91 protein-coding genes, 1 tRNA gene, 1 pseudogene and 1 riboswitch are annotated in these 106,268 nt (G+C 49.8%); of the genes and pseudogenes, 83 read left to right on the top strand and 10 right to left on the bottom strand.

Annotation, left to right across the window (positions count from 1 at the left end; genetic code table 11):
• Positions 1–367: 367 nt before the first annotated feature.
• On the bottom strand, positions 368–889 hold the full coding sequence (locus ABD796_RS30455) for a hypothetical protein (RefSeq protein WP_344915574.1): 522 nt from the start codon (positions 887–889) through the stop codon (positions 368–370).
• Between the two features lie 277 nt (positions 890–1,166).
• Here ABD796_RS30455 and ABD796_RS30450 point away from each other — a divergent pair, with 277 nt between their 5' ends.
• The 11 genes from ABD796_RS30450 (at position 1,167) to ABD796_RS30400 (ending at position 16,431) form a co-directional block, all read left to right on the top strand.
• Complete coding sequence (locus ABD796_RS30450; RefSeq protein ID WP_344915573.1) at positions 1,167–1,394, top strand: sigma factor G inhibitor Gin; 228 nt, start codon at positions 1,167–1,169, stop codon at positions 1,392–1,394.
• Positions 1,395–1,579: 185 nt separating this feature from the next.
• Positions 1,580–3,040 carry an aminotransferase class I/II-fold pyridoxal phosphate-dependent enzyme gene (locus ABD796_RS30445; RefSeq protein WP_344915571.1) on the top strand — a complete coding sequence of 487 codons (1,461 nt, stop codon included), beginning with the start codon at positions 1,580–1,582 and terminating at the stop codon, positions 3,038–3,040.
• 304 nt (positions 3,041–3,344) lie between these two features.
• Positions 3,345–3,623: a hypothetical protein gene (locus ABD796_RS30440; protein ID WP_344915569.1), complete on the top strand. Its 279-nt coding sequence runs from the start codon at positions 3,345–3,347 to the stop codon at positions 3,621–3,623.
• A 223-nt stretch (positions 3,624–3,846) separates the two neighbouring features.
• The gene (locus tag ABD796_RS30435; protein ID WP_344915567.1) at positions 3,847–4,851 is read left to right on the top strand and encodes a hypothetical protein; all 1,005 of its coding nucleotides are present in this window, start codon (positions 3,847–3,849) and stop codon (positions 4,849–4,851) included.
• Between the two features lie 535 nt (positions 4,852–5,386).
• Complete coding sequence (locus ABD796_RS30430) at positions 5,387–7,273, top strand: hypothetical protein (RefSeq protein ID WP_344915565.1); 1,887 nt, start codon at positions 5,387–5,389, stop codon at positions 7,271–7,273.
• A gap of 283 nt (positions 7,274–7,556) precedes the next feature.
• Positions 7,557–7,844 (top strand): hypothetical protein, encoded by a 288-nt coding sequence (locus tag ABD796_RS30425; protein ID WP_344915563.1) that lies wholly within the window; start codon positions 7,557–7,559, stop codon positions 7,842–7,844.
• Between the two features lie 410 nt (positions 7,845–8,254).
• Complete coding sequence (locus ABD796_RS30420) at positions 8,255–8,644, top strand: hypothetical protein (RefSeq protein WP_344915561.1); 390 nt, start codon at positions 8,255–8,257, stop codon at positions 8,642–8,644.
• A 205-nt stretch (positions 8,645–8,849) separates the two neighbouring features.
• On the top strand, positions 8,850–9,410 hold the full coding sequence (locus ABD796_RS30415) for a hypothetical protein (RefSeq protein WP_344915559.1): 561 nt from the start codon (positions 8,850–8,852) through the stop codon (positions 9,408–9,410).
• Between the two features lie 125 nt (positions 9,411–9,535).
• The gene (locus tag ABD796_RS30410) at positions 9,536–9,916 is read left to right on the top strand and encodes a hypothetical protein (RefSeq protein WP_344915557.1); all 381 of its coding nucleotides are present in this window, start codon (positions 9,536–9,538) and stop codon (positions 9,914–9,916) included.
• A gap of 291 nt (positions 9,917–10,207) precedes the next feature.
• The gene (locus ABD796_RS30405) at positions 10,208–15,823 is read left to right on the top strand and encodes a sacsin N-terminal ATP-binding-like domain-containing protein (protein ID WP_344915555.1); all 5,616 of its coding nucleotides are present in this window, start codon (positions 10,208–10,210) and stop codon (positions 15,821–15,823) included.
• 269 nt (positions 15,824–16,092) lie between these two features.
• Entirely contained in the window at positions 16,093–16,431 is a 339-nt protein-coding gene (locus ABD796_RS30400) for a glycosyltransferase family protein (RefSeq protein ID WP_344915553.1), read from the top strand.
• Positions 16,432–16,484: 53 nt separating this feature from the next.
• Here ABD796_RS30400 and ABD796_RS30395 read toward each other — a convergent pair whose 3' ends face one another.
• From ABD796_RS30395 to ABD796_RS30385, 3 genes are read right to left on the bottom strand one after another with little or no spacing between them, the layout of a single operon-like run.
• The gene (locus ABD796_RS30395) at positions 16,485–17,285 is read right to left on the bottom strand and encodes a phosphoadenosine phosphosulfate reductase family protein (protein ID WP_344915551.1); all 801 of its coding nucleotides are present in this window, start codon (positions 17,283–17,285) and stop codon (positions 16,485–16,487) included.
• Complete coding sequence (locus ABD796_RS30390; RefSeq protein WP_344915549.1) at positions 17,278–20,637, bottom strand: P-loop NTPase family protein; 3,360 nt, start codon at positions 20,635–20,637, stop codon at positions 17,278–17,280. The genes ABD796_RS30395 and ABD796_RS30390 overlap by 8 nt, the downstream gene beginning before the upstream one ends.
• Positions 20,637–21,539 (bottom strand): DUF4007 family protein, encoded by a 903-nt coding sequence (locus ABD796_RS30385; protein WP_344915547.1) that lies wholly within the window; start codon positions 21,537–21,539, stop codon positions 20,637–20,639. Before ABD796_RS30385 ends, ABD796_RS30390 begins: the two co-directional genes overlap by 1 nt.
• Before the next feature lie 67 nt (positions 21,540–21,606).
• Here ABD796_RS30385 and ABD796_RS30380 point away from each other — a divergent pair, with 67 nt between their 5' ends.
• The 4 genes from ABD796_RS30380 (at position 21,607) to ABD796_RS30365 (ending at position 31,597) form a co-directional block, all read left to right on the top strand.
• A complete protein-coding gene (locus ABD796_RS30380) occupies positions 21,607–22,770 on the top strand; it encodes a cysteine desulfurase family protein (RefSeq protein ID WP_344915545.1) in 1,164 nt (387 codons plus the stop codon).
• 160 nt (positions 22,771–22,930) lie between these two features.
• Positions 22,931–24,769, top strand: coding sequence for a hypothetical protein (locus ABD796_RS30375; RefSeq protein WP_344915543.1), 1,839 nt, complete (start codon positions 22,931–22,933; stop codon positions 24,767–24,769).
• The gene (locus ABD796_RS30370; RefSeq protein ID WP_344915541.1) at positions 24,769–26,319 is read left to right on the top strand and encodes a methylation-associated defense system protein MAD7 family protein; all 1,551 of its coding nucleotides are present in this window, start codon (positions 24,769–24,771) and stop codon (positions 26,317–26,319) included. Before ABD796_RS30375 ends, ABD796_RS30370 begins: the two co-directional genes overlap by 1 nt.
• A gap of 1 nt (position 26,320) precedes the next feature.
• Positions 26,321–31,597 (top strand): FtsK/SpoIIIE domain-containing protein, encoded by a 5,277-nt coding sequence (locus ABD796_RS30365; protein ID WP_344915539.1) that lies wholly within the window; start codon positions 26,321–26,323, stop codon positions 31,595–31,597.
• 125 nt (positions 31,598–31,722) lie between these two features.
• On the opposite strand, the gene ABD796_RS30360 is transcribed toward ABD796_RS30365, so the two are convergent.
• Positions 31,723–31,986 carry a helix-turn-helix domain-containing protein gene (locus ABD796_RS30360; protein WP_344915537.1) on the bottom strand — a complete coding sequence of 88 codons (264 nt, stop codon included), beginning with the start codon at positions 31,984–31,986 and terminating at the stop codon, positions 31,723–31,725.
• A gap of 162 nt (positions 31,987–32,148) precedes the next feature.
• Between ABD796_RS30360 and ABD796_RS30355 the strand changes: the two genes are divergently transcribed.
• From ABD796_RS30355 to tmk (ABD796_RS30330), 6 genes are all read left to right on the top strand, one after another.
• Positions 32,149–32,487, top strand: coding sequence for a hypothetical protein (locus ABD796_RS30355; RefSeq protein WP_344915535.1), 339 nt, complete (start codon positions 32,149–32,151; stop codon positions 32,485–32,487).
• 394 nt (positions 32,488–32,881) lie between these two features.
• The gene (locus ABD796_RS30350) at positions 32,882–34,282 is read left to right on the top strand and encodes a tyrosine-type recombinase/integrase (protein ID WP_344915533.1); all 1,401 of its coding nucleotides are present in this window, start codon (positions 32,882–32,884) and stop codon (positions 34,280–34,282) included.
• Positions 34,283–34,284: 2 nt separating this feature from the next.
• Entirely contained in the window at positions 34,285–36,504 is a 2,220-nt protein-coding gene (locus ABD796_RS30345) for a hypothetical protein (protein WP_344915531.1), read from the top strand.
• Positions 36,497–38,320: a tyrosine-type recombinase/integrase gene (locus ABD796_RS30340; RefSeq protein ID WP_344915529.1), complete on the top strand. Its 1,824-nt coding sequence runs from the start codon at positions 36,497–36,499 to the stop codon at positions 38,318–38,320. Before ABD796_RS30345 ends, ABD796_RS30340 begins: the two co-directional genes overlap by 8 nt.
• Positions 38,299–38,835 carry a hypothetical protein gene (locus ABD796_RS30335; protein ID WP_344915527.1) on the top strand — a complete coding sequence of 179 codons (537 nt, stop codon included), beginning with the start codon at positions 38,299–38,301 and terminating at the stop codon, positions 38,833–38,835. Before ABD796_RS30340 ends, ABD796_RS30335 begins: the two co-directional genes overlap by 22 nt.
• A gap of 3 nt (positions 38,836–38,838) precedes the next feature.
• Positions 38,839–39,477 carry a dTMP kinase gene (gene tmk, locus ABD796_RS30330; RefSeq protein WP_344915525.1) on the top strand — a complete coding sequence of 213 codons (639 nt, stop codon included), beginning with the start codon at positions 38,839–38,841 and terminating at the stop codon, positions 39,475–39,477.
• Positions 39,478–39,610: 133 nt separating this feature from the next.
• Here the strand turns inward: tmk (ABD796_RS30330) and ABD796_RS30325 are convergent.
• Positions 39,611–40,562, bottom strand: a pseudogene (locus tag ABD796_RS30325) (IS3 family transposase).
• A 262-nt stretch (positions 40,563–40,824) separates the two neighbouring features.
• On the opposite strand from ABD796_RS30325, the gene tmk (ABD796_RS30315) reads away from it, so the two are divergent.
• The 8 genes from tmk (ABD796_RS30315) to rsmI all read left to right on the top strand — a co-directional run bounded on the left by tmk (ABD796_RS30315) (position 40,825) and on the right by rsmI (position 46,448).
• The gene (tmk, locus tag ABD796_RS30315) at positions 40,825–41,403 is read left to right on the top strand and encodes a dTMP kinase (protein WP_379120452.1); all 579 of its coding nucleotides are present in this window, start codon (positions 40,825–40,827) and stop codon (positions 41,401–41,403) included.
• Between the two features lie 166 nt (positions 41,404–41,569).
• Positions 41,570–41,899, top strand: coding sequence for a cyclic-di-AMP receptor (locus ABD796_RS30310; RefSeq protein ID WP_344915519.1), 330 nt, complete (start codon positions 41,570–41,572; stop codon positions 41,897–41,899).
• Between the two features lie 34 nt (positions 41,900–41,933).
• Positions 41,934–42,380, top strand: a complete 447-nt coding sequence (locus tag ABD796_RS30305) for a YaaR family protein (protein WP_344915517.1) — start codon at positions 41,934–41,936, stop codon at positions 42,378–42,380.
• Between the two features lie 18 nt (positions 42,381–42,398).
• Positions 42,399–43,367 (top strand): DNA polymerase III subunit delta', encoded by a 969-nt coding sequence (holB, locus tag ABD796_RS30300; protein ID WP_344915515.1) that lies wholly within the window; start codon positions 42,399–42,401, stop codon positions 43,365–43,367.
• A gap of 20 nt (positions 43,368–43,387) precedes the next feature.
• On the top strand, positions 43,388–44,191 hold the full coding sequence (locus tag ABD796_RS30295; protein WP_344915513.1) for a PSP1 domain-containing protein: 804 nt from the start codon (positions 43,388–43,390) through the stop codon (positions 44,189–44,191).
• Positions 44,192–44,220: 29 nt separating this feature from the next.
• Complete coding sequence (gene yabA / locus ABD796_RS30290; protein ID WP_344915511.1) at positions 44,221–44,571, top strand: DNA replication initiation control protein YabA; 351 nt, start codon at positions 44,221–44,223, stop codon at positions 44,569–44,571.
• Positions 44,572–44,687: 116 nt separating this feature from the next.
• Positions 44,688–45,464, top strand: coding sequence for a tRNA1(Val) (adenine(37)-N6)-methyltransferase (locus ABD796_RS30285; protein WP_344915509.1), 777 nt, complete (start codon positions 44,688–44,690; stop codon positions 45,462–45,464).
• Positions 45,465–45,563: 99 nt separating this feature from the next.
• Positions 45,564–46,448 carry a 16S rRNA (cytidine(1402)-2'-O)-methyltransferase gene (gene rsmI / locus ABD796_RS30280; RefSeq protein ID WP_344915507.1) on the top strand — a complete coding sequence of 295 codons (885 nt, stop codon included), beginning with the start codon at positions 45,564–45,566 and terminating at the stop codon, positions 46,446–46,448.
• A gap of 128 nt (positions 46,449–46,576) precedes the next feature.
• On the opposite strand, the gene ABD796_RS30275 is transcribed toward rsmI, so the two are convergent.
• Positions 46,577–46,840, bottom strand: a complete 264-nt coding sequence (locus tag ABD796_RS30275) for an AbrB/MazE/SpoVT family DNA-binding domain-containing protein (protein WP_120751344.1) — start codon at positions 46,838–46,840, stop codon at positions 46,577–46,579.
• 425 nt (positions 46,841–47,265) lie between these two features.
• Between ABD796_RS30275 and ABD796_RS30270 the strand changes: the two genes are divergently transcribed.
• Together ABD796_RS30270 and ABD796_RS30265 are read left to right on the top strand one after the other, a co-directional pair.
• Entirely contained in the window at positions 47,266–48,555 is a 1,290-nt protein-coding gene (locus ABD796_RS30270) for an HD domain-containing protein (RefSeq protein ID WP_344915503.1), read from the top strand.
• A 37-nt stretch (positions 48,556–48,592) separates the two neighbouring features.
• Entirely contained in the window at positions 48,593–49,366 is a 774-nt protein-coding gene (locus ABD796_RS30265) for a TatD family hydrolase (RefSeq protein ID WP_344915501.1), read from the top strand.
• A gap of 94 nt (positions 49,367–49,460) precedes the next feature.
• Here the strand turns inward: ABD796_RS30265 and ABD796_RS30260 are convergent, their stop codons facing one another.
• Positions 49,461–50,663, bottom strand: coding sequence for an ABC transporter permease (locus ABD796_RS30260; protein WP_344915499.1), 1,203 nt, complete (start codon positions 50,661–50,663; stop codon positions 49,461–49,463).
• The gene (locus ABD796_RS30255; RefSeq protein ID WP_344915497.1) at positions 50,660–51,409 is read right to left on the bottom strand and encodes an ABC transporter ATP-binding protein; all 750 of its coding nucleotides are present in this window, start codon (positions 51,407–51,409) and stop codon (positions 50,660–50,662) included. Before ABD796_RS30255 ends, ABD796_RS30260 begins: the two co-directional genes overlap by 4 nt.
• A gap of 275 nt (positions 51,410–51,684) precedes the next feature.
• Positions 51,685–51,837, top strand: a riboswitch (cyclic di-AMP (ydaO/yuaA leader).
• A gap of 351 nt (positions 51,838–52,188) precedes the next feature.
• Here ABD796_RS30255 and ABD796_RS30250 point away from each other — a divergent pair.
• From ABD796_RS30250 to ABD796_RS30195, 12 genes are all read left to right on the top strand, one after another.
• The gene (locus tag ABD796_RS30250; RefSeq protein ID WP_379120461.1) at positions 52,189–53,247 is read left to right on the top strand and encodes a resuscitation-promoting factor; all 1,059 of its coding nucleotides are present in this window, start codon (positions 52,189–52,191) and stop codon (positions 53,245–53,247) included.
• 165 nt (positions 53,248–53,412) lie between these two features.
• Positions 53,413–53,982 carry a ribonuclease M5 gene (rnmV, locus tag ABD796_RS30245; RefSeq protein WP_344915495.1) on the top strand — a complete coding sequence of 190 codons (570 nt, stop codon included), beginning with the start codon at positions 53,413–53,415 and terminating at the stop codon, positions 53,980–53,982.
• Entirely contained in the window at positions 53,979–54,875 is an 897-nt protein-coding gene (gene rsmA / locus ABD796_RS30240; RefSeq protein WP_344915493.1) for a 16S rRNA (adenine(1518)-N(6)/adenine(1519)-N(6))-dimethyltransferase RsmA, read from the top strand. The genes rnmV and rsmA overlap by 4 nt, the downstream gene beginning before the upstream one ends.
• 55 nt (positions 54,876–54,930) lie before the next feature.
• Complete coding sequence (gene yabG / locus ABD796_RS30235) at positions 54,931–55,797, top strand: sporulation peptidase YabG (protein ID WP_344915491.1); 867 nt, start codon at positions 54,931–54,933, stop codon at positions 55,795–55,797.
• A 217-nt stretch (positions 55,798–56,014) separates the two neighbouring features.
• The gene (gene veg / locus ABD796_RS30230; protein ID WP_344915489.1) at positions 56,015–56,290 is read left to right on the top strand and encodes a biofilm formation stimulator Veg; all 276 of its coding nucleotides are present in this window, start codon (positions 56,015–56,017) and stop codon (positions 56,288–56,290) included.
• Positions 56,291–56,382: 92 nt separating this feature from the next.
• Positions 56,383–56,574, top strand: coding sequence for a small, acid-soluble spore protein, alpha/beta type (locus ABD796_RS30225; RefSeq protein WP_344915487.1), 192 nt, complete (start codon positions 56,383–56,385; stop codon positions 56,572–56,574).
• A gap of 117 nt (positions 56,575–56,691) precedes the next feature.
• Positions 56,692–57,546 (top strand): 4-(cytidine 5'-diphospho)-2-C-methyl-D-erythritol kinase, encoded by an 855-nt coding sequence (ispE, locus tag ABD796_RS30220; RefSeq protein WP_344915485.1) that lies wholly within the window; start codon positions 56,692–56,694, stop codon positions 57,544–57,546.
• An 83-nt stretch (positions 57,547–57,629) separates the two neighbouring features.
• Positions 57,630–58,448, top strand: coding sequence for a pur operon repressor (purR, locus tag ABD796_RS30215; protein WP_344915482.1), 819 nt, complete (start codon positions 57,630–57,632; stop codon positions 58,446–58,448).
• A 76-nt stretch (positions 58,449–58,524) separates the two neighbouring features.
• Positions 58,525–58,917 (top strand): RidA family protein, encoded by a 393-nt coding sequence (locus ABD796_RS30210; RefSeq protein WP_344915480.1) that lies wholly within the window; start codon positions 58,525–58,527, stop codon positions 58,915–58,917.
• A gap of 115 nt (positions 58,918–59,032) precedes the next feature.
• Entirely contained in the window at positions 59,033–59,317 is a 285-nt protein-coding gene (gene spoVG / locus ABD796_RS30205; RefSeq protein WP_110843786.1) for a septation regulator SpoVG, read from the top strand.
• A 138-nt stretch (positions 59,318–59,455) separates the two neighbouring features.
• Positions 59,456–60,859 carry a bifunctional UDP-N-acetylglucosamine diphosphorylase/glucosamine-1-phosphate N-acetyltransferase GlmU gene (gene glmU, locus ABD796_RS30200; RefSeq protein ID WP_344915476.1) on the top strand — a complete coding sequence of 468 codons (1,404 nt, stop codon included), beginning with the start codon at positions 59,456–59,458 and terminating at the stop codon, positions 60,857–60,859.
• Between the two features lie 69 nt (positions 60,860–60,928).
• Positions 60,929–61,567: a 50S ribosomal protein L25 gene (locus ABD796_RS30195; protein ID WP_344915474.1), complete on the top strand. Its 639-nt coding sequence runs from the start codon at positions 60,929–60,931 to the stop codon at positions 61,565–61,567.
• Between the two features lie 90 nt (positions 61,568–61,657).
• Here the strand turns inward: ABD796_RS30195 and ABD796_RS30190 are convergent, their stop codons facing one another.
• Positions 61,658–61,858: a hypothetical protein gene (locus ABD796_RS30190; RefSeq protein WP_344915472.1), complete on the bottom strand. Its 201-nt coding sequence runs from the start codon at positions 61,856–61,858 to the stop codon at positions 61,658–61,660.
• A gap of 105 nt (positions 61,859–61,963) precedes the next feature.
• Between ABD796_RS30190 and pth the strand changes: the two genes are divergently transcribed.
• The 40 genes from pth to lysS all read left to right on the top strand — a co-directional run bounded on the left by pth (position 61,964) and on the right by lysS (position 106,080).
• Entirely contained in the window at positions 61,964–62,524 is a 561-nt protein-coding gene (gene pth / locus ABD796_RS30185) for an aminoacyl-tRNA hydrolase (protein ID WP_344915469.1), read from the top strand.
• 116 nt (positions 62,525–62,640) lie between these two features.
• Positions 62,641–62,871, top strand: coding sequence for an anti-sigma-F factor Fin (gene fin / locus ABD796_RS30180; RefSeq protein WP_344915467.1), 231 nt, complete (start codon positions 62,641–62,643; stop codon positions 62,869–62,871).
• A 122-nt stretch (positions 62,872–62,993) separates the two neighbouring features.
• Positions 62,994–66,515, top strand: a complete 3,522-nt coding sequence (mfd, locus tag ABD796_RS30175; protein ID WP_344915465.1) for a transcription-repair coupling factor — start codon at positions 62,994–62,996, stop codon at positions 66,513–66,515.
• Entirely contained in the window at positions 66,502–67,596 is a 1,095-nt protein-coding gene (locus ABD796_RS30170; protein ID WP_344915463.1) for a peptidylprolyl isomerase, read from the top strand. The genes mfd and ABD796_RS30170 overlap by 14 nt, the downstream gene beginning before the upstream one ends.
• 183 nt (positions 67,597–67,779) lie before the next feature.
• Positions 67,780–68,322, top strand: a complete 543-nt coding sequence (gene spoVT, locus ABD796_RS30165; protein WP_344915461.1) for a stage V sporulation protein T — start codon at positions 67,780–67,782, stop codon at positions 68,320–68,322.
• A 165-nt stretch (positions 68,323–68,487) separates the two neighbouring features.
• Complete coding sequence (locus ABD796_RS30160) at positions 68,488–70,158, top strand: putative polysaccharide biosynthesis protein (RefSeq protein WP_344915459.1); 1,671 nt, start codon at positions 68,488–68,490, stop codon at positions 70,156–70,158.
• Between the two features lie 14 nt (positions 70,159–70,172).
• Positions 70,173–71,663 carry a bifunctional methyltransferase/pyrophosphohydrolase YabN gene (gene yabN, locus ABD796_RS30155; RefSeq protein ID WP_344915457.1) on the top strand — a complete coding sequence of 497 codons (1,491 nt, stop codon included), beginning with the start codon at positions 70,173–70,175 and terminating at the stop codon, positions 71,661–71,663.
• Between the two features lie 112 nt (positions 71,664–71,775).
• Complete coding sequence (locus tag ABD796_RS30150) at positions 71,776–72,048, top strand: HU family DNA-binding protein (RefSeq protein WP_344915455.1); 273 nt, start codon at positions 71,776–71,778, stop codon at positions 72,046–72,048.
• A complete protein-coding gene (locus ABD796_RS30145) occupies positions 72,048–72,314 on the top strand; it encodes an RNA-binding S4 domain-containing protein (RefSeq protein WP_344915453.1) in 267 nt (88 codons plus the stop codon). Before ABD796_RS30150 ends, ABD796_RS30145 begins: the two co-directional genes overlap by 1 nt.
• Before the next feature lie 167 nt (positions 72,315–72,481).
• A complete protein-coding gene (gene yabP / locus ABD796_RS30140; protein WP_344915451.1) occupies positions 72,482–72,763 on the top strand; it encodes a sporulation protein YabP in 282 nt (93 codons plus the stop codon).
• Positions 72,760–73,356: a spore cortex biosynthesis protein YabQ gene (yabQ, locus tag ABD796_RS30135; protein WP_344915449.1), complete on the top strand. Its 597-nt coding sequence runs from the start codon at positions 72,760–72,762 to the stop codon at positions 73,354–73,356. Before yabP ends, yabQ begins: the two co-directional genes overlap by 4 nt.
• 30 nt (positions 73,357–73,386) lie before the next feature.
• Positions 73,387–73,710 (top strand): FtsB family cell division protein, encoded by a 324-nt coding sequence (locus tag ABD796_RS30130; protein WP_344915447.1) that lies wholly within the window; start codon positions 73,387–73,389, stop codon positions 73,708–73,710.
• 182 nt (positions 73,711–73,892) lie between these two features.
• Complete coding sequence (locus tag ABD796_RS30125) at positions 73,893–74,363, top strand: S1 domain-containing RNA-binding protein (protein WP_344915445.1); 471 nt, start codon at positions 73,893–73,895, stop codon at positions 74,361–74,363.
• Between the two features lie 108 nt (positions 74,364–74,471).
• Positions 74,472–74,545, top strand: a tRNA-Met gene (locus ABD796_RS30120).
• Between the two features lie 388 nt (positions 74,546–74,933).
• Positions 74,934–77,429 (top strand): stage II sporulation protein E, encoded by a 2,496-nt coding sequence (gene spoIIE, locus ABD796_RS30115; RefSeq protein WP_344915443.1) that lies wholly within the window; start codon positions 74,934–74,936, stop codon positions 77,427–77,429.
• A gap of 180 nt (positions 77,430–77,609) precedes the next feature.
• Complete coding sequence (locus ABD796_RS30110) at positions 77,610–78,371, top strand: VWA domain-containing protein (RefSeq protein WP_344915441.1); 762 nt, start codon at positions 77,610–77,612, stop codon at positions 78,369–78,371.
• Complete coding sequence (locus tag ABD796_RS30105; protein WP_344915439.1) at positions 78,355–79,272, top strand: protein kinase domain-containing protein; 918 nt, start codon at positions 78,355–78,357, stop codon at positions 79,270–79,272. The genes ABD796_RS30110 and ABD796_RS30105 overlap by 17 nt, the downstream gene beginning before the upstream one ends.
• A 37-nt stretch (positions 79,273–79,309) precedes the next feature.
• On the top strand, positions 79,310–80,728 hold the full coding sequence (tilS, locus tag ABD796_RS30100; protein WP_344915437.1) for a tRNA lysidine(34) synthetase TilS: 1,419 nt from the start codon (positions 79,310–79,312) through the stop codon (positions 80,726–80,728).
• 65 nt (positions 80,729–80,793) lie between these two features.
• Positions 80,794–81,336 carry a hypoxanthine phosphoribosyltransferase gene (gene hpt, locus ABD796_RS30095; protein WP_344915435.1) on the top strand — a complete coding sequence of 181 codons (543 nt, stop codon included), beginning with the start codon at positions 80,794–80,796 and terminating at the stop codon, positions 81,334–81,336.
• 90 nt (positions 81,337–81,426) lie between these two features.
• A complete protein-coding gene (gene ftsH / locus ABD796_RS30090; protein ID WP_344915433.1) occupies positions 81,427–83,382 on the top strand; it encodes an ATP-dependent zinc metalloprotease FtsH in 1,956 nt (651 codons plus the stop codon).
• A 284-nt stretch (positions 83,383–83,666) separates the two neighbouring features.
• Positions 83,667–86,756, top strand: a complete 3,090-nt coding sequence (locus tag ABD796_RS30085; RefSeq protein WP_344915430.1) for an efflux RND transporter permease subunit — start codon at positions 83,667–83,669, stop codon at positions 86,754–86,756.
• A 132-nt stretch (positions 86,757–86,888) separates the two neighbouring features.
• Entirely contained in the window at positions 86,889–88,154 is a 1,266-nt protein-coding gene (locus ABD796_RS30080) for an efflux RND transporter periplasmic adaptor subunit (protein ID WP_344915428.1), read from the top strand.
• Between the two features lie 16 nt (positions 88,155–88,170).
• Entirely contained in the window at positions 88,171–89,901 is a 1,731-nt protein-coding gene (locus tag ABD796_RS30075; protein WP_344915426.1) for a hypothetical protein, read from the top strand.
• A gap of 260 nt (positions 89,902–90,161) precedes the next feature.
• Positions 90,162–91,100 carry a quinolinate synthase NadA gene (nadA, locus tag ABD796_RS30070; protein ID WP_344915424.1) on the top strand — a complete coding sequence of 313 codons (939 nt, stop codon included), beginning with the start codon at positions 90,162–90,164 and terminating at the stop codon, positions 91,098–91,100.
• 70 nt (positions 91,101–91,170) lie between these two features.
• Entirely contained in the window at positions 91,171–92,787 is a 1,617-nt protein-coding gene (nadB, locus tag ABD796_RS30065) for an L-aspartate oxidase (RefSeq protein WP_344915578.1), read from the top strand.
• A complete protein-coding gene (gene nadC, locus ABD796_RS30060) occupies positions 92,777–93,649 on the top strand; it encodes a carboxylating nicotinate-nucleotide diphosphorylase (protein ID WP_344915422.1) in 873 nt (290 codons plus the stop codon). The genes nadB and nadC overlap by 11 nt, the downstream gene beginning before the upstream one ends.
• Positions 93,646–94,410 carry a type III pantothenate kinase gene (locus ABD796_RS30055; RefSeq protein WP_344915420.1) on the top strand — a complete coding sequence of 255 codons (765 nt, stop codon included), beginning with the start codon at positions 93,646–93,648 and terminating at the stop codon, positions 94,408–94,410. Before nadC ends, ABD796_RS30055 begins: the two co-directional genes overlap by 4 nt.
• A 63-nt stretch (positions 94,411–94,473) precedes the next feature.
• The gene (gene hslO / locus ABD796_RS30050) at positions 94,474–95,349 is read left to right on the top strand and encodes an Hsp33 family molecular chaperone HslO (RefSeq protein WP_344915418.1); all 876 of its coding nucleotides are present in this window, start codon (positions 94,474–94,476) and stop codon (positions 95,347–95,349) included.
• A 36-nt stretch (positions 95,350–95,385) separates the two neighbouring features.
• Positions 95,386–96,342, top strand: coding sequence for a peptidylprolyl isomerase (locus ABD796_RS30045; protein WP_344915416.1), 957 nt, complete (start codon positions 95,386–95,388; stop codon positions 96,340–96,342).
• A 118-nt stretch (positions 96,343–96,460) separates the two neighbouring features.
• Positions 96,461–97,399 carry a cysteine synthase A gene (gene cysK / locus ABD796_RS30040; protein ID WP_344915414.1) on the top strand — a complete coding sequence of 313 codons (939 nt, stop codon included), beginning with the start codon at positions 96,461–96,463 and terminating at the stop codon, positions 97,397–97,399.
• Positions 97,400–97,530: 131 nt separating this feature from the next.
• On the top strand, positions 97,531–99,108 hold the full coding sequence (locus ABD796_RS30035; RefSeq protein ID WP_344915412.1) for an anthranilate synthase component I family protein: 1,578 nt from the start codon (positions 97,531–97,533) through the stop codon (positions 99,106–99,108).
• A 6-nt stretch (positions 99,109–99,114) separates the two neighbouring features.
• Positions 99,115–99,702, top strand: coding sequence for an aminodeoxychorismate/anthranilate synthase component II (gene pabA / locus ABD796_RS30030; protein ID WP_344915410.1), 588 nt, complete (start codon positions 99,115–99,117; stop codon positions 99,700–99,702).
• On the top strand, positions 99,699–100,574 hold the full coding sequence (gene pabC / locus ABD796_RS30025; protein WP_344915408.1) for an aminodeoxychorismate lyase: 876 nt from the start codon (positions 99,699–99,701) through the stop codon (positions 100,572–100,574). Before pabA ends, pabC begins: the two co-directional genes overlap by 4 nt.
• A 166-nt stretch (positions 100,575–100,740) precedes the next feature.
• Positions 100,741–101,523 (top strand): dihydropteroate synthase, encoded by a 783-nt coding sequence (folP, locus tag ABD796_RS30020; protein ID WP_344915576.1) that lies wholly within the window; start codon positions 100,741–100,743, stop codon positions 101,521–101,523.
• A gap of 98 nt (positions 101,524–101,621) precedes the next feature.
• Complete coding sequence (folB, locus tag ABD796_RS30015; RefSeq protein WP_344915406.1) at positions 101,622–101,990, top strand: dihydroneopterin aldolase; 369 nt, start codon at positions 101,622–101,624, stop codon at positions 101,988–101,990.
• On the top strand, positions 101,987–102,562 hold the full coding sequence (folK, locus tag ABD796_RS30010; protein ID WP_344915404.1) for a 2-amino-4-hydroxy-6-hydroxymethyldihydropteridine diphosphokinase: 576 nt from the start codon (positions 101,987–101,989) through the stop codon (positions 102,560–102,562). Before folB ends, folK begins: the two co-directional genes overlap by 4 nt.
• Complete coding sequence (locus tag ABD796_RS30005; RefSeq protein WP_344915402.1) at positions 102,514–102,738, top strand: helix-turn-helix domain-containing protein; 225 nt, start codon at positions 102,514–102,516, stop codon at positions 102,736–102,738. Before folK ends, ABD796_RS30005 begins: the two co-directional genes overlap by 49 nt.
• Before the next feature lie 8 nt (positions 102,739–102,746).
• Positions 102,747–103,760 carry a tRNA dihydrouridine synthase DusB gene (gene dusB / locus ABD796_RS30000; protein ID WP_344915400.1) on the top strand — a complete coding sequence of 338 codons (1,014 nt, stop codon included), beginning with the start codon at positions 102,747–102,749 and terminating at the stop codon, positions 103,758–103,760.
• A 218-nt stretch (positions 103,761–103,978) separates the two neighbouring features.
• Positions 103,979–104,455 (top strand): transcription elongation factor GreA, encoded by a 477-nt coding sequence (greA, locus tag ABD796_RS29995; RefSeq protein ID WP_344915398.1) that lies wholly within the window; start codon positions 103,979–103,981, stop codon positions 104,453–104,455.
• A 122-nt stretch (positions 104,456–104,577) separates the two neighbouring features.
• Entirely contained in the window at positions 104,578–106,080 is a 1,503-nt protein-coding gene (gene lysS, locus ABD796_RS29990) for a lysine--tRNA ligase (protein ID WP_344915396.1), read from the top strand.
• The last annotated feature ends 188 nt before the right edge of the window (positions 106,081–106,268 follow it).

The raw sequence follows: 106,268 nt of genomic DNA, 5'->3' as shown, positions 1-106,268 counted from the left end.
CTGACGAATACTAATCGGTCGAGGGCTTATCCACTTCCGCTGGTTACCCAACCAGCCTTCAACTCGCACTTCTCGTTTCGTTTCGCATTCAGTTTTCAGGGAATAATTCCTATATGCTGAAGAAGCCTAGTCCAAGCCGACCGGGCTTTTTTTGTTTCTTTCTGTATTATCGTTCAACTTCTACAGCCAAAAAAATCCGCAGCAAGCTCGCGGAAATGTATTCCTGAAGCCTGTGCGGACTGTCTTGGTACAAAGTCAGACTTTAAACGGAACCCATGGGAGTGGCCGATCCCTTGAACTGCAACGCAGGGTGCCTTCTTGCATACACTGGATTAGATCTGAGTGAGCACCAGTTCAAGAGATTCGCTTATTGCGTGTAAAAGGATGTGTCTTGGGCGGTAATTTTCAATAATCCAGGTTTCCTGGACTGCCGCAGCCGCCAAAAGATCCAGTAGCGAGGTGCCATGTACCATAAATGGATGCCGGCCATCGCTAACCAGTGCGAGTAGCCGAGCCAAGGGTACAGACAGCCGATAAGGGCCAGCCCGATCCAGAACAGCTGATGGTGCAGCCGGATGACGATACCGAACGGCGTATGCTGGTAGGGCAGCAAGCCAAGCCAGGGGAACTTCCATTGGTACGTCCAGTCGTTTCGTTGTTCCATGTTTGACAGGCGCATGTTCAAGCGGGTCAGGCTGCTGTACAAGAAGGGCAGCAGGACGATCGCTCCGCTCATCGGGAGCAGGCCGTATGGTGAACCGGTTAAGATTAGCAATAGAGCGAACGGAAGCGGAAGAAGGCCGTAAAGCAGAAGCGCAAGCGGATGATGCCGCACTTTTTTGATCAGCGTGAAGTTATAAATCGTCGAGTCTTTGTCCAATTGATGCAAGGAAAAACCTCCTGATCGTGAAGGTCTTCCGCTCTGTCTGGACGCACGGCCAACCTTTTTCTTCTATTATATAGGGAACCGCTGGGGGGAAAAAGCTTTTTCTTTGGTAGCAGCGATACTGTACGGCAATTGTCCTGGCACCATTCGCCCAGACGCGGCATATGTTAAAGCATCCACCATCAAGCGGTTGAAGTCGTTGGCGCATCAAAGGTACGATATGATGTAACGGTAATCTTTACGGAAAAAATATCCCTACTCTAGTTTAAGAGATTAGAAAATGTGGCATACTGGTAGAGAAAAGGCGGTGAATCGAGTGGAACAAGAAGAGACGATTATCCATACGTGTATCATATGCGATCAGCCGAAGCCGGAAGGGATCCTGATTTGCTCTGAATTTATATGTGAAGAGTGCGAAGCGGAAATGGTCAAAACCGATGTGCTCGACGCCAAATACCCCTTTTTCATTCATCGTATGAACAAAATATGGTATAGAATGAACGCCTAAGTTTCTTTTGTGCGAAATCACTTCCTGGAAACGGGCTTCCCCATCATTCGTTCGACTTATACAGAAGTCTTTTCACCGCCAAAGCGACTTTGCAAGCTTGAAGTCGATGGACGATAGAGAAGGCTTTTTTGCTTTTATCGGGCTTTTTCCTGTATTGTAAAAAGGATCATGCAGGGGGGAAACCGATGGACAATCTCGAATGCAACATGCCGCTGCTCCATGCACTGCTGGACGGAACGCAGCGCGGACATATAAGCTTTCACGTGCCCGGACACAAAGGCGGACGGGCGCTGCCGCCCGGCGCGGAGCTGTTTCAAGAACTGCTGGCCATCGACATGACGGAGATTACCGGACTGGACGATCTGCATCACCCGGAAGGGGCGATTCGCGAGGCTCAACAGTTGGCCGCGGCTTGCTTCGGCGCGGACGAAACCTGCTTTTTGGTAAACGGGAGTACGGTAGGCAATCTGGCGGCGATCCTGTCGGTGTGTTCGGCCGGGGATATGCTGATCGTACAGAGAAATGTCCATAAATCGGTAGTGAACGGACTGATGCTTGCCGGAGCGAGAGCGGTGTTTATCGCCCCGCGCACCGACGAGAGCACCGGATTGGCGGGAGGAATCGGCGTTGCCGAGCTCGAGCAGGCCTTGCAGCGCTATCCGGAAGCCAAAGGAGTATGGATCACGAATCCGAACTATTACGGTATGGGCGGGGATCTGCGCATATTGGCGGAAACGGCGCACCGCTGCGGCATGCCGCTTCTGGTAGACGAAGCGCATGGCGCGCATTACGGCTTTCATTCGGCTTTGCCGGAATCGGCCTTGGCCGCCGGCGCCGATTTGGTCGTGCAGTCGACGCATAAAATGCTGACCGCGATGACGATGGGAGCGATGCTGCATATGCAAGGCAGCCGGATCGATCGCCAGCGTGTCAAGCAGTGCTTGGCCATGCTGCAAAGCTCCAGTCCTTCTTATCCGATTATGGCTTCGTTGGATGCCAGCAGGCATTTGCTTCAGACGGAGGGTAGAGAAAGGCTGGACATGGGGATGCAAGCAGTCCGCCATGCAGAGAACGCTCTGCGCGAATGGCCTTGGTTCCGACTCGTTGCGAACGGTCCGGCGACGGCTTATGAGACGAAGGATCCTTTCAAGATGACGATTTCCGATGCGACGGAGACGTTGAACGGATTTATGCTGAGGGACGCTCTGGAACGGCAAGGGATCATGACCGAGATGGCTGACCCCCGTCACGTGCTGCTCGTGTTCAGCTTGGCTTCCGAGCGTACCGACGCGGATCGGCTGGTGAGCGCGCTCGGCAGCATTACGGACCAGTACGGACTGCGCGATCGGGTAATGAAAGGCCCGGAACGAATCAAAGCGGCCGGTATACGGGAACAAACGATATCGGAGCCGGTATCGTTCGGTATGGACAGCTTTCGTTCCGCGAGTGAGGTTTTATTATCCGATGCGGTCGGCCGTTTGGCTGCGGAGATGGTCGTCCCGTATCCGCCGGGAATTCCGGCGCTGTATGCCGGGGAGCGGATCGAAGAAGAGACGGTTCGTTATCTGCAAAGCCTGGCCGATATGGGGGCGCGCTTTCAAGGCGGGTTCGACAATTCGCTGCGGACGATACGCGTGTTTGCGTAAAACCGGCGACGGAAAGCAGGAAATGGCAATAGATGAAGCGAATAGAACTATAAGCCGAGAATGATGCTGATGGGAGAACGATTTGTGGCGAACCAAGGTTTTTTTATAACGGTCGAGGGCTTATGGTGACTTGACGAAATGTATAGGGGTACAACCATATGAACTGTTTTTCTAACATTATAGTTACTTAAACATGTGTATAAAAATGATAAACGAAGTTGGTGGGAGCCCTCCCATATCTGGATTTTCTCAAAGTTAAGGGACATTAACTTCCGTGAAAAAATGTTTGGGTTAAGGGGGGCTTATGAAGATCAAGTGGCTACATCAATATATTGAGAGTAACTTCGCGGACGGACTTTGCGCTTTGGAGAAATTTGAGTGTTTTCAAGAAGAATTCAATGGCTTTCAATATAGAATTTACGTGGAGAAACAAGAATTTGATGAAGGAAATACTTCACTGATTACAGCTGTATTGGGCATTTACGACATTGAATTCGAGCAAGAACATGAGCCTTCAATTTTTCAATTACCCAGTACATTGATAAATCGCATCAATGATCTGACCCAGAATCTTTTTTTTTAGTGGTATTAAAAAGCAATAACCATATTGTTTAATGCCGCATTATTTTGTGGGAAAAGGTTATGGTGTTCAAGGAATAAAGCTAACGATCAGTAATGTGAAACAAATTCTGTCATCAACAGCTTGTGGTAATGTTTGATGAGGACAAGAATGGGCTCCGGGCTGTTCCCTTCAGGCTTTTTCTACCCTGATACACTCAGAGAAACGATTGAATCTAGGAGATCACATGAATAAAACATTGAAGCTTAAGATACTGGCATTTTGTATTTTATTTAATATCCTTCATGCGGGTTTATACGCCAATGCAGCAACGGAACCTAATTATGTTACGAACGATCAATTACAAAGTAGTTTGGAAAAAGTCAAGATGGACATGGCCACCAAAGAAGAACTGCAGGCAATGGTTCAACAGCAAGGGCACACCCTCACGAAAGAAGAAATCACCCAGCAACTAATAGATACTCAAAAGTCGAGAATCGCAATGCTTGAAGGGAATATTAATGCACTATTGTCATTGCTTGCAGTTATTGTTGCTGTACTTACCTTATTCGGTGGTATTTTCGTTTGGGTTTCCAGAAGGGCCTTTTCATCTAAGCTGGAGGAGGTAGAGAAACGGCTCGATGAAATGAAACAACTCAAAAACGAAGCAATTACAAAAATGGAAACCGTAAGGGAACTTAGCAGCAATCTCAACGTGGCGATTCGTGAAGCACAAGATTTGCAAATCAGCTTAAACAAAAGCAAAACTGCCTTTGACGAGGAAACCGAGAGAATAGATCAATTGGGGAAGTATGTGAATTTTTTAGAGCTCAAAGCATCGCGGTCAGAGATTATACGTACATTTGAGAACGATGTAAACCAATCCATAAGATTGATTTCTGACCTTGAATACTGGCTTGAAGGTACACTTCCGAACTATGGATATGCGCTCGTAAAGGTTACAGAGGTTTTTGGTGAGAACGTCACAAAGGAAGGATCTGACGAAACGATCCAAGAAAAGCTCAGTTACAATACAAAATCTTTAAAAGAAATTGAGGATTCTTTTTGGAAACAGGCTGCGAGACGCTTGGAATGGGAAGATTACGCTGATAAGGATACAGACGAATTTATAGATCCGCTTAATGACTCATTCGAAGAGTGGAAAAGCACCTATAAGGATATAAAAAAGGTACATGGTATTATCGGGGCTCAAATCTCTATGAACCCACATCAGTTTAAACCAAAGACATAAATAGGGAACTTGCATTAAAACGGCTGAGCTCAAAATGGCAGCCGTTTTTCTAACTTTTGAGCAGTGAACTATTTCACTAAACGGCGAACATTAGTTCAATGAACTAGCGGCAGTCTAGGACTTTACGGTCCAATGCTGCTGCTGGTTTTATATTCGGGTTAATCTTTATTTAAGCGACGTGGTGCTTTCTAATATGAAGATCCCGCGCGGATCAATGCAATGTCACACCACATAAATCAAGATGAGTATTTCGGTGTCGAGGAGCTAAGTGGTTAATCTGTGAAAGCCTCTGTGTTAATAAAACTGAGCCATGGGAGAATAACACAGAAAAATCACTCACAGACAATATTAAATATGGGGGTCTAGCATTTACACTGACTTCTTCGCTTTCGGAAGCGAAAGTGGCTGGCTGAGGTTAGTCGGGGTCCGTATCTCAGTTATTATTTTTTTCGGCTTATTTATAACTTACTTGTGCTGGACTTTCCGCTACGATGGGATTAAGCAAGCAAACATCTACTCATGGGGGGAAACGGCGATGGAACAATTTTTCGACGACATTCTGAAAACGAGGCTGCGTGAGCACGGGCTCGACCCGGACGCCCCTTCGTTTCTGGACGACCCGCGTTACGGCGATTTCAAAAACGAAAAAGTGATATGCAAGTGCGGTTCCGTCACCTTGGACTACTATATCTGCAAGGAATGGTTTCCTGTCGCGGCTTCGGAGGGGAGGCGGGGGCGGTTCGATCCGCAGGCGAGGTGGGACGGCCGGCCGATCGAGGCAAACGATCTGATCGCGGAAATTAGGTGCGAGACGTTCTACGAGCTGGCAGAGACGCCTTGGGACGACGAGCGGAAGTACGATGACGCGAACATCAAGAACAAGCTGTTCGGCACGAGCGGGCTGCGCGAAAATTTGAAACGGCGGGTCGGCTTCGATACCGCGCCGTACCGAAAGCGTCAGACGTTCGAGGAGTTCCAACTGCTCAAAATATTGTACCGCATCGAAAAGCATCACCGAGACAAGGTGAATGTCACGAAGCTGCTGGGCGACTTGTCGCTCGAAAACGTCGACCGCAGCATCCTCGGCGAGACGAGCGTCCATGGTCATGTCGTCACGGAGCTGCTGACGGAAGTGCATCTGGCGATCGAACCGCAGTTTCCCGTCATCGCCAATCAAGCGATCGTCGACCTGACGATGGCTTGGAATGAAAAGCTTCTGCAAATCGCCGCCGTGACTCGCATGCAACTGCCGAAGCATATCCGCATCGCGGAGCTGCGGCGAATATTGGACTACGCGACGCGGCTGCTGGATCGACTGGACGAGCCGCAACCGGTGTCGGACAATCGGCTACTGGAGTCGTTTTATTTGCGAGTGCTCCAATTGAAGCAAATCGCCCGGACGCACGACATCGATCGGGTGACGAGCTTCGTAGCCGGTTCGAAGCAGACAGAGGAACTCGGAAAACAGGAAGTACAGCCGATCCCGTTCGCCCCTTTCGTCATCGCGGACGCGGCGGCGTTCATGCGGGAGCGAATGGACGCCGTCGCCCCGCTCGTCTACCCCGGGGAGCGAATAACAGAAAAGCATCGGCAATTTTTGCTAAAGCAGGCGGCGGCCGTTCCCGAGCTGCTGGAGCTGTATAATAAGCAAAAGATCGGGTTTCATCCGCAGGCGCTGACCCCCCTCTTCCTGATTAGCTGCTTGCAGGAAATCGCGCTCAGCCACTCCTTGTCTGAGGGGGATGACGAGTACGCGTTCAAGAACGAATATTACTTGGCAGACGGGAAACGGCACACGTTGACCTCCGTTTTGAAGCAGATGACGAAGCAGCTTAATGTCGAAGAAGCGTTTCAGCTCGTCTGGACGACCAAGCTAGAGCGGAGAATATACACTAATCAGGGGCTGCTGGACGAGTATTTGCTGCTGCTAGACATCGGCTCCGTCTGCAACCGAATGATTCAGAAGGCGATGCAAGTTCCCGATCTCAGCACGATGCGTATATGGAACGAATTTTTGCTGTCGCAGATGATCGTGAACGAGTTCGTGCCGATCGTGCTAGCCGCGGGACAATTCGACCACATCGTGACCAACGTGACCGGGCTATCCTGCGAACTGCGGACGATGCGGCTGTTCTCGTATTTTACGAGCGAGGCGGAAGCCGTCGCGATCACGAAAACAATCGTGCGCGAAATCGAATCGACGATGCTGCGCCCGCTATCGGGACCGGATGAGCCGCGGTTGATGAGGCTTCGGCTATTCGGGGAGATGTATTACTTATTGGCGTATTCCATTGACACAGCCCGAAGGAAGTTTGTTTTGCGGTTGTTCATGCCCGAAGCGAGCGGCGAGGAGTGCGCGCTGATGGCGAAGGCGGGGCTAGGGAAGTTCGTCGACGGCCACGAGCGGTTGACCAGTCGGTAAGGCGGTACGTAGATGACTGGCAGGAATTCTGGGGTTTGCGTTGAGCGATTCCAAATGGCCGTTGCGGCCTTGTTCACCGTCTACGCCTGGCTGATCTGCCTGGCTCCGCGGCATCCTGTTGCCCCCGTCGTAGTCGCGCTTGCCGCTATGACGTCGCTACGGTTCGAGAGTCGAAGCGCTGTGTGCCTGCCAGTCGGACGCTGACCCGGAGAAGCCGCTGCTTGCCGATTTGTTATGCACCGAGCGATTCGGTGACGATAAGTAGGGGGAAGGAGCGATCAACATGATCGATAGAGTCTCGATTTATAATATCGTCTTGGCTACGCATTGCGGATTGGATTGGGAAGAGCAGGATAATCTTCAGGAAGCCTATGACGCGTTCCGCAAACTGTCTGCCGCGAAGCAAAGCCGATTCGACGCGCTTGTGACCGAGGCCGTCGCCGCGTGCGAGGAGCTGTTCCGAAGCTTTCCGGCGACGAATCGAACGCAGCTCGATTTGGACATTCGGACCGAGATTGAAGGAGAAATCTATCGCAAACTCGAACCGATGTTCCGGCAATTTCTTTCTTAGACAGAAGCGTTGGTTGCAGAGACCGGTCTTCTCCCGTCGCGCCTTCTATTGCTTTTAGTGGAACGGCACGGTGCAGAAGTAAATGAATATATCAGGAAAGAAACGAGCTGACGGCACCGCAGCTCGTTTCTCAAATATCTAAAACCTTTTACATTATTCCATGGAATAAAACATCCACAAGTTAATCTGTGCCGCGTGGCTCCAATGTTAGAATGCGAGTCTGCCCCAAGGCATTCACGAAAGGAAAATGTAAAAAAATTAGTTAGAACTCGTTTTTAGCACTGGTATTTCTCAAATTCCCCCAATGTCCTTTCAACCCCGATACTTCCCAAAATTCATATTTTGATGTAAATTTATGGTGGTTATTGCTAGTTGACATGCCTAGAAATAATAACGAATTGAGGTGGCCCATGTCATTATTAAATGATACTGAAAAAGTGGAGTCATTGATTTCAATTTTGGACAATCATATTGATAAACTTCCTCATGAAGATAGTTTTGCAAATTATCTTGAAACAATACGATTTTTCTTGAAAACTAAGGACCCCATTATTCAAAAGTCGGCTGTTTCCACTAGCAGCATACTTATCGAAAATGTAGCTTATAATTTGTACACAAAAATCAACTTGAGGCAAGCAGCAGGAACCCTAATAGGTGCTTTCGATAAGGTCGGATATACGGATGCAGTGGATACAGCTGCCGTCATTCTTAAGTTCGAAGAGCTTCTTCAGCAAATGTCTGCAGAGGAAGCTATAAACGTATATGTCGATCGCTGGAGAACTGAAGAGAAGAGCTTATAGAGTACTTGGAATCTTATTTGGCCGAGCTCTGTTTGGAACTACAGCATGATCCGGCTGACCAGTTCGTTCAAGGAAAAATAAAGGGCATGCAGCATGCAATAAAATTCGCAAGAATGCAAACGTATGCAAGAAAAAACGGGCCAGTTTATTAACATTAAGATCGCCTAACACGGAGTAGATTGTATTTTGGAAGGCGGAGTGCATTATGAAAAACCGAACGTTAAGATATACGGACTCAAAAGATCCGCTATCGAAAATACCGACCGACCGTTTAAAAGAAATGCAGAGGCTTCTCCACGATCGAGGAACAATAACTGTTTACTCCGACTGTTCCGCAATACAAGACCAAAACATTATAAGCGTAGCAGCTTGCTTTGTTGGAGACGGGGAAACAAGAGTGGAGTCAAGGAAATTATATGTCGGATATGTTAACCGTTCTGTCTATGCAGAATTAAAAGCTTTGACCTTTGCCATATCCATGCTCCCCAAAATATTGGAACGTTATAGCAGAAGGTTGATTAAGCCAGAACAAATAATTGTTTATACAGACTATTGCCATATAGATCAGATTTTATATACAGAAAAATTATCCGACAACAATTTCATGCGGGAAGCTGTTTCCGAAGTGCTCCAGAGTCTTGAGGAATTTAAACTAGAAAATAAGGGATATGATTTAACGATTCGGTACATCGGAGACGAGAAAAAGCACAATATGTATTATAGTGCAGCTCATAACTCAGCAAGACGGTTACTCGGCAAAAAATGAACATTTTTTTGCTAGACTTCTTCAACGAAGGTAGAGGCCGAGTAACAGAGCCTTTCAAATAATGTTATTTGAATTATGATAATGGTCTGTAAGCAGGTTGCGTTTGGAAAGATGACGAAATTAGGATGTTAAAAGAAGGTCGAATTTTTTTGTACAAATCGGTAATTGAGGATGGTAAGTTTCTTGTTCTCGTAACCGATGGCACTTTTGATGCTCCAATAATTGAATTGCCGACAGAAGAACTTGCGGATAAAGTTGCATTTGAGCTCCAAAGTGCCTGGGATCAAGGTGTAGTATGGGGAGCTTATCGAAAACAGAAAGAGCTAGATGGTAATGGAGTCGATAAAAATACCAGAGAAGAAATTCAAAAATTAAAAGATATGAGTCCCACTGAGCGAGAAGCTTATTCCCAAAAAGCAAACCGACGTAATGACAGAGTTCAAAGAGTTGAAGAAGCAAAAAGATGGAAAAGCGTATTGAACTGGAAAAGTGGTAAGAGGGATTAATGCTTCATCGATAAGCAGTCCTGTGGGGTTCTAGGCCCGGAGTACGATTGATTTTACAGGATGGCTGCATATTCGCAGCTGTCCTGTTTTCAAATTCAAGTACACTATTACCACGTTTAAAGCATGTTTCTGTCGCTATTCATCAATAGTTTTGGAGCGAAATTCAAATAAACATAAAATATACAACTGGTGTCGACGCACATCAGTATTTTTTTGGCCCTCAATAGAGGTAAGCAACAGGCTTTGCCCGAACAAATACATAACGAAAAGAATACATAGGAGCAGATGAACTTGATCCTTCAAACCGAAAACAGGTTAACTACGATTGCCGCCAAAACAATAGGTGAATTGCAAGTTTTTCTGAATCAGATTCTGAACGACAATCAGACTTACAAGAGCTTGTCCAATGTCATCGAACACATGAAGCACGAATATGCAAACCGATTTGTTATCGAGCTGCTCCAGAATGGTTATGATGCCATAAACAATGGGCGATTAGATGATCCTTTATCGATCGGCAAGATAAAAATGGTTCTTTCGGAGAACAGAGAGCGTCATTCCGTCTTCTATTTTGCCAATACAGGTAGACCCATTACGGAAAATAACTTCAAATCTCTATCTAGTCTCGCGTTAAGCGACAAGAAACCCTCGGAGTCTGTTGGCAACAAGGGAGTAGGGTTCAAAAGCGTACTACAGGTCTGCATGTCACCGCAAATCTACTCGGGTAAGTGGGAAAGCGAAGATGGTTTTTCCGGTTTCTGCTTCGAGTTTGCACCGGATAAGATTGAGTTGCTGACTGAAAAAATCATCGAAATGCTGGAGAATAAACATGTACCAGATTTCGGTGATATCTTCGGCGTACCCGTCACTTTGAAACATTGGCCGCATCAACAGATTGTAGAGCTGGAGCAGATCGTACAGAGCTTGAATCCAAACAGGGAGAATACTCTCAGACATTTTTTCTACTCGGAAATGAAGTATCTGTCCCCATACTCGCTTCCGTTCCCCATAAGTCCGAATGCCGCAGATCCTATCCTTAAACAGCTCGGAGAGGAAGGGTATGTCACAATTGTCCGTCTGGAGCTCAATCAACCGGATGCGCTAGAGCTTACCAAGAGAGCCATGTTCGAGCTCGACGAACAGTCGTGGCTCTTTCTGGATCATATCTCCGAGCTGCATATAGAGCATCGGGACGAAGATGGTCTTTTCGTGCAAGAGAAGCGGATGTACAAAAAGGAGACCATCTTGATCGATCATGGCAGCAAACTCTCGGAGGTCGTGATTTCGTCGGAAGAACAGGAGCCGGCAGCGTATTGGCGTTGGACGAAGACGATCGGAGGCAGTGGCAATCCGCAGATGAGAAACAAAATCCTCCAGGCCGTGAGCGAGCTGCATCAGAGCTGGGCGGATTTGGATGAAGCACGAATTGAAACGGCAGTTCGTAAAGGAGGGCTACGGGAACCAGGACTTATCTATATTTATCTGCCTACAAGGCAGTCGACCGGAATCGCTGCGCATTTAAATGCACCGTTCTTTGGACAGATCAATCGCGGCGGAATCGACACTGGGAAGAGATGGAACAGTTTGCTTCTGTTGGAATTGGCAACTCTCCTCCTAGAAGCAGTCCGGCAGGTACTGAATCTCCAACCGCCGGAGTCCGGAGATATGGTCATCGATTTGCTTAGTTTCCGCTCGAACCTTGGCGAGAGTGAGCCTGGCCGCATCCTCGCTTCGCATGTGGATCGTATTCTGAAAGAGAATCAGATCGAGTTGGCACATTGGCCGATTCTGCCCTTTCGCAACGTAGACAATCAGCAAGAATTCGGCACCATGGCGGATTTGATCTGTCTGCCAAAGACGTGGTCCTATCGCCTGTTTTCGAGAGAAGATCTATCTGGAAAGCTGGGAATCGGGACCGTCTCTAATATCAGTGATGATCGGTATCCGGCTCTTGATATGCTCGCCAAACATGCGAATGTCAACATGTATCCGGACGATAATCGAAAAGCGGAATGGATCGAAGCGTACGCCCGGTTGATGCGAAGTCAACGGTGCTCCATCGCCGTTTGGCAACTATTCTACGACGAAGCGATGCTGCTGCTTCCTGATCCCGAGCGGCTGCAGCGCCGGTACGTGCTTCTGGGGCAGGACGGTGAACTACACTTAGCCGGAGACGAGGAACAACTGGGCGAAGTGTTCTTATCCCCCTCGCAGTCTGCGGATGCCGATGGGGAGGAAGCAACTCCGCATGACCCGGACAAAATCCCGTCTTTTATGCGACACAAAATCGCATATTTAAATGAAGACCTGGACAAGCATCGGGAGAAAGGCGGCAAGAGAACAAGTGACTTTTTGAAGTATTTGCGGAATGGCAATCTCGTAGAGGATTTCCGTGTGCAGACTTTTCTGGATAAGATTATCCTCCCGGAAATGCCAACGAAACTGGTTCCTTACGGCACAACTAAATCGGATCAGCTGTTCGAGTTGCTCGACTGGGCGATGCATCTTTATTTTGGCTCCAGAGCGACAGAATCCTACCAGAATCGTTTCTTACGGATCTGGCTGCCGACACGTTCCGGCTGGATACCGGCAATCGAAACCTACTTCTCCGCCGACTGGGAGCGTACTGGTGTGACGAACCATGCCGGAATGCTCTCGCGATTCTTCGAAGCAACGGCTTACCAATATGGCCTGGACCGTCAGTTGTTGAACGTGAGTGAACTGCCTCCTTCTTTTCAACAGTTTGGAGAGAGTAGGGTTGCGCGATTCTTCCAAATTTGTGGAGCTACGGACTACTTAAAGCTAGTTCCCGCTGTACCTGGGGGTACGATAGCATTCAGAGGCTGGAGTTACCGCTACCGCTTTACCCCCCCTTCAGAAGGCTATTTTGATGAGTGGCAAATGGCGACTTTCAAGAATGCAGTCGAAGCGGCCGGATGCAATTATGAAAGTGATTTTAAGTATGAGCTAAGGGAACTCATGAACATAGACGGTATTAAAGGATATGAGCATTTCCCAGATGATGTGAAGCGGTTGTTCGCCCGTTTGATCGTTTATTCTGCTGCATACTGGGAGAGGGATGTATGGCGGGTACTCCGTATTCACAAAATGTGGGGTGAAAGGCCTTCTCTCTATGTGCCTTCACTCGTTTACATAACGCTGCAGCAGCTCGCTTGGGTTCCTGTCCCAGCCGAGAAGATGGACGAATTTTCTTTTCGACGGTTGGCTGATACATGGTATGTACCTGAGGTAGACTTGGCTGCGTCTAGGGCGAATTTTTCGTTTATTCCCTATATGGACAGGTTTGTCATTTCTGAGCTCGAGCAGAACGGGCGGGAGGAGTTGTTTAGCAAGCTAGGCCTGAACAGATTTAAAGCCACGGGGGCGAAAGAAGCGGCCAAGTTGCTAGACTTGCTTGCGATATTGTACATTGAAGGCAAGGTTAATCCGAATCAGATCAATTACCTGAAAGGCCATTATCGGACAGCATGGGATATTTTGCTACAGCGACTGGGCGATCAACACCGGCTTGCAGACTTCACGCCCCCGTCCAAAATTCTGTACACCAAAGCTAGAAAAGTTCACGTGGCGGACTTGGACAAAACATCGGAAAGGATCTACATCCCTGATGACAAGAAATTGGTCGTCCGTTTAGAGCGAAACCCGCTTGTATCCGTCCTTTTGATCGACGGACGGCCAGGTTATGCGGAACTGCTCAAATCGATGTATAGTGAAGCGCTACCTCTGCTTTCCGACCTGGCACAGTTGATTCGAATCGATGGTAGTGAGTGGAACAGTGATATACCGTCAGAGTCAGACGAGATGTTTATCGAAGGCGATCGTCAATGGTTACTGCCTTTCCTATTGACAGTAGCTATATTCCGCGAGGACAGTTACATCAACGTTTCGTCCGCCGCTTATACCCGGTTGTTGTCCGAGCTTCAGGGGACAAGGATCGTTTTCTGTGAGAGCATTGAAATCTCGCTGGAAGACAAGCACTCTGGTTCGCTCGAATTGACGCGTCATCTGATCCATGCTAGTAAGGAATATAAAACGATTTTCATCGAGAAAGAAGCTCGCGGAAATGAAGAGGAGCTTGCGACGGCATTGGCGGAATATCTGGAGAACGTGCCGATGGAGATGTATTTGAAGCACGCGTTTTCCAAGCTTAATTTCGATTTACGGAGTGTCGTTCCGGACCGACCGGCGCTGATCAGGGCACTTCAATCCGTCAAGATTTCGGAAGAGAATTTTGAGTCGGTCGAACATGCGTTGAATCACAACCTCGGTTGGGCGATCGAGCGGCTAGCCCCTGTGTTCAAGCTGTATGGGGCCGGAGAGATTCTTCGAGACCAACAGCTAGCAGAAGAGAGCGATTTGAAAAAGTTGTTGGATGAAGTCCTTCCCAATTCCACGGAGTCTACGATTCTGCTTAGGTTTGCCAAAGAGTCAGCAAACGATTTTCAAATGGGACAACGTTTGTTTGACGAATTCGGCGTCTCCTTGTCCGCCTGGAATGAAGCGCTCGTGGGGTTGGCAGTGCCGAGAACAACCATCTTAAACCGGGAACTCATACAGGAGTTCAACAGCCTGAAAGGGATGTTCAGGAATTTGGTTTACGGCATTCTTCGATATGAAGTCCGCTCCGGTCGGCAGGACATTAATGAGTATGCTGCTGGTAAGGCTGAATACGAGAGTTGGACGCTACCAGATAGCTGGTGCACTTTATACTGGCAGCTGCCAGAAGAAGTGTTCGTAGGGAGCTTGATGGAAGTTTTGCGCAAGTTAAGAGTCAATTCTGGTCTGCTATCCTCGATCTGCGGGTTGTCACTGTTCACAGATATTAAGGATTTATTATCACAAACGATTCCGGATATCAATGTATCCGCATATGACATAAGGCAGACCAATCAAATCTTGGTTCGCGGTACACTTAAAGTCATGCTGTCCGCCTTTCTGGCTCATTATCAAGTTAAGGGTTTGGATACACCTGGTGTGCTTCACGTCTCCGAAACGACCTTGTTCCAACACATGATGCGTGAAGGCCTGGAGGAGCGAATGGAGCTGGGTCGATGGGAAGACAAGGACGCTTATGCTTTTATCCTGGCGAGTCCTTCATTTGGGCAGTTATGCCGCGTCTTGCCGGAAGGAATCATGTTGGTAAAATCAAGGCATGAGTTATTGTCTTTGCTTCAAGTCCAAGATAGCGACCTAGAACAGGCTGAGAAGAAATTGGAACAGGAGAAGGAGAAAGCGTACAGGGCGAAACGAACGACAACAATTTTTGGCCAGCCATTTGATACTGACGATTCTAACTTGCATCAATTGGCAAACATGGTGGATTCCATAACATTGCCGGAAGATACGGTATATGGCGACATTCTCGCTCCCATAGAACTAGGAAAGACGGGGCCAGGAAGACAAAAAGACGGAAGTAGCGGTGGCGGACAATCAAAAGGCACGAATATGAGAGAAAACAAGCAAATAGAAATGACGGTTGGAATTGTAGGCGAGTTGTGGGCCTACCGGTTTTTACAGAAACGGTTCCCGAATGCTTGCAGCACGGACAGCTGGAAGTCCGAAAACCGCATGTACCGTTTCGGCGGGGAAGCCGGCGACGACAGGTTGGGGTATGATTTCGAAATCACGCAAAATCGGAAAACGTTTCACATTGAGGTCAAAGCTACGAGAGGGAGAGATCCATATTTTGAGTTAGGTTCCACGGAACAGCGCAGGGCAATAGAAGATGCTAGTAAGCGTACGAAGGAATTTGTAGTATTATTCATTACGAACGTGTTTGATAAGCCCGAATTTCACTGGCTCTCTAATCCTTATGCCAGTGCGAACAAGGAACGCTACCGGATTCTCGAGGCCGGCGCACGGGTGTATTTTCGATGGCCTGAGTAAGACAGGGAGGATAGACAGAGATAAAACGAATCAATAGGGGGTCGAGTTGTATGTTATTGTGTCCAGAATGTGGCGGGGTATTGGATGTTATAAGAATTGAATCACCACCAGATCATTTACCTAAACAGGAAAAATTAGTCTATAATCGTCTTTGTGATGTGAGATGTTTAAATTGCGGCAAGGTTTATTATTCCCAACCGTATGATTTTGGGAAAAAAATTAATATTGTTCGAGAAATATGAGGATAATTTAGAACCTATTTTGGGGGGATGAACCTTGATGAACTGAAGAAGTTACGTAGGGAATATAACTCATTGGTTAAAAAATGTGATCCAATCATTGAATTAATGGCCCCTGTTTTAGAGGGGAATGAGGCGATGTCAGAAGATAATCGGGATATCGTTTGGATAGAGTCTACTTTTTCTGAATATAAAAATATGCCATCAGATATTCAAACGCTAATAAATCGTCTTGGGCAAACACTTAGAACGGCTAACTTTAGACCGACGACGGGCACAAAAGAGGAATACGAATCCATGGTATCGGATTTAAAAAGTTATAAAATGAATATCTCTGACATCCTGAATGAATTAAACGGATATATGTAAGATCAAAAATGAGAGGGTCTCCCAATGGAGGGATGCCCTCTCTGCACATATTATTATAGATGACAAATTAGACAGCCTAATTCATCTTCATCATCGGGATTAATGAGATCACCAAGTGTTTTAGGACCAGATTTAAATTCCTTATCAAGGCTTTGCTCCGCGGCCCTTTTTAAAATATCTGCCTTACGTTCAGGTTGTTCTAACTCTTCTAGACTTTCACGTTGTGACCAAGTAAATCTCTGTCCTGTGACGCTATCAATCTTCTCGTACTCCTTGGATTTTTCAAATAGGTCAGGGTGCCGATCTAATAGTCCGACCCATTCACTTCTTCGTTGGTAAAAGCAAAAGTAGCATCCCGATCTAGAGCGCCATTCATAATATTTAGGTAAACCTAGTCCGGATTCTTCAAGAATGCGATAAACGTCAGACTTCGTAATGCCATGCTCTTTAAATGGAAAAACTGGGGTGAGGTTTGGTTTTGTTGAAACATAACCACTTCGATCCTCGTCCGCTCGAATTGCAACATAGCTAATTACTTCGTCAGTACCAACATAATCTTCTAAAGGTTCGATCTTTAATTTACGAGTACACCATCTAGCCTGAGATGAAGGTAACAACCCCCCGTAAACTTGAAGCCAATGATCAAATCCTCTGTCGTCGTTTAAGCGTACAATTGGCTTTCCAAGATAAGCCTCAATTTTATCAAGATATTCATATGTCTCAGGTAATTCCTTCTGCGTGTCACAAAAAACGTATTCCATTTCAATTTCGGGTCTTTTTTGTTTCATAAATACAGCCAAAGCGGTACTGTCTTTACCACCCGATATATTTAAAATGTGGCGAGTATTATGCATGTTGTTCAGCCTTCCCTTTCTTTTGCGAATCACTATAATAGGCTTTCACAAGCTCGGATGCAATTAATAGTAGCTGGTTTCCATCAATAGTTCCAGAATTAAATTGGTTTATTACAGAGTGAACTATACCGCGAGTTTGTTCATGCTCAATTTCTGAAAGGCTTATAACAGTTTCGAAATCGGTATCTAGGGTTGTAATTCCTATACGAACAGGTTCAATATCACTCGATTCACTCTTATAAAGAGAAGCAATCGTCTCGTAATGAACAAATTTTCGTTCGGATAAGGCTATTTCAATTTTGAATTCATCTAGAGTACGATCAAACCAGTTCTTTGGCGTTTTTTTCATAATAACACTGGCTACAGAATCAAGCCACTTATCCGTTTCAGTGTCTTGTGTCATTCTCCACACCACTGCCTTAAAGTCTAAGTCTCTAATCAGATTCTGTATAATGGTAGCACGTTTGCGTACTTTATCTAAGGCTGCATCAGCAGGGGTATCATAGTATCCGAAAGTTTCAAATATTATAGCTTGAATTTGTGACAATAACTTAGGATAACAGTCGGCAAGTTCTCGAATCGAGTCAACTATTTGTGTTACGATCTCAGGTAATGATGATCGATTGGTAGTATCAATTGATTCAAAACCAACTGCAGATGGTAAGCTATAAAACAATAATTCTGCGGGTTCTTTAGCAGTCATAAGTGCTTGCCGTAACTTTATTGTTTTTTCACTTAGTAACTTTGTATTTCTCGTATACTCCGGTAAACGGTTAGCGAAGGCTATTAAAGGTCTAACCAGACTTAAAAGATCTGTGGTACCGTCAAATTCAGATAACGCGCCTTGCTGAACCATTATTTCAATGAATGCTTTATTGTTCCCACTTATTTCAGATAGCCGAATTTTATATTGTTCCGGGTTACGGAGTAAACGTTCAATCACTGCAGTAGACAACTCGGGAACAAAGGCGTCATTTTCCATTATGCTTACACGATTTCTATTTACGTACATGTAAGCGACCGTTAGAAGAGGTAACAAGCCTCTACGAACTCCATATGGAGGCAATGAGAGTCCGCTCCATAGATCTGAAACGGGACAGTATGTTTCTTTTGTCTTACTCTCCAAATAGCTCCAACTATCGAACCAAGTAGACTCTCTACCCGGTGCGTAGAGTTCCCATTTACCCTCAACCTCTCGATGCAAGCCAGTTTTTTGGAGAGTTGATAGATAAATCGGCAACTGTGGGGGAGATCCTATTATTCCGAGATCCTTTTCGTTTGTGTTTGTAATTATGCGTTTCAATACATCATTGCGCGCCGCGGTTGCAGCCGTAGATAGAACATTCCGGTTTACAAACTCATTGATAACCCTCGGAGCTTTTGGATAAAGTCTGTCGCAAAGTTCAGAAACGAGTGAGTTTAACTGTTTACCTTCAAGTTTCAAAGGAGCACCACTGTGCGTAAATACGGTAACTACTCCCTCAGGTCGTAGAATAGCTCCATCTACTGTTCTTTCAATGAGAAGTTCTAGATCATATTCCCGTTCCGTTATTTCGCGCCTCGCTACTTCGTCATCGCGCAATGCGGGTGTGTTTTCCTTTACCCATCTTACATAATATAACTCAGTAACAGCCTCAAATAGTGTTGGTGGCAGAACTGTCCATAATACCATTTGCCAAGGTTCCAAATTATCTATCTCGGAAGGAAGTCTTTCATCAATTGAACTAATCACAACATATACGCGGCCATCGCCATTCAAGGGTTTTGAATCAGCTTTTATGAGATGTATTTGCTCAGCTGTAATGTATGTCATGTCAAACCATCTTAATGCTCCTGTTTGCATTGAATGCTTACGAGCAGTGATTGGTCTAGGTGGTACTAGCCGGGCCAAGCTTTCTATAAATGAAGGAACGCCTATTGAACGCCGAGCGTCCTCGATTAATGATTCAATATCAATATCGCTTCCATCCCAGAGTCGATAACTGTTTGAGTAACGCCGATGAACAACAATTGACCGATTGGTAAGTAATTGAATAGACTCATCAATTTGTGTTCCTTGGCTGAGTTCTAATACATATTTTGATGCAACAAGTTGCCTTATCGGGATAGCTGAAATTAGGCCAATTGACTTCACAAGATTATGGGTTGAATCGTTATTGTCAGGAACTCTTCCGAGTGCAGTTTCAATGATTGACCAGCGACGACTGAATGACGAATGGTAGATAGATGATCCAAGAGACGTAGCAATGTACTCATAGAGTTCAGACAAACCATAAAGCTTTGGAGCTTCTGTATTTATTTCAGTTTCGTTCAAAAAACGCTGGAAACCACAAGGCTCATTACTGCCTAACATACTGAAAAGCGATCGCTCATTTTGTGCGAAGTGTCGAAAAAGTGGTCCAATCAATAATGCAGTTAAAGGATGAAGAGGAGCACACTCGCGACATAATGATATATAATCGACTTGACTAAGATTTATGGGGACTGCCCCCAAATTAAATAGTTCTTGGCCTATGCGTTCTGCTAGGTTCCGAACAGATTCAATTGCATCAGAGTTTATGCAGGTACTCGAAATAGAAGCGCCCATTATTTTTAAGGTATCTTCAACAGGTAATTGAAAAGCAATATCCTCGAAACGTCCCTGAATTTTGGCGAATTCCTCACGTTGAGTGCGGAGAAGTCGATTCCCATAGTTTTCAAAAGCTTGATGAAGAATTGTAATTACAGTCATCTTTGGTGTAGTTGAACGGTCAGCATACTCCGCGATTAATTGGAGTAGATAGACATCATTATCTTCAGGGTGACTAGCGGCATATTCAAGATGTTTTCCAAGCTCATCAATCACCAAAATTAGATGTTTACTAGGGTGTTTTGTTCTAACGATTTCTATCAGCTTAATGATTGCATTCAAATCACTTGAATCGACTTTTTCTGTTTCATTCATTAACTCGAGATCATTAAGAGATTCAGCAATCCGTGATATTGCCGCTTTAATATTTGGAGCAATAGCACTAGAGGTTCCATAAACGGGAATTGGAATGATCTGTGGCAAGCTTGAAATTGGCTCTAGTTCAGGGTAAGCACGACCCAGTTCTTTGAATTGCTTATCGTCCCCAGATTCAAGGAGCTGCAAGAGTTTGAATATTGTAGTAGACTTTCCTGTACCAAATGGACCAGTAACACTAATAGCTCGAGGGCCATTTGAACATAATCCAGTAATGACTCGATCTAAAACATGTGCAAACAATGGGGTTGCAACAAAGTTGGTGGACGAATCAGCTTTATCTAGATCAAGGCGTGTTGACCTTAAAAAATTATGCTGTTGTAGAAAAACATCGCGGTACTTCATCATTATTGGCCCCTTTGATAATAAGCTGAAAGTATTTCTAAAGAAGTGGGAACAGAATGAAATAATACTTGTCGCATCCCAGCAGTGGCATCATACACAATTTTACCCTTTGTTAAGTCTCCTAGACGCTCAAGACGTCTGATACAACTATTGTCATCAAGTAGAAAGATACGTCCAGGAGATCCCTCATTGTGGAGTATTCGCTCCGCCAATAAAGTCTTTGCCCCAGTGTTTGTTTTTTCAAAGAATTCAACTAATGCTGCCAAAAAAATAAAGTCGGGAATCGTATTTTTTTCTCCTCGATTTAAGCGAATGTATTTATCATTTTCCTTAAGAATGTTTAACTCTACCAAGGGGCATTCGAGTGATTCTTCGGAAATGCCTCTTTTGGGAGATGTATAGGTTCTTACAAAGCATTCAATATCACTCTCAAGTGTACGATCTGATTGTGCGCGGCCGCCACTTTCGGCAACAGCTTTTTTCAGTTCGTCCTTTAAAGCGGTTTTAGAAAACTCCGGACGATTTATATAGTTCATAACATAATACCAAGTCGTACAACGCTCATAATTTCCGGATAATTTCCAGTGGAGCCACCAGAGCGTTCCGATATCTTCGAGATAAGGATCAGCACCATTTGATGCGAATACTAGTTCGCCTAATGGGGTGGTTTGGTACACGCCTCGTCCAATATCGGTAATCAGACCAAGTGTAAGACACCAATGACGTATAGAACGGACCATATTTTTGCCTACGCCGAGAATAACAATGGCTTCATCTTTGGAAAAAATTTGGGGGTCATCTTTAACAGCCATTACACCTTTGTGTAACCAACCAAGACGAAACGGAAATGTTTCGTGTCCTGTGAACCCATATGAAGGGAGAATAGGATGGGAATGTATCGCCATAATAGCACCTCATGTTATACTGGATAAGTAAGTCCAGTTTAACACATTTACAAGGTGGAGATGAAGATTGGATTCTATTTCTTTTATAAATGGTATTGTTTATTTGGATAATGCAGCAACCACTCCTTGTGATCCGAGAGTAATTGATGCAATGCACCCGTATTGGTTCAATAATTTCGGAAATCCATCAAGCCCACATATACTAGGTCAATTAGCAAAACAGGTAATAGAAGATTGTCGATGTGAGATTAACGAAAATTTACATGGCTCAGGCACAATAATTTGTACTAGCGGTTCTACCGAAAGCAATAATTTGGCAATATTATCTGCTTTTAAATTTACGAAAGAGCAGCTACGTCGAAGAAAGGTGTTATGTTTGTCTACAGAACACAAGTCAATCATTAACAGTGTTCAATACTATGGGGAACATTTGAATATTGAAGTTATATGGATTCCGGTCACTCCAACCGGGATTATTGATATGGATTGGTTGTTTAGTGAACTAGATCATTCAGTAGGGGCGGTTATTGTACAACTTGCAAATAGTGAGACAGGAGTTATTCAAGACATACGTAGAATTTCTGAAGCCTGTCATCAGGTTGGTGCAGTATGTGTCTCTGATATCACTCAGGCGATAGGAAAGATTAAAATCAATATAGACTATTTAGGGATAGATTTTGCAACGTTTACGGCACATAAATTCTATGGACCCAAAGGGATAGGGGCACTATATGTCTCACCACGGATGAAGGTTGCTCAGTTAATATATGGTGGGGGACAAGAAAAAGGAGTTAGACCCGGAACAGAGAATGTTGCAGGTTTGGTTGGAATGACCACAGCACTTAGGCTTTGCATTGAAGAACATGATATAATGACAAGCAGGGTTAATGAACTCCGCAATAGTTTATTCTCGGTTTTAGAACGTGTTGGAGATATTAGGTGGAATGGAATGGGGGCTCCATTGCTGCCCTCTCACTTAAATATTACAATTAGCGGGGTAAATGCACAGGATTTAATGCTAAGGTCGAGGAATATAGCGTTCAGTGCAGGATCAGCTTGTAATACTGCTACAAACCTGCCTAGTCCGGTACTCTTAAGTATGGGTATGACTAAAGAGGAAGCGGAACAAACAATTCGTTTAACAATTGGCCGCTTTAATACTGAACAAGAAATCGAGATCGTATCAAAGATCCTTATTTTAAACATTAACGATATTCGCAATTTAAAATGAGTCTTAAGACCCTAGAAAAGGTGATATTTCAGGCCCTTTCTAGGGTTTTTTGTTGATTGGTGCTATGGAAAATAGAGGATTTTATTGGTTAGAGTAGAAATGGTTAATTAATGACTTGATGTTGTGCGGGAAGATAGAAAATGATGTTGGAGGAAGAAATATGAATACGGTGTGGATTAATTTTCTTCGAAAATATGGACCAATACCTCAAAATGACAATATGTACGATGAGACGATCCAGCGCTACGTCAAACAAAAGGGAATTCGCCCGATTCAAATTGAAGCGCAATATTTAAATGCGTTAATCGAGAACTTTAAAACCGAGAATCCTAGATCGGTTATTTTGACGGGTACTGCCGGTGATGGAAAAACATATCATTGTCGTGAAGTGTGGTTCCAGCTAAATGGTACATTTGACCAGTGGGAAAAATCCGGTAACATAAAAGAAATATCAATAGATAATGGACGAACACTGTATGTGATAAAAGATTTAAGTGAACTATCAGATGAAGAAAAAAGGCATATACTATTTATTTTTATTAGAACGATTAAAGGATTGCAGAATAATTCTATCTTTCTTATTGCAGCAAATGATGGACAATTAATGGAAGCATTGAAATTTGTAGAAGTAAATGATGTTGCTACAGGGGTATATGAGGACATTGAGGAAATGCTAGTATCAGACCTGCGAGAACATTCGGGTTATTCATTGACTATGATTAATCTAAGTCGTATAAGTGCTGCATGGGCGTTGCCGCGGGTCATAGAAGCTATAACAACCCATGAAGGATGGGCTTCCTGCGATCAGTGTATATATCGGGATAATGTGGATGCCGAATTACGATGCCCAATATGGGAAAATAAGAAGAGATTAGAAGGTCATGATGGCAATGAAACTCTTAGGCAAAGACTAGGAAACCTATTAGAACTCTGTGAGATCAACGGAATACACTTACCAATACGACAGTTATTGTTGCTTGTATCAAATATGATCCTTGGTCATCCGGATGCCAAGGATAGGTTGTTAAGATGTCGGGATATTCCCAATATATTGGAAGCACGGTCAACGTCGAAGGCAAGTATCTATCGCAATGTGTTTGGTGAAAATCTCCCCGAGCATCGGAAAGAGACTAGAGACATATTCAATACTTTAGGTCGCTTCGGGGTCGGTAGTGAGACCAGCAATAGGGTTGATAGCATATTAATATTTGGGGAAGATGACCCAGAACTAAATCATTTATATCAATCACTTGTGCTTTCAGATAATTATTATGGGGCCGATCATGCATTTCGAGCGGAACAAAGGAAATACCTTGAAGGAATATCTGAAGATGGCGGCGCGTCCTTTTTGGATCTAGTGCGGGCCCAAAGACAACGATTATTCTTTAGCATACCTGAAGAGAAAGCAGAAGATCTCAGACTTTGGGAATTGACGACATTTCACTATGCAGGCGAATTCTTATCGAAAGTGTATCGAATAATTGAGCAAGGTGGCAGGCCGCACCCGCAGATTCTATCTCGTATAGTGAAAGGTCTTAACCGTATATCTACAGGCTTATTAACTAAAACAACAGATAAACTAATATTAGCCACTTCTGGTAGTAACTCGCAATCAAGAGTGAGTAAGATATTTGAAGGAAACATTTCTGTTGCACGTGATCGAGGAGAAAGTGTTCAAATTAAAGGCGATGATCTCGGCAGAATAAACCTCGAGGTTAGTCTGTCTACAAGTCCAACAGTACCGGTAGTCAAACTTCATTTACAACTCATACGTTATGAATTTTTATCCCGGGTAGCCGAAGGTGCCTTGCCAGGCAGTTTTTCGCGTGAGTGTTATGAAGATATCTTGGCGTTTAAAAGTCGATTAATGAATGCACAGGCGAAGAGGAATAAGGAATATCAGGAAGATGATTATCTAGAAGATGCTCTGTCTTTTTATATACTTGTGATAAACTCTGACGGAGTGTTGGATAAAAAGACAGTGGAGGTACTAAATTAATGCGAACGGTCTTACCGCGTCCCAAAAAAATAGACTCTGATATGTGGGTAGATGAAGCTATCTGGGGACATAGGCTCTATGATGAACAAAGCCCATGGCTTTGTTTTATGGAATTCTTAAATGTATTAAATGCTGAAATACATGCGCAACGAGCATTTGAGGAAACAACACCTAATTCTTTATCGTACTCTCCTCAATGGCGATTACATCTAAGAAATATTCTATTTAATAACCCTCAAATGGCCGTTATTAATCGGCAATATAAAAATGATGATCATGCAAAATGGGAAGCTTGGAAAGAAGTAATGTCTGATAGTGCGGGATTAAAGGAACCAGACTATTCTTATCTGCAAAGTCGCTTCTCCACATTTGAAGATTTTAAGGATGTTGCAGATTTTTTATCATCTTCAACGATAGAAGGCGAAAATAATAAACGGTGGAGCTCTCTCTTCCTATTCCCATTTGGGCCAAGCTGCCTCTATGAAGATTTAAATGTTAAAGATAACAATAATATCTCCCAAGATAGAAGGTTTTTTGCACGTACTGGAGAGTTGTTGTATTTGATGTTGACTCGGAGTACAAAAGGTGCTGAACTTCTGCCATTCTTTCAGCAACGAGTACTGCAAAGCGAAACAAAGTACAACAGATTGGTAGAAGCCCTTCAACCAAAATCAGACTTGGAACATTCGACATCGATAAAAAGGGATGGTGCCTATCTTCCATATTCATACCTAACAGAATACCAGGATTTAGCGGAGGATTGGATTCAATTATTCAAATGTAACATTCCAAACTATGACGTTATTCCTCACCTCATTAATATTATGGGGATTCATATGATTATATATAGCTTGAATCGCGCAAAAGAAGTCATAGAAGATAATCAAAAAACCACCTTTGTTCTTGAAATTGTATCGCCTAAAAAAACTGCTGTTAGGGAGATATCGGCTGATTCTTTTATCGAAAATAATTTGTTATCACGAGCTGCAGTAGAGCGATACATAAATAGTGTTACTCAAACGGATGAATGGTTAAGAGCAATTAACTCAAATGAACCATTGGAATACCGAAAAGTACTGCAAGAGCATTTTTCATGGCCGAAAAAAAGTAAAGAAGATGAATTTGATCATATTGAAACTGCGGAAGAACTTCTTAATGCTCTAGTCGAGAATGCGATTAATCGTCATAATCAACATTTGAATAAGTTTCATAATGTGTGGAGCAAAGAGATCGGTTTAGCATCACGAAGAGGAAGTCGGAGAAACCGATACGCCCCACATGACTTGCTGCTTAAATCGCTTGTGTTATGTATCGTTCCTAATCGAATGGAGTTTCAAGATTTTCTGGAGGAACTATATCGGAAATATGGATTCATTATTGGCGATAAGCAAGCAAAGTTATATATTGAATCAGGCCGAGCTGATCAAGTAGCATTTTCGGAAAATGCATTAAGATTAGAACAGCGATTATCTAGTATGGGATTATTAAAAAGACTTTCAGATGCGTGCGCTTATATTGAAAACCCGTTCGCAACTCGGGGGGGAATGTAAAATGAATGATGAAATTCAACTCATTGGTCATGTAGCTAAGGAGTATTTTAGAAGACATCTTATAAATGATCCATCAGAACATGGAGAGGGAGTAGCTCGCTTCCTTCTTGATCGATTAACTGGTGAGGTAGTTGCATCCATTTGTCATCACATAATACAAGATGTTCAATTAAACTCCAAAGTAGAAATCAAAGTGCCAAAAGCGCTGGTCTCTGGTTTTGGTTTGCCGGATGAAATTATGACAGAACGTCGAACCACTCACTGGAGGCATGCCCCTTGTTCAAAAGAGGCATTAATTGTCGCAAATACCAACGATGACCAAGGGACTTCTTTACGTGATATAACAACAATAGGATCTGGTGACCTTAAAGCTGTACCTGAGCTCTGGGTCCAATGTGCATGTCGTGATTTAGTATTATCCTCGGATCAACAGGGTCATTGGAAGCAGGCGCTAATTGGGTTGCAAGAAGCTTATGAATGTAGTTTAGAGCAATTTAGCAGTTATGTTATCCAAACACGGCAAATTATGCTTCAGGAAGGTATCCCATTGATTAATGCCCTTGGCTGGGCATTGCCTGCTCTTCGGATTCCAAGGGATTCCTCATATTTTGAAGCCATTCCAGAAAAAGCCCTTAATTTGAAGTTGAAATGGAAGAAGTTGTTTCAGGATGCATTCGCTAAAAGAGCGTGTTATTTAGTTAAACAAAACCCTAACCGTCAATTGTACGAAAATGAGGATTTAAATTCAAATTATTTAGTAAAAAGAGATCAAATTCCCCAAGAACATCATCCTGTAATTGAGTCTTTTATTGAGGCTGCCGCGGGATGGACGGCAGCTTCTAAACAATTGGCCAATATTGAATGGGAAAGAGACAAAATCTACTTATTATTTTTGGACGTTAAAAAATTACGACCTCATTTGGCAATAAGAACAATAGATTTTTTTGATGATGAATACCCTGGTTTGTTAACCAATGAAGAAAGAAGTTACTTGACCGCCCTTGAAAAAAGAAAAGATAAGACAGCAAATGATGAAGATAAAGACTTCTACGAACGGCACCGACAAGATCTAGAGTTAGATCGGTTATTAAAATCCGACTGGGATAAATTTGTTTTTGGAAAACCAATTGATTGTGATGATTTTTATGTTGGTTTATTAGAAGCCTTACAGCGAGTGTTTGCTCAATGCGATAATGTGAATGGTGTAAAGTCCCTAAAGATTCGAACTGTACGGGGAAATGGAAAGAAAAAATGGCTAGAGCTTAATGAAGATGTCGGAATGTATTTTTGTATGAATTACAGGGGGATTGAAAAACTAACAAATCGACTTGTTGAATGGGAAACACAAAAGTTATTTGAATTTGACGAGTTAATCGCGAACAAAACAGACCCCAAAAAGAATACTTCAACCGCTAGATCGGCCATTCAGATCGTATTTGACATCGAATTAATATATACAGACATGACCAATAATCGTCGGAAAAACTCAATTCGACTTGTGTGGCATGGGAAACCAGCTTCTATAGGAATGGAATTGTCAGATGATCTTAAACGACTCGCGGCGCGCCCGTTTTCATATTCCACTGTTTCCAAGAATCCTATTAGCAAAAAGGGGAAACTTCAAAGTATATCACTTAACGATGTAGGAACATTACAAGCAGTATATGGGCAGGACCGTGGTTCATTAATTGGTCCTTCCGCAAAGTCTGAGGATATAAGTAAGTTATTTAAAAAAAATCTGAAACAAGCATTAGCCGAAGGAAGAGTTTCATTAGATGGTCTCAAGCTAATTGAAACCAAGTGGGAAAACTTTGAAGCCTTGTATACTAAAGCAATTGAGGATTGGAGAACTGTGGGAATCTCTGCTGATTCGTTGCTAAAACAGGGTGAGGCTTATAATGAGTTGCTTAAGTGCCTTCAAGAATATGCTCGCGGTGACGTGAATCGAATTGATTTGTGGCACCCTGTCTTAAAGATAGGTAATGTACAAGTAAACGGGACTAATCCTACTACTATTGTTGCGCCATGGCATTCCATGAGGATGGCTGCAAAAGCTATTAAGGCTAGGCAAATAAGCGGGTTAATAAACTATATTTTGCAATCTAATAATGTTGAGTTTGGCGATGCTGATTTATTTTTTTCTGATATGCGTGAAGAGATTCGTCACCCATACTATCCTGAAGTCGCTACGGGATATCGCGGGCAACAAGCGTATTTACTAACTGTTTCTGATACTGTGAACGATTACAGCTTAATGGAACTACCGGTAAAAGGTGAAGGAAATGATACTAATGAAGATCCGCGTGAGGCGAGTTCAAAAGTACTTTCTGTTGTTAAGAAATATCTGACCCTTCAGCCTCATGAAGGTACAAATCTTAGTGTAGTGTTGTTCAACTGTGATTCGACGCGCTTGCCGGAAACAATAGTAGGTTCATTGTCTGAACTTCATGAAAATGAAGATGAAGTTCGTTGCCAAGTGATATTGAGGCATCGCGATTCCGAAAAGTTGAATGAGCTCTACATGAAAATGGTTGAAAACGATGAGAATGACCCGGATTCATTAGTTGCCAGTGAAGTTTCTCGTGATTTTATGGCGAGACTTCGTGTAGAAGTAATGGCTGATGCAGCACCGATTTTAGATACCAGGGATGGAAAGCCAGCGGATATTGTCTTTCTACAGGATGTTATATCTCGTCAATCTAAGGTAGTTTGGTTACCACAGAGCGTTATTAGTAAACCTGATATCTTACAACATAGCCCATCAAGATGGGCACGCAGACGGTTTGCTGCGAAAGATGATTTGAAATCCACTGTATATTTGACATGTCCGAGCCAGCCTGAATTAGGAATATCCTATCTAGCGGCGATATACTCAATAACAAACGCCATTCAATCAGATAACGACATGCTTTATTTACCCGCAAGACAGGTTACGTTTCAAAATGAGGACATCCGTGGAATATTTGATGAAGCCCATACACTTGGTGAGTGGGTAGTGAATTATGACGACTTGCTTGATAGAAGGCAGTTGAAAAACCAGGGAGTCAAAGTGATCAAGTATCAACACAGTCGTACGCAAGGTCCGAACTTAATTGTTTCATCGCGCTCAAAATTAAATCTATTACAAGTGCTCGTCAAAAGAAGACTTGAATCCTTAAATCTTGGTTTAGAAGATCAAGAAGTATTTGATCTAACAAATAGATTTATAGATGAGGCAAACGGCATTTCTGGTGATATTGTATTGCGCGCAGCAAAACGGGGAGTATTTGCAGGGGAACTTATTGGAGTAGTATTAAGTAAGCTTTTGTTACAATCCGAAATGAACTCTTCTGCTATTGGGTGGTTCTTCCTTGATGACTATGCTTCGTGGTTAGGTCAAAAAGAGGAACAGATTGCTGATATTTTAGCGCTTTGTCCGATGGAAAAAGATGGGCAAGCATATCTTCAAGTCCTAGTCACTGAAGCAAAGTATATTGATATTAAAAGTGTGGCTGAGGCTAAGAAAAATTCGCAGAAGCAATTGCGTGACACAGTTTTAAGAATGCATAATGCTATTTTTGGAAACCCAGGAAGATTAGATAGAGACCTATGGTTGTCTCGTATAGGAGACATGTTTAATGACGGTTTGGAGTTTACGCAGAATATCTCGCTGTCAGTTGATCAATGGCGGGATGGAATTCGTAATGGTTCCATTCCTATAGAATTAAAAGGCTATTCCCATGTATTTGTATCAACGTCTACAGATAATCAGATGGACTGTGAACAGATTATTATTACTAATGTCGATAATTGTTATCAAGAAGTGTATTCTCGTCAATTTGTAAAGGATCTAGTACTTGCATTCCATCGAAATGAAGACCTCACTAAGATCAGAGAACAAGTTGGAGATTTTCGCCCCTGGGAGACCTCCAATGCACAACTTCCAGCAAAGAGGATAAAATGGACTATTGATGGAGAAGACGAAGTCGATGCTGACAACGAAACTAATACAGTAGGTGTAGTTTCTTCGATTCAGCAGTTAGACGTGGTTTTCACCCCTGCCCCATCTGAAGAACTGCAACCAGAGCAGGAAGTAACAATCCAAGAAAGTGAACAAAAAATTACGTGGGCATCTTCTGAATTTTCTAATTGGGTATTGAATCATTTATCCGCTGAGGAAGGAAATGCAGCGGCGGATCAATGGGCATCTCAAACTGTAACTGTGTTAAAAGCTGCCTTGATAAGTTATAATCTACAGGCGAAAGTGTTGGATTACCGATTAACTCCTAACGCAGCTGTAATAAGGCTAAAAGGGTCAGATCAATTAAAGATCGAAGATATCGAAAAGAAGAAGTCACAATTGCTGACAACGCATGCGCTTGATATTATTAACATTCAAGCGCAACCCGGTGAGATAATTGTGTCGATAGCCCGGCCTAACAGACAAACCATAACTCTTGGAGATGTATGGAAATTCCGGAGAGTACAAGAGAATCCGTCGGAAATGAATATGAGTTTTGTTGTCGGAGTAAAGGAAGTTGATGGCAATATATTATATCTAAATCTCGGTGGTCCATTCGAAGGCATGGAACAACATGCGCCACATACATTAATAGCAGGAGCAACGGGTAGTGGAAAATCAGTTTTATTACAAAATTTGATTTTGGATATTTGTGCTACTAATTCTCCATTATTAGCGAAAATATTTCTGATTGATCCTAAGTTTGGTGTGGATTATCAGCATCTTGAAAACTTACCACACTTGACAGAAGGAATTATTATTGATCAGCAGAGAGCAATAAGTGTATTAGAATATTTGGCCGAGGAAATGGATAGAAGGTATTTGTTATTCAGAGAACAACGTGTAAATAATCTAAGGGATTTCAACGCCAAAGTCTCGGCTGACGAAAAACTGCCCTTATTGTTCCTGATTCATGACGAGTTTGCTGAATGGATGTTAATCGATACTTATAAAAATTCTGTTTCCTCCATTGTTCAACGCCTTGGGGTAAAAGCACGTGCTGCTGGTATTCACTTAATTTTCGCCGCGCAACGTCCTGATGCCAATGTATTACCAGTACAATTACGCGACAACCTAGGAAACCGTTTGATTTTACGTGTTGAAAGTGTTGGAACATCGGAGATTTCACTTGGCGAGAAAGGTGCCGAGAAGCTTTTGGGTAAGGGGCATTTGGCAGCACGCTTACAGGGTGAACCCGGTCTGATTTTTGGACAGGTACCATTTATATCTAATGATGAAATTGCTGAAGTAGCTGAAATCATTCGATTAAGGTCATAATGCGAAAAAAGTAGCGGCAATTACTTTCCGCTACTTTTTTCTATTAAAAGATGGTTCTAACTATTAACCCTGGCTTGAAAAGAGTCATTAATGAATTATTTATGCCAGTTAACAAGGTGAAAGATTTATTTTTGAGTTAGCTTGTCTAATTCAAATTCTAAAATCTGCATAAGCATTGATGGTTTTATTCGAAGTGCCTTGGCGAGTGAAATGAGTGTAAGTAATGTAGGAGCTTTTTCGCCATTTTCTAATTCAGAAATAAAAGAACGATCAATGCGAGAGTAATCACTTAATTGTTCTTGGGTATATCCCTTTTCTTTCCGAATATTTTTTAAAGTAATTCCGAAAGCAATGAGTTCTAAATCTTTTTCTCGATTTTTTTTACTCACATCCCATACCCCTTAAAGCTTATTTAAATAATGGTAAGCTTTTTAAGGATGGGTTTTCTGTAGGCTATTGCCTACAAATTCCTTTTGTGGTAACATGATATCATTCTGGGGTTATAATAGGTCAGTAGATCTCGCTGAAATATAGTCGAAAGAGGGGCCATTGTGTCGAAAATCCATACAATTGTCTTAGAATCACAGGATGGCGAAAAGTTAAGTTTTAATTTTATGGAGTTTATTTCGAGAGATGTAAAAAAGGCAGTAACGCTGGTGGGGAAGAATGGAACATATATATACGAAGTAGTTCAAACTGAGAATGGAATGTTTGAACTTCAACACATAGAAACTCGACTGAACAATCAAGCTAAAGCAATTTATCGCGTTGTTGGTATATCATTCCAGGTTGGTGAAAGTAAGGAGGATTCTAACGAATACAAATTTATTATTGCAAATGATTATGAAAAACCAATAGATTTTCTGCCTTATCTGACCGGAATGAAGTAATCATCATTCTGGTTTATTTGTTTTTTAATGAAATTACAATTGCTCGGCTTGTCACAAGGCATTTGTTAATAATGTCCGTCCTGTTTATCGTCTCTCTCTTCAACTGGCCATTTTCACGGAAAACACTTACTCACATTGCGGCGTTGATCTGTTGATTTCTAGCCTTCTCATTATTGAGCAACGTATCTTAGAGAAACCGTCTTGCAAAATAAGACAAATTTTGATACATTAATTGCAACCCAATAGTTGAAAATTTGTTTTAAAGTCCTACAACCCAATTATTAGCAATATAGGAGGGAGTCTGGCGATATTTATGCCGGGCTTGCTTTTGTTTGCTGATAATTGGGTTTTTGTCATTTATTAATCAACTAACGAATCCAGGGCGGTGACCTAAGTGACATACATTATTGAAGAGGTACAGTCCTCGAATGGAATCAGTTTTATTAAGTGGTTCAAGAAGACAGATGGATCTTTGATTGAGCATATAAAAGTCAATATTCAAACTGTCAAAGTCCCCTGTGAGCTCACTGACAAAATAAGCTACATTTTGTACGACCCAAATAAAAAGCCTATTTCTTCTGCGTTTCAGTACTTAAATTATGAAATTAGTGAATTATCTCCTAATTCAATAGAGGTAGCAATGATTGCGTTAAAATTGCTCTATTCCTTTTTGTTACTGAATAACGTTGATATTCATAGCATCTCTATGGAGAATATCCGGCAATTGAAAAACTTTTTATATGGAGTTAATCACGAAGGATACGACTTGGTATTTAAGAACTTAACAAAAAGAAACTCGGATACCTTGAATATGTATTTTGGTGTGTATAGAAAGTATCTAAAATATCTCAGCATTAAAGAATCGGCTTTTTATTCGAAAACAATCAACAGTAACAGCAAAAGTAACTCCGGCTTTTTAGCTCACGCCAAAAGAGTCCAACAAGAAAAGTACAATATAAGTGAAAGGGCAACCCCTGAATCAACGGTGGTACCTATGTACATTAGTGTTGCTGATTTCAAAAAAATATTAAAGGTGATAAGAGGGCAATACTCTTTGCGAGAAGAGATTATTGTTAGGCTTATGTTTGAATGTGGAGCACGTATTGGTGAGGTATTAGGATTGACATTGGAAGATATTGAGGTCCATTCAAAGACAATAAATATTGAAGGTAATGATCAAGACAGTTTCGGAACAATAGTAATTCGTAATCGAGTATCAGACAAAGATTATCAATTAGCTAAAACATGCTTCACCCCGAAAAATAAAGAGGACTACTCACATAAGATATATTTGACCGAAAAGAAGGGATTTCAAAATATTTACCCCAGTATTGATTTGATTGAAAGAATTGAACAATACATTGAACAAACTCATGGAAGAATGTCAAAAACAAAAAGGGCTAACTACTTAAGCAGTGCACGGGCAGATAACGTAACGAACCTCGATTCTGTCGAGTCAGAAGATAATTATTATATTTTTCTTAATAAGAATGGAACCTCGCTTTCGATTGATGGCTGGAATAAGGTTCTTAGAGGAATATTTACTAAATGCGGATTGAAAATTGATCGTAATGTAAGGAGAAATAACCTTAGTCATCGGTTTAGACACGGTTATGCGATGTTCCTAATCAAATATCAGAATGCTTCGCATTTAGATGTTATGTATGCCTTACGCCAGACGAGCTTGCAGTCAGTTTTGTACTATTTCCGACCTACTATTGAGGACAAATATAAGGCTAACCAAGATTCAACAAATTATATGCACAGAATAATTCCGGAGTTGAAAGAGGGATGAAAATGAATTCGACATCTCTTAGCAGATCTGAATATATTAAGAGACTAGTTCATAAGCAAGTAGCTGATATACGATTAAAAGATCTACTAATTGAGTATTTACTTGAGGTTGAAAATGGTCACTTTCGTCCCCAGTCTTTTGTTTCCAGTTTCGCATCATTAACGATTGACCAACTATGCTGGAATCATATGTGCAGAGCAATTAATAAAGATCGTATTAATGCAAATTACTACCGAAAGTTATATAAAATCGTTTATTTAAACGAAATAATTAGAGATGAGTTCTCTGATTATTTGAGACAAAATACTTGGTTGTTTGATGAATGCAAAGGTACTTCCATGGAATATTTTTCGCCTGAATCAATTCCTTTCAATTTGTTTTATGTGGATGTAAAAAATTATAAAGTTTATTTTGACTTACAAACAAAGTCAATATTTCTAAGGACAATAATACATGAGTTCGTTCTTAGTTTTAATGAATCTGAGTTAAAGAAGACTGCCTTGAAGTTATTTATTAAACACTTTAATAATAGTTTAGGAAAAATAAGTGAAAGTCTACAGCTGTACTCAGATTTTAATAACTCAACGTTTGATAGACAATATACGTATTATTCTTCATTAAAACACGGTACTTCTATTGGAAGGGAAAGGCTTATCAATTACTTGTGTAGGTTTTATTTATTTTTATTGAACAAACATGCCTTATTTTCACCAGGTGATGTTCTATCGAGAGAATTTTTAGGGAGAGGTCAATTTCATCTTTCATATGATCGTGGTTATAGATCCGTTTATTTAAATCCTCATGACAAAATTCCATTCTTTGACCGATGGATATTAATATTTAATGGTGAAGAGGAATTTACTACCGCGTTACGGAAAAGCCAGACTTATGCAATTGATTTTTCGGAAATCAACAATCCGAATTTTCGATACATGGCAAAACACTTTATTTGGTTTGGCTCAAATAATATCAATACAAGAATAAAAATATATCAAGTGATACGGTGGTTTTTAAATTGGATTGACATTAACGGAAACCTGAAAAGTTTTAATAGCAAACAGTTTTATTTTTCAACCAGTGTAATAGCTTTATATCGGATGAATATTTATAGCGAATACAGCAATCAAGAAACGCGAAATACTATTACAGACGCAGTTAAAACTTTTCTTAAGCATATCCAAGAGTTTGATTTAAGCAAGGTAGAGAACGCTGCATTCGATTATTTGAGGCGTAAAAAAATCAAAGTTTCAGGCGGAAATCCTATTACTAAAGAGGATTTGGAGCTCTTGGTAACTGAGTACAAAAGGCAATCAAGAGAAGGGACGATCTTAGAAAAACTGAATTGGATTATTGTTAATATATGCTTAACTACAAATTTGAGGATTAGCGAAGTCCTAGATATGAGGACCTCCGCTTTAGAAGATGGTCCGAATACTGCTGAGAAAATATTAATGACTAAACGGAAAGGGTCCGGAAATCATACTGAAGACTATTACATCAATCTATATACCGTTAGATTGATTGAGAAAGCCTTTCAAGTTACAGAAGAAATAAGAGTAAATGCTCAACCGGATATTAGGGGGTTTTTATTTTTACATACTTCGAAAAAAAATGAAATCAAAGTGATCACCAGGGATTTAGTAGGCAGAAGGTTCATCAAAATGATACGATCTTTACCGTTTGCCGGTGGTCCGTATAAGTTGTATAACCTACGAGATACTTTCATGAATTTTATTTATGAGGAGGGAAAAAAAGAGGGGAAGAGTATTTTTGAGATTCATCTTGGAACCGGTCATAGAGATTTAAGAACTACATTGCAACATTATCGCCAGCCTAACTATAAGGACTATCTTGAAGCACTACATAAAGTTATTATTGGAGACGTCAATATTTTAGGACAAATTGTTGATTCTCCAAAATCAGCAATGGTTGAAATGGCTGACAACCTTAATGAAAGAAAGGTTAAAGATGAGTGCGGTTATTGTAGCTTTAATACCTGTATTAAAGAGAAAGACTCGGAGTGTCTTGTTTGTCAAAGCTTTATTACGACAGTTGATAGAATCCCCTATTTTGAGAGAAGTATAGAAAAATTAGATTTATCAATCTCCGAATGCAAAGAAGACGACGAAAAAGAAGAACTTCTTTCTTTAAAGAAAATTTACGTAGCATATCTATGTAAAATGTATGAATTTAAAGAGAGGTTGGAAAAAAAGCTTGGGTAAATCATCAAGTGTCCTAGTAAATGGCATCCATTGGGAAAAAGATAGGATTGCAAATATATTTGCATGGGAAGAGGAAGTAAATGGGATCTTCCAACTCCCAATTCCTGCAATTGGAAAAGAAATATATTTTTCTGAAGATGAGTGGGATTTCTCGGAGCTTGACCAACTTAATAGGCCGCAACATTTACTGAAATTTGACTTTACAAAATTGACAGTGGTTATAAAAAATGCTGCCAAGTTACTGATCTTTAAGTCGGTAGTACTTCACAAGTTGGAATTTTCAACGATTTATTCAAAAATGAATCATTTGAATTTTATCAGCAAATTTTTATCTGAAAGTCATATCTTTCGGCCTGAACTTATAACAAATGATGTAATAGATAAATTCAAAGCATGTTTAAATCAAAAATGGACCGAGGCCACAAGAATACAATACTATACTACATTTATTGATTTACTAAAGCAGCTTGAGAGGCTTAACAAAAGGCTTGAATATTCCGAACAATGTAATGCGTTAAAAAAAGCAGATATGAGTTTATACCTTGCTGAAAGAGAAGATGGCAAAACAGATGAAATCCCGAGGGTTTTCTTCAATCAACTGATAGTTCAAGCTATGCAAATTATTAATGATTCAAACAGTCCTGAAAATGAACAAATACAGGCTTGTATTATCATGCTGCTTTCGCAAACTGGCATGAGAGTGGGAGAGTTGGTGAAGCTAGAGTGCGATAAAAAAGAAACTATATCAATATTAGAAGGAACCAAACAGGTTTCTTATTTAGAATATAAAACATTTAAGACAATCCAAAGTGATGAATACAAATGGACAAAGACAATCCTAACAGATAAAGCTGAAAAGGCATATGATTTACTTGTTTATTTGAAGAAGAAGCGCAGAGATAATTCGAATTATTTACTTGAGGCTGGGACATATAGTGCTCCTGCTACCTGGGTTCGGAGAAACATTCTCCGATTCGTCGCAAGGTATAAAACAACAATTGATTGTATTAATCTCACAGAAACAAGGCTAAATAAATTGTTCGTTCAAGAAACAAAAAATAGAATGGACTACTATTTAAACAACTCATATTTAGAGGGACTTAATCCCACTGATACAATTCACTTTCCACTACCACATCAATTTAGAGTGACTTTAGCGACAATACTATACGAACAAGGGGTACATATTGACTGGATACGAGAACACATGAATCATCTGAGTCATGAAATGACGTTACATTACATTAGGGAACATGAGAAGCGAAAAAACAAAGAAAAACTCATCAAAAAAACAATTGAAGAACTTGTTGCAACTGATTCGGATTCGAAGTCCATCCATAGAAAGATCGATCGTTTTATAAACGAAGGTAAATACCACATCTCAATTGATATCCAGTCACTTATTGATGAGGTACAGGGCGAGGTTCCTATAAGAGAAAAAGAACAAGGTTTTTGTATAAAAAGTAACTATGGACGAAAGTGTCCCAAAAATGAATATCTTGATATACCAGAAGTTCAGCATCACATAGTAAGCTTTGAATACATTGACATTACATATAACCGTTACTTATCAATAAGGAGTACGATCGAATATAACCAAAAAAATGGATACCTAGTCGAAAGTTCAAGGGAAGAAAAGAAATTATATCGACTAATTACTCATTATTTTATTCCTGAACTCAATGAATTGAATGAAGACATTAAATATACAGGTGAGGAAAGAACAAGGCAAGATTACCCTCATCTTGTCGAAATCATTAATAATCGAAATCAGATTTATGATGAGGTGGCGAAATGGATATCTCCGATGAAATAGTAATAAATATAAAATTAAAAGCTATTGGTGAAACTAATGGGGTTGAATCATTAAAGCCAAACGTTCAGAAATACATAAAAGGGATAGAGGAAATCGTAAGGGGGCTTGATTTATGCCGAAGTGAAAGCCTAAAAACCTATAAAAACTCGGCGATTAATAAATCCTATATTGTTGAAAGATTAGGTATCGCGAGACAGACCATATATAATAACAATATACTTGAGAGGTACATTGAATATTCTAGAGAACAGCAGTTAAAGAGTGATCTATTTCGCAGAGAAGCAATGCTGATCGATAGAATTGTCGAATTAGAACATCAAATTTACCTTATGCAACAAAGAGATGCTTCAATAGAACATCTGAGTTATCAACTTCAAAAACAAAATGAGCAGCTGGGAGAGCAAATAACGACTAACCAAAAGCTGGAGGAAGAAAATCACCGCCTAAGCAATGAGCTTTTGAGTTATAATAAACGAAATAAGTTTGTTTCAATAAAAAATGATCGGGGACCGTAATAAATGAAAAGAGGTTATTTTTTTTCCGCAGAGGGGAATGAAGGTGCGGGAAAGTCAACTATTGTAATGATGGCATCCCAATATCTTATTTCAAAAGGGCTTGAAGTGATTACCACACGTGAACCAGGAGGGATCACAATTGCTGAGCAGATTAGGTCAGTTATTCTGGATAAGAATAACACCATGATGGACGGCCGAACTGAAGCTCTTTTATACGCAGCCGCAAGAAGACAGCATCTCAAAGAGAAGATATCCCCCACACTTAGTGAAGGGAAAACGATAATTTGTGATCGCTTTATTGATAGTAGTCTTGCTTATCAAGGGTATGCAAGAGGGCTGGGAGTAGATGAAGTTCTGTCGATTAACCAGTTCGCCACTGATAATCTGTTTCCCGATTTGACTTTATACTTGGATGTTGATCCAGAGTTGGGACTAAAACGTATACAGGAACATGAAAATAGAGAAATAAATCGCTTAGATCTCGAATCGCTTGCCTTTCATAAGAAAGTAAGAGAAGGTTATTTAGAGGTTATCAATAGATTTCCAGATCGAATTATAAAAATAAATGCAAATGAGACACTTAACGTTGTGTTTGAAGAGGTGAAGCAAGTATTGGATCAATTTTTAGCAAAGAATGAATAAGTACTAGCTAAAGGGGTGATACTTTGGGTTCACCCTTTTATTATATCTAGAAGTATGTCTAGTGTAATGCCCCCTATTGTCAAGACGAATTTCTAAGGAATAAGTTAATCCTCCTTATCTTGTAGACTGCAGTCTACGATGCGATTTTGTCAGTGGAATGGGCATAGAATTGATCAGGCTTGGCTCCTCTTAGAGATGCATGAGGCCGTTCTGTATTGTAAAATTGGACATAGTGAGCTATCCCTTTACGCAGCGCGCGAGGGTCTTCAAATTCATTGAGATAGATGCATTCGTACTTAAGCGACCTGAAATAACGCTCTGTGCGGCTGTTATCCGTTGCCCGGCCTTTGCCCTCCATCGAAACCTTCACTCCTGCTTTCTCTAGCAGTTCATAGGTGATGTCAATCCCCCAGACCTGATTTGGACGGTCGATTGGTAAGCCGCGAAGCAGATAAGGGCGGGTATATGTGGCATGCAGGCGCTTGCTCAGGTTCGGCTTGGGGTAGATCGCTTCCAAGCCCATACGTCGCATGAGACGCCGCACACGCTTACGATTAATCTCAAAACCCTGCTCTTGAAGAAACCAGGTCATGCGCCGATAGCCGAAGTAAGGCTGCTTCGTATAGATTTCGTCGATCCGATGCATCATCTTTACATTGGCTTCGTTCTCCGTTCGCTCCTTCTCGGGACGGTATACGCTCGTTCGGTTAATACTAAGAAGATCCGCCTGGCGTTTGATGGTGATCTCAACATTGTCACGCTCAATCATTGCCTTACGTGCTTCACACGGTTCATTTGAGGCCAGATTTTTTTTTGAGCCAGTCGACCTCTACCGTGAGTTGGCCAACCAGCTTCTCCAGATGCTCTTGCTTGCTTTCGTACTCCTTTCTTGCTTTTTCCACTTCACTGGTCTTCTTCTCAAACACCGTGGTGGCACGTTCTAGAAACTCCGACTTCCATCGGCTAATCATTACAGGGCTGAGCTCGTATTTAGCGGCAATCTCGTTTACGGTCTGCTCCTCACGGAGCACCTCCAGCACGACTTTTGTTTTAAACTCTGCGGTATATCGGTTCCGTTTTTCCATGGTTTCATTATAACTTATTTTTTTCCCTCCCGTGTCTCAGACTATGGGAGCATTATATAGAAATATGTCTAAGTTTTTATCCATTTTTTGTAATATCCTAAACATTAATTCAGTTTCATAGACTATCGAGCTGTCTAATAATATAATGGAACCATATTAAGTAAAAATCCCTGTGTGATAAGGGATTCAGCCGTTTAGACATTTTTGCAAGTCTTTATAAGAAGGCGGAGAGGGAGCCGGCAAAACGTCTGCGATCCGCTCGATGGTGCCGGTTTTGCAAGCATACGGATTTGAAGTGGTCATTACTCGCGAGCCGGGGGGCATAGCGATCGCGGAGCAGATCCGCGAGCTGATTCTGGATACGCGCAACGTCGAGATGGACGGGCGAACGGAAGCGCTGTTGTACGCGGCGGCACGCCGCCAGCATCTCGTTCAGAAGGTAATGCCGGCGCTGGAGGCCGGGAAAGCCGTGCTGTGCGACCGGTTTATCGACAGCAGTCTCGCTTATCAAGGCATTGCGCGCGGGCTCGGCTTGGAGGAAGTGCTGGAGATTAACCGGTTCGCTATTAACGGGACGATGCCGGAGCTTACGTTTTTCCTCGATATTCCTCCGCAGGTCGGGCTGGAACGAATCCGGGCCAACGAGGCGCGCGAAGTGAACCGGCTCGATCTGGAGGCGCTCGCTTTTCATGAGAAGGTGCGCGGCGGATATTTGCAGCTGCTGAACCTGTATCCGGATCGGATCGTGCGGATCGATGCGGAGCGGCCCGAAGGTGAAGTCGCGGAGGCGCTGTGCGGCGTGCTGGCCGACCGGTTGAGCGGTAAAAAAATCCGGCTTTAAGCGAGGGAGGGCGGCAGGCGCAAGATCCCGCCTCTGGAACACGGACGGGCAAAATAGTGTATAATAAAGAGTAGACATAATGACCTTGCAAACGTTTTCCAGTAAGTGTGATATACTGTTTTTACTGCCAGTTGCAGATTGATTTCAATCCGGGGAGGTTATGCTTATGAAACTTGTTATTGCGGTAGTTCAGGATAAAGATAGCAGCCGGTTGTCCAATGCGCTGGTCAAAGAAGGATTTCGCGCCACCAAGCTCGCGAGCACCGGCGGATTTTTGAAAGCCGGCAATACGACGTTTATGATCGGGATCGAAGACGAGCGCATCCATGAAGTGTTTCAGGTCATCAAGGCGAACTGCAAAGTGCGTGAGCAGCTGGTAACTCCCGTATCGCCGATGGGCGGCACGACGGATTCTTATATTCCGTTCCCGGTCGAGGTGCAGGTGGGCGGCGCAGCGGTGTTCGTGCTTCCGGTTGAGCGGTTCGAGCACTTTTAACGAACGATTTTAAACAAAGGAAGGTTAGAGTGTCGTGAAAATAAATCCCGGCTTGCGCTCATTCGGCAAACAGCTTCCTATTACCGATAATCCGGCTGCGGCTACGGCGGCTCCCAAAAGCTTCTCCGATATGATGAGTCAGCAGAAAGGAAAAGCGGACGCCGAGCAGTTGAACCGCATGCTGCAGCAAGTTCAGCTGCAGGGAGAGCGGCTGAGCAAATCGATGACCGTCCGCGAGCTGCGCGCTTACAAGATGCTGGTGAAGCAGTTTTTGGAGAATACGGTACGCAAAGGAGTCGGGATTAAAGATACGACCGGATGGGACCGCCGGGGCCGGGGCAAGCGATATAAACTGCTGGATGAAATTGATCGGCACCTGATTGAATTGGCGGACGGCCTGCTCGAGACGGAAGAAGGCAAAATCGAGCTGCTTGGCAAGGTCGGCGAAATTCGCGGGCTGCTGATCAATTTGCTTTATTAGCCATTGGAGAGAACCGATATGAACTTTGAAATGATACCGGGACAGGAACGCGCTAAGCGGTTGTTGCAAAACGGCTTGCGCATGGACAAGCTGTCCCATGCTTATATATTCGCCGGTCCGTCCGGAAGCGGACGCAAAGAGACGGCTCGTGCCTTCGTCGCGGCGCTGTTCTGCAGCCGCAACGCGGACAACGCTTGCGGGGAATGCCTGGAGTGCCGCAAGCTCGCCCACGGCAACCATCCCGATTTGTACTGGATCGAGCCGGACGGCGCGAGCATTAAGATCGACCAGATCCGCGAGCTGCAGCAGCAGTTTGCTTACCGCTCCTCGACCTCGGGCACGAAAGTATACGTATTGAACGAGGCCGACCGGATGACGACGCAGGCCGCGAACAGTCTGCTTAAATTTCTCGAAGAGCCGCAATCGCCGATTATCGGCATTCTGCTGACGCAGAACGGCCAGGCGCTTCTGCCGACGATCCAGTCTCGGGCCCAGTGGGTGCAGTTTTTCCCGCTTCCGCCGGAGCGCATTAGACAGAAGCTGCTTGCCGAAGGGCTTGCTCCCGAGCTTGTTCATGTCGCTGCCCAATTGGCTGCTGGCGTAGAGGCGGCCCGCGAGCTCATCCAAATAAATTGGTTTGCAGAAACGAGAAACGTGATGATACAATTAATGAAGGACTTGGCTGGCAAGCAGCCTTTTGTTGTCTCCGTTCAGCAGAAGGTGATGAAGTCCGAAGTTGCCGATCATTTGGACACGTTGTTCGATATGATTATGTTATGGTTCAAAGACTTGATTCATGTATCGTGCGGAAGAAAGTCAAGCATCGTCTATATAGATCAGTCCGACTGGCTGGTCAAGGCTGCCTTCACCCGGGATGCGGACGGTTGGATCGGCTGCATGGAGCAAGCCGTGGAAGCCCGCAAGCGTCTGCGTTCCAACGCGAATGCGCAGCTGGTGCTGGAACAGTTTCTGATCGGGGTCAAATGAGTTTCTCAGGAGGGGAGCAGATGTACGACGTTGTAGGAGTCCGGTTTAAGAAAGCGGGTAAAGTGTATTATTTCGATCCATCGGATCTTCCTATAGCACAAGAAGATGCGGTTATCGTGGAGACGGCCCGTGGAGTAGAGTACGGGAGAGTCGTCATCGGCAAACGGACCGTTGGCGAATCGGATGTGGTACTGCCGCTCAAACGAGTCATCCGCGTAGCTGACCATACCGACGCGAAGCTGGTGGAGGACAACAAGCAAGCGGCAAGGGGCGCCATGACGACATGTCATGATAAAATAAAAGAACATCAGCTCAAAATGAAGCTTGTGGACGTGGAGTACACGTTTGACCGCAATAAAATTATTTTTTATTTTACGGCGGAAGGACGGATCGATTTTCGCGAGCTGGTCAAAGACTTGGCCGGCATCTTCCGGACGCGGATCGAGCTTCGGCAGATCGGAGTGCGCGACGAAGCCAAGATGCTGGGCGGAATCGGACCTTGCGGCCGCATACTGTGCTGCTCGTCGTTTCTGGGCGATTTCGAACCGGTATCCATCAAGATGGCCAAAGACCAGAACCTGTCGCTCAATCCGACGAAAATTTCCGGGCTTTGCGGCCGGCTGATGTGCTGCTTGAAATACGAGCACGACCAGTACGAAAGCGGCAAGCAGGAAATGCCGAAGGTGGGCTGCGTCGTTATCACATCCATGGGCAACGGAAAAGTGGTAGGCTTGCATGTAGAGAACCGCACAGTCAAAGTGCAATTGTTCGATGGGGGCAAAATCGAGGTCATGCCTTGCGACGATGTGGTGGAACAAGATTAACCGATAGTTGGGACGCTCGAGGTGCAAACGTGGAAAAAAAGGACTTGTTTACGCAAATGCATCAGTTGGAAGAGCAAATGGGCGACATACATCAGGTTATCGGCTCATTGAAGCAAGAGGTTGTCCAGTTGCTTGAGGAAAACAAAAGACTGAGTATTGAAAACCAGCAGCTGCGCAAGCTGCTTAGACGGGACCACGAAGACGGAGAGCCGGTCAAAGATCTGCCGGAGAAAGCGGCCAAAGATATTCCGGCCGTCGGGGAAGGCTACGATAACTTGGCCAGGCTTTATCTGGAAGGGTTTCATATATGCAACGTGCATTACGGACATCTGCGGACGGAGAAGGATTGTCTGTTTTGCCTGTCGTTCCTCAACAAATAAAGCCGATCAGGCTGAAGGGTGCCGTAGAGAACGGGTTCGGAAGGCAAAGGAAGCTTTGCGCCGGACGCCAGGCTCTACGGTTTTTTTCGACTTGACGGCGGAAAGGAGTAGCTGATTTGGACAATCCCCAAGTGTCCCTGCAGGAGGGAGAACGCATAGACGACCTGCTTACCCATGATCTGCGCATCATTCAGAGCGAGGATGTATTCAGCTTCTCGCTCGACGCCGTGCTGCTTGGCCGTTTCTGCTCTGTAACGCCCAGCGCGAGAGCCGTCGACTTGTGCTCCGGCAACGGTGTCGTTGCACTGCTGCTGTCAACCCGCACCCGCGGAGAGATTGTCGCGGTGGAAATTCAGGAGCGGCTGGCCGATATGGCCGACCGCAGCGTTCGGCTGAACCGGTTGGAGGAACGCATTTCGGTTCTGCAAGCCGATCTCAATGTGGCTCACAAGGAGCTCGGGCACGGCCAGTTCGATCTGGTCACCGTCAACCCGCCTTACTTGCCAGTATCGTCAGGCGACCGCAAAACGAATCCGCATATCGCGGCGGCCCGGCATGAGCTGTACTGTACACTGGACCAGGTGCTGGCAGCCTGCAGCCGGCTCGTCCGCAGCAAGGGGAAGGTCGCCATGGTGCACCGCCCTTCGCGGCTTACGGAAATTATAGTCGGCATGCGCCAGCACCGTCTGGAGCCGAAGCGTATCCGGTTTGTTCACCCGCGCGCTGGAGAAGAAGCAAACATCGTTTTGATCGAAGCGGTTCGTGACGGAAAACCGGAGGTACGGCTGCAGCCGCCGCTGATCGTATACGAGGGCGACCGGTATTGCCAGGAACTGCTCGATGTGTATTACGGTCATGCCGATAAGCTTGTTCCCCAGGGAATGAAAGATTGAGCGTTTCGAGCGACGGAGCCGCCTGAACTGCCGGTGGCAGTAACGGCTTATAATGAAGAATGGCGACAGACTAGCAAGTTATCCATAGGGGGTGAGCGGATGGGTGTGCAGGTGCAGAAAAGCTACGAGCCGCAGCGAAACACGGGAACGCTGTATCTCGTCGCGACGCCGATCGGCAATTTGGAAGATATGACGTACCGCAGCGTGCGTATCCTGCGCGAGGTGGATTGCATAGCGGCGGAGGATACGCGGCAGACCCGCAAGCTGCTTACGCATTTTGATATTCAGGCGCGGCTCTTCAGCTATCATGAGCATAATAAGCATGCCAGCGGTCCGGAGCTTGTGCGGATACTCGGCGAAGGCAAGTCGTTGGCATTGGTGAGCGACGCCGGGATGCCGGCCATCTCCGATCCGGGCTACGAGCTCGTACGTCTCGCGGTGGATGCGGGTATCCCGGTCGTGCCGATTCCCGGAGCGAATGCGGCATTATGTGCGCTTATTGCGTCCGGCTTGCCGACGGAACGCTTCCTGTTCGCCGGCTTTCTGCCTCGAGAGCGCAAGAAGCAGAGGGAGGAGCTGGACAAGCTCGGCCGGACGCCGGCAACGCTCATTTTCTACGAATCGCCGCATCGGGTGATTAAGACGCTGGAGACAATACGGGACATGTGGCCGCAAGCTTCCGTCGCCGTGGTCCGGGAGCTGACGAAACGCTATGAGGAGATCGTACGCGGGACGGTAACGGAATGCGTGGAATGGCTGTCGGATAAAGAAACGATGGGCGAATATTGTCTGGTGGTCGATCGCGGCGGCGAAGCGGAGGAAGCGGGCGGTGCAGAGGGCGCTTGGTGGGCGGAACTGACTTTGGAAGAGCACGTGGAACGATACGAACGGGAGAGCGGCGACCGCAAGGATGCGATGAAACGAGCCGCAGCAGATCGGGGCGTCAGCAAGAGGGATATCTACAACGCTCTGCTTGAAAAATGACGAAAACAAAAAAAGATCCCCAAGCGCAACGCCATCACATCGCACTTGGGGATTACAGAGGAGATATATAAAGGTTAGAATTAACTTGTTCGTAGTTCTATTATAACCTATAATTCCGATTTTGTCTTTTAATTTGTCATAGAATTATAAATTTCTGCTAACTCGGCCAAACATTCTTTGCTGATCATCTTTCCTTTAAAGTAGACGAGGTTGTCGGCGTTGCCGGTGAAAATACAAGCAGGCTCGTATTTTTTGAGCATGATGCGCTCTCCGTCTACGTAAATTTCCAAAGCGTCTTTCTCCCCGATTCCCAGCGTACGGCGAAGCTCTATCGGAATCACGACACGCCCGAGTTCGTCAACTTTTCGGACAATACCTGTTGATTTCATCATATGTTCAAACTCCTCTCAAAATTTTCGTCATTATTCGACAATGTTTTCGTTAATAATCATACCAACCATTCCCATAATAGTCAACGCGAATTGAGACGTACAGATGTAGTTTCGCGCGCGCGAATTCATTTGACAGTGCCGGGAAGTGCTGATATTATCAGCTTTTTCTTATAAGGGGCGCTAGAGCTTTACACATAAAACCCCAGTGCGGATAACAAAAGGATAACAGAAAGACTCGTAATTTGGAAGACAAAAATTGAATAGTTTTCGACAATTTCTTGTACCATATGTCGAACGTCGACAGCATACGATTTCTGCCGCTGGCGAATGTCGCCATCTTCTGTTTGTGCGAGGCTTTTTCGCCGGTTTGGTATATACTTGTAAGTAAGAGACTGGTCAAACTATGAATGTTCGGGAGGTTGAGCATGCCCCGGCAGCTGACGGAAGAAAAAGTGTTTAAAGATCCGGTTCACAAATACATTTACGTGCAGGACGAGACGATCTGGAATTTGATTAATACCAAAGAATTTCAACGGCTGCGCCGAGTTCGTCAATTGGGCACCTCCTTCATGACGTTTCATGGCGCGGAGCATAGTCGATTCTCCCATTCCCTCGGCGTGTACGAGGTGACGAGACGAATTATTTCCCAATTCGAACGCAACGGCTATGCGGATTGGCCGAGCGAAGAGCGGCTGTTGTGCCTGTGCGCGGCGCTTCTGCACGATATCGGGCATGGGCCGTTTTCCCATTCGATCGAGAGCGTATTCGGCACCCATCACGAGGAATGGACTTGCAAACTCGTTCTAGGGGATACCGAGGTGAACCGCGTCCTAACCGAAGCCGACCCGGACTTGCCCAATAAAGTGGCCGACGTGATTTGCAAAACGTACGGCAAGGAAATCGTCGTCAGTCTGATCTCCAGCCAATTGGACGCCGATCGGATGGATTATTTGCTGCGGGACGCCTACTATACCGGGGTGCATTACGGCACGTTCGACATGGAGCGGATTTTACGCGTGATTCGTCCGTTTAAAGGGCATCTCGTCGTGAAGGAGAGCGGGATGCATGCCGTTGAAGACTATTTGATGTCGCGTTACCAGATGTATTGGCAAGTGTACTTTCATCCGGTTACCCGCAGCTCAGAGATTGTCCTCCGTAAAATATTCGAGAGGGCCAAACGTCTTTATGAGGATAAGTCGTATGAGTTCCGTTTTTTGATCGGGCCGATTACCGGCTTGCTGGAGCGCAGGATGACGATTGAAGATTACCTGACCCTAGACGAGTCATACGTACAAATGATCATTACGCAATGGATGCAGGAAACGGACTCGATCTTATCGGACCTGTGCGCCCGCTTTATGAACCGTCGGCTGTTCCGATATACGGCGTTGGATCTGCTGGACCCGGCGCTGGAGGAAGAGCTGCGGCAAGGGATGCGGACATGCGGAATCGACCCGGACTATTATCTGGAAATCGATTATTTGACCGATTTGCCTTATGATGTATACCGTGCCGGGAACGAGGAGGAAAGCCTGCCGATTTGGCTGCTGAACGGCAAAAACGAGCTGCTGGAAATATCCCGCAAATCGGACATTATCCGTTCGATCAGCAGCATTCACGGAGGCAAGCATCATATTTATTATCCCGCCGAGCTGCTCGCGAAGACAGACGGCTGTCTGTCGCCGGAACTGCGACGGTTGCTGGAGCAGGCTTGATGCGGCAAAGAAGAAGAAATGAACGCGGAGGGGCATTATGCTGACAGATACACATACACATTTGAATGCGAGCCAGTTTGACGACGACCGGGAGGAGGTTATCGAGCGCGCCCGCCAGCAAGGGGTGAGCCGGATTATTAATATCGGCTTTAACCGGGAGACGATCCCGACCTCGATCGAGCTCACCGAGCGGTTCGATTTTATTTATTCCGCCGTGGGCTGGCATCCGCAGGATGCGATCGATATGCGCGCCGACGATCTGGACTGGATCGAAGAGCTGTGCAAAAAGGAAAAAGTGGTGGCCATCGGCGAAATCGGTTTGGACTACTACTGGGACACCTCGCCCAAGGACGTGCAGCACCGCGTTTTCCGCGAGCAAATCCGTCTGGCGCGGCGTATCGGCATGCCGATCGCTATCCATAACCGGGAAGCGCATCAAGATATCGTGCAGCTGCTGCGCGAGGAGAAGGCGGAGGATGTCGGCGGCGTAATGCACTGCTACTCGGGAAGCTGGGAGACGGCCAAGCTATGCCTCGATATGAATTTCTACATCTCATTCGGCGGGCCGATCACGTTCAAAAACGCGCGCCAGCCGAAGGAAGTGCTGACTCAGGTGCCGCTCGACCGGTTGCTCATCGAGACGGATGCGCCTTATTTAACGCCTCACCCGCACCGCGGCAAACGCAATGAGACCGGGTATGTCCGTCTGGTCGCCGAAGCGGCCGCGGAGCTCAAAGGCGTCACGCTCGAGGAGATTGCGGCGATTACTTCGGATAACGCGACGCGGCTGTTCGGCATGCCGGCTCTTTAATAGAAATTTAATTGAAATTTAAAGTCCCCGTCCCGTTGGCCGGCGTCCTTTGTAGGCGCCAATCCGAGGGAGCGGGGACTTTTATTTGTACCGATCAGGCTGACCTTTTAGCGGCTCCGCGGCGAAAAGCAAAAGCAATTGCGATCCCGATTAGCGGCAGGGCCAGCAGCCAAGGAGTGAAGACGGCCGGCCGGCATAACGGAAGCGCGAGCACCAACGCAAGAGCCAACTGGACGGCGAAGGAAACGCGAACGGCGGATTTCTGCCGCAGTGCTGCAGGAAGCGGGTACAGCGCCGGCCAGACCGAATGGCGGTGAAACTGGTGAAGCGAGCCGAGCTGTACGCCTGTCACCACCTGGAACAATACGTAAACGGCGGCGAACAGCAGCGGACCTTCCACGGCGAGCAGGATGGCGAGCGCGACGAGCGACAGTCTCAAGACGATGCCGAACAGCTCGGAGCGGAGCAGGGTCAGCCAATACAAGTAGCGGAAAGCTTCGCTGCTGCGAAACGGGACGCGCGCGGCCAACCGGGACAAGGCACGTCTTGGTTTTACGCGGTTCGGCAGCTCGTCCACATCGATGAACATATGGAAAAAGAGCAGCAGATTCGTGCGGTGCCCGGCCTCGACGAGCCGCAAATAGGGCCAGTTTACTTTCAGCCTGCGCGAAGCGGCCGCCCAGCCGCCCATAATGGCGAACGATGCAGCGAAGCTGCCGATTCCGGCTATCCAGCCGTACCGGTAAAGCGCGTACACGATGCCGAAGCTGCCTATCCAGCGCGCGAAACGGAACAAGGTTCGGTAGCCCGAACGTACAAAGCTATTCTCCATCCAGCTTCCGAGCAGATTGGCGAATTTCAGAGCCAATGCTAATAGGGCGAGCCCGAGAAGGGGCAGCGCTCCGTCGCCTGCGCCGTGCCGGTAGAGAGGCATGGCGGCCGATAACGCAAACAATACCGCGAACGCTTGCATGGCAAAGCTGTACAGCAGCGCATTGCGGAAATAAACGCCCATCTTCGCCTCCATCGGGAGCAGGAATACAAGATCGGCCTCGCGCAGCAGCGTCCGGATTGGGCTTAAGGCGATAAACGGCGTCAGCCAGCACGTGATGACGAGCATATAGGGGAACGTCTCCGGTAGTTGGATCAGCGCCTTGCCGTACATATAGGAGGAAGCGATGAACACGATCATCATGAACATGAACAAACCGCTTCGCCCGGCGTAAATCGTATACCGGGCTACGATGCGCAGATGGGCGGAGAGACGCTCCTTCCAGATCGCCGCCGCCGGGTTCATGAAGCGCCGCCTTTCACCAGGGTGTAGAACAGCTCGTCCAGGGTCGATTCCGGACCGCTCCCGGGTACCTGGGAGCGCAAATTCGACAGCGCTCCCTGTGCGGCGATTCTTCCCCGGTGCAGCACGATAAACCGGTCGCAATACGTTTCCAGCGTGGACAAAATGTGCGAGCTGATCAGGAAGGAGGCGCCTTGGCGCTTGCGCTCGACCATTAATTCGAGTAGCGAGCGAATGCCTAGCGGGTCCAGTCCGAGAAAAGGCTCATCGATAATATAGAGAGGAGGTTCAGTGAGAAAGGCGTTCATAATCATTACCTTCTGCCGCATCCCTTTCGACAGCGTCTGCGGGAATGAATCCAGCTTGTTCGTCATGTCGAATTGTCCTGCCAGAACGGCGGATTTTTGCTCGAATTGCGCGGAATCGAGGCCGTATGCCATCGACGTCATCCGCAGATGCTCGCGGATGGTCAATTCCTCATACAATTCCGGCGATTCGGGCACGTAGGCAAATGAGCTGCGGTACGTTTCCGCGGATTGCCCGGCTTCTCGACCCAAGATGCGAACCGACCCTTCGTGAGGAGCAAGAAGACCCAAAATATGTTTAATGGTTGTACTTTTTCCAGCTCCATTCAGTCCGATTAGCCCGATCATCTCTCCGGGACCGACCGAAAAATCAATCTCGCGAATGATCGGACGATTCCAAATATATCCACCTGAAAGCCCCTTCACCTCGAGTATGGTTTCCATCTTTTCCCTCCAATTTTGGTTGCGTTTTTCACTCCATCATACCATTTTTGGCTGAAAAACAGCATCTCGGACAAGATGTTTTTACTAAAATGGCTATATATCTCAAGACATAGAGGTATATGACGAAGAAAAACAGGGATTTGTTGCAAGAAAAAACGGAATAAAAGCATTTTTTTCGGCTTTTCGCGAAAATAAGGACTTTTCATCCTCTTTACAGCTTTTTCATAAGGCTTTAATATTACGATCATAATGATTCGAAATTGAATACCGCCATCGACTTACTATCGCTGAATTTCCAAATGGGAATCGGGGGAACCAAGTTTACATGGGGTGAATTTCGAGGCAGCCGTCCGCCCGGCTTGTCTCGGATAGGGCGACTCTCTTGCCCGAACCCGTCAGCTAACCTCGTAAGCGTGAAGAGAGAGGCACGATTGTCGGGCAACGAAGCGCCATCCTTGACTGGGATGAGCATTCGGTTATATGCCGCGAGAAGAGTACCTCTTCCATGCGGCTTTTATTTTCGACATGTTCGAAAATAATCCTGTACGGACTAATTAGGCATAAGTCGTCATAAACATAGCCCCAACATGCAACAGCCGATGGCAAGCATCGAATCATCCAAAAATTGAAACCAGGCCGCGTCAATCCAGTCATGCGTAACACTCGACCGCGAGAACTGATGAAGGAGGACCGCATAAGTGGGCGCTATTCCAAACGGAAACACCCATGTAAAACGATCATCCAGCATGTCTTTCGCAATGCGATGGAAGCATGAAAACTTGCGTTTGATTTCACTAGGCGCTTTGTTTTCGATCGTGATGGCAGTTATGTTTGCACTGCTTTTGTATGGTACGTCAATCAAAAAGGTGGATCTGGTCGTCAATGGGGAGCAGAAGCAGATCAAGACGAGACAAGCGACATTGTCTGCCTTCCTCGACGAACAACACATATCCGTAAGCACGCACGACCGCGTATCGGCCGTGTTGGAGACGAAGCTCAGACATGGGGCAACGTATACCGTCACGCATGCCATTCCCGTCCAATTGACCGCTGACGGCAAGACGGAAACGCGCTACACCGTAGCCAAGACCGTTGCGGGGGCGTTGGAGGAACTGAGCGTAGACCTAGGGGAGCTCGATAAATTGACTCCCGCCAAGGAAGAAGCTTTGGCGGCCAATACACCCATTCAGATTGTACGGGTGCAGAAGCTGCTGGAAAACCAGACCGAGTCGATTCCGTTCGATACGGTCAAGACCAACGATCCAAACTTGCTCAAAGGCAAGGAACAGGTCGTAACGGAAGGCAAGGAAGGCATTCTTGCCAAGAAGATCGAGAAGGTGTACGAGGACGGCCAGCTCGTGGCCGAGAACGTCGTCGATACGAAGGTCGAGCAGGAGCAGATCGACCAGATCGTGGCGCTAGGCACGAAAAACCCGGTCGTCGTATTGTCCGCCGCTTCGCCGGATATCGAGGAAGTGACCAAGGGCGGCGTCAAGTTCGCGTATAAACAAATTATTAGTAACGTCACGTTGACGGCCTACTCCGTCGATGCCGCTTCGACAGGCAAAACGAGCGAGCATCCGCAATACGGCATGACGTTTTCGGGAACGAAAGTCAGCGAAGGGCGAACCATCGCTGTCGATCCTAAAGTCATCCCGATCGGCTGGTGGGTATATATCGAAGGAATCGGTTTCCGTCGGGCAGAAGATACTGGTAGCGCTATCAAAGGCAACATTATCGACGTTTATTTCGACAGCTCCGATTATGCCAAACGATTCGGCCTAAAGCGCGGTTATAAAGTATACGTAATCGGCAAGGAAAAGCCGTCCGTCAACTAGTCGTGTCATTTTGGCTTTAGGAAGGAAGGCTCTGTTCGTTATTACCCGGATTGCGGTTGCGTGTAACAGCGCAGTCCGGTATATTGTAAATAAAGTGATCGACGCAAAAGAAGAGGGGCGCCCTCTTCTTTTTGTTCGTCTTCAGGGAAAGGAACGAAACGTCACATGATCCGAGAAATTATCGTCGTCGAAGGACGGGACGATACGGTAGCCATCCGTCGTGCGGTAGAGGCGGAGACGATCGAAACGGGCGGCTCGGCCATCAATGAGCAGGTGCTGCAGCGTATCGCCATGGCGCAGGAGCGACGGGGCGTCATCGTGTTCACCGATCCCGACCATGCCGGCGAGCGTATCCGCAAAATAATCGCGGCTCGCGTGCCAGGCTGTAAGCATGCTTTCGTGTCCCGCGAGGAAGCGATGCGCAAAGCGGACATCGGGGTAGAAAACGCTTCGCCGGAGGCGATCGTCAAGGCGCTGGCCAACGTACGCACGGATGTCGGCGAGGACGCTCTCGGAGAGCCGGACATAACGATGGACGATCTGATGGCCGCAGGCTTGCTCGTGCATCCTCAGGCGGCTGCGCGCAGGCTCGAGATGGGCAAGCTGCTCGGCATCGGCTATTGCAACGGAAAGCAATTTTACAAGAGATGCCGGATGTTTCGCATCGGGCACGAAGAATTCGCCAAGGCGTATGAACAAATGACCGCCTTGCAGGAGGGAGGAGACAAGCAATGAACGAACATCCGACAGCCGACGTCGCAACGCCGAGGCGTACGCAGGATATCATCCGCAAGCACGGGTTTACGTTGAAAAAGAGCCTGGGCCAAAATTTTCTGACCGATCTGAACATTCTGAACAAAATTGCTTCGGCGGCCAAGCTGGACGACACGAAGGGCGTGCTGGAGATCGGTCCCGGTATCGGAGCGCTGACCCAACAGCTGGCCAAGGCGGCGGGCAAGGTCGTCGCGGTAGAGATCGACGGAAGGCTGCTGCCGATTCTCGAGGAGACGCTCCAGCCGTATCCGCATGCCACGGTCGTTCACGGAGACGTGCTGAAGTTGGATCTGGACGAGCTATGGGCCCGGCACTTTGCCGGCTGCTCCGGCGTCAGCGTGGTGGCCAATCTGCCCTACTACGTAACGACCCCGATCATGATGAAGCTGCTGGAACAGAAGCTCCCGCTCGAATATATCGTCGTCATGATCCAACGGGAAGTGGCCGAGCGGATGGCTGCCAAGCCGGGGGGCAAAGAATACGGCAGTCTGAGCATCGCGGTGCAATATTATGCCGAGCCGGACGTGGTCGCCATTGTGCCGCCTACCGTGTTCATCCCTCAGCCCAACGTGGATTCGGCCGTGATCCGTCTGAAGCTGCGGCAGACGCCTGCCGTTCATGTGGAGGACGAGGCTTTGTTCTTCGAGGTCGTGCATGCCTGCTTTGCCCAGCGGCGCAAGACGCTGTCCAACAATCTGCTTGCCGGCCTATTCGATAAAGCGTCCAAGCCCGCCATGGAAAGCATATTGGCCGAATGCGGCATCGATCCGGTTCGGCGCGGCGAAACGCTCGGAATCGACGAATACGCGCGACTAGCCAACGCCATATTGGCATACCGCAAACAGCTCCGATAATACGCACCAAACGCCTACCTCGCCCATAGGATAGTCGAGGGAGGCGATACGGAGTATGAAGCAAGGAGAACTGGTCGTTCGAAAGTCCTATGGCGGAGACGTCATTTTTAAAATTGCCGCGCTCGACGTGCAGCGCGCGGTGCTCAAAGGCGTCGATTTCCGGCTGTTGGCCGATTCGCCCGTCGCGGATTTGCAGCCGGCGCAGGACGCCCGGCCGCTCCAGCAGCAGTATTCGCAGATGAAAGTCAACGAGTCGCTGCGCGAGCTGGCGCGCTACCGGCTGTGGCAGCGGGAGAAGCAGCAGACTCAGCTTGGCGGCGAGCAGCATATGCCCCATGCCTACTTCGAGATACCCGGCAAGGTGCTGCACCTGGACGGCGACCCGATGTATTTGCGCAAAAGCATGGCATTGTACGAGGAATTCCGCGTTCCGGCGGAAGGATATTTCGTCACCGAAGCGAATATGAGCCAGGCGCTGTACCGGCTGCTGCCGGAGGTACGGCCGGACATTGTCGTCATTACCGGACACGACGGGATTTTGAAACATATGAAGGACAAGGACATAAACGACCTGAACATTTATAAGAACTCGCACAACTTCATCAATGCGGTTCACGCTTCACGTCAGTATGACCGCAACCTGGATTCGCTCACCGTCATTGCCGGGGCGTGCCAGTCCCATTTCGAAGCGCTGCTGAAGTCCGGGGCAAACTTTGCAAGCTCCCCCGGAAGGGTGCTGATTCACGCGCTCGATCCGTCCTGCATCGCCATCAAGGCGGCCTTTACGTCCGTGAAGGACACCGTCAGCATCGTCGATGTCATCCGCAACACGATCAGCGGCTTCGAGGGCGTCGGAGGCGTCGAGACGCGGGGGAGCTACCGGCTTGGACTGCCGAGATTACAAACACCAGCAACATCCTGAAAAGTGCCGAAAGGTGCTTTTTTCTTTTTTGCCGTCAAAATGGATAAAATATGAACATTATGTGAATGTTACGGAGGAGAATGGCCTAAAAATCGAAAAAAAGGCAGTAGAAAGGGCATTGACAGTAAGTTTGGTTCACTGATATAATATTTAGTTTGATTTGACATACTACCTCTGGATGGGTTATAATAGACAAGGAAAGAGGTGGTAGTTGACAATGGCAAAAAATGCGCTGTTGGAAATTAAACGCAGTTTGGAAGCCCACGTCGGGCAGAAGATCATGTTGCGGGCTAACGGAGGCCGTCGGAAAACGATCGAGCGTTCCGGTGTGTTGGAAGAAACCTACCCTTCTGTCTTTATCGTCAAGCTGGACCAGGACCAAAACGCGTTTAAGCGTGTTTCCTACAGCTACGCGGATATTTTGACCGAGTCGGTCGAAGTAACCGTATGTCAGGACGAAGGACAAGTCCGTATCACCTATATTCAGCATTAACCTCATACAGCGTAACCGGCGGCGAAACGAATCGTTTCGCCGCTTTTTTCACATAATACGAACAATTCGCCTATGAAGGAGGTGCATGCAGAATGAGTCGTCGCAGACGAGGAATGATGTCCGAGACGTTCAAGGACGAGCTGGCTAAAGATCTGGGCTTCTACGATACGGTGCAGCGGGAAGGCTGGGGAGGCATCCGGGCCAAGGACGCCGGCAATATGGTAAAGCGGGCGATCCAGCTCGCCGAGCAGCAGCTCTCCAATTCGTCTTCCCCCCGTCGATAGCCGATACGGGTAAAGAGCTTCACTTCAAGCTAAAGCGGCTTCGCGCCGTTTTAGCTTTTCGTTTGCCTGTTTGATATAATATGGAATTAGTTATCGCTTCGGTAAAGGTTGTGGACTATGAAAATATACGAGAAGGCGCCGGCGAAAATCAATTTGCTGCTCGACGTGCTGCGCAAGAGAGACGACGGCTATCATGAAGTGGAAATGATCATGACGATGATCGACCTTGCCGACCGTCTGGAGATGCAGGAGCTTCCGCGGGATACGATCATCATAGCCAGCCAGGCGGGATACATCCCGCTCGACGAGAAGAATCTGGCGTTTCAAGCGGCCAGGCTGATTAAAGAACGGTACGACGTCCGGAGCGGCGTCTATATTCATTTGGATAAGCGAATCCCTGTCGCGGCTGGGCTGGCCGGAGGGAGCAGCGATGCGGCTGCGGCTCTGCGCGGCCTGAACCGGCTGTGGAGGCTCAATATCCCCGTTCCGGAGCTTCAGGCGCTTGGAGCGGAGCTCGGCTCCGACGTGCCGTTCTGCGTGACGGGAGGGACGGCGGTCGCCAGAGGACGGGGAGAGAAGCTGGAGCCGATCGAAGGACCGCCGCAATGCTGGGTGATTTTGGCCAAGCCGCCGATTCACGTGTCGACCCAAGAAATATACGGCAGGCTGCAGGCCGGCGCCATCGAGCGTCATCCGTCTACGGCGGACATGCTGAGCGCCATTCGCGGGAAACGGTTCGCCGACGTGTGCGCGGCCATGGGCAACGTGCTGGAGGACGTCACAATCCGGCATTATCCCGAAGTGCGGCAAATCAAGGAGTGCATGCTGAGGCTCGGTGCCGACGGGGTCATGATGTCAGGGAGCGGTCCGACCGTATTCGGGCTCGTTCAAAAGCAGTCCAAGGTGGCCCGCATCTACAACGGCCTGCGCGGATTTTGCAAGGATGTGTACGCGGTGCGTCTGCTGCCGTAAGCAGTCCAGTTGCGAAAAGCCGGATGAAAGTGATATATTTTTGGTATATTATTCGGAATTTGCGGTTGTGGGGGGAGAGGCGCATGAAAAAACTGAAACGTAGTGCCAGATTGGTGGAAATGACGCAGTATTTGTTGTTCCGCCCCCACACGTTAATACCGCTTACCGTATTCGCGGAACGGTACGCTTCCGCCAAGTCGTCGATCAGCGAGGATTTGGCGATCATTAAAGAGGCGTTCGAAGAGGAAGGGCTTGGCGAGCTGCATACGCTTGCGGGCGCTGCGGGCGGGGTCAAGTTTACACCGAAAATCTCCAAAGCGTCTTCCCTGGATATTTTGAACGACATACGCAAACAGCTTGAACTGCCCGACCGGGTACTGCCGGGCGGTTATTTGTATATGAGCGACATGCTCGGCCAGCCGGGACTGGTAAGCGAGATCGGAAAGATGTTCGCCACCGCCTTCGCGGACAAGCCGCTCGATGTCGTCATGACCGTGGAAACCAAGGGCATTCCGCTCGCCTTCGCGACCGCCACTTATCTGAACCTGCCCGTCGTCATCGTCAGACGCGACAACCGCGTGACCGAGGGCTCGGCGGTGAGCATCAACTACGTGTCCGGCTCCACCAAGCGCATCTCTACGATGTCGCTCGGACGCAGGGCGCTCAAAGAGCACTCGAACGTGCTGATCATCGACGACTTTATGCGGGCCGGGGGAACGATCCAGGGTATGATCGACCTGCTGAAGGAATTTCGCGCAACCGTTCAGGGAGTCGGCGTGTTCGTCGAGTCCGCCGAGGTGGAAGAGCATCTGGTCGAGGATTACATATCGGTCGCCAAGTTGACCAGCGTCGATCCGAGAACGAAACAAATATCCGTATTGCCAGGCACTTATTTTAACTAAAACCATCTCGTACAAAAGTCGGATTTTATGAATAGGTCGAACTCTGACTTTGTACCAAACAAAGGGGAAAACTGCGATGACCATTGAAATCGTATCGACTGCCAAGGCGCCTGCCGCCATCGGACCTTATTCGCAAGCCGTAGCTTTCGGCAATCTCGTCTTCACCTCGGGCCAAATTCCGCTGAACGAGCAAGGCGAACTGGTGCAAGGGGGAATCGAGGAGCAGACGCATCAAGTATTCCGCAATTTGTCGGCCGTGCTGGAGCAAGCGGGAGCATCCTTGTCCGATGTACTTAAAGCAACGGTATTTATCAAGGATATGAATCAGTTTGCAACGGTCAATCAAATCTATGCGTCTTACTTCGGAGACCATAAGCCAGCCCGGTCCACCGTAGAGGTAGCGCGCTTACCCAAGGACGTTCTTGTCGAAATAGAACTGATCGCCGCGAAAGTTGTCGAAAAAGTTTAAATTGCAAATAAATTTTTAAAAAAACGTGGTTTTTCGGAAAATTCTAGGAGGATTTAGCTTTGGAATGTGGAAGTATACACCCAAGTCTCGCACAGTCCAAAGGTGGTGAACACAATTGCAGATTACTGATGTACGTCTTCGCCGGGTAAACTCCGAGGGGAGAATGAAAGCGATTGCTTCCATTACGATTGACAACGAATTCGTCGTTCACGACATTCGCGTCATCGACGGAAACAACGGGATGTTCGTTGCCATGCCGAGCAAGCGGACACCGGATGGAGAGTTTCGAGACATCGCTCATCCGATTTCTTCCACCACTCGCGAGAAAATTCAGGCGGCCGTTTTGGCCGAGTATGACCGGGTATCCAGCGAGGAAGAAGTTATTGAAGAAGGAGCCTGATTTGATGAGACAGTGAAGAGAGCCCGACTTTTGGCTCTCTTTTCTTTTTGCGCCAATTACGCTATATTCGATAGGGAAACGAAGCCTTTGCTTTCGAAGCAAGCTTCCTTGGGAAAGTGGTCAGGAGGAGGACGAAACATGCGGATATTAGGAGTAGTGCTGGCTGCCGGACAAGGCAAGAGGATGAAATCGAAGCTGTACAAGGTGCTTCATCCCGTGTGCGGCAAGCCTATGGTCGGCCATGTGCTGGACGTGCTCGATACGGTGCAGACGGACCGGAAGGTCGTGATCGTCGGTCACGGTGCGGAACAGGTAAAAACTTACGTCGGGGACCGGGCCGAATTCGCACTTCAGGCCGAGCAGCTCGGTACGGGACATGCCGTATCGATGGCCGGGCCGCTGCTGGAGCAGGAGGACGGGATTACCGTCGTCATCTGCGGGGATACCCCGCTCATTCGGCCGGACTCCCTGGAGGCCATGATCCGGCTGCACCGGGAACAAGGCGCCGCGGCTACGCTGATGAGCGCTACGTTGGACGTGCCCCAGGGCTACGGGCGCATTGTGCGCAACGAGCAGGGCCATGTGGTGCGCATCGTCGAACAGAAAGATTGCACGCCCGAGCAGGATGCGATTGCCGAGATCAATGCGGGTACGTATTGCTTCGACAACCGCAAGCTGTTCGCCGCGCTTGCCCAGGTCACCAACAATAATGCCCAGAACGAATATTATTTTACCGATGTTATCGGTATTTTGCGCGAACAAGGCGAGAAGGTGCTCGGCTACTGCACGACAGATCCTTCGGAATGGATCGGCGTCAACGACCGCATTGCCTTGTCGGAAGCGGAAAAATATATGCGAGAGCGCATCAACCGTCAGCATATGGCGAATGGCGTTACTTTGATCGATCCGGCAAGCACCTACATCGAGAAGGGCGTCGTCATCGGCGCGGACACGGTCATTCACCCTGGTACGGCGCTGCGGGGCCGTACGATCGTCGGAGAAGACTGCACGTTCGGTCCTCATTGCGACGTTACCGATACGGTTATCGGGAACGGAGTCCATATTACCCAATCCGTGCTGTCCGGGGCCGAGGTCGGAGACGGCTCCACGGTAGGACCTTTCGCTTATTTGCGTCCCGGCGCGAAGCTGGCCGGCAAGGTGAAGATCGGCGACTTTGTGGAGATCAAGAACGCTTTTCTCGACGAAGGGGTCAAGGTATCGCATCTGAGCTATATCGGCGACGCGGAAGTGGGCAAAAACGTCAATATCGGCTGCGGGGCGATTACCGTCAATTACGACGGCTTTAACAAGCACCGGACGATCATCGGCGACGATGCGTTCGTCGGCAGCAACGTCAATCTGGTCGCTCCGCTGACCGTAGGCAAAGGGGCCTTCCTGGTGGCCGGCTCGACGATTACACACAACGTGGACGACAACGATATGGCGGTTGCCCGCGAGCGGCAAGTGAACAAGCCGGGGTATGCGGACAAGATGCGCAGCAAGTTCAAAGCGGCCAAAGAAAGCAAGAAGTCGGCCGAGTGATGTTTCGAACCTCCTCGAAATGGGTAAGTTAACATAGACTAGCCATTTTGTCAGGAGGTATTTCGAGATATGACCACGACATTGAAAGCGGAGAACCGCAAAGACAGCATAACGAAATCCGACTTGAAGAAAATGCGGGAGCAAGGCCAAGTACCGGGGGTCGTATACGGCAAGAAAGTGCCGAGTACGCCGATCTCCATCAACGAGAAGGAATTGAACGCTCTGCTCCGGCATCACCAGCATTCCATTCTGGAGATGGATATTCCGAACCAGGGGAAATTCCCGGTAATGATCAACGGCATTCAGCGGGATAGCCTGAGTCGCAGCCTGCTGCACATCGATTTTCACCAAATCAATATGAACGAGCCGATCCGTGCTACGGTCGGCCTTGAATTGACGGGCGAATCGCCTGCCCAGCGGGAAGGGGGCGTCCTGACCGCCGTGCTTCATGAGGTGGAGGTGCGCTGTCTCCCGGATCACTTGCCGGGCTCCATCGCCGTCGATATCAGCGGCCTTGAGCTTGGCGGAAGCTTCCTAGCGAAGGACTTGCAGCTGCCGCCGGAAGTCGAGCTGAAGACGGATGAGAACGCCGTGTTGGCGACCATTCTTGTTCCTCAGAAGGCGATCGAAGACACCGACGATACGGGCGACGACAAAGCGGAAGGAAAAGCCGTGGAGGCGCAGCAGGAATCGGTTGGTCAAGATTGAGCGGTTCGACCGTCCGCATCACAACGAAGGGGTGACGCATCCATGCCGGATGCTTCACCCCTTATTTTTCATTGGCCTTGACCGTCAGGCTCAATAGCCCGGCCGCGAAACGAACGTATACAGACCACGGTTGTAATACGTACTGTTAACTTTAATGAACGAGTGGGTGACGCGCTCGACATAACCGATATCCCGGTGTCGATGCTCCAAATAAATTTGCACAGGAACCTGATGTTGGATATGATCATTGAAATGGTGGTCTTCCGAAATGTGATCGCCATTTGAATACATAGTTCCACCCTCGCCTTTGTTGGGATTATGATATAGCATAGACAACTGAATGGGCCGAATCGTTGCATGGTTGGAAAATTTTTTTTGACGGAGGATTCAAGCGCGATGAAATGGATAGTGGGATTGGGCAATCCGGGCGCCGCCTATCGGAACAACCGGCATAATGTCGGGTTTATGGTTGTCGACCGCGCCGCCGAGCAGTGGGGCATTTCGGTCACAACCGGCAAATTCAAGGCGCTTGTCGGCGAAGGGATGGTGAAAGGCGAGAAGGTATATTTGCTGAAGCCGATGACCTATATGAACTTGTCCGGAGAATCGATGAGAGCCTTTATGGATTTTTATAAAGTGCCGATTGAAGACGCTTTGGTGGTCTATGACGACATGGATACACCGTTCGGCCAAATCCGGCTTCGTTATCAGGGGAGCGCAGGCGGGCACAACGGGATCAAGTCGATCATTCAGCATGCCGGCACGCAAACGTTCAACCGGCTTCGCATCGGCGTCTCCCGCCCGTCCCCCGGCTTCAGTATCGTCGATTATGTGCTGGCCGATTTCACCAAGGAAGAGAGCAAGACTTTGCCGGACATGATCCAGAAGGCCGTCGATGCGCTGGAATATTCGCTGGAACAGCCGTTCGACAAGACGATGGCGAAATTTAACGTCTAAACCTCACCCGGCGAGCGATCGGGACGATTCCTTCTGCGGCAGCGGCTAAGTTTGCGTATATTGGTTCATACTAGTAACGCAACGCCAAGTCACAGGACCGGTCAGGAGGGCATACGATGGCTGTAAAATATGTATGCAGACATTGCGCGGCTTCAATGGGGGAAATCGACAATCCGCAGGTGAACGAATTGCAATTGGGGTTCCATTTCTTGACCCCCGAAGAACGCGGAGATATAATTACGTATAACCAGAGTGGCGATGTGCTCGTCAAGTTAACGTGCGATTATTGCCGCAAGGCGCTGGATGAACACCCGGAATTGAACCTGGTCGCCAGTCCGCTCCAATAGCAGGCGGAATCGCGGGCGGGTATATAGCTTAACTTCAAGTTTCGATTTTGACGCGAAACAAGGCCTCGGTATGTTGTCCAAGGCTTTCTTTTTGGTTTGCTCGCATAAAGGAGTGTATACCTTTGCAATCATTGATCCGTGCTTTTTCCGAGGATCGCGAGTTTCTATCGATTGTCACCGGCATCGAATCGGGCATGCGCGAGCAGCTGATATCCGGCTTGGCCGGATCGTCGCGGCAAGTGTTTTTGTCGGCGCTGGCCGTCAAGCTGAACCGGCCCGTATTCGTGGTGACGCACAATATGTTTTCGGCGCAGAAGATGACCGAAGATTTGCTGGAATGTTTGCCGGAGGATCAGGTGCTTCTATATCCGGCGAACGAATTGGTCGTTACGGAGACCGCCATCGCGAGCCCCGAAACGCTCGCCCAGCGGATCGATGCGCTAACCCGGCTGGCTGCGGGCTTCCGCGGCGTCGTTGTCGTGCCGTTCGCCGGCGTTCGCCGCCTGCTGCCGCCGAGCCACGTGTTCCGCGAGGCGCAGATCGAGATCAAGGTCGGCGATTCGCTTGAGCTGGACGCGCTGCTGCAACGCATGGTGGAACTCGGCTACGAACGGGTCGAACGGGTCGAATCCAAGGGCGAGATGAGCGTCCGCGGAGGAATATTGGACTTTTATCCGCTGACGTCCGAAACGCCTTTCCGCGTCGAGCTGTTCGATGTGGAGGTAGACTCCATAAGAAGCTTCGATGCAGTAGACCAACGTTCCATCGATAAACTGAACACGGTTGTCATAACGCCCTGCAAGGAACTTATAGCCGAAAGAAAACGCTTCCACGAAGCAGCCCAGCATGCCTTCGAATTGCTTCAGGAGCAATTGGCGAGAATGACCGATCGTCAGGTCAAGGATAGGCTGAAGGAAGAGATCGGACATGAGATCGAACGGCTGCGGGAGCATCAGTTTTTTGCCGGATTGTACAAATACGTCGGCCTGCTGTATCCGGAACGGCATACTTTGATGGACTATTTGCCGAAGGACGCGATCCTCGTTATCGACGAGCCGAGTCGTCTTTTCGAGACGTCCAAGCAACTGGAGCGGGACGAAGCGGAATGGCTGACGAACCTGCTTCAGGAGGGCAAATCGCTGCCCGGCTTTGCGATGGCCAAAACGTACGAAACCATTTTGCACCGCACGGCGTTCTCCACGCTGTACGTCTCTTTATTTTTGCGTCAGGTGCCGCAAACGCAGCCGCAAAATATCGTTAATTTCATGTGCCGGGCGATGCAAAACTTCCATGGGCAGATGAACGTGCTCAAATCGGAGATGGAGCGCTGGAAAAAGACTGGCGCTAGCGTCATGGTGCTGGCCAACGGCGAAGAGCGCGTGGACCGGGTACGCCGTGTGCTGAGCGACTACGAGATCGACGAGCCGATTATCCTCAAGGGCAATCTGCAGGCAGGCTTCGAGCTGCCCTCGATCCATCTGGTGGTCATCACCGAGGGCGAGATGTTCACGCAAAAAAACCGCAAAGTCCGCAAAATCGACAAGAAGATCGACAATGCGGAGCGGATCAAAAACTACAGCGAGCTGAAGGTCGGCGATTATGTCGTACACGTCAATCACGGCATTGGCAAATACGTCGGAATCGGTACGCTCGAGGTAGGCGGCATCCATAAAGACTACATGCATGTTTTGTACGCCGGCGGCGACAAGTTGTCCGTGCCGATCGACCAGATCGACCTGATCCAGAAATACGTCGGCTCTGAGGAGAAAGAGCCGAAAGTATACAAGCTCGGCGGAGCCGATTGGGCGAAAGTGAAGAGCAAGGTGCGCAGCACCGTGCAGGATATCGCCGACGATCTGATCAAGCTGTATGCCGACCGTCAAGTGGCGTCCGGCTACGGCTTTAACAAAGACACGTCCTATCAGCAGGAATTCGAGGGAATGTTCCCTTATGACGAGACGCCGGACCAGCTCCGAGCGATCGAAGAAATCAAAAAAGATATGGAACTTCCCCGGCCGATGGACCGTTTATTATGTGGGGACGTCGGCTACGGCAAGACCGAGGTCGCGGTCCGAGCGGCGTTCAAGTCGGCGATCGATAACAAGCAGGTAGCCGTGCTCGTGCCCACGACGATTCTCGCCCAGCAGCATTACGAGACGTTCCGCGAGCGGTTTGCCGACTATCCGATCCAGATTAAGGTGCTTAGCCGTTTCCGGTCGCAAAAGGAACAGAAGGATACGATTAAAGGCGTCAAGCAAGGGACGGTCGATATCGTGATCGGAACGCACCGGCTGCTGTCCACCGACCTCGTGTTCAAGGATCTGGGGCTGCTGATCGTTGACGAAGAGCAGCGGTTCGGCGTTTCGCACAAAGAGAAGCTGAAGAGGCTGAAGACGAATGTGGACGTGCTGACGCTGACCGCTACCCCGATTCCCCGCACGCTGCATATGTCGATGCTGGGGGTCCGGGATTTGTCCGTCATCGAGACGCCTCCGGAAAACCGCTTCCCCGTCCAGACGTACGTGGTCGAGCACAGCAATGCGCTGATCCGCGAAGGGATTGAACGGGAGCTGGCGCGAAACGGCCAAGTGTATTATTTGTTCAACCGCGTGCAGGGCATCAACCAAATGGCGGAGCAAATTTCGTATCTCGTGCCGGATGCGAAGGTCGGGGTCGCCCACGGGCAAATGTCCGAGCAGGAGCTGGAGAAGACGATCCTCGACTTCCTCGACGGGGAATACGACGTGCTTGTCAGCACGAGCATTATCGAGACCGGGGTGGATATCCCGAACGTCAATACGCTGATCGTGCACGATGCGGACAAAATGGGCTTGTCCCAGCTGTACCAGCTCCGCGGTCGCGTCGGACGTTCGAACCGGATCGCTTACGCCTATTTCACCTACCAGCGCGACAAGGTGCTGACCGAAGTGGCCGAGAAGCGGCTGCAAGCGATCAAGGAGTTCACCGAGCTCGGTTCGGGGTTCAAAATCGCCATGCGCGACCTGGCGATCCGCGGCGCGGGCAACCTGCTCGGGGCGGAGCAGCACGGGTTCATCGCCTCGGTCGGCTTTGACTTGTATACGCAAATGCTCGGCGAGGAGATCGCCAAGCGCAAGGCCGAATTGCACGGCGAGCAGCCAGAGGAGCGCGTGTCGGCGCCGACGCTGATCGACCTCACTTTCGATGCCTATTTACCGTCCGACTATATTTATGATAGTATGCAGAAGATTGAGATTTACAAAAAAGTGGCTAATATCAAGACGCTTGAAGAAGCGAACGACATGTACGAGGAAATCGAGGACCGGTTCGGCACCCTGCCTCAAGCGGTGATTAACCTGCTGGCCGTTGCCCGTCTCAAAGTATACGGGGCCGATTATGCAATCGAGTCGATTTCGCAAAAGGGAGATGATATCCAACTCAAGATCCGCTCGAGCGAAAACGGCAATTTGGACGGCCAGCGGCTGCATGCTTTGTCTGCCCAGTTTGAAGGGCGGGTCAAGCTGATCGCCGGACCGCAGATCGTCATCCAAATGAAATGCAAGGGATTGAAACCAGAAGCCTCCATCGAAATGCTGGAACGTTTTCTGGTACAATACAAAGAGGCTCTAAAGTCGAAAGGAGAGTTACGCCATGTTGCCAATTAAACGCAGCAAGACTGCCCGTCGGTTGTCCATCGTACTGGCCGCCTTCATCGTGGCGGCAGTGGCACTGACCGGATGTGGTAAAGATAAAGAAAATAAAAATTCGGCAGGAGGAACCACTGCAGGGAGCACCGAGGTGGTTGCCACTTATAAGGACGGCAAAGTAACGAGAGGCGAATATGATTCCTTCGTCGGTTCCGTCAAGTTTTTTAACCCGATGTACGCCCAGTTCGAAACCGATCCGATGTTCCAGGACTATATGATGAAGCAGCTGATCGCCTTCAAGGTGCTCGGCGCCAAAGCGGACGAGCAGTCCAAGAAGGACGCGGAGACGAAGACGAAGCAGCAGCTCGATGAGATCAACCAATATTTCGTGCAGCAGAGCGGAGACAAGAATGCCCTTGACGCTCAGCTGAAGAGCGCGAATATTTCGCAGAGCGACATCAACGATTATATTTTGAAAAGCCTTCTCGTGCTCGGGGACGCCGAGAAGAAGGTGACCGACGATCAAGTGAAGGCCAAGTACGAGGAGAACGCGAAAGCCAACGCTTATACGATCGCCACGGTTAGCCACGTGCTCGTAGCGCTTAAGGACCAAAATCAGGACAAGGATATCCGCACCAAAGAAGAGGCGCTGAAACGCGCTCAGGAAGTGAAGCAGAAGCTGGACGGCGGCGCCGACTTTGCCGCTATCGCCAAGGAGTATTCGGATGACGGCGGCTCCAAGGAAAACGGCGGGAAGTACGAAAACGAAGAGGTCGGCCGTTGGGTCGAGGGCTTCAAAAAAGCGGCCATAGAGCTGCCGATCGGCAAGATTAGCGATCCGGTGGAGACCGAGTTCGGTTATCATGTCATGAAGGTCGAATCCCGTTCGTCGAAAACGATCGACGAAGTCAAAGGGGAAATCAAATCGGAATTGGCCGAGACGGAAGTCTCGAATTTCATCGAGAAAGATCTGCCGGCCATGATCGAGAATATCGATAAGGACAAGCTTCCTAAAGCGGAAGCTCCGCCGGCTGCCCCGAATGCGGGCACGACTCCTCCGGCAACGTCCGACAACGGTCAGCAGCCTGCAGCCAAATAAAGCTTTTGACAAAGACGCCCGCGAACGGGCGTCTTTGTTGTTTTTTGGCCGAGTTGTATAAGAAAATGGGAGCAGTAACATACTATGGGCAGACTACAAAAGTTAAATAAACGCCCCCCTGTAAGGATTATGCTTATACAAATCACACATTAAACATCATTGGAAAGTGAGGCAACCAGAACTATGAAAGCAACTGGAATTGTTCGTCGGATCGATGATTTGGGCAGGGTTGTCATACCAAAAGAAATTCGCCGTACGTTAAGAATTCGCGAAGGAGACCCGCTGGAAATATTCGTCGACCGCGACGGCGAGGTAATCCTTAAGAAATATTCCCCGATTGGCGAACTGGGCGATTTCGCCAAGGAATATGCCGAATCGTTATTTGAAAGCACAAACCATATTACCATGATATCCGATCGGGATACGATTATAGCCGTTGCCGGCGGATCGAAGAAGGAATATTTGGAGAAATCCGTAGGAGCGACCGTAGAGGCGAGCATGGAGAACCGCAAAGCCACGCTGGAGACGAGCGCGGGGCAATACGAGCTGTGCAAGGATCTGAATGAGACCTACAGCTCGTACGTCATCGCTCCGATTGTCGCGGGCGGCGATCCGATCGGTTCGGTCATTCTCGTCAGCAAGGACGAAACCGTCAAGATGGGGCAGATGGAGTCGAAGATGGCGGAGACGGCTGCCGGGTTCCTCGCCAAACAGATGGAGCAGTAACCGCATCGGCATTCCCATAAAAGCTTTCCCGTGAAGTGCGCAAGGAGCTTCGCAGGCAAGCTTTTTTGCATTGCCTGCGATGGGTTGCATAGGGGCGCTTTCTGGCAGGAGCCCGATCGGCTATAATAGTGAGGAACGCGTCAGGGAGCTTAAAGGGGGAAGCGTATGCAGCAAGGTTCTAACCCGCCCCCGGTCCCCGCGAGGGCGATCGTCAAGGGCGCCTTTGTGCTTGGCGCGGCTGCCGTCGTATCCAAGCTGTTGGGTACGCTGCAAAAAATTCCGCTGCAGAACGTGGCGGGTGACAGCGTATTCGGTATTTATAATGCGGTTTATCCGCTCTATACGCTTATTTTGTTCATCGCCACGGCCGGTTTTCCGATTGCGGTGTCCCGCTTTGTCGCCGAAGAACGGGCTTCAGGCTCGCCTGAAGGGGCGAGGGCCGTTCTAGCGATGGCGCTCAAGTTATCGTTTGTCACCAGTCTCGGCTGCTTTGTCCTGCTATACGGCGGAGCAGGCACGCTGGCCGGCTGGATCGGCAACGGGCATACGGAGGAGGCGCTGCGCAGCGTTTCATTCGCCCTGTTCTTCGTGCCGGGGCTCGCAGCGCTCAGAGGCTACTTCCAGGGGATGGGGAACATGGTCCCCACCGCCGTCTCGCAGGTGGCGGAGCAATCGGTTCGCGTGGCCGTGATGGTGGCGCTCCTGTTCGCGCTTGTCGGCTCGGGAGCGTCCGACGGTTCCATAGCGGCGGGCGCCATGTTCGGCTCGGCTGCGGGCGCGCTGGCCGGTCTGCTGGTCATGTGCGGATACTGGCAGGCACACCGGGTAAAGGAAGTGCGGGCGTCTTCCGGCCGTAAGAAAACATCGCATTCCGCCGTAAAGGCCCGGACTGTATCGCCGGTCGGCTATCGACGATTCATTGCCTATGCGCTGCCGATCTGCCTCGGCTCCGTCGTCCTGCCGATGCTGACGCTGGCCGACACGTTCACGCTGCCCCGGCTGCTCCGGCTTAACGGATTCGACGAAGCGGGCGCCATGGCTCAATTCGGGCTGTACAACCACGGCCTTCCGCTTATTCAACTGGTAGCGATGATTGTCTCGTCCATGTCGGTAGCGCTCGTGCCGGCGTTGTCCGAAGCGAAGGCGAGGGGGAAGCTGGCGGATGTCCGCGGCAGCGCCGAAGCGTCGCTGAGGCTTGTCTGGCTAATCGGACTGGCGGCGTCGGCCGGTATGGCCGTGACCGCTATCCCGTTGAACGTGATGTTTTACAAGGACACCGAAGGATACGCCGCGATGATGATTTTAGCCTGGACGGCTGTCTTCAGCGTCGTACAGATCGTGTCCGGGACGATTCTGCAAGGGCTGGGCGCGGAACGGTCCACCGCTTATTATTTGCTGGCGGCCGCCGCGATCAAGGTCGGGCTGAACGTCGCGCTCGTTCCCCGCTGGGGAATCGAAGGCGCCGCGCTGTCCGCTGTGGCCGCTTATGCGGCTGCCGCCGTGCTGAACCTGCTGCGGCTGCGAGCGTACAAGCTGCTTCGCCTGTCGTGGCGGACGTTCGTGTGGAAGCCGCTGCTGGCGACCGCCGTTATGGCGATCGTTACGGCCGCCATCGTCGTGGCGCTGGACGCGCTGCTTGTTTACGTCTGGCCCGATATGGCTTACCGTTGGCGGCAAACCGTCGTAGCGGTCTTCTCCGTGGCGTGCGGAGCGGTCGTCTTCGGCATTATGCTATTCCGCACCGGCGCCGTCGGCGTTCAGGAACTGTCCGCCGTGCCCAAGCTGGGGAAACGGCTGCTGCCCGTCCTGCGCCGCTTGCGCATCATTTCGACCTGAAGGAGGTTTGCGTTATGTCCCCATCCATTACCGTCGTCGGGCTCGGCTCGGGCGATGAAAACCAATTGACGCTCGGCGCCTGGAAAACGCTCCAGTCGGCCGATCCGTTGTACGTGCGCACCGACCGGCATCCGGTCATCGATTATGTAACCCGGAATGGAGTGAAGGTGCATCCGTTCGACAGTTTGTACGAAGCGAACGATTCGTTCGAGTCGGTGTACGAGGCGATCGTGGACGAGCTGCTGCGGCTGGCGCGGAACAGCTCCTCCGGCATCGTCTACGCCGTTCCCGGGCATCCGATGGTCGCGGAGTCGACTACGAGGCTGCTGCGCGAACGGTGCCCGCAGGAAGGCGTCGCGCTGACTGTAACCGGCGGAGAAAGCTTCCTCGACCAGGCTTTCTCGCGGTTCGGCTTCGATCCGATCGAAGGCTTCTCGCTGTTCGACGCCACCGCGCTGCCCGCTTCGGGGGCGGCGGTCGACCCGCGCATGCATGCCCTTATCGCCCAAGTGTACGACGCGCATACCGCTTCCGACGCGAAGCTGTTTCTGATGAGCGTGTATCCGGACGATTATGAAGTGACGGTCGGCCATGAGCTTGGCTTGGCCGGACGGGAGACGATCGTTACAGTGCCCCTGTACGAGCTGGATCGGCTCGACGGCTACGGCAATCTGTCCCTGATCTGGGTCCCCCGCACCGATGCGGAAGCGGTACGCAACCGTTCGTTCGAGCGGCTGCGGGAAATTGTGGACATCTTGCGCAGTCCCGACGGCTGTCCGTGGGATCGCGAGCAGACACATGCCAGCATCCGCAAAAATTTGATCGAGGAAACGTACGAGGTGCTGGAAACGATCGACGACGACGATCCGGAGGCGATGTGCGAGGAATTGGGCGATCTGCTGCTGCAGATCATGCTGCACAGCCAGATGGAGGCGGAAACCGGGGCATTCGACGTCTGGGACGTCATTGCCGGACTGAACGAGAAACTGATTCGCCGGCATCCGCATGTCTTCGGCGATTTGGGAGCCGACGATGCCGACGAAGCGCTGCGCAACTGGAATGCGATGAAAGCCGAGGAGAAGAAGCGCCGAGGCATCGATCCGCAGCAGCAATCCGCGCTGGCGGGGGTGCCGCGCGATTTGCCGGGGCTAATGAAGGCGTACAAGCTGCAGAAAAAGGCGGCTCAGGTCGGCTTCGACTGGGAGCGGATCGAAGAAGTATACGCCAAAGTGGAAGAGGAGCTGGCCGAATTGAAGGAAGCCCCCGAGGACCAGCGTCTCGAGGAGCTCGGCGACCTGCTGTTCGCCGTTGTCAATTTGTCCCGGTTTTTGCGGATTGACCCCGAAGAAGCGATCGCTTCGACAAACGGAAAATTTGTCCGCAGATTCGGCTATATCGAAAGCCAACTGCGTCTGAAAGGGCAAAAATTGGATCAAACCGGCCTGCAGGAGATGGAGTTTTTATGGCAGGAAGCAAAAAAACTTTCGAAAAATGCGGGATCGTAGAAGGATTTTTCTGGCTGACAAAGAATACATAGTACCGTGCAGGCAAATAGCCAGGGCAAACTCAGCTTTCTTGCGGAAAGCTTCAAGCCAACCTTATAGGAGGAATTTAACGATGAATAAGACAGATCTCGTAAACAACATTGCTGCCAAAAGCGGATTATCCAAAAAGGACGTTGAGTCCGTATTGAACAGTTTTCTTGGCGAAGTAACCGATACCTTGTCCACTGGCGGCAAAGTTCAACTGATTGGCTTCGGCACGTTCGAAACCCGCACCCGTTCCGGCCGTACGGGCCGCAACCCGCAAACGGGCCAGGAAATCAAGATCCCTGCTTCCAAAGTTCCTGCTTTCAAAGCAGGCAACAAGCTTAAAGAAGCTGTAAAATAATGCGTCTCGACAAGTTTCTGAAAGTATCCAGACTCATCAAGAGACGGACAGTCGCAAAGGACGTGTCCGACCAAGGACGGATCTGGATTAACGGAAGGGAAGCGAAGGCAAGCAGCACCGTGAAGGTCGGGGATGAACTCGTCATCCGTTTCGGCCAGAAGAGCGTGACGGTGCGGATCGAGCGCATTGCCGAAACGACCCGGAAGGAAGAAGCGGGCGAGATGTACACCGTATTGAACGAACAAACGCATAAGGATTCCTTGTGAGCGTACAAAGAACCGGCCATTATGGCCGGTTTTCGTTTGTACAGCGGTTCTAAACCCGAATCCCTCCCCATATTCTAGTCCTAGGAGTCTGTCCGACGGAACGGCGGCACAAGCAGGCCGGAACGTCCCGTCGGAAGACGGACGCCCTAGAGGGAGGGGTATATGTCATGATCGATACAGCCAAACAAAAGCGCCAGGAAGTGAAGATGCTTAACCGCAAGCTGCTTGAAATATCCGGGGTGTTGAATGTCGAGAGCTTCGACAGCGAGGAATTTTTGCTTGAAACCGAGTGCGGGTTCTTGGCCATCAAAGGGCAAAATTTACATATCAAGAACTTGAATCTCGAGCAGGGCCTTGTAGCGATTGAGGGGACGGTGCACGGCCTCACTTATCTGGACGCCAATTCCGGAGAGAAGTCCAAAGGATTTCTCGGAAAGCTGTTCAAGTGAACCTGCACATTCAGTTTTTGACATTATCCGTCATGGCGGGCAGCGGAGCGTTCATGGGCATTCTGTTCGACGTGTACCGCGTCTTATCCGGACAACTGAGGCCTCCCCGCTGGCTTGTACCCCTGCTGGATATCGGCTACTGGATGATCGCTACCCTCTTCGTCTTCCGGGCGCTGTTGTACAGCAATGACGGACAAGTCCGTATGTATGTGTTTCTCGGGTTGTTGTTGGGCGTGTGGCTCTACTTCCGGTTTGCAAGCCGCTTTACCGTCCGTTTCGTGCGATTTTGCATTCGAACGGTAAAGGCGCTTTTCCGTTTTTTGGTGAAAACGGTCGAGGTCGTGTTCATTAAGCCGATACTGTTGCTGTACAGGCTCGTGATCGTGCTTTTGGGATTTTTGTGGGCCATCTCTATATTCCTCGGAAAAGTTGTGTTACAATTGCTGTATCCGTTTTTCGCTTTGGGCCGGTTTCTTTTGAGACCGCTTCTGAAGCGGCTGCATATTCCGGCCGGGTGGAACCGCGTCGCCGGATGGTTCGTCCGGGTCGTACAAGCCGTCAAGCGCTGGTTGTTCGGCAAGGACGGACAATAAACCAAGGAATGGGAGTGAACCGTTAAAGCCATGCGCGAAGCGAAGAAGGCCGGGAATCCGGAACACTCGAATAAAGGCGCTCGCCGCCGCGTTCGGCTGCTCGCCTTTGCGATGGTCGGTTTCATGACTTGGGCGGCTCTCATTTTGTGGAATCAGCAAGGTCATCTTGGAGTGAAAGCCGCGCAGGTCGAGGAGCTCGGACAGAAGCGTGAAGAGACGACCAAGCTGAACGAAGGGTACAAAAAAGAAATCGATCGATTGAACGATCCCGAATACATCCTGCAGAAAATCCGCAAAGAATACCATTACTCAAAGCCTGGGGAGACGTTGTTCTACACGCCCAAATCTCCGTGAGCCCACGTCCTTATTGACCTTTGGGTTGTCGATCCTGTATAATCTCCATATCCGATCCTCACATCGCCTGCCTGTTGGTGCAACTTTTTTTGGCCTGAGCCGTCGCAAAAGTTGCGAGAATTGCGTATGGATAGGTATGAGAGATTATTTCCAACATATTTTAGGGAGGAACGTTTCATTCTATGGCAATTGAAGTGGGCACCAAGTTGGAAGGCAAGGTGACAGGCATTACTCATTTCGGAGCTTTTGTTGAGCTGTCGGCAGGCGTGACCGGTCTCGTTCACATTTCCGAAATTGCCGACAATTATGTGAAGGACGTCAATGATCACCTTAAGCTGGAAGACAAAGTCTTGGTGAAAGTCATTAATGTGGACAAGGACGGCAAGATTGGTCTGTCCATTCGCCAAGCAGTCGACAAGCCGCCAGGAGAACAACAACGCCCGGAACGTCCCGAGCGAGGATTTAACCGGGATCGCGAAGATCGTGGAGGTCATCGCAACGATCGCGGGGGTCGCCCCTTTAAACCGACCGCAAATCGTTTGACGTTCGAAGACAAGATGTCCCGCTTTCTCAAAGACAGCGAAGAGCGCATCTCGAATTTGAAGAAGAACACCGAAGGCAAACGGGGCGGAAGAGGCGCGCGCCGCGTTTAAGCGTGCACAAGCCCGTTACACATGTATGGTACGCCGGCAGTCCGTCAGGACGTCGGCGTTTTTGGTTTGACAATTACCCGCCTGTCGGGTATACTTTGCAATTGATATGGCGGCGTAGCTCAGCTGGCTAGAGCGTACGGTTCATACCCGTGAGGTCGGGGGTTCGATCCCCTCTGCCGCTATTCCAGACATATTCCGCTTGCGCCTTGCGCAAGGAAAGCCCCGACACGTTCCGGCGTGTGCGGGGCTTTCTGCATGTTTACCGGGCATTTTGCTCCGGATTGTATGCTTTTGTCGGACAACTCCTGCAAACGGTTGCGAATCGACACTGTTTTACGCTGGCGCGGTCTTTGCCGGGGAAGCACATGTTCGCCTCGCTGCAAAGTACGGGGGATGAGACATTTTCGGAAACGGCAAACTTGGCCCGCCGGGCAACGGTTCGCGGGGTCTGCGCGGCATCGGCCGTTTTTGTCGGAAAATTCTTTCCGTCTATCAACCCATTGTGACAAACTTTATGCTAGACATGCTTTTATAATAGGGAACACAAGAAAACGAAAAGGATGTGTTCCCATGATGTCCAAATGGAATGTACTTGATCTGAAAACCTCGCCTTGGGGCGGGAAGCTGCAAAAAGCGAAAAACGGGAGCAAACGGACTTTGATCGAAAATCGGTTCGTCCAATCGGTGATTGCTCGCAAATGGGCGTTTCTGCTGGTGGCCATGGCGTTTCTACTCGGAAGGGCGATGATTCTGGAGCAGCTTGCTCCGTTTGCGGTCGCCTACTTCGCGGTAGTCTACTACATCCGCAAGGATCTGATCCGCTGGGTCGGGGTGTCGCTCATAGCGGGCAGCTTGTTCGCCTTCGAGATGAAAACCGGCTATATCGTAACGGAAATACTCGTGTTTCTGCTTATCCAAAAGGGGTTGGAAAAATACGAGCGGGCAGAGCTATCGTATGCGCCGATCATCGTTTTTACGTCCGCCTTCACCGTGCAGTTATTCGGCAGTATCGTCACGTCCGAGCTAACGTGGTATACGCTGATGCTGACGGCCGTGGAGGCTGCGCTAAGCTTCGTGCTGACGCTTATTTTCATACAGGCGATACCGGTTTTTACGCTAACGCGAAAAAACTATGCGCTAAAAAACGAGGAGATCATCTGCCTGATCATCCTGCTCGGCTCGGTTATGACCGGCACAGTGGGCTGGATCATTCAAACGGTATCGGTGGAGCACGTGCTTTCCCGGTATTTGATTCTACTCTTCGCCCTAGTGGGAGGGGCCCCCCTGGGAGCCTCCGTCGGCGTCATTACAGGCCTGATCCTGAGTCTCGCCGACGTGAGCGCGGTGTATCAGATGAGCCTGCTGGCGTTCTCCGGCATGCTCGCCGGCTTGCTCAAGGAAGCGAATCGGATGGCCGTCGCATTCGGCATGCTGCTCGGCTCGTCCATCCTGTCGATCTACATCGGCAGCCAGACGGAGGTGATGAGCTCGACTTGGGAATCGGTCGTCGCCGTGCTGCTGTTCATGCTGACGCCGCGCGGGTTTATCCAGACGATCGCCAAATACGTGCCGGGCACGCAGGAAAATATGAAGTCTCAGCATGATTATGCGAAGCGGGTGAGAAATATTACCGCAACCCGGGTGGAGCAGTTCTCGGAGGTGTTCCGCCAACTATCGCGCAGCTTCAAGCAGCTGACGCACATGGACGAGAGCAAGGCGAAGGAGGAAGCGGTCGGCCATTTTATGAACTCCGTCGCCGGCAAAGCGTGCTCGACCTGCTGGAAGCGCAAGCAATGCTGGGACGACAAATTTTATCAAACCTATAAATATATGTCCGACATGATGGCCATGATCGACGAGAAGGGGACGATGTCCAAGCGGGACATCCCCGCCGAGTGGAAGACGCTGTGCGTCAGATCGGATCAGGTTCTCGGCATCATGAAGCAGCAATACGAGCTGTTCAAGCATGACTTGCACTGGAAGCGGCAAATCCAGGAGAGTCGCCAATTGGTGGCCGAGCAGCTGACGGGCGTGTCCCAGGTCATGGAGGACCTGGCCAAGGAGATTAAGCGCGAAGGGCACGAGTTGTTTCTGCAGGAGGAGCAGATCCGTTCGGCGTTGGAAAATTTGGGCTTGTCCATCCACGCCATCGATATTATCAGCCTCGATGAAGGCAATGTGGAAATCGAAATTATTCATCAATATACGAAAGGATTCGATGAGTGCCGGAAAATTATTGCGCCGCTGCTGTCCGACATTCTGGGCGAGAATATCGCAGTGCGCAGTGAGGAGGTATCGAGCCGAGGAGACGGGTTTGCCACCGTATTGTTTTGCTCCGCCAAAGAGTATGAGGTCGAGACGGGGGTCGCGGGCGCAGCCAAGGGAGGGGATTTGCTGTCTGGCGACAGCTTTAGCACGGTGGAGCTGGGTAACGGGAAATTCGCCGTAGCAATAAGCGACGGCATGGGCAACGGGGAACGGGCGCGTGCCGAGAGCAGCGCGGCGTTGTCGATTTTGCAGCAGCTGCTGCAATCCGGCATGGACGAGAGGCTGGCGATTAAATCGGTCAATTCGGTGCTGATGCTCCGTTCCTCCGACGAAATGTTCGCCACGGTGGACGTAGCGCTGATCGATCAGTACAGCGCCAAAACGACGTTTATGAAAATCGGCTCGACGCCGAGCTACATCAAGCGGGGGACGGAGGTCATTCAAATATCCGCAAATAATTTGCCGATCGGCATCCTGCAGGACATTGAGGTCGATCTGATCGCGATGCAGCTTCAGCCGGGGGATACGCTGATCATGATGACCGACGGCATATTCGACGCGCCGGGGCCGGCCGTCAACAAGGAGATGTGGATGAAGCGCATGATTCAAGAGATCGACGAGACCGATCCGCAGCTGTTCGCCGATTGTTTGCTGGACACGATCGTACGCTACCAGCAGGGCGAAATTATGGACGATATGACCGTTGTCGTTGCCCGCATTCAGAAGTATAAGCCTGAGTGGGCGACCTTCCGCTGGCAGGGGATGACCAGCTTCGAACGGCCGAGGACGGTGAGCTGAACGAGAGAAACGTAACCTATGACGAAAAATGAAAAAATGAATAGGCGGTTAACGCCCCTGTCTCCTTAGCCGCTTGCGGCAGATGGAGATCGGGGCTTTGCGGCGTCCCCCGGATTATCCCGTGACTATCATGGAAATACTAGACGATAGAATCATCTTTAGCCAGGGGAGGCTATATACATGAAGCAAATCGTATTAATTACGGACGGATGCTCCAATGAAGGAATAAGCCCGGTTGTGGCGGCTGCCCATGCGCAGCAGTCGGGTATTGTAGTCAATGTGGTAGGCATAGTCGACGGGAGCGATATGGGCGAACGTGGAGCGACGGAAATTGCCGAAATCGCCAGGGCGGGGGGAGGCATGAGCCGAATCGTCGCACCGGGCGCTTTGGCGGAAACGGTGCAGATGCTTACGCGCAAAACCGTCGTGCAGACGATTCGCCAAACCGTGCAGCAGGAGTTGCGGCAATTGATGGGACCCATGGCTGCGCTAGAGAAGCTGTCCCCGGACCGGAGAGGACCGGTGGTGCGGCTGATTGACGAGCTGAGCGAGACGAGTTCTTTACAAGTTGCCCTGCTGATTGATACGAGCGCCAGCATGAGACCGAAGCTGAATGCGGTGGAGGAAGCTTGCCGGGATTTGCTGACCAGTCTGCGGGCGCGGCAGGGGAAGAGCGAGATGGCCGTCATGCGCTTTCCCGGCGATACCGAGGCCGATCTGATGGCCGGTTGGACGACCGATCTTGCAAAAACGAACGATATGTTCTATAAATTAAACATGAAGGGGACGACGCCTACCGGTCCTGCATTGATGAAAGCGATCCGGTATATCGCGGACGACCAAGCCGCGCCCACGCAAGGCTCGCACGCAGAGAGGCGCTTGAGCGGATCCCTATCAAGGTCGGGCAGCGGGGATGGGATATTAAGTGACTACATCGTCTAAAGCGGTTCTGACGGAAGGCTTTTCGGTGTGCGGCAAATGGAATAAGCGGCGCTACCGGATCGACAGACTGCTCGGCGAGGGGGCTAACGGGAAAGTGTTTCTCGTGCAGTCGGGAGGCCAGTCTTATGCACTCAAATTCGGCTTTGACGCGATCGACCTGCAAATGGAGGTCAATATCGTCCGCGAGCTGGACAAGAAGTCGCCGCACCCGTTCCTGCACGATGCCGACGATGTGGAGATCGGCGGTACGGTCTATCCTTTTTACGTGATGAGATACATACGCGGGCATATCCCGCGACGCTATATGGCCAAGAACGGCCCCGAATGGTTGTATATGATCGGATTGAATGTGCTTCGCAAGCTTCACGCCCTGCACCGGCAAGGGTACGTTTTCGGCGATTTAAAGACCGAGAACGTGCTCGTATCCGGCTACGGGGAGGTGGAGCTTGTCGACTATGGCGGCGTAACCGAGAAGGGACGTTCGGTCAAGCAGTTTACCGAGCTATACGACCGCGGCTTCTGGAATGCCGGCGAGCGGGTGGCGGACGACGGGTACGACCTGTTCGGCTTTGCCGTGTTTTGCCTGCAGTTGGCGGGGATGGAGAAGAAGCTGGAAGCATTGTCCCGTTCGCTGCCGCAAAGCCGGACGGTCGACGATTTATGCAAGCTCGTCGAAGAAAGTCCGTTATGCCGACCGGTGGCGCCGATCTTGAAAAAAGCGCTGTTGGGCCGACTTGCGGACGCCAAGGAAGGCGCGGAGCAGTGGAAGCGGGCTATCGAAGCTGGCGGAGTCGTCCCGTCGCCCCGTAAAGGCGATATCGGACTATGGATCAAGGCGGCTTTTATCGCCTCGATCGGTTTATTCGTATCGGTTGTTTGGACAATGTGGCAGAATGGTTAATACGTCTTGTCAACCTCTAATCGGAAAGGTGCCCATAATGGAATTGCAGGATAAAGTGGATGCCGCGCTGAGTGACGGTAGGCTGACTCAGCCGGGAGAACGGATCGTGGTTGCCGTATCGGGCGGGCCCGATTCGATGGCTCTGCTGCATGTGCTGGCCCGGCTTGCCGCAAAATGGCGATTCGGGCTTATCGCCGCCCATGTAAACCACGGCTTCCGCGTGGAGGAATCGCGGGAGGAAGAACGGATTGTCGCCGCCTATGCGGACTCGCTGGGCATTCCTTGCGATATCGGCCGTTTCGATCTGCCGGCTTATATCGCCGGAAGCGGCGACAACGCCCAAGCCGCTGCGAGGGAGAAACGTTATGCGTTTTTGCACGATACGGCGTCACGGCACGGGGCAAGGGCGATCGCACTCGCCCATCACGCCGACGATCAGGCCGAGACGGTGCTTATGCGCCTTCTGAGGGGGACCGGACCGTCCGGACTGGCTGGGATGGCTATGAAGCGAAGCGAAAAAAAAGTGGAACTAATTCGGCCTTTCCTACGTATATACAAATCGGAACTCGAGCGCTACTGCTCGGTTCAGCATATTCCGACATGCCGGGACAGCAGCAACGAGCAGCGCAAATATTTTCGCAATGCCGTACGGCTCGACGTCATGCCGTTTTTGCAGGGCTACAACGAGAGACTGCCTGAATCGTTAAATCGGCTGGCCGATACGATGCGGGCGGAAGACGACTGGATGGAGGCCGAGGCCCATGAACGTTTCGACAAGCTCGTATCGGTCCGAAGGGTAGAGGAGCAAGTGCAGTGCAGCCTTGATGCAGGCCGTTTTGCCGGGTTGCACGTTGCTTTACAAAGGCGTCTGATTAAACTAATATTAAATTATGTTTTTTCGGAAGCCGATCTTTCCGATTATGTCCGGATTGAAACGATTCGTAACGCTATTGCCAAGGAAAAAGGCAGGTCAATCGTGCTCGATTTGCACGAACGGCTCAAGCTCGTCCGCGAATACGACCATGTCGTCTTCATGCAGACGCTGCCGGTCCCGGAGCATTATGAATACGCAATCGCGGGAACCGACGGTACGTTGGCGCTGGCCGAAGCAGGAGTGGAGCTGCAATGGAAACTTATTGAAGCGTCCGTACCTGTCGTGCCAACATGCCAAACGGAAGTCTGGTTCGATTTCGATCAGCTGGCTTTGCCGTTGAAAGTGCGCAGCCGCCAGCCAGGGGACCGTATGGAGCCGTTCGGTTTAAAGGGGACGAAAAAAGTAAAAGATATGTTCATTGATGAAAAAGTTCCTCCGGCGATAAGGCACCGTATACCGTTGCTGCTTGACGCGGCAGGACGCATCATATGGATCCCCGGCATGCGCAGATCGGCGCATGCGACTGTATCCGGACGAACGTCGCGGATACTCGTCATGGATGCCTGTCCTCTGGAACGGTAAGCGCGAGCTCTGCCGAGAATGCGGTCATTCATGCTTTCATAGTATAAGGGTAGGAGGGTCCATGTTTGCAAAATGACATTCAAAGCATTCTGTTCACCGAAGAAGAAATTCAGCACAAGGTGAACGAGCTGGGCGAGCAGCTAAGCCGAGATTTCGACAATCGCAACCCGCTCGTGATCTGCGTACTGAAGGGCGCGTTCGTGTTCATGTCCGATTTGGTGAAACGAATGACGATACCGCTCGAAATCGATTTTATGGCGGTTTCCAGTTACGGGCAGGCGACCCGGTCTTCCGGCGTCGTCAAAATCATTAAGGACTTGGACGTTCCGGTCGAAGGACGCGACGTACTGATCGTAGAGGATATTATCGACAGCGGGCTTACCTTAAGCTATCTGATCGATGTGCTCGAACGCCGCAATGCCCTGTCCGTATCGATCGTGACGCTATTCGACAAGCCGGCCGGTCGCTCGGTCGAGTTGGAGCCCGATTACAAAGGCTTTACGCTTCCGCATGAATTTGTTGTCGGATACGGGCTTGATTACGCGGAAAAATATCGGAATTTGCCGTATATCGGCATTCTGAAGCGCGAGGTTTACGCCAAGCCGTAAGCCGTCTGCGCGTGGCGCTCCGCTTTGTTGTGAACGCCAGACATGCTGTGTTAAAATAAGTTGCGTGTGTCGCCTGAGAGGAGGTAGGGGATGAATCGAATCATCCGTAATACCGGATTTTATTTGATCATATTTTTAGTCACGGTCGGGATCGTGCATTTCATCAGCAGTCAGAATGATACGAAACAGACCATTACGTACACCAAATTCCGTGAGGAATTGAAAAATAACAATATCGAAGAAGTAGCGGTGAAATTCGACGGCTACACGTACTTGATCCGAGGCAAGTTCAAGCAATCAAGTACAGACAAGCCGCTCTTTGAGACGCATGCTCCATTCGATCCCCGAGTCATCGAGTTGCTTGAGCAGAGCAACATTACGAAGGAAGTCCATGAGAAGATGGAGGGGGACAACGTCTGGATTACGTTCCTGACGTCGATCATTCCGTTCGTTATCATCTTCATTCTGTTCTTCTTCTTGCTCAATCAAGCGCAAGGCGGCGGCGGTAAGGTGATGAACTTCGGCAAGAGCCGGGCACGCCTTTATAATGAAGAGAAGAAACGGGTCACCTTCGATGATGTGGCGGGCGCAGACGAGGAGAAGCAAGAGCTCGTCGAGGTCGTCGAGTTTTTGAAGGATCCGCGGAAGTTTGCGGCGCTTGGCGCGCGGATTCCGAAAGGCGTTTTGCTTGTCGGACCTCCGGGAACCGGTAAAACGCTGCTGGCTCGTGCTGTTGCCGGCGAAGCGGGCGTACCGTTTTTCAGCATAAGCGGTTCCGACTTCGTGGAAATGTTCGTCGGCGTCGGGGCATCCCGCGTACGCGATCTGTTCGAGAACGCCAAGAAAAACTCGCCTTGCATCATCTTTATCGACGAAATCGATGCGGTCGGACGCCAGCGCGGTGCCGGCTTGGGCGGCGGCCATGACGAGCGGGAGCAAACGCTCAATCAGCTCCTCGTCGAGATGGACGGCTTTGGCGCCAACGAAGGTATCATTATTATTGCGGCGACGAACCGTGCCGATATTTTGGACCCGGCCTTGCTGCGTCCTGGACGGTTTGACCGTCAAATTACCGTAGACCGTCCGGATGTCAAAGGACGCGAAGCCGTACTCAAAGTGCATTCCCGCAACAAACCGCTTAACAAAGACGTCAGGCTCGATTCGCTGGCACGCTATACGACCGGCTTCAGCGGAGCCGATCTGGAGAACTTGCTGAACGAAGCGGCGCTGATCGCGGCGCGGCGCAACCGCAAAGACATCTCGATGGACGAGGTCGAGGAAGCGTTCGACCGGGTCATCGTCGGCGTGCAGAAGAAGAGCCGGGTAGTCAGCGATCGCGAGAAAAAGACGATCGCCTTCCACGAGGCCGGCCATGCGATTATCGGGTACTACGAGCGGCATGCCGACGTCGTGCATAAGGTAACGATCATTCCGCGCGGTCGTGCGGGCGGCTACGTGCTCAGCATTCCGAAGGAAGGCGAGGACCGGCTGTTGGCTACCAAGTCCGAGCTGCTGGACCGGATTACGGGTCTGTTGGGCGGACGCGTCTCCGAGGAGATGTTCATCGGAGAAATCGGTACGGGAGCTTACGACGATTTCAAAAAAGCGACGGCTATGGCCCGCAGCATGATTGTCGAATACGGGATGAGCGACAAGCTCGGCCCTATGCAGTTTGGCAATTCGCAAGGTCAGGTATTCCTGGGCCGCGATATCGGTCACGATCAGAACTACAGCGACGCCATCGCTTACGAGATCGACAAGGAAATGCAGCAAATCATTCGCTCTTGCTACGAGCGGGCGAAAGAAATTTTGCAAAAGCACAGCGAACAGGTTCACCTGGTTGCCAACGCTTTGCTCGAGCGGGAGACGCTTGACAAAGACCAAATTATCGAGTTGCTTGAGAAAGGCTCGATTACGGGGACGGATTCCGGCGATTCTTCCCAGGAAGAGCCCAAAATCAACATCCATACGCAAAACAATGGCGTTGATGCCAATAAGCTCGATTTTGACAAAGAGAAGAAAGTGGAGGACAAAAAGGACGAGTAACCTCGTCCTTGTCCCGATGGAAAGCCGGCTCCCTGTGTGGGGCCGCTTTTTTGTGCCAAAATCTTGTCTATGAAAGCGTCTGAAACCACGGTGGACAAGCTGCGTAAAAATAGAAGGCGGAAGGGGGAATCCCGGTCTTAGGTCTAGGTGCAACAACAGTCCCCAGCCTCTTTTGGTTCGACCGCTTCACTCTTAGAATAGGGGATGGAATACATATCTGAGACGTAAGGCACAGGGGCACGGCTAAAGAAAAAGCAAGTTTCGTATGGGAGGGATGAAATCGAATGAATCGCATGACCGATTTTTCTATGAAAAACATTGCGGCGGTCATTATTTTGGTATTGCTGCTGACCGTTGGGGGCATCTATTCCGCAGGTACGTTGAAAGTGGAAAGCATGCCCGATATTTCGTTTCCCGTGGTGATGGTCAATACCCAGTATAATGCGCCTCCCCAGGACGTATTGGACCAGGTGACCAAACCGTTGGAAAAATCGCTGACCGGCGTCAAAGGGTTGAAAAACTTGACGTCGTCTTCGGCCGACAACTACTCCCAGATCGTCGTCGAACTGGAGCAGAGCGTCAAATTGGACGACGCCAAGAAGGATATTGAAAGCTTGGTTGCGAACGTCAAGCTTCCGCAAAGCGCGGAGAAACCCAAGGTAATGACATTCGGTTTTGCTTCCCAGCCCGTTTATTACATGGCGGTGTACGGCGAGAACGGGATGAATCAGACCGAGCTGGACAAAATCTACAAGGACATTATTTTGCCGGGCTTCAACGGTATTCAAGGCACGGACCACGTCGACTCGATCGGCAACCAGGAAGCGCAGATGTCGATCAAGATGGACGCCAATGCACTGAAGCAATACGGCTTGACGCCGACGACGGTTTCGGGCATGATCCAAGCCGCTCTGTTGTCGAGTCCCGCCGGTTCGGTGGAGTTTGACGGACGCAACGAGATGGTCCGGGTCAAAGGGAAGATCGACACAGTCTATAATCTCGAGAATATGCCGATGACGACTGCCAACGGCGAAACCTTGCTGCTGAAGCAGATCGCCCGTGTAACCTCTATTACGGAAGCGCCGTTTATCGCCCGTCTGGACAATAAACCGGCGATCGGAATTCACTTGTACAAGACGAAGGACGCCAACGCGGTAGAGTTCGGCAACGCGGCGGATAAACTCATCGAGAACTGGCACAAGATGCTGCCGAATATCAAATTCCACTCTATCTACAACGCTGCTACCGATATCAAGCATTCCATTGACGGTATGGTGCGCGAAGGCGGATTGGGCGCCATTCTTGCCTCACTGATGATCCTCATTTTCCTGCGCAACATAAGGATGACGATTATCGTACTCGTATCGATTCCGCTGTCGATCCTCATTACGCTATTATTTATGTCCGGTTTGGATATATCGCTTAATATTATGACGCTCGGCGGGATGGCGATCGCCGTGGGCAGGGTCGTCGACGATAGCATTGTCGTTATCGAGAACATTTACAGTCAGCTGCAAAAAGCGCAAGAGCGCAATGAATCGGTTATTAAGCTGGCTACGAAGCAAGTATCGTCGGCTATTACCTCTTCGACGATTACAACGGTCGGCGTATTCGCGCCGATTGCCTTCGTCGGCGGCGTAGTCGGGGAAGTGTTCCGCCCATTCGCGCTGACGCTCGCATGCGCGCTGCTGTCCTCGCTCGTAGTAGCTTTGACGGTTATCCCGATGTTGGCGAAGCTGCTCGTGCTGCGGCAAAAAAATATACCGTTTCATGATGAACATAAAGTTGGCAAGATGACGAAGTCTTACAAATCGATGCTCATCTGGACGCTCAACAATCGTATCAAAACGCTGCTCTTATCCGCCGTATTATTCGTACTTACTTTAATTCTGGTCGTACCTCAGCTAGCCTCCGCGTTCATGCCGGAAAGCGAAGCCGACCGTCAAATGATCTTTACGCTGCAAATGCCGCGCGAAACGTCGATCCAGACGATGGATGCGCAAATGAAGCGGATCGAAGAAATGTTAAGAACAGCCAAGGACAACGCCGGCAATCCGAAGTTTACGTATGTAGAGGCGCTTGTCGGTTATGATTTCGGTACCGATCGGGTTCCTTATAAATCGACGGTGTTTACGGAAGTAAGCAAGACAGTCAAAGCCAAAGACGCTATGAAGGAATACAAGCAGCTTTTCCTGGACGATATGCCGAAGGGCTCCAAAGTTGAGGGCCAGCTTATTTCGTTCGGTGGCGACGGCGGAGGCGGGACGGATTTCTCCTATGCCTTGAAGGGCGACGATCTGCTGAACCTGAAGCAGGCCTCAGCGCTGATCAAGGAGAAGATGCAATCGTTCCCTGAACTGATCGAGATCAAGGACAGTCTCGGTGAATCCAAGATGGAAGTGGAAGTTACCGTAGATCCGAACAAAGCCAGGGTGTACGGAGTCAGCTCCGCTCAAGTGATGGACGCGGTTCATAAGTGGACGCGCAAAGAAGATCTGGGAGACATCAAGTTTGACAATGTCACCTACAATACCAAGCTTGAGATGGACAAATCGTTTAAGAGTTCGCTGAAAGATTTGGAAAATATTCCGATCGGTACTCCGCTCGGCACGACGATCGATCTGAAGGATATCGCCAAAGTAAGCGAGATCGACGCTCCGGTCAGCATCGGCCGCGAGAAACAAATGCAAGTCGTCAAAGTAACGGCCAAAATCGACAGCGCGAATAAAGGCGGAGTGAGCGCCAAAGTATCCGCCGCGCTGGATCAGGTGGAACTGCCGACAGGCGTCAGCCGTGAAGTATCCGGGGTGTCCGACGATATTAACGAAAGCTTTGGCCAAATGTTCATGGCTATGGGCGCATCGATCTTTATCGTATATCTCGTCATGGTATTGGCATTCGGAAACGCTCGCGCCCCGTTCGCGATCTTGTTCTCCCTGCCGCTCGCCGCTATCGGCGGACTGCTCGGTTTGCTCGTCACCGGGGAATCGCTCAACATTACGTCTTTGATCGGGTTCCTCATGCTAATCGGTATCGTCGTCACGAACGCCATCGTTCTGATCGACCGCGTCCAACAGCTGCGCGATCACGATTACACCGTACGCGATGCCTTGATCGAGGGAGGCGTTACGCGCCTCAGACCGATCATCATGACTGCCGGTGCGACCATTATGGCCTTGATGCCGCTGGCGCTCGGTTTGTCCAAGGGGACGGTCATTTCCAAAGGTCTGGCCGTTGTCGTTATCGGCGGCCTCACGACGTCTACCGTGCTCACGCTGGTAGTCGTTCCGATCATCTACGAGCTGCTGTTCGTCCGCCGCTCGCGGAAAATCAATAAGAATAAAGCTTCCGCCGTGAAGGAACCCGCAATCTAATCTTGACGAAACGTACTCGTACACAATGGCGCAAAGGAGCTGGTTCCGTTCTCGGAATCTTCAGGCTGCCGGTCCTTAGAAGGGGTATGGAGCTGCGCCATTGGGTACCAGAATAAAGGAGCATAGGCGAAGATGAGACAATCCCGATTGAAAAGAAAATCGTTCAGGAGCGGCGCCAAGATCGCCGCAGCGCTTGTACTGACTGTAGCCGTCGCAGCCGGCTGCACGACGGGCGGCAAGGAAGCTGCCCCGGCGGCCGCCCAAGAGCAGACGATCAAGAGCGTTAAGGTGCAACCGCTGGCCAAGCAAAAAATCGGCGAGCCTTTGGAGCAAATTGCCGATGTAGTGGCCGCCACCCAGCTTGATGTCATCGCGAAGGCGGGCGGAGACGTGAAGGAGCTTACCGTGAAACGGGGCGACCAGGTCAATGCTGGCGACGTCATCGCCCGGTTGGATCCGGTTGACATGAAGCTGCAAAAAGATAAAGTCGCGCTCCAATTGCAAAGCAGCCAGCAAGCTTTGACCAAAGCCAAAAAAGATTTTACCGACAGCAAAACGGAAATGGCCAATGGGGTCAAAAAAATGGAGCAAGCTTTGCAGGATATCACCAAGACGTACAATAAAGCAAGAAACGACTACGATCAGGGTTTGATTACGAAGCAGCAGCTGGAGCAGACGGAAACCGCTTGGAAAAACCAGACGCTCGATCTGGACCTGCTCAAGCAGAAACAAAAAACGCTGGAAACGACAGATGCGTTGTCGGCGCTGGAGACGCAGGTGCAGTCCGCTTCCTTGTCCATGAAGGAGTTGGATCGGAGCATCGCCAATCTGGACATTAAAGCTCCGGTATCCGGTATTTTGACGGAGCTGCCGGTCGTCGTCGGCATGACCGTGCAGCCCGGCACCAAAATCGGCCATCTGCAGCAGTTGGACCCGATTCTGATCAAAGCCCAACTGACGGAAAGCTCCGCCAAGCTGGTGCGAGGCAAGCAGGAACTCGTTTATTACGTATCCGGCAGCGCCGAGAAGGCGAAAGCGCCGATCAAATATTTGTCCCAATCGATGGATGCCCAAAGCAAATCGTATGAACTGGAGCTGGAGATCGCCAATCCGAACGGCGCGCTTAAGCCGGGCACGAAAGTGCAGGTACAGCTTACTACCGAGCAGGAGCAGGTTGTTCTTACCGTTCCGACGCTTTCCATTGTGCGCGAATCCGGTGATACTTTCGTGTTCGTTCTTGTAGGCGACACGGTAGAGAAACGGAAAGTCGAGCTCGGACGACTCAACGAATTGAACCAAGAAATCATCTCCGGCGTCAAAGAAGGAGAGCAGCTTGTCGTATCTGGCCAAAATCAGTTGAAGGATAAAGAAAAAGTGAAGCTTGCGGAATCGAAATAAGAACGGAGGAACTTCTTTGAACCGAACTTGGAAGAAATCGTTGACCGTCGCCGTATTAAGCGTCTCTCTCATTATGACCGCATCCCCGGCAGCCATTCTTGCGGCAGGACCTGAAACGGCTCTGAGCACAGGCATAGCCGGACCTTATAGGCTCACCGCACTCATCTCCGCAGACGTGAAAAGCGTCACTAGCGAGCGCATTAAAGATACGACCCGCATCGGCGCGGTCGTACGACTGTACAACGAAGCCGGCAAGATTACAAGGGTGCCGGACTACGAGCTGAGAGTCAAGACGGCCGCAGGCGTTGAATACACGCTCCAGCCGAGCGCCGCCAATGCCAAATCGATTCAACCGAAAGAAAAAATCGATCTCAGCTATATGCTCACGCTGGACGGAGATGCGACTGCATTAACCGATCTGTCGTGGGTTGATGTAGACGAATATGTATATCCCAAAAAGGAAACGGCTGTGCTGACCGTCCCGGTCGCGAATATCGTCTGGGGGGGCAGCGATTCCGCCTTGACGGGGGCAGAGATCAAGCAATGGGGTGAGCCGTTTAAGCTGTCCGTCCAATCCGAAGCGCTGCAATACGCTCCCGTAACTTTGGTCAATGAAAAGACGCCGCAAGGTCCGGTTACGGTCATTACCTTCATCGCGGAAAATACAGGGGACCGTACGGAGACGGTGCCGGATTTCCGGGTAGACGGCAAGTCGGATACGCGTTCGTACCCCGGCCAACGGGCCGAGAAAGACGTGCAGCTGAAGCCTGGCGAGAAAAAATATATTCATTACGGCATCCTGACGGAGAACAATGCCGTCCTGAACAGCCTGAACATTCTGACCCCGGAATCGTTCGTACAGCTCGGGGCGAACAATACGCCGACTGTCGATTCGTATACCGTAGGACGGCTTAACATCGCTTTGCCGAAAAAAGATACGATCGATATCGGCAGCCTGCCCCCTTACAAACTTCGCGACCGGATCGTGTTCGATCCGCTGAACAAGCTGATCGATAAAGAGACGAGCATATCGCTTGTCGATCTGAGCATGAACGAATCCGAATCTTCCGGCTATAATACCATCATCGCCAAGTTTCTGGTCAACAATACCGGAGAACGTCCTGTACCGCTGCCGGCCTTCCAGACCGAGCTGACCAATGCCGAAGGCTACCGGTATACGGGTACTCGGCAGAACACGGCTGTTCAGCAACTTGCGCCCAAGCTGTCTTACATCATCAACTATTCGTTCGCCGTTCCTTCCACGGAAAAGGGTGACAATTTGCTGATGAAGCTGCAGGACAATCAAACCGTCGCTCCTTACAACATTCCGATTGGTGGCTTCAAGACGGCCGTTGTGGAACAGAAGAGCGAGGACGAAAATACGCTTTCGTTCTACCCTTACAACGTAAAGCTGAACCTTTGGGCTATGAACATTCAAGGAACCGCGACGGGCACTTTTTCCTACAAGCTGAAATTGGATGTCGATATTACGACGGTAGACGACGTTGTCGCCGACCCGAGCTCCGCCAATATGAAGATCGAGCTGCACGATACGATGGGCCGGATGATCGCTTCGGAGACGCTGCCGTTTACCGGCATGAACAAGCTGATCAGCGGATCGCAGTACGTCGTATTCCAAAACTTGCGTACGGATCAGATGGAATGGCCGCTGACGCTGAAAATTTACGAGTCGATTCAAACCCCTACAGGGGAAGCCAAGCGTCTGGTGAAGACGTTGAAGCAATAAGCCGTAAATGGATAAATGATCAAGCCTTGTCGAACCCGGCTCTCCTGAGCCGGGTTTTTCCCTGTTTCAGCATGTTTTTTCTTATTGACAGCGTAAGCTTCCGTTGTGTAAATTAGGTGTAAACTTACTGTTGCTTGTCAAAGCCTGTCGCTTGCGTCGTTCCTAAATCTGTATCGGCTACGGTCGCGGGCATTGGATCAAACTAGTCTTAACTAAATGCGTGAACTTTTTCACGTGTTTCGACGAAGGGAAGGATTCGTATGGAAGCTCTTGCGTTGGAGCGTAAGGCTGAACAGAACCGCGAGCTGAAGGAGCGTATCGCCAAGCTCAAGAAAGAACGCAATGCCATAATACTCGCTCACTACTATCAGCGGGATGAAATACAGGAAGTGGCCGATTTCCGCGGCGATTCTTTTCTGTTAGCGCAGAAGGCCGCGCAGACGGATGCCGAAGTCATCGTATTTTGCGGCGTGCATTTCATGGGGGAAAGCGCGAAAATATTGGCCCCGAATAAGACGGTCATCATACCGGACGAACGGGCAGGCTGTCCGATGGCCGACATGGTCAATGTGGAAGGGCTGAAGGCGTTAAAGCAGCGGCATCCGAACGCCACCGTCGTGACCTACATTAACTCTTCGGCGGAAATCAAGGCGGAGACCGATATATGCTGCACGTCGGCCAATGCCGTCAAAGTCATTCAATCCGTCGATTCCGATGAAATCATCTGGGTGCCGGACAAAAACTTGGGTGACTACGTATCCAAGTTTACCGACAAAAAGATGATCATTTGGGAAGGCTACTGCAATACTCACGATATGCTGACCGTGAAGGACGTTATGGAGATGAAAGCGCAATACCCGAACGCTCAATTCGTGGTTCACCCGGAGTGTCGGCCCGAAGTAGTTAAGCTGGGCGATTTCGTAGGCAGCACGACGGCCATTATCAAGTATTGCAAGGAATCGGACTGTCAAGAGTTTATCGTCGGCACAGAAGACGGAACCGGCTACCAGTTGCGGCTGGATAGCCCGAACAAGACGTTCCGCTTCGCGACGAAATTTCTCGTCTGTCCGAATATGAAAGTGAACAACCTGAAGAAGGTTGCTAAATGTCTGGAAACGATGCAGCCGCAAATATACGTACCGCCGCAAGTCGCCGAGAAAGCCAAGCTGTCCTTGGAACGTATGCTGCAAGTCAAATAAAGTTATTCTGGAGCGCATGCTGCCGGTCAAAAGCAGCATGCGCTACTCTCATGTCTTGAAGGTGATCGTTATGGTGCCGCGTTATTTAATCGATTTCTCGCTGGATAAGCTGCCGTGCGTCGATACCGACGTGATGGTCATCGGTGCGGGCATTGCCGGCTTGTTCACTACGATCGGGGCGAGCGAGACCGATAAGGTTCTTATGATTACAAAGCCGAAGTCGTTGCTGGAAAGCAACACGCGGTACGCCCAAGGAGGCATAGCCGCCGTTATTTCGGACGAAGACTCGCCCGAATACCACCGTCAGGACACGCTGGTCGCAGGGGCGGGGCTGTGCGATCTGGACGCGGTGGAGGTGCTAGTCCATGCCGGTCCGGACGGGGTGAAAGATCTGGTCGGTATGGGTACGCAATTCGATCTGGAGAATGGCGAGTATGCGCTTACGAAAGAAGGCGCTCACAGTCAGCGCCGCATCTTGCACTCCAACGGGGATGCGACTGGCGCCGAGATTGTTCGGGCGCTGTCCGAGAAGACGCGGCAAAATAAAAACGTCACCATTTGGGACGATCATTTCGTCATCGATCTGATTACGGCCGACGGCGAGTGCTACGGGGCGATCGTTCAGAAACCCGACGGAACGCGGGTGTTCGTTCGGGCTAAAGCTACGATTCTTTGTTCGGGCGGAGCGGGGCAATTGTACCGCTACACGACGAACCCGGAGATCGCCACCGGCGACGGTATCGCAATGGCTTACCGGGCGGGAGCGGTCGTCCGTGATGTCGAGTTCGTCCAATTCCACCCGACTGCGCTCTGCTATCCGGGCGCTCCGCGGTTCCTCATTTCCGAGGCTGTGCGCGGGGAAGGGGCGGTGCTTCGCAACATTAAGGGAGAGCGGTTCATGGAAAGATACGATCCGCAGCTAGAGTTGGCACCCCGCGATATTGTTGCCAGAGCGATCCTCGACGAGATGGCCGAGACGAAGTCCACCTTTGTCTACATCGATATTACTCACGAAGCGCCGGAGATGGTCAAGCACCGGTTCCCGAATATTTACGAATTTTGTCTGAATTACGGACTGGATCTGACCTCGGATTGGATTCCGGTAGCTCCGGCGGCGCATTATATGATGGGCGGAGTGAAAACCGACCTTAACGGGGAGACTTCCATCAAGCGGCTTTACGCATGCGGGGAAGTATCGTCTACCGGGGTTCATGGGGCTAACCGGCTGGCAAGCAATTCGCTTTCCGAAGCGATCGTCTTCGGCAGGCGCATCGTGCAGCATATCCGCAAGCTCGCGCCGATTACAAAAATGCCGCTCATTGCCGAGCACAGCCATCAATCCGAACATCCGATTCAGGCGATCGTCGAGAAGCGGTTGAAGCTCCAAAAGGTGATGCTGCGATACGTCGGCTTGAAACGGAATGCAAGCGGCCTCGAAAAAGGTCTGGACGAGCTGCGGCGTCAAGTCAAAATCTATAGCACCTGTTTGACCAAGCGGGAAGAATACGAGTTCGCCAACTTGTTGACGCTTGCCATGCTGACCACGGAATCCGCGCTGCTCCGCGAGGAGAGCCGGGGAGGGCATTACCGGGAGGATTTCCCGGATAAAAACGACAACGTCTGGCGGAAGCACACGCAGCTTCAGCGCGAAGCAGGGATAACGGAGGAACCTATTCATGTCGTTTAACGTAAATAATGAACAATTGACGCGCAACATACGTCTATGGTTAGAGGAAGACATCGGAACCGGGGATGTTACAACGACGACTACTATACCTTTAGACCAACAGTCTAAAGGTATTATTCATGTTAAGGAAACGGGTATTGCCGCAGGCATTCCGATCGCGGAGCAAGTATTTCGCGTTGTCGACCCGAGTCTCGTGTTCATCTCCAACGTTCAAGACGGAGCCTCTATCGACAAAGGAACCGTGTTGGCGGAAGTGAGTGGGAGCACGCGCAGCATTTTGCTCGGCGAACGGCTTGCCTTGAATTTGCTGCAGCGGCTGTCCGGTATCGCCACCCGCACGCGCCAGTTCGTCAATGCGCTGGAAGGTCTTTCGGTCCGTCTCGTCGATACGCGCAAGACGACTCCCGGCCATCGCTCGCTGGAAAAGTACGCGGTTCGCATAGGTGGCGGGCATAATCACCGTTTCGGCTTGTACGACGCCGTCATGATCAAGGACAATCATATCAAGGGTGCCGGCGGTATCCAGGCGGCCGTCGTAGCGGCGCGCGCGCAAATCCCCCATACGATGAAGATCGAGGTGGAGGTCGAGTCGTTCGCGCAGCTTAACGAGGCGCTGGAGGCGGGAGCCGATATCATCATGCTGGACAATATGACGCCCGACGTGATGAAGCAAGCCGTGGCGATTATCCGCGCGCGGTCTCCGCATCTGGTTGTGGAAGCGTCCGGCTCGGTTACGCTGCAATCGATCCGGGACATCGCTTTGTCCGGGGTGGACGTCATTTCGGTCGGCCGGCTCACGTATTCCGTCCAGTCGCTGGACATTAGCCTGGACCTGAACGAGAAGAAGGCGGGGCCATCGTGAACCTGGTCGTGGATGTAGGCAACACCAATATCGTGCTCGGCATCTACGAGGACAGGAAGCTGCTCCACCATTGGCGGCTTAGCACGAATCGTTCGGCGACCGTGGACGAGTACGGCATCATGGTCAATAATCTATTTCGGCTTGCCGGCATCTCCGAGGACCGAATCGAGGGGGTCATTATTTCCTCCGTCGTTCCTCCGCTGATGTTTGTGTTGGAGAGTCTTTGCGTAAAATATGTTAAGAAGAAGCCGTTGATCGTCGGCCCCGGCATCAAAACCGGGCTGAACCTGCGGATTGAAAATCCTCGCGAAGTGGGCGCGGACCGCATCGTCAACGCCGTAGCGGGCATCGAGCAATACGGCTCTCCGTTGATTATCGTCGATTTTGGCACGGCCACTACTTATGATTACATAGACGAGAAGGGGCAGCTGCTGGGCTGCGCGATCGCGCCCGGCATCGGCATATCGACGGAGGCGCTGTATGAGAGGGCCGCTAAGCTGCCGCGAATCGAGCTGGCTCGCCCGAAAAGCACCGTCGGCCGCAATACTGTTTCCGCGATGCAGGCCGGTATTATATTCGGCTACGCCGGTCAAGTCGACGGCATTGTGCAACGCATAAGGGAAGAATTCAACCCGGAGGCCAAGGTCGTGGCAACTGGCGGACACGCCGAGCTGATCGCAGGAGAAGCACGCACGGTCGAGTACATCAATCCTTTGTTGACGCTGCAAGGTTTGCAGCTTATTTACGAAAGAAACCGCTAATCGCTTTTCCTGGAAAAACCGATAAAAGAAAGCATAAGCCTAACGTTGAAAGGAAACAAAGCCATGCAAGATTATTTGATACGGGCAACCGCATTGGACGGCCGGCTTCGCGCATTTGCCGCCAACACGACAGGAATTGTCGAAGAGCTGCGCAGACGCCACGGTACGACACCTGTAGCTACGGCCGCGCTGGGCCGCACCGCAACCGCCGGAGTGATGATGGGCGCAATGCTGAAAGGGGAGGAAAGGCTGACCATCCAAGTAAAAGGCGACGGCCCGCTGGGGCAAATCGTCGTCGACGCCGATTCGAAAGGCGATGTCAGAGGTTATGTCGACAACCCCCATGTCGATTTGCCGCTGAATGAGCGGGGCAAGCTGGATGTTTCCGGAGCCGTTGGCGGAGGGCAACTATATGTGATCAAGGACTTGGGTCTGAAAGAGCCTTACCGCGGCAGCGTGCCGATCATTTCGGGAGAACTGGGCGAGGACTTTACCTACTATTTCGCTAAATCCGAGCAGACGCCTTCCGCTGTTGCGCTCGGCGTATTGATAGCAACCGACTATTCCGTGCAGACATCGGGTGGATTCATCATGCAACTGCTGCCGGGTATGAGCGACGAGGAGATCGCCGATATCGAGCAGAAGCTGTCCGAGCTTCCGCCGATAACGACGATGCTTGCCGAAGGCGCGGATCTGGAGGACATCCTGAAACGTCTGGTTGATTCCGTCCAGGTGCTGGAGCGGACCGATATCCGCTTCCGGTGCAAATGCTCGCGGGAACGCGTCGAGCAAACTTTAATCAGCATCGGGCGTGAAGAGATCGAGCAGATTATACGCGAGGACGGAAAGGCGGAAGTGGTTTGTCACTTCTGCAACGAAGCTTATGCATATAACGGAGATGACCTCCATAATCTGGTGGAGAGACTGACGGATCAATAACGGAATGGTCTAGATCGAACATGGGGAGTTTTTCGGATGCGGAGCGTTAAATTGCTGTGGGGCGTCATTGCCGTACTGCTGGCCGCCGTCCTGGCGCTGACGATGCTGCTTGGCCGCAGCGGGGCCCGATCTCCCAAGGCGGGGGAACCGCCTTCCGTACCGGAGCCGTCAGAGCAAGGAACCCAGCAGTCCAAGGTCGTGGCCGTAATCGGAGGCCGTACGATTACCGCGGGACAATTGCAGCAGCGCCTTGCAGACAAATATGGAGCGGAAATGGTAAACCTGCTGCTTGACCGGGAGGCAATCAGGCTGGAAGCCGAGCAGGTGGGCGTGACGGTGAGCCGCGAAGAGATAGAAGCCGAATTGCAGCGGATGCAAGCGGGATACGAGAACGAAACGCAGTTTTACAAGTCGATGAAGGAACAGTTGGGCCTGTCCAAATCGGAGCTCAATGAAGATGTGTACTACAAGCTGCTGCTGGAGCATCTGGCGCTGAGGAATATACAAGTATCGGAAGCCCAGATCGATGCTTACATCAAGGAACACCCCGAAGAATTCAAAAACTACGTACAGTTCCATTTGCTGAAGATCGAAGTAAAGACAAAGGACGAGGCTGCGCGGATCGTTCAGGATTTGCAAAATGGAGCGGACTTTTCTTCCCTGGCCCGTAAACTCTCGATCGACAGTTCGACGTCAAGCAAAGGCGGCGATATGGGGTGGGTGGAAGAGAACGACAGTTTTCTTCCGTCGATCATCATCGAGACGGCCCGCGGCTTGAAGCCGAACGAGTACAGCAAACCGATTATGCTCAAAGGCACCGCGGCCGTTATTTTGCTGAAAGAGAAAAAGGAAATCAAACGTTCCGCGGACAGCCAGCAAAGAGCGTATATCCGCAAAGAGCTCGGTTTGCAGCAGGCGACTCCGCTCCAACAGCTAGTCCGTACGTTAAGAGAAAAGAGACAGGCCGAAATATTGGACCCGGAGCTGAGATAAAGGGTCAAAAGGTTCATTTTTTAGTTGACAAGCATGTGTCAGGTTGATAAGATGGTAGTAATAATGCCGACAAAACAACTCGGAATAATAATGAATGCATATACGGGAGGGTAAATTCATGGCTAAGCTCGTACAAAGCATTACACAATTGATCGGTGATACTCCGCTGGTTCGTCTGAACCGGGTCGTTCCCGAAGATAGCGCGGAAATCTACGTTAAGCTGGAATATCAAAACCCGGGAGCAAGCGTAAAGGACCGGATCGCAATCAGCATGATCGAAACAGCCGAGAAGGAAGGCAAGCTGAAACCGGGCGACACGATTATCGAGCCTACCAGCGGCAACACCGGGATCGGGCTTGCGATGGTAGCCGCAGCCAAGGGATACAAGGCGATTCTCGTTATGCCGGAGACGATGAGCATCGAGCGTCGCAACCTGCTCCGCGCTTACGGCGCTCAGCTTGTGCTGACCCCAGGACCGGAAGGCATGAAAGGCGCGATCAAGCGGGCCGAGGAATTGGCTGCCGAAAATCCGTCCTACTTCATTCCGCAGCAGTTCAAGAATCAGGCGAACGTGAAAGTGCATATCGAAACGACCGGCCCGGAAATCGTGGAAGCGATTCGCTCCCATGACGGCAAGCTGGACGCTTTTATTGCCGGCATCGGAACCGGCGGTACGATTACAGGCGCAGGCAAAGTGCTGCGCGAGAACTTCCCGGACATCCAAATTTATGCGGTCGAGCCTTCGGCGTCGCCGGTATTGTCGGGCGGCAAGCCGGGCCCGCATAAAATACAAGGGATCGGCGCAGGTTTCGTTCCGGATATACTGAATACCGATATTTATAACGAAGTCATTCAAGTCGATAACGAAGACGCATTCGAAACATCGCGTCGGGTTGCGAAAGAAGAAGGCATTCTCGGAGGCATTTCTTCCGGCGCCGCCATATTCGCCGCTTTGAAGGTAGCCAAGGAGCTCGGCAAAGGCAAACGCGTCGTGGCCATTATCCCGAGCAACGGCGAGCGGTACTTGAGCACTCCGCTGTATCAATTTGACGAATAATCGGATAGCGAACCAGCCCCTCCTCGGAGGGGCTGATGCTTTTCCTAGCAAATTCTAGAGAACCTATAGATGTAGTCGGAATAATAGATCGGGTCAATGGTTCACTATAGGAAAACAGGGGGAGGCACGTTGTGGCTTTAACGTCGCTGGAGCAGTGGAAACAATGGGCGGTCGAGTACGAAAACTTGCCCTATATTCGCAAATTCGCCGATGCTCGAGGCGTGCCGGCATCTTGGGAGCCGTTGTGGGAAGGAACGGGCAAGCCTTCCTTCGTGCTGGAAAGCGGGAAGAGCGGACGGTATACATACTTCGGAGCGGCCCCGGTGGCGACGGTAACCGGGAAGGGAGACTGCGCTCGGATAGTCGAGTATGACGTTGACGCGCAAGGGCCGTCCGCGGCAGGCGTGGAGAGTGAAACCCGCGGATTGCCGCTTGAGATCGTCAAGTCGTTCATGCACCCTTTCCGATCGCCGATCGTCGACGGCGCGCCGCCGTTTACCGGCGGTTGCGTAGGCTTCTGGTCCTATGACGTGGCGCGATCGATCGAGCGTTTGCCTGTCCGGGCTGAAGACGATCTGCAGCTTCCGGACTACGATTTCATGATGGTGCGTCAAGTGTGGGCTTACGATTTGCAGGAGCGCGCGCTTTATTGCGTTGTCCATCAGCCCGTTCCGTTCGCCGGGCGGAACGACGATTGGCAGTCTGCCTTGGAACAACGGTATGCGGAGGCGGCCGCAGAGGCGGAACGGATGGCGGAGCGGTGGAACGACGCCTCGGCGGCCGCCGATTCGGACGAGCAAGCCTTGGCTCGCAGCCGCGCGTTGGAGACGGTGACCCGCCGGGAGGCGTTGGCGATCGAAGTGGAGTCGCTGCCGGGTATCGAGCTTTCTTTTACCAAAGATCGTTTCATGGAGGCAGTCCGGCGCATTCAAAGCTATATCGCCGCGGGCGACGTATTCCAGATCAATCTGTCCGTGCGGCAAAGCCGGGAACTGGAACGGGAGCCCGAGGAAATCTACGAGTGGCTGCGTCTCTTGAATCCGTCGCCTTACATGAGTCTGCTGCGTTTTCCCGGCTACACGATCGTATCGGGGTCCCCTGAATTATTGGTCAAATGCTCGGCGGGCGTTCTGGAGACAAGGCCGATTGCGGGTACGCGGCCTCGCGGGGGCGACGAGCAGGAGGATGCGAGACTGGCGGAGGAGATGCTGGCGAACGAGAAAGAACGTGCGGAGCATGTCATGCTTGTCGATTTGCTGCGCAACGACCTCGGACGGGTATCACGTTACGGGACGGTGAAGGTAACTGATCTGATGGTTGTGGAACGCTACTCCCATGTCATGCATATCGTCTCCCATGTCGAGGGGCGGCTGGCCGACGGCAAGGACGCATTCGACGTCATTGCAGCCACGTTTCCAGGCGGAACGATAACGGGGGCGCCGAAAATCCGCACGATGCAAATTATCGAAGAACTGGAGCCTGTCCGCCGGGGTCCGTATACCGGCTCGATCGGATGGATTGACTATAACGGCGATATGGAATTAAATATAGTTATACGGACGCTGGTCGTCCGCGACGGGGTCGGTTACGTGCAGTCTGGCGCCGGCATCGTGATCGATTCGGACCCTGAACGGGAATTCACGGAATCGCTGAACAAAGCGAAGGCGTTATGGAAAGCGATTCTATATAGCGAGAATGCGAGGAGTTGAGCCGAGATGATATTGGTTATCGACAATTACGATTCGTTCACTTACAATCTGGTGCAGTACTTGGGGGAAATCGGGCAAGAAGTCGTAGTTCGCCGCAACGACGAGATCGATCTGAACGGCATCGAGGCGCTGAAACCGGACCGTATCCTCATTTCGCCCGGGCCTTGTACGCCGAACGAGGCTGGAATCAGTCTGGCGCTGATCGATCATTTCAAAGGCAAGGTTCCGATCTTGGGCGTCTGTCTCGGTCATCAGGCGATCGGACAAGCGTTTGGCGGCGACGTCATCCGCGCGGAGAAGCTGATGCACGGGAAGACATCGGATATATATCATGACGGCAAAACGATTTTCGAAGGAATTCCGTCGCCCTACACGGCTACCCGCTACCATTCGCTGATCGTGCGCCGCGAGACGCTGCCCGACTGCCTGGAGATCAGCGCCGAGACGAAGGACGGCGAAATTATGGGGCTGCGCCATAAGCAATATCCGATCGAAGGGGTGCAATTCCATCCCGAGTCGATCATCACCGACCACGGACTTACTTTGCTGCGAAACTTCGTGGCGATTCCTGCCGCAGCCGGAGCGGAGCAATGAGGATTGCCGTAAACGATCGCATCTGCGACGATAGCGAAGCCGTGATATCGGTTTACGATCACGGCTTCTTGTATGGATTAGGCTTGTTCGAGACGTTTCGCACTTACGGCGGACGTCCGTTTTTGTTGGAAGAGCATTTGCGCCGGCTCGTCAGCGGCTGCGAGGAGCTTGGCATCGCTTATAAGCCGGACCTGCCTCGTCTTAAGGCGCTGGTTGTCCGACTGTTGTCCGACAACAGGCTGGCAGACGGCTATATCCGGCTGTCCGTATCGGCGGGTGAGGACATGCTCGGCTTGCCCGCGGGCGATTACGACAAGCCTAACGTTATTGTCTACGTCAAAGCGCTGCCTCCCCGCGACGAGGCGGCTTACCGGGAAGGGAAGCCGATTCAATTGCTCCGGCTGAGACGCAACAGCCCGGAGGGGGACGTGCGGTTCAAATCGTTTCACTACATGAACAACATTATGGCCAAGCGGGAAATGCGCCGGTACGATTGGACTGCCGGCGCCGAAGGCATTTTTCTGGACTGCTCCGGGCATGTGGCCGAAGGGATTGTCAGCAATTTGTTCTGGACGAGCGGACAAACGTTGTATACGCCCGATTTGGCGACCGGCATCCTTCCGGGGATAACCCGGGATTGGGTCATCGGTCTGGCCCGGTCCGAGGGTATCGAGGTCCGGGAGGGGTTTTACGGATGGGAGGAGCTGATCCGGGCGGAAGAAGTATTTTTGACCAACTCGGTTCAGGAGATCGTGCCCGTCCGGTGCGCCTTCGACATTGCCGGAAAACGATACCCGATCGGCGAGAAAACACCGGGGCCGATAACGAGCCGGTATATGCAAGCATATGCGGAAGCGGTCGGCCGTCTGTAGCCGGAACCGAGCCGACGAAAGAGAAGGAGGCTGCCTGATGAAACTGCATAATGCAGAGAACGAAGGAGCGGACCGTCCGTTCGCGCGCCCGTTCGAGGCCAAGCCGGAGCGAAGGACGCTGCAATGCCGGAATCTTCAGCTTCCTTTGGGCGAACGGACGCTGATTATGGGTATCCTGAATACGACGCCGGATTCGTTCTCCGACGGAGGACAGTACGTAGACGTGGAGAAAGCGGTCGAGAGGGCGTTTCGGATGGTGGAGGAAGGCGCCGACATCATCGATATCGGGGGAGAATCGACGCGGCCGGGAGCCGATCGGGTATCGGCGGAAGAGGAAGCCGGCCGGGTCGTACCCGTTATCGCTGCTTTGATGGAAGCGGGGCTGTCCGTTCCGGTATCGATCGATACGTACAAGGCCGAAGTGGCTCGGGGGGCGCTCGCGGCCGGAGCTCATATCGTGAACGATATATGGGGGTTGAAAGAAAATAACGGCATTGCCTCTGCGGCTGCCGACTACGGTTGCCCCGTCGTGCTGATGCACAACCGTTCCGAGGCCCGATACACGGACTTCATGCCGGAGGTTCTCGGCGATCTTCGCGATAGTATCGAGACGGCTCGTCGGGCGGGGATCCGTGAGGAGCAGATCATCGTAGATCCGGGCATAGGCTTCGGCAAGACGCTGGAGCACAATCTGTTTCTGATGAACCGGCTTCATCGGATTGCCGCCCTCGGCTTTCCAGTCTTGCTGGGTACGTCGCGCAAAAGCATGATCTACCGGACGTTAAACTCGACTCCGCAGGATGCGCTGGAAGGGACGGCGGCGTCCGTGACGCTTGGCATCGCTCAAGGCTGCGCGATCGTACGCGTGCACGACGTGAAGCAAATGAAGCGTGTCGCGGCCATGACCGACGCGATGATCCGCTCGACTTCAGGGGAAAAGCCGGTCTGAACGTTCGGATGCCACCGGAGAATTATTTTGCTCAGCTCCCATTAAACGATGAGTAAATAGATGGATATTGGTATGAATGGAAAAGGCGGTGGGGAACAATGGATAAAATGCATTTGGCCCGTATGCAATTTTACGGCAATCATGGTCTCTTTCCCGAGGAGAACAAGCTGGGGCAGCGATTTTACGTCGACTTGACGCTATCCTTGGACCTGTCGGAGGCCGGCCGCACCGACGAGATCGGTACAACTGTCAATTATGCCGAGCTGTACGAGCGGGTGAAACAGATTGTGGAAGGACGGACGTTCCGCTTGATCGAGGCGCTTGCCGAAAACATTGCATCGGATGTTCTGCATCAGTATACTAATGTAAATGACGTTACGGTTCGCGTCATTAAGCCGCACCCGCCGTTCGATATTCATTTCGATGGCGTTACCGTAGAGATAGTCAGAAAGCGGGAATCGTTATGACGTTGCCGGACGACCGTGCGAGCGGAGCGATAAGCCCGTTACGGCCGCAGCTGGATAAGGAAGCTTACATCGCCTTGGGTTCCAACCTGGGGCAGCGGGAAACGTATTTGCAGGATGCGGTTTATCAGCTTGGGCTTATTCCGGATACGGAAGTGGTCCGGGTTTCGGACATATATGAAACCGAGCCGATCGGCTATGCCGATCAGGGCTCGTTTCTGAATATGGTGGCAGTCGTGCGTACCGCTCTTTCGCCATCCGCCCTGCATGGCGGAATGAAGGAGATCGAGGACCAACTCGGCCGTGTACGAACGATACTGAACGGGCCTCGTACCGTCGACCTGGACCTGCTGCTTATGGACGGGGTAGAGATTGATACGCCGGTGCTGACCGTTCCTCATCCGCGCATGTGGGAGCGGGCATTCGTACTGATTCCATTAAGCGATGTAGCTGGGGGGCAGACCGGTCTGGCTGCGGCCGTTGCCGAGCGCCTGGGCGTATTGGATGGAAAGGAAGGCGTTATCCTTTGGAGCAATTTCAATTGGCGCAGCGCATCCGAGCGTTCCGCAAACTGAAAGGAATGACGCAGGACGAGTTTGCCCGCAAGCTGGGCGTATCGATTGCCGTACTCGGGTCCATCGAACGGGGAACACGCAGAGCGGATGCGAAAATCATCCATAAAATAGCGGAGTCGCTCGAGATCGGCGTTGACGAGCTGCTTCCGAATACGACTTATTCGGAAAGGAAGTGAATGATGATATGCTTAAAATCGGAGGCGTGGAGGTACCGAATCAGGTTGTGCTCGCGCCTATGGCGGGGGTGTGCAACCCGGCCTTTCGGCTTATTGCCAAAGAGTTCGGTTGCGGTCTCGTCTGCGCCGAGATGGTGAGCGATAAAGCGATCCTGCACGGCAACCGGAGGACGATGGAGATGTTGTTCGTGGACGAGCGGGAGAAGCCGCTCAGTCTGCAAATTTTCGGCGGCGATACGGAAACGCTCGTGGAAGCTGCCAAGTACGTGGATGAGAACACGAATGCCGACATTATCGACATCAACATGGGGTGCCCGGTTCCCAAAATTACAAAATGCGACGCGGGAGCCCGTTGGCTTCTCGATCCCGGCAAGATCGAGAAGATGGTCACGGAGGTCGTGCGCTCCGTCAGCAAGCCGGTAACGGTCAAAATGCGGATCGGCTGGGACGACGAGCATGTTTATGCGCTTCAAAACGCCAAGGCCGTCGAGAACGGCGGCGGTTCGGCGGTAAGCGTACATGGCCGTACCCGGGTACAGATGTATACCGGCAAGGCGAATTGGGATATTATCAAAGAAGTGAAAAATACGGTATCCATTCCGGTTATCGGCAACGGGGACGTGTTTACCCCGGAGGATGCCCGGAGAATGCTGGATCATACCGGAGTCGACGGCGTCATGATCGGCCGGGCGGCTTTGGGCAACCCGTGGATGTTGTACCGCACCATTCAATATTTGACCGGCGGGGAGCTGCCGCCGGAGCCGGGCGCCGAGGACAAGATCCGCATCGCTATCCTGCATTTGGACCGTCTGGTCGATTTGAAAGGCGAGCACGTGGCCGTTAAGGAAATGCGCAAGCATATGGCCTGGTACTTGAAGGGTCTGCAAGGCTCTGCGAGGGTCAAGGACGTCATCATGGAACAGACGCGGCGGGACGAGATGGTGCAGACGCTGCATGACTTTATTGCAGGTATTGACGATTCGGGCGGAAATGCCGAGCAAACGGCCGTCCTCGCGCATTAATAGCGCTTTATTGGCGGCTGACGGCTGAGTTTGGCTGACATTGACATTTTTGGCGGCTTGAAATATAATCAAGCAATAGATCAGGCGCCAACCGTTGATAATAGTGGAAAAAGTCATCTCGGCCCAGCCCCGCTAATATATTTAACTTTGTGAATTCATACCGAAAAATCGATCGATTTTCCAGGTAGAAAATCTTCACACGACGGGAGATTCGCAATATGAACGAGAAGGAAGTCCTTCTGACGCAGGAAGGCCTCAAGAAGTTGGAAGAGGAGCTCGAGCATCTCAAGTCGGTCAAGCGCCGTGAAGTAGCCGAGCGGATCAAAGTCGCCATCGGTTACGGGGATATCAGCGAGAACTCCGAATACGAGGATGCCAAGAACGAACAGGCGTTCATCGAAGGACGCGTCATTACGTTGGAGAAGATGCTGCGCAACGCGCGCATTATCAATAACGATGAAGTGGATACGGATACCGTTAACGTCGGTTCGATCGTAACGGTGGAAGATCTGGAGTTTGGCGAAACGGTGGAATACTCGATCGTCGGTACGGCAGAGTCGGACCCGTTTCAAAATAAAATATCGAATGAAAGTCCGGTAGGCAAAGCATTGATCGGCAAGAGAAAAGAATCGATTGTCGACGTTCAGGTTCCTGCTGGAGTTATTCAATATAAAATTATCGATATTAAGAAGTAATCGAAATGGGTTCTTTCGAATTTTGCACATGACGCTCGGCCTTCGAAAAAGCTTCCTTTGGAGGCTTTTTTGTTTCATGATCATGCGCGGACGGCGCACACTGCCTAGGGAGATGAGATCAAGTGAGTCAAGAAGTGGAACTGAACGAAAACGAGCTGCTGGTCATACGGCGCAACAAACTGGACGAGCTGCGCGAGCTGGGTGTCGATCCGTTCGGAAGCAAGTTCGAGCGGACTCATCATGCCAAGGAAGTGCTGGACGCATACGACTCGTTGTCGACCGAGGAGCTGGACGAGGCACATCATGAAGTCTCGCTGGCCGGCCGTATTATGCAGAAGCGCGGGATGGGGAAAGCATCGTTTGCGCATATTCAGGATATAACCGGCCGCATTCAAATCTATGTCCGTCAGGACATGCTGGCGGAGTCGATTTATAAAGCGTTCACCATTCTGGATATCGGCGATATCGTCGGCGTCAAAGGAACCGTCTTCAAGACGAAAACCGGAGAAACCTCGATCAAGGTGCACGGGCTTGAAGTGTTGACCAAGTCGCTTTATCCGCTGCCGGACAAATTCCACGGCTTGAAGGATGTAGAGATGCGCTATCGCCAGCGCTACGTCGATCTGATCGTCAGCCCGGACGTGCAGCAGACGTTTATTACCCGTTCGCGGATCATTCAGTCCATGCGGCGTTATTTGGATTCGCTCGGCTACCTGGAAGTGGAGACGCCGACCTTGCATGCCGTTGCCGGCGGCGCGGCGGCGCGTCCGTTCATTACCCACCACAATGCGCTGGACATGCAGCTCTACATGCGCATTGCCATCGAGCTTCACCTGAAGCGGCTGATCGTCGGCGGTATGGAGAAAGTATACGAAATCGGACGCGTATACCGGAACGAAGGCGTGTCTACGCGCCATAATCCCGAATTTACGATGATCGAGCTGTACGAGGCTTATGCCGATTATCAGGATATCATGAGGTTGACCGAAAACCTCGTTGCGCACATTTCTACGGAAATATTGGGCACGACGGAAATCAAATACCAGGAGAAAGACGTAAGCCTGACTACCCCTTGGCGCCGCATCTCGATGGTGGACGCTATTCGCGAAACGGTAGGGGTGGACTTCAAACAGCAGATGAGCGACGAGGAAGCGCACCGTCTCGCTAAGGAGCACCGGGTTCCGGTAGAGCCTAACATGACGTTCGGCCATATCGTGAATGCCTTCTTTGAACATTTTGTCGAGTCTACGCTGATCCAGCCTACGTTTATTTACGGGCATCCCGTGGCGATCTCGCCTTTGGCCAAGAAGAACGAGGAGGACGACCGGTTTACGGACCGCTTCGAGCTATTTATCGTCGGCCGCGAGCACGCCAACGCGTTTACCGAATTGAACGATCCGATCGACCAGCGCGAGCGGTTCGAAGCGCAACTGGTGGAGAAGGAGCAAGGCAATGACGAAGCGCACGAAATGGACGAGGACTTCATCCGCGCTTTGGAATACGGTATGCCGCCTACCGGCGGGCTGGGCATCGGCATTGATCGGTTGGTCATGCTGTTGACCGATGCTCCATCGATCCGCGACGTGCTGCTGTTCCCTTCCATGCGGGACCGCGCAGCGGAATAAACGGGACAAGAAGACGGATAAGAGCGGGAAGCCCGCCGCAATGCGGGTTTTCCCGTTTTTTTCTGGCGATTTATCTTTTTCGATAATTTTTTTGTAAAAAACACTTGCATTTCGATTGCCGGATGTGATATCTTATAAAAGTCGCCGCTCGGGACCTGAAAATAAAGGAAACGGCGCGAACGCAAGCA

This window comes from Paenibacillus hodogayensis (assembly GCF_039536325.1).
Lineage (GTDB): Bacteria > Bacillota > Bacilli > Paenibacillales > NBRC-103111 > Paenibacillus_AB > Paenibacillus_AB hodogayensis.
Note: the sequence above shows the minus strand (reverse complement) of the source record. Positions and strands in the feature narration are given on the sequence as shown.

Bases quoted from the DNA above. Each gene is read 5' to 3' on its own strand.
- ABD796_RS30450 (WP_344915573.1), top strand. From the start codon at position 1,167: ATGTGGCATACTGGTAGAGAAAAGGCGGTGAATCGAGTGGAACAAGAA.
- ABD796_RS30445 (WP_344915571.1), top strand. From the start codon at position 1,580: ATGGACAATCTCGAATGCAACATGCCGCTGCTCCATGCACTGCTGGAC.
- ABD796_RS30440 (WP_344915569.1), top strand. From the start codon at position 3,345: ATGAAGATCAAGTGGCTACATCAATATATTGAGAGTAACTTCGCGGAC.
- ABD796_RS30435 (WP_344915567.1), top strand. From the start codon at position 3,847: ATGAATAAAACATTGAAGCTTAAGATACTGGCATTTTGTATTTTATTT.
- ABD796_RS30430 (WP_344915565.1), top strand. From the start codon at position 5,387: ATGGAACAATTTTTCGACGACATTCTGAAAACGAGGCTGCGTGAGCAC.
- ABD796_RS30425 (WP_344915563.1), top strand. From the start codon at position 7,557: ATGATCGATAGAGTCTCGATTTATAATATCGTCTTGGCTACGCATTGC.
- ABD796_RS30420 (WP_344915561.1), top strand. From the start codon at position 8,255: ATGTCATTATTAAATGATACTGAAAAAGTGGAGTCATTGATTTCAATT.
- ABD796_RS30415 (WP_344915559.1), top strand. From the start codon at position 8,850: ATGAAAAACCGAACGTTAAGATATACGGACTCAAAAGATCCGCTATCG.
- ABD796_RS30410 (WP_344915557.1), top strand. From the start codon at position 9,536: ATGTTAAAAGAAGGTCGAATTTTTTTGTACAAATCGGTAATTGAGGAT.
- ABD796_RS30400 (WP_344915553.1), top strand. From the start codon at position 16,093: ATGAACCTTGATGAACTGAAGAAGTTACGTAGGGAATATAACTCATTG.
- ABD796_RS30395 (WP_344915551.1), bottom strand. From the start codon at position 17,285: ATGCATAATACTCGCCACATTTTAAATATATCGGGTGGTAAAGACAGT.
- ABD796_RS30390 (WP_344915549.1), bottom strand. From the start codon at position 20,637: ATGATGAAGTACCGCGATGTTTTTCTACAACAGCATAATTTTTTAAGG.
- ABD796_RS30385 (WP_344915547.1), bottom strand. From the start codon at position 21,539: ATGGCGATACATTCCCATCCTATTCTCCCTTCATATGGGTTCACAGGA.
- ABD796_RS30375 (WP_344915543.1), top strand. From the start codon at position 22,931: ATGAATACGGTGTGGATTAATTTTCTTCGAAAATATGGACCAATACCT.
- ABD796_RS30370 (WP_344915541.1), top strand. From the start codon at position 24,769: ATGCGAACGGTCTTACCGCGTCCCAAAAAAATAGACTCTGATATGTGG.
- ABD796_RS30365 (WP_344915539.1), top strand. From the start codon at position 26,321: ATGAATGATGAAATTCAACTCATTGGTCATGTAGCTAAGGAGTATTTT.
- ABD796_RS30345 (WP_344915531.1), top strand. From the start codon at position 34,285: ATGAATTCGACATCTCTTAGCAGATCTGAATATATTAAGAGACTAGTT.
- ABD796_RS30335 (WP_344915527.1), top strand. From the start codon at position 38,299: ATGGATATCTCCGATGAAATAGTAATAAATATAAAATTAAAAGCTATT.
- tmk (WP_344915525.1), top strand. From the start codon at position 38,839: ATGAAAAGAGGTTATTTTTTTTCCGCAGAGGGGAATGAAGGTGCGGGA.
- tmk (WP_379120452.1), top strand. From the start codon at position 40,825: ATGGTGCCGGTTTTGCAAGCATACGGATTTGAAGTGGTCATTACTCGC.
- ABD796_RS30310 (WP_344915519.1), top strand. From the start codon at position 41,570: ATGAAACTTGTTATTGCGGTAGTTCAGGATAAAGATAGCAGCCGGTTG.
- holB (WP_344915515.1), top strand. From the start codon at position 42,399: ATGAACTTTGAAATGATACCGGGACAGGAACGCGCTAAGCGGTTGTTG.
- ABD796_RS30295 (WP_344915513.1), top strand. From the start codon at position 43,388: ATGTACGACGTTGTAGGAGTCCGGTTTAAGAAAGCGGGTAAAGTGTAT.
- rsmI (WP_344915507.1), top strand. From the start codon at position 45,564: ATGGGTGTGCAGGTGCAGAAAAGCTACGAGCCGCAGCGAAACACGGGA.
- ABD796_RS30275 (WP_120751344.1), bottom strand. From the start codon at position 46,840: ATGATGAAATCAACAGGTATTGTCCGAAAAGTTGACGAACTCGGGCGT.
- ABD796_RS30270 (WP_344915503.1), top strand. From the start codon at position 47,266: ATGCCCCGGCAGCTGACGGAAGAAAAAGTGTTTAAAGATCCGGTTCAC.
- ABD796_RS30265 (WP_344915501.1), top strand. From the start codon at position 48,593: ATGCTGACAGATACACATACACATTTGAATGCGAGCCAGTTTGACGAC.
- ABD796_RS30260 (WP_344915499.1), bottom strand. From the start codon at position 50,663: ATGAACCCGGCGGCGGCGATCTGGAAGGAGCGTCTCTCCGCCCATCTG.
- ABD796_RS30255 (WP_344915497.1), bottom strand. From the start codon at position 51,409: ATGGAAACCATACTCGAGGTGAAGGGGCTTTCAGGTGGATATATTTGG.
- rnmV (WP_344915495.1), top strand. From the start codon at position 53,413: ATGATCCGAGAAATTATCGTCGTCGAAGGACGGGACGATACGGTAGCC.
- rsmA (WP_344915493.1), top strand. From the start codon at position 53,979: ATGAACGAACATCCGACAGCCGACGTCGCAACGCCGAGGCGTACGCAG.
- yabG (WP_344915491.1), top strand. From the start codon at position 54,931: ATGAAGCAAGGAGAACTGGTCGTTCGAAAGTCCTATGGCGGAGACGTC.
- veg (WP_344915489.1), top strand. From the start codon at position 56,015: ATGGCAAAAAATGCGCTGTTGGAAATTAAACGCAGTTTGGAAGCCCAC.
- ABD796_RS30225 (WP_344915487.1), top strand. From the start codon at position 56,383: ATGAGTCGTCGCAGACGAGGAATGATGTCCGAGACGTTCAAGGACGAG.
- ispE (WP_344915485.1), top strand. From the start codon at position 56,692: ATGAAAATATACGAGAAGGCGCCGGCGAAAATCAATTTGCTGCTCGAC.
- purR (WP_344915482.1), top strand. From the start codon at position 57,630: ATGAAAAAACTGAAACGTAGTGCCAGATTGGTGGAAATGACGCAGTAT.
- ABD796_RS30210 (WP_344915480.1), top strand. From the start codon at position 58,525: ATGACCATTGAAATCGTATCGACTGCCAAGGCGCCTGCCGCCATCGGA.
- glmU (WP_344915476.1), top strand. From the start codon at position 59,456: ATGCGGATATTAGGAGTAGTGCTGGCTGCCGGACAAGGCAAGAGGATG.
- ABD796_RS30195 (WP_344915474.1), top strand. From the start codon at position 60,929: ATGACCACGACATTGAAAGCGGAGAACCGCAAAGACAGCATAACGAAA.
- ABD796_RS30190 (WP_344915472.1), bottom strand. From the start codon at position 61,858: ATGTATTCAAATGGCGATCACATTTCGGAAGACCACCATTTCAATGAT.
- pth (WP_344915469.1), top strand. From the start codon at position 61,964: ATGAAATGGATAGTGGGATTGGGCAATCCGGGCGCCGCCTATCGGAAC.
- fin (WP_344915467.1), top strand. From the start codon at position 62,641: ATGGCTGTAAAATATGTATGCAGACATTGCGCGGCTTCAATGGGGGAA.
- ABD796_RS30170 (WP_344915463.1), top strand. From the start codon at position 66,502: ATGTTGCCAATTAAACGCAGCAAGACTGCCCGTCGGTTGTCCATCGTA.
- spoVT (WP_344915461.1), top strand. From the start codon at position 67,780: ATGAAAGCAACTGGAATTGTTCGTCGGATCGATGATTTGGGCAGGGTT.
- ABD796_RS30160 (WP_344915459.1), top strand. From the start codon at position 68,488: ATGCAGCAAGGTTCTAACCCGCCCCCGGTCCCCGCGAGGGCGATCGTC.
- yabN (WP_344915457.1), top strand. From the start codon at position 70,173: ATGTCCCCATCCATTACCGTCGTCGGGCTCGGCTCGGGCGATGAAAAC.
- ABD796_RS30150 (WP_344915455.1), top strand. From the start codon at position 71,776: ATGAATAAGACAGATCTCGTAAACAACATTGCTGCCAAAAGCGGATTA.
- ABD796_RS30145 (WP_344915453.1), top strand. From the start codon at position 72,048: ATGCGTCTCGACAAGTTTCTGAAAGTATCCAGACTCATCAAGAGACGG.
- yabP (WP_344915451.1), top strand. From the start codon at position 72,482: ATGATCGATACAGCCAAACAAAAGCGCCAGGAAGTGAAGATGCTTAAC.
- ABD796_RS30130 (WP_344915447.1), top strand. From the start codon at position 73,387: ATGCGCGAAGCGAAGAAGGCCGGGAATCCGGAACACTCGAATAAAGGC.
- ABD796_RS30125 (WP_344915445.1), top strand. From the start codon at position 73,893: ATGGCAATTGAAGTGGGCACCAAGTTGGAAGGCAAGGTGACAGGCATT.
- spoIIE (WP_344915443.1), top strand. From the start codon at position 74,934: ATGATGTCCAAATGGAATGTACTTGATCTGAAAACCTCGCCTTGGGGC.
- ABD796_RS30110 (WP_344915441.1), top strand. From the start codon at position 77,610: ATGAAGCAAATCGTATTAATTACGGACGGATGCTCCAATGAAGGAATA.
- tilS (WP_344915437.1), top strand. From the start codon at position 79,310: ATGGAATTGCAGGATAAAGTGGATGCCGCGCTGAGTGACGGTAGGCTG.
- ftsH (WP_344915433.1), top strand. From the start codon at position 81,427: ATGAATCGAATCATCCGTAATACCGGATTTTATTTGATCATATTTTTA.
- ABD796_RS30085 (WP_344915430.1), top strand. From the start codon at position 83,667: ATGAATCGCATGACCGATTTTTCTATGAAAAACATTGCGGCGGTCATT.
- ABD796_RS30080 (WP_344915428.1), top strand. From the start codon at position 86,889: ATGAGACAATCCCGATTGAAAAGAAAATCGTTCAGGAGCGGCGCCAAG.
- nadA (WP_344915424.1), top strand. From the start codon at position 90,162: ATGGAAGCTCTTGCGTTGGAGCGTAAGGCTGAACAGAACCGCGAGCTG.
- nadB (WP_344915578.1), top strand. From the start codon at position 91,171: ATGGTGCCGCGTTATTTAATCGATTTCTCGCTGGATAAGCTGCCGTGC.
- nadC (WP_344915422.1), top strand. From the start codon at position 92,777: ATGTCGTTTAACGTAAATAATGAACAATTGACGCGCAACATACGTCTA.
- hslO (WP_344915418.1), top strand. From the start codon at position 94,474: ATGCAAGATTATTTGATACGGGCAACCGCATTGGACGGCCGGCTTCGC.
- ABD796_RS30045 (WP_344915416.1), top strand. From the start codon at position 95,386: ATGCGGAGCGTTAAATTGCTGTGGGGCGTCATTGCCGTACTGCTGGCC.
- cysK (WP_344915414.1), top strand. From the start codon at position 96,461: ATGGCTAAGCTCGTACAAAGCATTACACAATTGATCGGTGATACTCCG.
- pabA (WP_344915410.1), top strand. From the start codon at position 99,115: ATGATATTGGTTATCGACAATTACGATTCGTTCACTTACAATCTGGTG.
- pabC (WP_344915408.1), top strand. From the start codon at position 99,699: ATGAGGATTGCCGTAAACGATCGCATCTGCGACGATAGCGAAGCCGTG.
- folP (WP_344915576.1), top strand. From the start codon at position 100,741: ATGGGTATCCTGAATACGACGCCGGATTCGTTCTCCGACGGAGGACAG.
- folB (WP_344915406.1), top strand. From the start codon at position 101,622: ATGGATAAAATGCATTTGGCCCGTATGCAATTTTACGGCAATCATGGT.
- folK (WP_344915404.1), top strand. From the start codon at position 101,987: ATGACGTTGCCGGACGACCGTGCGAGCGGAGCGATAAGCCCGTTACGG.
- dusB (WP_344915400.1), top strand. From the start codon at position 102,747: ATGCTTAAAATCGGAGGCGTGGAGGTACCGAATCAGGTTGTGCTCGCG.
- greA (WP_344915398.1), top strand. From the start codon at position 103,979: ATGAACGAGAAGGAAGTCCTTCTGACGCAGGAAGGCCTCAAGAAGTTG.